The sequence below is a fragment of the Pedobacter endophyticus genome (assembly GCF_015679185.1).
GTDB lineage: Bacteria > Bacteroidota > Bacteroidia > Sphingobacteriales > Sphingobacteriaceae > Pedobacter > Pedobacter endophyticus.
This window is the reverse complement of record NZ_CP064939.1, coordinates 2,306,859-2,422,201: the sequence shown is the minus strand read 5'-3', so window position 1 is coordinate 2,422,201 and position 115,343 is coordinate 2,306,859. Positions and strand designations below refer to the sequence as shown.

Sequence of the window (115,343 nt, the reverse complement as noted above, 5' to 3'; positions counted from 1 at the left end):
ATGAATATCCAGCTTTGAAGAAAAGTGCGTTGATGATTTCCGGAGCTTGCATCTTAATATTTGTGCTTTTTCCGCCAACGTTTTTATACAACGGATCGTTAGGCGGCAGTCTTTTAAAATGGGGGCTTATCATTGCTGTTTTTGGAACAGTAATTCCGCCGCTTTTTTACGCCAAAGGCGTGCCCGGGATCGGAACTGCGTTAAGTTCGATACTAAGTGCTGCCGAACTGCCCGTGGCGGTAATAATGGCCGCTATCGTTTTGCACGAACAGGTTTCTTTCTTGCGCTGGATTGGCGTTTTCGTGATCTTGTTGGCCATGGTGCTTCCCAACCTAAAATATTTGAGAAAGCGATTGTGAGCTATTTCGCATCCGGGCCTTCTCTTTCATTTGCATCATTTTTTTAATTTCTGGCCCCTAACTTGTTAAAAATTGAATATATTTAAAAAGCAAACATTTCAACAATGAAAAGATTAACCATTTATATTGCATCTATTATGATTATCGGCTTTACCGGATGTAAGCCTAAAGCCACCATTAACCAGGATGAAGCCGGAGAGGTTATAACCGAGTACTTAAATGCAAACCCTGAATACAAAACTACGCGGTTTAGCTTCGGAGAGATGAAATTTAACAGTACAAGTGAACTTTTTGAATTAGGTAAATACAAAACATTGGCCAGTAAAGGGTTGGTTACGCTAGACTTGAAAGAGGCAAAAAAGAAATTTCTCTCCAGTGATAGTAGCTTTACTTATCAAATCACACTCACTGAGAAAGCCAGTCCGTTGGTGCTGAAGCAAGACCGCGACAAGGCGACTGTAAAGGTATTGGAATACGTTTTAGCCGATTCAAAGCCTGTTAATTTTGAACAGGTAAATTCGAGCACCAGCAAGGTAACGGTTTCACTTAAAATGAAAACAACCGACTTTGCACCATTTGATAAAGAGGCCAACGAGAACAGCAACTTTATCACCAAGACGTATAAGTTGAAATTAACCAAGGATGAGGGTTGGAAAGTGCAGCGATAAGAGCCCGGTTTTCATTATGAACTTACGGTTCATCGTCATCTCGACAGCAGCGCAGCGGAACGGAGAGATCTTTGTTGGCGGCGGGCAGGTGTTAGCTAAGCACTACTGGCTTTAAATTCCTACTAATAGGCGAGAGATATCTCAACTGATGAAGAATCGGTTTTCGATATGAGGGGCGAGTTATTCCTCACATTTCCCGTCATCTCGACAGCAGCGCAGCGGAACGGAGAGATCTTTGTTGGCGGCGGGCAGATGTTACCTAAGCACTACTTGCTTTAAATTCCTACTAATAGGCGAGAGATATCTCAACCGATGAAGGATCGGTTTTCGATATGATGCTAGGGGGGAGAGCTAGTTCCGAGCGGGAGAAGCTGAGAGATTTGTCCGGCAAGCGCTGCATCCGAAAAGTATTAATCTTTATTTTCTCACTCGCCCTGATGTAAAAACAGGTTCGAACATCGGGTTAAGATAGATGTCGGAAACATAGAGCACGGCTGGTTTATTTTTAGCGATTGTTGGCTTGATAACCCTGTTTCCAAAGCTTTTATTAATACAATTGGCAACTAGTTCTGTGCAGTACAGTTCATTATCATTGCTTGAGTTGAAATTTAAATCGAATGGTGTCTTTTTTGCCAGATATGCTTTGGCCCACTGGGTAATTGCCAACTGAATTTCTTCATTTGCTTTTAATCTGTAGACACCCCAAACCTCAATTTCTTTCAAAAACGTTTCCATACTTTCTTTTTTCACAAATCCAACACCGGTAAGTTCGCTAGCTTCTGTATGGATTACATCAATGTTGGAGCCATCTTTACAGATAACCCCAACATGTGAGTATTTCTTTTCGCCGGGCGACATGTTTTTAAAATACTCAGAGAAAAAGCCGTTGCCCAGCCTGCAGATGATATCACCCGATTTAAAGTTGTTGCAAGCTTGAAAGTCGTTTGCTGTATGATCGTTTTTAGCTTTGCAACTGACCAGCAAAAAAAGCAATAGAAAGCTATTTCTTAGAACCGACGTTAACTTTCCATTTGCCATCTAATTTTACTAATTCTATTTTATCGGGTTTGTCCTTTTCGTCTTTATAAAACACCCAGGCTTGGTTTTCGACAATGGAATCCCTAACAAACGTAAATTTAAAATTTGGGTTTAGGTCTTTGGCTCCGCCTAAACCGATCATCAGGTCTAACATTTTTCCAGTAGGCTCTGTCGCGTATTTTTTTGCTTCGTCAATTTTCCCGGCACTCAGATTCATTAAGAATTTTTCTGCCACATTTTTTGGGGCGTTCGAGCTGCAGCCAACTAATATAAACAATAGGCAAGCAATGCAAATTGTTATTCTCATAGCTCAGTTCCTTTCTTGTTTTTGAGCTCTTGTAGGTTTTCGTTTATTTTGAATACTACAATCATCAGTTCGCACCATACCCTCGATCCCACTATACCCGCCACTATAAATGCCAGGCCTTTTACCATGTTCCCAATAGTAAAGCCATCGTAGCCCGAAAACATAGAGCTTAAGCCATAGCCTACCGCACCCAATAGCATGAGCCAGTAAATAAATGTGATGAGTTTTGGAGTAATCATCACGTCAAAGAATAAAAATTTGTTATACATAATTTGTTTGTTTATCAAATATAAAAATATAACTGAGTGTTACAACCATCTTGTGTTAAAAAATATTCCCGTTAGGAATATTTTTAATTTGCGCAATGGATGTTTCAACCCACAAAAGTTGGATAGTATTAGCGAGATTATAGAGATGACGATGTTATTTAAGGGTCCCTGTCATTTCGAACTCGAGCTATTTTCCCAAAGGGATGCCTTTGGCACAGCTCAAAGAGAAATCCCCGCAGGTGTTACCTAAGCACTACTGGCTTTAAGTTACTGCTAATCGGCGAGAGCGATCTCGCCCGATAAAAAATCAGGATTCTATATGACGGCTTCAACAAAACCTATCATTTCTATAGGCTTTAAAGCAATAATAACGACACCTTTTTTACACTGACAGATAGCAAAATAGCTGTTCGTTTTTGCTACCTTTGCACGCAAATTTATTATTCATACCGCATGAGCTTAAATATCCATTACAAGGAAGATTTTCAAAATCGTCATATTGCGCCAAATGAGGCAGAAACAGCCGAAATGTTGCAAACTGTTGGCGTAAATTCTATCGACGAGCTGATTGAACAAACCGTTCCAACTGCAATCAGGTTAAAACAACCTTTAAATCTCCCTGCGGCCAAGTCTGAAACAGAATACCTTGGTACTTTAAAGCAAACTTCGTTGCTAAACAAGGTTTTCAAGAGCTTTATCGGTCAGGGTTACTACGATACCATTACGCCGGGCGTAATTTTGCGTAACGTATTCGAAAATCCGGGATGGTACACGCAGTATACGCCTTATCAGGCAGAAATTGCGCAGGGTCGTTTACAGGCACTGTTAAATTTCCAAACCATGGTAATTGATTTAACAGGAATGGAAATTGCAAATGCATCGTTACTAGATGAGGGTACAGCTGCGGCTGAGGCCATGTTTATGCAATACAGCACCCGTAAAAATCAAGCTGCCAAAAAATTCTTCGTATCAGAACTACTTTTTGCACAAACAACCGATATTTTAAAAACCCGTGCCAACCCTTATGGCATCGAATTGGTAATTGGAAATCACCTCGATTTTGTCGCGACAGATGAATTTTTCGGTGCAATTGTACAATATCCTGCTGGTAATGGAGAAGTGTTCGATTATCAAGCCTTCGCGGCAGAACTACACAGCAAAAATATCAAGCTAACTGTTGCTGCTGATATCTTAAGCTTAACTTTGCTAACGCCCCCGGGCGAATGGGGTGCCGACATCGTAGTAGGTACAACGCAACGTTTTGGTATTCCGATGGGCTTTGGTGGACCTCATGCGGCATTTTTCGCGACCAAAGAAGAATATAAACGTTCAATCCCAGGTCGTATTATTGGCGTAACCATCGATAGCCACGGCGACTATGCGCTACGCATGGCCTTGCAAACCCGTGAGCAACATATCCGCAGAGATAAAGCAACTTCTAATATTTGTACAGCACAAGCTTTATTGGCTATTATGGCTGGCTTTTACGCCGCTTACCACGGGCCGAAAGGATTAAAAGCAATTGCAGAACGTACACACGGTTTGGCAGTAAGCCTTGCCTCGACTTTAAAAAATCTAGGTTACGCGCAACTAAACTCTGCTTATTTTGATACGATTAGGTTCGATTTGGGCGATTCGACAGGCGGCATACATGCGTATTGCTTAGATAATGAGATCAACCTAAACTATTCGGGTAATACCGTAACTATTTCTGTTGACGAAACCACTACTTTTGAAGATATTACTTTAATTGCCAAAATTTTTGCAAGGGCAAAAGGTATCGCAGGCGATCAGGTGGAAATGGTCGAAAACGTAGAAACGGTTGTTCCGGCAACATTGCAACGTACTTCAGCCTATTTAACACACCCAATTTTTAATTCGCACCATTCTGAACATGAAATGTTGCGTTATATTAAATCGTTAGAAGCGAAAGATTTATCACTTTGCCATTCGATGATTGCCCTGGGAAGTTGCACCATGAAATTAAATGCAACTGCAGAAATGATTCCCGTTACCTGGTCTCACTTTGGGCGCATTCACCCATTTGCTCCGGCAGATCAGGTTTTAGGCTATTACTCTGTATTCAATGAGCTGGATAAATGGTTGAGTGAGATTACAGGTTTCGCGGCCATGAGTTTACAGCCAAACGCAGGTGCGCAGGGCGAATATGCCGGTTTGATGGTTATTCGTGCTTATCATCACGATAGGGGCGATTTTCACCGTAATGTAGCTTTAATTCCTGCCTCGGCGCACGGTACAAACCCGGCATCGGCAGCAATGGCCGACATGAAGATCGTTGTGGTGAAATCGTTGGAAAACGGAAACATCGATGTTGAAGATTTAAAAGCGAAAGCAGAATTACATAAAGATAACTTATCGTGTCTGATGGTAACTTATCCGTCAACGCATGGTGTGTTTGAAGAAAGTATTATCGAAATCTGCGAAACCGTTCATGCTAACGGCGGACAGGTTTACATGGATGGGGCAAACATGAACGCCCAGGTAGGTTTAACAAGCCCTGCCAATATTGGTGCCGATGTTTGTCACTTAAACCTGCATAAAACGTTCTGTATCCCTCACGGTGGTGGTGGCCCCGGCATGGGTCCGATCGGCGTAGCTAAACACCTTGTTCCTTACCTTCCAGGCCATGCTGTAGTAGATATTGATAAAGGGAAGTCGATTTCTGCCGTTTCATCTGCTCCCTGGGGTTCAGCATCAATATTAATTATTTCGCATGCTTACATCGCCATGATGGGCGCCGAAGGGTTAACCAACGCGACGAAATATGCCATTTTAAACGCAAACTACATGAAAGCACGTTTAGAACAACATTATCCGGTGCTTTATTCAGGTGCTCAAGGTCGTTGCGCACACGAGATGATTTTAGATTGTCGTTCATTCAAAGCATTCGGAATTGAAGTTACCGATATTGCAAAACGTTTAATGGATTATGGTTTTCATGCACCAACGGTTTCGTTCCCGGTTGCGGGTACCTTAATGGTTGAGCCTACGGAATCGGAACCTAAACATGAATTAGATCGTTTCTGCGATGCTTTAATTGCCATTAAACAAGAGATTACCGAAGTAGAAAACGGGAGTTTAGACAAAGCAGATAACCCACTGAAAAATGCTCCACACACTGTTGCCGTGATTACTGCGAACGAGTGGAACCATGCTTATAGCCGTCAAACCGCTGCTTTCCCACTTCCCTATGTGTTAGAACGTAAGTTTTGGCCGTCGGTTGGTCGTGTAAACGATAGCCATGGCGATCGCTCATTAATTTGTGCATGTCCGCCGGTTGAAAGTTATTTAGAAGAAATCGTACCGTAAAAAGCTTAAAGCGAAAAGATGAAAGCGGAATGCTTATTCGTCCGGCGTTATTAGGTACAATTAATCGTTAAATAATAATCTGCAAGTTTTGTGAATTCATTTCATAAAGCTTGCAGATTTTTTTTGCCCAAGGCTGTCATTCTGAGTTTCAATTTTTTTCAAAAAAATCAATAAGAGTGACGCAAAACAAACAACCACCCTCCCAAAGGGATGCCTTTGGCACTTGCCTCCCGAAGAAATCGAGAGGAGTTGGACAGTGCGAACTTTAATGGTTTTCGATGCCACATGGTTGTGCAGTTGCTACTTCGCTCCTAATTTAGGAGAGTCTATCCCGACCGATTCGGGAGGTTGGGGGTGGTTATCTTAAGTAAATCCCCAGGCGATGAAAGGCGAACCGGGACAAAAGCGCAAACCCATCTTTCGACGGGCTGTAGTATACTCAAGTTTCTTCGACAATAGGGAACAGATTTACTTCGTAGCTGCTTCGCGGTCTTCATTGCCTGCCCCTCTGGTCGGGCGGGCGCTCAATATCATTTAGTTATGGAAAAAAAAATATTGTCGCCCTGAATATTTCGACTTGAGCTTGTATTGAGCGTAGTCGAAAGGCTCAGATCCGATAGCTATCGGATGACACCTGTAATGCTTAATTAAATGACATTGGGCGGGCGTTCAGAATGACGCATCTTTTAAAGGACTAATAAAACTCGCCAAAATGCCATAAAATGCCCGACGGATCGTGCAGAAAACATTCTTTGCCCCAGCTTTCGTTTCTAACAGGCGTTAACTTTACGTCCGCGTATTTGTCAGGTAAGTTCAGCGCCTGCAAATCGTTATAAAAACGGTCGGCATTATCCACTTCCATAAAAACCATGGTGTTGTCAACCCAATCTTTAACGTACGCATTCTGTAAATAGAAAGCCATTTCGCCGGTTTTAAACACCGACATGTTGTTACCTAAGGTGGTTTCCTCGAAACCAAGATCGCGATAGAAGCTCCTTGATATTTCGAATTCTTTTGAGCCAATAAAAGGCCGGATCGATTTTGCGTTGTGGTTCATTACTAATTCTATATTATTCAGTTTTACAACAATCTATTGTGCCACTCGAAGTTTTCAGTTGATTTTATTGAAACCTTTTGAGCAAAGTCTGGGTGTTTAGTGTTTATTAAATAATTAAATTCGTTCTGTACCAGAGCCGATGGAACTTTTAACAATAAACTTTTTCTATTTTGGTACCAATTGGAGCCTAACTTTTGAAGTTCGGGATAAGCAATTACAGATTTCCAGTTGGAAGGCAGTGCCGACAACTTAATTTCCATAATGTCTTTTACCTCTACCTGTACCTCAATTGATAGTAGCTTGTATTGATGATCGATTTTAATCGCACTGCGATGGCTAATCAATTCTAACGCAGATAAAGCAATTGAACTGCCCGTATAAATGATAAACTCCTCCTCACTATTCCACCTGTTTGCCACGCCAGAAGCCGATAATACCTTGGAAAACTGTTCTTTTCTGATGTTGTAAACCGTCATCATTAAACATTTTCGCCATATTCAAGGGCTGTTAATCTATTGTCTATAAATTTAATACCCGAAATGGTATCCAAAAACTTTGTAGGTGCTTCATTATCCAATAAATGGTTTTCGGCAGAGAGCCATTTCTCGAAATCGGCCGCACTTCCAAAAACTGCTATCCCATGTTTGTATAAAGAAAGAATTAAAACGATATGTTCTTTAATGTTGCCTTTAAGAACCAAATCTGCGTTTTTTTTATAGTTTCTGAGTGTTTTAGGGGTAATATTGAGCCAGTTAGATAAAGTATTGTCGTTCAGCCCAATTACGCTGTCTAAAGTTCTAACAAAGTCATTGTCAAATTTGCTTTGAATAGTGTAGAAATAAATTCTCGAAAAATCATTTAATGATGGAATCTCCTCAATTATTTTTCTTTGTTTCTTATCTAAGGTTGTTGTCGACATACGATCAATGTTTCTGAAATAAATATAGGGAATTCTTCCGATGTTGAGCGGTAAAAATATCTTTTCTATCTTTCAGCCCTGCAGAAAATTATAATCGAAATTAAACCACATCCTTTTTTCGATGTCAATAGAATGATTACGAAAAAAACAACCTATTTTTAAAAAACTTAACATAGGTCAATAACGAAGCATCGACCTTAATTATATCTTTGTTGCAAAATTAAAAATCAGAAAAATGAAATTAAAAATTAGCTCGATCTTTTTATTGGTAGCGGTAATAGCGTTATCAGCTTTTAAAAATCCTACAAAGCCAGTAATCTATACTGTTGATGCTGCAAAATCGACAATTACCTGGATTGGTAAAAAGGTAACAGGTTCGCATAACGGAACAATCGCTTTACAGTCAGGAACGTTAAACGTTGATGGCAAAAAAGTAACCGGTGGTACTTTCACTATCGATATGAACTCGATAAAAGATGCTGACGGAAGCGCAAAATTAGAAGGACACTTAAAGGCCGACGATTTTTTTGGTGCAGCTAAATTCCCAACCTCAACATTCGTAATTACAAAAGTTGCTGGTTCTGGCGCTGCAGTTACCGTAACTGGCAACCTTACCATTAAAGGAATTACTAAGCCATTAAGCTTCCCTGCAACTGTTGCCGTAAACGCAGATGGAACAGTTACCGCATTAGCTGGTAAAATTACTGTAGATAGAACTAAATACGATATCCGTTACGGTTCGAAATCTTTCTTCGATAGCATTGGCGACAAAGCAATTGATGATAACTTCGAATTGTCTGTGAAATTGGTAGCTAAGAAATAGACCTAGGAATTAAAAAGCGAAAAGTCTCGAATTTATTCGGGACTTTTTTGTTTTTCTATCATTTTGGAAAGCAGTTCTTGGATATGATTAGTTACCGTCAGCTGAAGCTAGACGGCAAAGGGCATCACAACTCCCGACTCAATACTCTCGACTAAGGACTCCCGTCCGTCAGCTGAAGCTAGACGGCAATGAAGTCCAACTCCCAACTCAAGACTGATGACTCAGGACTCCCGACTCCAAACTCCAAACTCCAAACTCCCAACTCAAGACTCCAAACTCCTACCTCACCCTAAATCCACCATCAATGAAATCGACGAAACCAGTTGCCGCACTTTTACCATGATAGAAAAGGCATTCCCAGTTTTCTTCTGCCGCACGTTTACCAAAAGCCTTGCGTAATTCCATCGCCTTGCGGCCATCGAAATCATACTTGGCAATAAAATTCTTAATTAATTCTTCCGGTTCAGGCAGAACATCGCCACCGAAAAATATCTTTTGATCGGCCTCCGTTAAAAGAAATACCTGATGATTTGGGCAATGTGCGCCAGTGAACTCAAAAGCAATGTTTTCGTTTAAATTGCCGTCGCCCTCTACAAAATGCAGTTGCGCATTGCGTTGTACAAAATCAAAAATATCGGTGTGATACGATGAAGACGTGCTGCTGAATGCCGTTTCCCATTCGCCGCGGTTAATTACATATTCCGCATCCGGAAAACTCAGCTCAACTTTACAGTTATCCTGCTTATGAATCATGCCTCCCGAATGATCATAATGTAAATGCGACATCAAAACTTTGGTTACATCAGTCGGGTCGAAACCTGCATTGCGAATGTTCTTATGTAAGATCAGTTCGCCTTGCTCATCGCTGAACCCTAAGCCGGTGTCGAAAAGGATCAAATCGTTTTTTAACTCAACTAAAAACGGCTGAACATTGATAAACAACGATGCCGGCCTATCTTTAAAGCTATGAATTGTAGCATCAAATGGAACAAATTTTTTCGTTGCATCAACCGAGTAGGTGCCTTCGTATAGCGTGTGAACTTGCAAAATAATGGTGTTTATATGTTTATGCAAAGTTAACAATCTATTTCCTTATTCGTTTCGGTAAAGCGCACATATGGGATTCAATACAGAAATTCGTAGTGAAGAAATATGCTGTAACTAGCAATGGGATTAGCTCTGTTTTGCCTTAAGCTGATTAAATGCGCTGCCAAATGTTTAAGAAAAATCATAAGCCGAAGATTACAATTTTAAAGGTTTCAACTTTCTAACTAAATCTTACATTTGCAGTATGAATACTGGCTTACAGCTTTATAGTACGCTTTCGCGAAAAAAGGAATTGTTTCAACCCATAAATGCGCCTCATGTTGGCATGTATGTTTGCGGCCCGACCGTTTACAGCGACGTCCATTTGGGCAACTGCCGTACTTTCGTTTCTTTCGATTTGATTTTCAGATACCTTAAATATTTAGGTTTCAAGGTTCGGTATGTGCGTAATATTACCGATGCAGGCCATTTGGAAGGCGATAGGGATGAAGGCGACGATAAGTTTGCTAAACGGGCAAAGCTAGAACAATTAGAGCCGATGGAAATTGTACAGAAGTACACTTTGGGCTTTCATGATGTTTTAAGGATGTTCAATACCTTGCCGCCAAGCATAGAGCCAACGGCCACCGGTCACATCATCGAGCAAATTGAAATGATTAAAATCATTATAGACAATGGTTATGGTTATGAAATTGATGGCAACGTTTACTTCGATGTAGAAAAATACAGCAAGGAATACAATTATACCGTTCTTACCAACAGAAATCTCGAAGATATGCTCAACAACACCCGTGAATTGGGCGGTCAGGACGAAAAACGCGGAAGGTTGGATTTTGCACTTTGGATTAAGGCTAAGCCCGAAACGCTTATGCAATGGCAATCGCCATGGGGAATGGGTTTTCCGGGTTGGCATATTGAGTGCTCCGCAATGAGCGCCAAGTATTTGGGCGATGAATTTGATATTCACGGCGGTGGAATGGACCTTGCGGCAACCCACCACACCAACGAAATTGCACAATCGGAAGCTTGCAGCCATAAACAGCCGGCGCGGTACTGGATGCATACCAATATGCTTACCGTTAACGGAACCCGGATGTCGAAATCGGCAGGCAATGGATTTTTGCCTTTGGAGCTTTTTACGGGCGACCATCCATTGTTGAAAAAAGGCTACAGTCCAATGACGGTGAAGTTTTTTATGCTTCAGGCGCATTACCGAAGCACCCTCGATTTTTCTAACGAAGCGCTCGATGCCTCAGAAAAAGGCTTTCGCCGGTTAATGTCGGCCGTTAATCTGTTAAGCAAACTGACCGTATCAGAAACAGACGATTTTGATATCGATGCATTGAAGGCAAAATGCATTAACGCCATGAACGACGATTTTAACAGTCCGATTTTAATTGCTGAACTTTTTGAAGCCGTTCGAATCATAAACACCGTTTACGATGGCAAGGGCAAAATTTCAGCCGACTCTTTAACCAAGCTGAAAGCACTGATCAACGATTTCGTTTTCGATATCCTCGCACTAAAAGACGAAGATGCCGGAAGTAACGATTTAAGCGGCGTTTTGGATATGGTAATCAATCTTCGTACCGAAGCCAAGGCAAACAAGGATTACGCCACTTCGGATAAAATCAGGATCGGTTTGCAAGAGTTGGGCATTCAGTTAAAAGATGGCAAAGAGGGAACAACCTGGAGTAAGAGTTAGTCTTTAGTCGGGAGCTTGGAGCTTGGAGTTGGGAGCTTGAAGTCTGAAAGCCCGAAAGTCAGGAAGTCCGAAGTCCAGAGTCAGCCGTTGTCATCCTGAGCGCAGCGAAGGATCTCCAGGCGATGGAATACTAGCTCAAATAAGGCACAAGCCCAATTGTGGAGGGGTAAAACAAACACCAATGATACTAAACTAGTGACCAATGATTGACCAATGAACTGATGAACCAGTGAACCAGTGAACCAATGAACTAATTAGCACTAGGCAGTTCACGTCATCCGATGAATTGGGCGGCATGCTAATATTCATCGGATGACTTCATTCAAACCAATGAACTAATGACCAATTTACCAATGAACTAATGAACCAATGACTAGTGAACCAATAAACCAGTGTCAATGAACAAAAAACTTTTGATAATGCCTGTACTCGCTTTGATCGGCTTTCAGGCGTGTAAGAACAATAACAAATCCACAGAAGAGGCAAGTTCATCAGAAGTTAAGCTTGTTTCTCCAGATTTTAATGCCGACAGCGCCTTTGCCTACACCAAGGCACAGGTTGATTTCGGTCCACGCGTACCCGGCACACCAGCGCATCAAAAATGTGCCGATTATTTGGTTGCCAAGTTGAAATCGTTTGGGGCAGATGTAAAAATTCAAGGTGAAAAAACAAAAACCTATGATGGAAAAAGCTTTCAGCTAAAGAACATCGTTGCTGTTTTCGCTCCAGAGAAAAAAAATCGCGTTTTGGTCACCGCCCACTGGGATGCACGTCCGTTCTCCGATCAGGATGCTGACCCTGCAAACCAAAATAAGCCTTTTGATGCAGCCAATGATGCCGGAAGCGGGGTCGCCGTAATTTTAGAAATGGCTCGTCAGATTCAGCAAAAGCAACCCAACGTGGGTGTCGATTTTGTATTGTGGGATTTGGAAGACTATGGAAAGGCCAATGATGAAACGCAAGATGAAGTTACCTGGTGCTTAGGTTCGCAGTTTTGGGCAAAAAATGCTGTCACGTCGGGTTACACGGCACTTTATGGCATTAATCTCGATATGGTTGGCGGTGGAAATGCGCAGTTTACACAAGACGAAATCTCACGCCAATCGGCCCCTGATATAGTAAACAGGGTTTGGGACATCGGGAATGAAATCGGCTACTCCTCTTATTTTGTCAAAATTCCCAGCGGCAAACTCGTCGACGATCATTTTTGGATGAATAAAGCTGGTGTTCCATCGATCGACATTATCCATTATAACGACAATAGCGGCTTTTACATTAACTGGCATACACAGCTGGATAACCTGGCGAATATTGACAAAAACACGCTAAAGGCCACTGGCCAAACGGTACTCGAAACCATTTACCGCGAAAAATAAAATGTGTAATTGTTAATTACTTTTAAAATTACACATGGAAGAAAATTTTATATTCGCCAAATATATATGCTAAATCAACAATGAAACATTTATTTTCTACAACAATAGCCTCACTTTTGGCACTTGGTGCTTTTGCGCAAAAGAGTGATGGAACTACAAAATCTCTGGTAAATGCAGAGAAAGAATTTGCAAAATCGATCGCTAAGAAAGGAGATAAAGACGCTTATTTAGAGTATTCATCAGCAAATACACTTGTTTTTCGACCAAACCCGGTTAATGCCAAAACTTTTTACGCAGGACAGGAAAAGGGCGAAAATGAGGTAAGTTGGACGCCAAATCTGGCAAAAGTATCGCGTAGTGGCGATTTGGGCTTCACCACAGGGCCTTACGAACTGGGGGGTGAGGGCAATGACAAAAAGTATGGCCAATACCTGTCGATATGGAAAGCTGAAAATGGCAGGTGGAAACTGGCAATCGATTTAAATACAAACAGCAATAAGCCATTGGGTACTGCAGCCCCGAGATTTGAAGAACCAAAAGATCATTTTGTTCCAAAGTTTATAAACGACAAAGAGATTAAGGCCGGTAAGGATATTATCTTAACAACAGAAAAAACCTTAAATACGCTTTTAAAGACTCATGGAATTGCTGCTTTTGGTGGCTTTTTAACAGCGGATGCCCGCCTGCTTTTTCCGGGTAACGACGCTATTAACGGCAAAGGTAAAATCCTTTCGTTTTATAACGGAATGGTCGATAAAATCAACTTGAAAACTACGGGTGTTGATAAGGCGCTGGGTAGCGATTTAGCTTACACTTACGGCGTGGCTACCATTGATTATAAAGCTGACTTACGCGAGAGCTTTAACTACGTTTTCATTTACGAGAAAGCGGCAGATCATAGCTGGAACCTGATTGTGCAAGCTTTTGTGCCAGCCGAAAGATAAAAAACAATGTGAATTAAAAAGGGCTATCTGTTAAGAGGCCCTTTTTTTTGTGCTTCACCGCTATGTACTCTTCGTATTCTAAACGTGGTTCGTCGCCTCGGCCGTAGCAACAATAGCCCTGATTGAAGCGGCATCCTTTTTGTTGGCGGTGCTCGGGCGTTTGAGCGAGCATGCAAAAAGATACAACAGAAAGCGGGGTGAAGTTTACCCATTAGCAGTGCCTTTGCGCTACGGATAAAAAGAATCGTTTAAGCCGATATAGAAACCACTCATTTTACGTTTATAAGTACATGTATAAAAAATTACTTCTAGTTCCCGTTCTTGTTGTTTGTCTTCTTAATGTTTCGGCCCAAAAGCGAAAGTTCGATGTGCAGGGAAAGGCAGGCGCCCGGGGCATTATGCCCGAAAATACCGTTGAAGGCATGCTGAAAGCTTTAGATTTGGGCGTAACCACGCTCGAAATGGATGCCGTAATTACTAAAGATAAAAAAGTAGTACTCTCGCAAGAACCTTACTTTAACAACGAAATTTCGTTAACACCTAAAGGAAAGCCAATTAGTTTAAAAGACCAGAAAAAGTATAACATCTACAAAATGGATTATGCTGAGGTGAAGAAGTTTGATGTGGGAAGCAAAGTCCACGCCCGTTTTCCAAGTCAGGTAAAATTTAAGGCTTATAAGCCCCTACTTTCTGAAACCATCGATGCCGCGGAAGCTTATGCAAAATCACACAAACTGGCCAGGCCGATTTATAGCATCGAAACAAAAACGATAAAAAATGGAGACAATGAGTTTCATCCGGAGCCGGCAGAATTTGTTGAGTTGATTATGGAGGTGGTTAACGATAAAAATATAGCCAAACGCGTAATTATCGAATCGTTTGATATGAGAACGCTCCAATATTTGCACGAAAAGTATCCGAAAATTCAAACTTCGTTGCTGATTGATGAAAAAGAACCCTTTGAAACTTATATCGAAAAGCTTGGGTTTAAACCCACAATTTACAGCCCTTATTCGGTTTTAGTTGGAAAAGGTTTGGTAGATCGCTGCCACGACATGGGGGTTAAAATTATCCCGTGGACGGTAAATTCGGTTAAGGAAGTAAAGTACTTTATGAGTGTGGGTGTGGATGGCATTATTACCGATTACCCCAATATAATGGGACAAATCAAGTAATACAAACAGCAATAAAACGGACTATTGAAATTGATATAGCAAAAAAATGCGCTGAGAACATCGTTCTTAGCGCATTTTATGTTTTTAATAACTAATCGACCTAGTGGTGCGCCTCAGTTTTTTCGTGAGCAGGCGCCTCGGTTGTTTCATGAGAAGAATTTCCTTCGTGGTGGAAAATCGGTCTGGTGAAATAAACAAGCAATAGTAAAACAATAATCCATGCAGTTAATGGCAAGGCCCAAATGCCTTTTGTTTGCTGAACTGGTGCGTGTGAGTCGTGAGCTGACATATCGAAATATTTTTGAATTTGAATTTATGCTTTGTAATTGCGATAAAGATAAGAACATTTTTAAAATTTTTCAGGATTACCGGTCAAGGATTTAGGGAAATCGCTTTTAAAAAAGTCAAGCTGTGTAACAATAAACTAGCCACGGAAGTTAACAAGGCACGGATAAGAATAACAATTATTCCGTGTTTTCCGTACTCCCGTGGCAACCTAAAGCTTTTGTTAGGGTATGCAGAAAATTGAAAAGGCTAGCAAGGAAAAGTTAAAGTGATTCGCTGAGCAAGGATTTTATCTATCCCTGCAAATCGTAAACCATTATTTTGTTACTGTTCATTTTATTCTTGATGCGTTTTTGATGCGCTTGAAAAACCTGGGCATCTTCGGTTTCTTCGTTAAAAAACTCCGCTTTTTTAAAATGCCTTGCCGCTTCTTCAAAATTTTGTTGCCTTTCGGCATAAAGCCCCAAACTTTCGTAAATACGTGCTTCCTCTACGCCCGGAACGTTCAATGCACGTTCCGCTACCTGTTTTACAAGGTTATGCATCTTAAGTACAATCACTATTTCCAGATAAGGCTGATGCGCATCAGGGAAATCGGGGTCGAGCTCAATACACCGCTTATAATAGTAACCAGCTGTTTTGAAATTCTTAAAATGAATATGATAAATGTGTCCCAGTTGGAAATATGCCCGTGCATATTCCTCATCGGAAGCAATAATTTGATTGAAATACCGAAGCGCCTGTGGTAAGTCGCCACACTGCAATTCTTCAACGGCCTGTAGATATTTTTCTTCTACAGAAGTATAGATGTCCATAGCGGATATAATTAATTTTGATGGGCAGCGCCGATCAAATTTTGAATATAATATAGTTAAAACTGATAATGTAAGGAATAATTAAGCTTTATTGCTACGGTTTGGAACGGGAAATGAGTCCAATATCCAAGCCCTCGATACCACAAGATGGGCTAAAGCTTAATTTTTGGATATGCAGTTGACGAAGCATTTATATAAATTTAATACAAATATACTTATTTTCAACAAATTGTGAAATATCAAAATTGCCGAAGCGCTCTTTCAATCTGTCTGCGGTGCCTGAGTATATGAACGATAGCATGTTCCAGCATCTGTTCCACATCGTATTGCTGACCCCATTTGGCGTTGATTTTTTTGGATGGGTCGAGCGCTTCAAGCTGTATATTTGGATGGTTGATGAATATTTGCTGGGTGTAGTCAAAACCTACTTTTAACCTGTTGATATAATCTGCGGCATGCTCATAAGTGTTTCGCTCTGGTCTTTCTGTAACTAATCCTATCGAATTTTCGATGTAAACGGCATAGCTGAAAATAGATGCAGTTACGTGCGTAAGAATGGTCTGAATAGAAATGCAATCCGGATTACTGCTTCGGGGTTCGATAATTTGAAATGACTGATGGGTGCTGAGCGGCTCAATCACAAGAATGAACTCGTCTATTGCTTTTTTGTATTCATCTAAAAGTGCAGCAATCGCCCCGGAGGGTTTGTTGGGTTCCGTCATTAAGCAAATGTAATTGTTTAACCAAGAACTTTGCTGCAATTAGGTAAAGAAGTCGATGATGCCAATAACCCGAGTTCGATTAATAAGCACCCTCATTTCAGGTTTTATCAGCTGTTTAATATGAGGTCACCGTCCGCAGCTTGACTGTAGGGATCTTAATGCAAAAAATAGCCCAACGCATTTAGATTCCCGCCTGCGCGGGAATGACGTGGGGGCTTAATTAGAGATTAATTATTCCTGTTTACTGAAATAAATAACCGAACTGAGGCTGGTAATAATTGGATAAGCACAGTTGGAGGAAATTACTGGTATTGTTAAAGGATATTAGTCTTTTGTTTTATAAATCAAAAATTTCTTAGCTTTTATGCACATCCTTAAACTTGATCATATCAAATAGCCGCTGCTCTTTCTCGTCGTCAAAACCGCATGAAGAAGTAAATTCCTTCGGGTTCTCATACGTTCCAAACAACATATCCCACCAAACAATATCCCCATAGTTATTGCTGTGCTTTTCGTATTGGTGATGGATTCGATGCATTTCGGGCCTTTGGAAAATGTACCCGATCCATTGAGGAGTTTTAACATTGGTGTGGTAGAAAAACTCGCCCAAAGCCGTACATAAGGTATAAATTGCCCCCGCCTCAGGGTTTAAACCTAAAAATGTGTAAACCAAAAGACTTCCAATTATCGAATTTACGGTCATCTCTAAAGGGTGTTTGTAAAATGATGTAATCACTTCCAACCGTTGCGGGCTATGGTGTGTTTGATGAAAACCCAACCATAAAAAATCTATAGTGTGACGCCAGCGATGCCACCAATAGAAAATGAAAGTTGCAATAAAGTATGCGATTACTCCACCAAGCCAGTTAGGAATAAAGTTGGATAATTGAAAAAGAGAAACTGAAGAAAGCCATTTTTCCCAACTGAAGCCAGCCACCACCACAATGCCGAGCTGGATAAAGTTTACGGCCAAAACCCTGATGGTCCATGTAGAAACTTTCGGTAGTTTCCATCCAGGTTTAATTCTCTCGATCAGAAAGCATAAACCAAATACGATAAAGATTATTATTAACATAGCTTTGCGATTTTATTTAACCAAAGCTATGTTTACTGTTGCGCCCAACTTTTGATAAAAGTCAAAAAATCATTTCTGCTTTCTGATCCTGCTTAGCGTTTCTTGCGAGATGCCCAGATAAGAGGCGATGTGCCCTAATGAAACCCTTTGAAACAGTTGTGGACTTCGTTGCAAAAGATTCTCGTATCGCTCTTTTGCACTCAACATGCGCAGTTCATTCCCTTGCAATTCGTTACGCATGTGGTAATATTCCGTTAGTTTCCTGCCCGAGAAATTGAATTCGAGAAATTTGAGGTACATTTCATCCAGCTTTTCTCTCCTCACGGCAATAAGTTCACAATCTTCGAGGGTTTCTATATATTCGAAGCTTGGGTTGCCTGTGTAAAAGCTGTAAACCGAAATCAGCAGTTCGTTTTCAAATAAAAACCACGTATTGGTTTCTTTTCCATCACGGTCGAGATAGTAAATTCTTGCTGCGCCGCTAACAATAAAATAGATGGTGTTGCTGCGTTCGCCTACGCTTAAGAGTTTGGTTTTCCTATCTACATGGATAACCTCGCTATTGGCGATTATTGCCGCTCGAATCTCTTCTTTTAAGGGATAAATAGCATTGAATAGGCCAAACAGATTTTGATACGCTCCAATATTTGATTCGTTTTTCATAAAGAATTTTTACCGGAATGGAATCGCAATAGCGGATGAGAATCAAATATAGGTTTTTGAAACGCAAATAAAAAGGGTGCTCAAACAAGCAAATGGTGTCATCCGATGATATAGGCTACTCTAGGCTATTCACCGGATGACTTACTACTTTTGACTAAAGACTAAAGACTTCGGACTGAGGACTGAAGACTAAAAACTACTTCTTCAACCCAATCTCCCTCAGTCTTTCATCCAGATATTCGCCCGCCGTCATGTCGCTATAAGCTTTCGGGTGGTCGGCATCAATGGTAGAGGGTAGGCTGGTTAAATCCATATCACTTCGCGGATGTAAGAAGAACGGCACCGAGAAACGAGAGGTTTTCATCAATTCGCGGGGCGGATTTACCACCCTGTGTGTAGTCGATTTCAACTTGTTATTGGTTAAGCGCTGCAACATATCGCCAACATTTACAACGATATCGGTATGGTGGGCCTTAATTGGTAACCATTCGTTGCTGCGGGTCAAAACTTCCAGCCCATCGGCGCTGGCGCCAATCAATAGCGTAATCAGATTAATATCTTCATGCGCTCCTGCACGCACGGCGTCGTCAGGAATCAACTCCGGGTTTTCTATCGGAAAATAATGGATTCCCCGCAAAATAGAGTTGCCGTTGTGCACGTGCTTATCGAAGTAGTTAACCGGCAATTCGAGGTAAGTAGCAATAGCCCGTAGTAGTTGAGTGCCGTTTTGTTCAAGCTTTCTATAAATCTCACCTGTTACTGCATTAAATTCGGCAATTTCCTCTAAAACTTCATTATCCGGATAATCGTTCTTAACCGGATCTCCGTCGGTAACTTCCTGACCAATCTGCCAAAATTCTTTTAAATCGGGGGTTTTTGCACCTTTCGCAGTTTCCTTGCCAGCGCTCGTATATCCGCGTTGCCCGGCCAGCTCTGGTTTCTCATACTTTTTCTTTACTTCAAGCGGAAGTGCAAATGCAGCTTTGATATTGTCGTAAAGTTTGTCGATCAATTCCTGGCTTAAACCATGATTGGTAATCGTTACAAAGCCAGAATCGTTAAAGGCACGGCCCAATTCGTCTGAAAATTTTTTGCGCTCTTCATCAGTTCCGTTGATATACGAACCTAAATCTAAACAAGGAATATACGGTGTTGACATAATTTTATTTTTAATGTTATACGAATTTAAAAAGAATTGTTAATAAGTACGTCAAATTGCTAATGGCTTGGGTTAATAAGTTAATTTTCTTCATTTTAAGTTGTTAACATCGCTTTGCCGGTGGCGTCGATTTTCTTAATGTCATACAAAATCCATTATCGCCACAAAGCGAACCATTGCTTAATTTATTTCGTACAATTAGTTAAATAATAATTCATCATTGCTGTAAGGTTAATGGATGATTAGCGACTAAGAACACAAAACACAGATGAAAAAAATCATATTTATACTATTCTCGTTACTGACTTTAAATCAGGTCAATGCACAGGGAAAAAAAACGGAAAAGGCCACTTTCGGGATGGGTTGTTTTTGGTGTACTGAAGCCATATTTCAACGGTTAAAAGGCGTTACTTCTGTAAAATCGGGTTACGAAGGCGGCGCATTAAGCAACCCCACTTACGAGGAGGTTTGTACTGGTGCCACCGGGCATGCAGAAGTTTTGGAAATTAATTACAATCCACAGGTAATCACCTATGAGGAGCTTTTAGAGGTTTTCTGGAAAAGTCACGACCCAACTACGTTAAATCGTCAGGGGGCCGATACCGGTACGCAGTACCGTTCGGTGATATTTTACCACAACGCAACCCAAAAGGCGCTGGCAGAAAAATATAAAGCAGAGTTAAATAACACCAACGCCTTTGGCAAAAAGGTAGTAACCGCTATCGAGCAGGCTAAGCCATTTTACGTTGCCGAGAATTATCACCAGGATTATTACCTCAAAAATGGGAGTGAACCTTATTGCAGGCTGGTGATTTTACCCAAAATGCAGAAGCTCGAAAAGGTATTTAAGGATAAGTTGAAGAACTAAATATGCTCAACTTTTAAACGTCCCGCAAAGCATTGCGGGATTTTTTTGTTTATGGCAAATTTATGATGAAGATGTAATCAGTTTGGACTAAATTTTGCGGATGAGGTAACAGATATCACGTCTCTTTAATTTTTTAGCAATTTTTTTAGTTTTTTAGTAGCCTAAAATTCGTGCTATAAACAAAATGATTTTAGATTTGTAACTCCTTTGAAGTAAGATGACAAAAAAGAAAAAAACAGTTGGCAAAACTGATGCAGATGTAATTTTAATTGGCGCCGGAATTATGAGCGCAACTCTTGGAGTTTTATTAAAGCAGTTAGAGCCCAACTTAAGTATAGAAATTTACGAACGCCTCGACGTTGCCGCCGCCGAAAGCTCGGATGCCTGGAACAATGCTGGAACAGGACACTCGGCCTTTTGCGAATTAAATTATACGCCGGAGAAAAACGATGGCACTGTAGAAACCAAAAAAGCCGTGCAAATTGCCGAGAATTTTGAGGTTTCCAAACAATTTTGGTCTTACCTGGTAGAGAAGGGCCTGATCTCAGATCCTGAAAATTTTATCCGAAAAATTCCACATATGAGTTTTGTGTGGGGCAAAAAGAATGTCGATTACCTTAAAAAGCGCTACGACGCATTAACGAAATACGATCTTTTTAAGGGGATGGAATTTACCGAGGATGCAGAAAAGATAAAAAGCTGGGTGCCCTTAATTATGGAGGGCCGCAAAAAAGACGAAAAAGTAGCGGCTACCAAAATGGACCTCGGAACCGACGTAAACTTTGGTTCGCTAACCCGCGATATGTTCAATAACCTGAAAGAACAGCGCAGCGTTAGTCTGCATTTCAATCACGAAATCCGTAATTTGAAGAAAAACAAAGACGGCAACTGGGTGGTAAAGGTGAAAGATCTGGATAGCGGCGATAAGCGTAAACGTACCGCAAGGTTTGTTTTTATTGGAGCAGGCGGTGGATCATTGCCACTTTTGGAGAAATCAGATATTCCTGAAGGAAAAGGCTTTGGGGGCTTCCCGGTGAGTGGCCAATGGTTAAAATGCACCAACGAAGAGGTAATAAAACAACATCACGCAAAGGTTTACGGTAAAGCTGCCGTTGGCGCACCGCCAATGTCGGTGCCGCATTTAGATACCAGAATGATTAACGGTAAACAAGCGTTACTTTTTGGGCCATATGCCGGTTTTTCGACCAAGTTTTTGAAAAACGGGTCATTTTTAGATTTGCCCAAGTCAATAAAATTTAACAATATCCGTCCCATGCTTTCCGCTGGCTTGCACAACCTCGATTTAACCAAGTATTTAATTGAGCAGGTAAGGCAATCGCCACAAGATCGATTGAAGGCGTTGAAAGAATATTTACCAACCGCCCAACTTAAAGATTGGGAACTGGAATATGCCGGGCAGCGGGTTCAGGTAATTAAAAAAGACGAGAAAAAGGGCGGAATTCTTGAGTTCGGTACCGAAGTAGTAAGTGCGAGCGATGGCTCTATTGCCGCATTGTTGGGCGCATCGCCTGGTGCATCTACAGCAGTTTCAATTATGCTCGAGCTGTTGGATCGCTGCTTTAAAGAAGATTTGGCTACCGACGAATGGCAGGCAAAAATTAAGGAAATGATCCCGACTTACGGTAAAGAGTTGGCAAAAGATACGGCGCTGTGTAATGAAACCAGACAACGAACTGCTAAAGTGTTAAAAATTGATGGCGTGGAGGCGTCTTAACACGATTTTAATTAGCTCCATGCGATTGAACTGGACGAGATGCGACAATGCTTTCTGATTATCGAATGCAAGCTCTTGCCCACTCACTCAGTCTTGCTTTGGGAATGTTTTTTTGCCGTTTTGTGTCTAATCGCGTGGGGACCCTTATTTTTCAGCTTATTTAAGTTCAGTATCTTGTCATGCTGAGGAACAGCCTGTCCCGATTTCCCGGGAAAGCATCCCTTGCCGATTGCGCACTGCTCTTGGTCGACTCACTTCCCTTTTTGGGCTGTGGTTTGTTGGCGTTTTGCATCCGATAGCTATCGAATCCATCGCTTGCGGATTTACTTTGTAGCTGCTTCGCGGTCTTCGCGATGCTACTATTGACGTTTTTATGCATCTCGCTGCTTATAAGCGCTACGTGAACGGTCGTCATTCCCAATTTAATTGGGAATCCTAAAGCGAAAGGAAAAGCCCTAGCTTAGCTTTAATCCCGAAGTTTCGGGACCGCCTGCGCGGGAAAGACGGCGCATAAAACGAGATGTGTCCACACGATAGACTTCTCGGGAAAGCAATCTTTATTCGTAAAGCAGATTCGCTGAAAAAACCTGTCGTCCCAACTCCGTTATTTTCTAAATTGCTTCAAAATCAAACAACACAACGTTTTACCAATCCGGCCGACCGCCATATCCATCTTTTCCATTCTTTTGAACTTTCAGTAGAAAAGCCAAATAAATGCATGGTTGCTGCCATTTTTTTATAATTTGCGCAGATTTTTTTCAACCCTATCATGCAGTTTTATCGATGAATAACGAGCTTATCGCCACCAAACCACATTATCCAATATTAGATGGCCTTCGCGGTATTGCGGCCATTATCGTTGTAACATTCCATCTTACCGAGCCACTGGGAACAGGGCATTTGGATATATTAGTGAACCATGGCTATCTGGCTGTCGATTTTTTCTTTCTCTTATCCGGATTTGTGATTGGCTACGCGTATGATGACCGTTGGCAAAAAATGAGCATTGGCACGTTCTTTAAGCGTCGGGTAGAAAGGCTTCAGCCAATGGTTGTGCTCGGGATGACGCTTGGGGCAATTGGATTCTACTTCACCGACTCAACTATCTGGCCACTAATTCACACCATTCCCCTGTGGAAAATGTTGCTCGTAATGCTGATCGGTTATACCGTTCTGCCAGTACCATTGTCTCTCGATATCCGTGGTTGGGAAGAAATGCATCCGTTAAACAGCGTGGGCTGGTCGTTGTTCTTTGAATACATTGCCAATATTTTATATGCAATCTGGATCAGGAAGTTCTCCAAAACAGCGCTTACTATTCTGGTTGTTATTGCAGCGGTGGCGCTGGCACATCTGGCCATTACAAACGGCGATGTTAGCGGGGGTTGGACGCTCAACGTAGCGCAAGTTCGCATTGGTTTCTCCCGTACCATGTTCCCTTTCTTCGCCGGTTTACTCCTTTCGCGGGTAGCAAAGCCAACTCAAATCAAAAATGCCTTTTTGTGGTGCAGTCTTTTAGTGGCTTTGGTACTTTATATGCCTCGAATTGGTGGTGCCGAACACCTTTGGATGAACGGACTCTATGAAGCAATTTGTATCATCATCGTTTTTCCGCTTATCGTGTATCTTGGCGCAAGTGGTGTAATGAAAGGCGAGGGCGAGAAGAAGCTATGCAAATTTTTGGGCGATATTTCGTACCCCCTTTATCTCGTGCATTATCCGTTGGTGTATTTTTATGTCGCCTGGATTAGCAATAACAAAGGCATAACCTTTGCTCAAGCCTGGCCAACTGCATTAGTCCTATTGGTAGGGAGTGTTATTCTGGCCTACGTTTCATTAAAATGGTATGATGAGCCCGTTCGGAAGTGGTTGCGAAGAAAGCTGAAATAGCGAGCCCGTTTGCCATTGTAAAGTTATAATGTACAACCTTGAATCGATTAACTTTCAAGCTTTTGATATTGGCTAAACTATTCCGTAATTTTGTGTCCGACGACCGGATGTTTCAAAAAATGTTGCAAACATTGTGCAAGCTGAAACGATCTGTAAGTCATTAATACTAAACAATTAAAAAACAAATATATGTCATCAGTAGAGACAACTTTTATCCCTTACAAAGTTAAGGACATTTCACTGGCAGAATGGGGCCGTAAAGAAATCGAATTAGCCGAAGCAGAAATGCCTGGTTTAATGAGCTTACGCAAAGAGTTCGGTCCATCACAACCGTTAAAGGGCGCACGCATTGCAGGATGTTTGCACATGACGATCCAAACGGCCGTATTAATTGAAACTTTAGTGGCCCTCGGTGCAGAAGTTACCTGGTCATCATGTAATATCTTTTCTACGCAAGATCACGCTGCTGCGGCAATTGCTGCTGCCGGTATTCAGGTTTACGCCTGGAAAGGTTTAACTGAAGAAGAATTCGACTGGTGTATTGAGCAAACTTTACACTTTGGTCCGGAACAACAACCGTTGAACATGATTTTAGATGATGGTGGCGATTTAACCAACATGGTTTTCGATCGTTTCCCTGAGTTGATTGCCGACATTAAAGGTTTATCAGAAGAAACTACAACCGGCGTTCATCGTTTGTACGAAAGAATGAAAAACGGCACATTGCACTTACCTGCAATCAACGTTAACGATTCAGTAACCAAATCTAAGTTTGATAATAAATACGGATGTCGCGAATCGTTGGTTGATGCAATTCGCCGTGCTACCGATGTAATGATGGCAGGTAAAGTGGCTGTTGTTTGCGGTTATGGCGACGTGGGTAAAGGTTCTGCAGAATCGTTAAGTTCGCAAGGCGTGCGTGTTATCGTTACCGAAATCGACCCGATTTGTGCTTTACAAGCTGCAATGGAAGGCTACGAAGTTAAACGTTTAGACACCGCAATTAAAGAAGCAGATATTGTGGTAACAACAACTGGTAACTGTGATATTGTTCGCGAGAAACACTTCAGAGCCTTAAAAGATAAAGCGATTGTTTGTAACATCGGCCACTTCGACAACGAAATTGATATGGCATGGTTAAACGGTACTTATGGCAACACTAAAGTAGAAATTAAGCCTCAGGTTGATAAATATACCATCGATGGAAAAGACGTGATTGTGCTTGCAGAAGGACGTTTGGTAAACTTAGGTTGTGCAACTGGCCACCCAAGTTTCGTAATGAGTAACTCATTTACCAACCAAACTTTGGCTCAATTAGAACTTTGGACCAACCCTGGTAAATATGAAAACAAAGTGTACACTTTACCTAAACATCTGGATGAAAAAGTTGCTCGTTTGCACTTAGAAAAAATTGGTGTAGAACTTGAAGTTTTAGATCAACACCAGGCTGATTACATTGGCGTTGCCGTTGAGGGACCATTCAAATCAGACGAATATCGTTATTAGTAGTTTGGAGTCTCGGGTTCCGGGTCTTCAGTCCAAATAGCAAAGGGATGTGCAAATTGCACATCCCTTTTTTTATTCCCAGCTTCGTAAATCTTAAACGTCAGAGGCTCAGCAGGCGTAGTCAGTTTCCTATTTACATTCAAAAAACCACACCTTTTGCAATAGCTATAGCGTGGTATAGGTTTGTTTTCTCCTTAAAAATGTGTGCTGGCTTTTTTTAATATTTGCAAATAAATACTTATATTAGAAAACGCTACAAAACAATATAAGGTGAATGCAATAAGATTCTTTGTTGGGTGGTATGTTATTTATGAATGAAGGCACTGCTTACCAGGAGCACAAGAATAGGTATAAATCAGATTCAGGGGTACTTGTTCAGGAATTTAATTCCGGGAACCAGTTTGCTTTTCGGTTTGTTTTCGAACTTTATTATCGGGCGGCGGTGCTTGTTGCCGAAGGAATTTTAGCAGGCAATGAAGCTGAGGCCGAAGATCTTGTTCAGGATGCATTTATTAAGCTCTGGAATCATGATGAAGCCTTTTTAGAAGTGTCTTCATTAAAAAGTTATGTATATACTACCGTAAAGAATGCTTGTGTGGATAAGCTTAGGCGAAGTCAGGTTGTTCGCAAGTATGAAACCCATGCTGTACATCATCACCAATTAGCCGAAAGTGATTTTACCGAACCTCTAATCACCGCCGAAACCATCAGAATAATTAATAATGCTATTGAAGCTTTACCCGAACAAGGTCGAAACGTTTTCAAAATGAGCCTCGCCGGTTTAAAGAATCATGAAATTGCGCAGCAGCTCAGTATCTCCGTTAATACCGTTAAAACCCATAAACAAAGGGCGTTGTCTAACCTCAGGATTAGCCTGGGCGATGCGATGTTCATTTTACTTTTATTGCACCACAACCACCTATTAAAATAAATCTCCCCCTGTTGTCATACTTCTCACTTCCGTGCTCGTCTACTATAAAAAGCCGGAATTATGACCGATTTAAAAAAATGCGATCAACTATCTGAACAGATTGCTGCCTACGTAACTGCCGGAGGAGGAATAATTCCGTCTGAACTGAAGTCGTGGATAGAAGAGAATGACGAAAATAGATCATTCTTTGAAAACCTCATTAAAGAGGAAAGTTTAGAAGCGAGCCTAAGCAGGTATAACACCATAGATATGGATAGTGCCTGGAACAAGGTACAGCAAGAATTGTTCCCCATCAAGGCAAGCAGGCTTAAATCGCTGTGGCCCCGTATCATTGGGGTTGCTGCTGCTGTGGCTATAATCACATTCGGTATCTGGTTTTACAACTCGGGCCAGCCCGAGCGCCGTTCGCCCGAATTTGTTTCCGGATCATCCGACATCGAAGCCGGAAAAAATGCCGCAACCCTCCGCCTGCCGGATGGTAAACTGATTAATTTGAGTGATACAAAAAACGGACTTGTCATCGGCAATAATCAGTTACACTATAATGATGGCAGTGCTGTTTTAGATGGAGCACAACCTTTATCCCGACTCGAACAACAATTTACGATAAGTACACCCCGAGGCGGAACCTATCAGGTTACACTGCCCGACGGAACAAAAGTGTGGCTAAACGCGGCTTCAGATTTAACTTATCAGACTGATTTAAAAGGAGTTGTTGCCCGTAGAGTAACTCTTACCGGTGAAGCCTATTTTGAAGTGCAGAAAGATAAAACCCGCCCGTTTATAGTTAGCAGCAAATTACAGGACGTAGAAGTATTGGGAACCCATTTTAATATCAAAAATTATACAGACGATTCCAGTATTAAAACCACCTTGCTCGAAGGTAGTGTCAGCGTATCTGCAAATACAAAAAAAGACAGAAAAGAGAACAGTATAATCCTAAAACCGGGAGAACAGGCCAGCTTAAAGGCAAATCAGTTTGTAGTAAAACAGGTGGATGTAATGTCGGCTGTAGGATGGAAAGACGGATTGCTTGTTTTTACAGGCGAAAATCTTAAATCCGCCATGGAAGACATCGAACGCTGGTATGGCGTAACCGTCCAATATGAGCTTTCAAGTCCGGCGGAGATTAAATTAGAAGGATGGATTTCAAGAAAAAGCAAGCTTTCTGAAGTGCTTGCAAGGATAGAATCTGTCGGAGACATTCATTTTAAAATTCAGGAAAGGAGGGTCATCGTTGTAAAATAATTTACTTTTCCGCATTCTACCAAAGCAAAAAGCCAGAAGCGTCGCTAAACACTCCTGACTCCGTTTGGTATGAATTTATAAAACTTATCAACTCGTCCTATTGCCCTGAGATTGAGACCGAAGGCAATGGGATATAAACCAAACTTTATCAAATGTATAAAAATTTTACCAGGAAAGTTATGCGACTAACCGCCGTTATATTTTGCGCCACACTGATGCAGGTAAGTGCTGCTACTTTTGGACAGCGTATTAGCCTGAATTATAAACAAGCTCCTTTAACGGAGGTATTGAAAAAGATCTGCAGAGCCGCAGGCCACGATATCTTGTTTGATCAAAGGATTGCAGGCAATACGAAGCCAGTAGACATCTCTGTATCCGGTGCCACAGTAGAAGAGGCACTCAACATTGCGCTTACAGGCCAGCGCCTAACGTTTAGCATCAAAGATAAAACAGTAATGATCGTTAAAGCCAAAGAAGGGTTGCTCGATAAAATTGTGAGTTATTTTGATGAGATCACGGTAAGGGGACGTGTGATCGATAATGAAGGTAAACCAATGCCCGGCGCAACCATTGTTATAAAAAACACCAAACGATTAGTAAAGACCGATGCCAATGGAGAGTTTATATTTCCAGGGGTAGAAGAAAATAGTCTACTACTCATTTCATACATTGGGTTTGAAACTAAAGAAGTAAGAGCCGTAAGCAAGCTCGGGGACGTTAAACTGGAAGTTTCCATTAATAAATTGGAAAATGTAGTTGTTACCGGGATGTTTGAAAGAAAAAAGGAAAGCTTTACAGGCAGTACCAAAACCGTTACCGGTCATCAGTTGCGCGAAATAGGCAACCAGAACGTAATTGAGGCATTGAAAACTTTAGATCCCTCTTTTATTGTTGTTGAAAACAATTTGAATGGCGCTGATCCAAATGCACTGGCACGAATAGAATTGCGGGGTAAAACAAGCATCACTAAAAATTTAAACTCGGGCGCATTGGTAGATCAGTTTAGTGTTGATCCCAATACACCCTTATTTATATTAGATGGCTTTGAATCGACCCTCCGTCAGATTACTGACCTGGATATCAACCGTATTGCGAGCGTTACGCTGTTAAAAGATGCCGCATCAACGGCACTTTACGGCGCCAGATCTGCAAATGGGGTAGTGGTTGTTGAAACCATTAAGCCAAAACCGGGCCAGTTAAGGGTAAATTATACTGGCGATTTTAGGGTCAGTGCAGCAGACCTGAGCGACTATAATCTGATGAATGCTGAAGAAAAGCTGGAATTTGAAAAGTTATCTGGCAGATTCGAGGCAAGAGGACAAATTAGGCAGGATTATGTAATGCTTGAACGGTTTTATAACCAGCGTTTGGCCACCGTTAGGCAAGGGGTAAATACTTATTGGCTTAATGAACCTATACATGCTGCGGCATTCACACAAAATCATTCAATTTATGCAACTGGGGGAAGCCAAGAATTTCAATATGGTGTGGGTGTGAACCTACAGGATATCGGGGGGCTAATGAAAGGGTCTGAGCGGAAAAACTGGGGAGCAAGAGCCGATCTCACTTATCGCAAAGGCAAGTTAAATATTACCAACAGAATATTCTTAAGCGGTAACAGGTCTGATGAATCCCCTTACGGTTCTTTTAGCACCTATGCCAAAATCAATCCCTATTATAAAAGAGGAATCACAGACCGTTACCTGGAGCAGATCCCAAGCGGGCACAATGCCCGAAGTTTGGCCAATGTAGATAATCCGCTGTACAATGCACAGCTAAACTCCGAAAAATATTCCAATAGCCTTATTTTGCAGAACAACCTGGGCTTCATTTTCAATTTGAATAAAGCAATTCGCTTTACCGGAGGCTTACAGTTGTCTAAAATTACCGGAACAGCTGTCGAGTTTATCTCTCCGCTAAATACCAAGTTTGACAATGTTGCCTTGTTGGAAAAAGGAAGTTATAAAAATTCCAGGAATGAAGCTTTTAATTATACAGGGAACCTTGCGTTCAGTTATAATAAGGTGATCGATGAAAAGCATGTTTTAACCGGAAATGCCAGGGGAGAAGTACAGGGAGCCAAAAACAACACCATCGGTTTAACCGCTGTTGGTTTCCCAACCGGTGTGGCCGGCAACCCCGGTTTTGCCAATAGCTATTTGCCCGATGCAAGGCCGCTGGTTAGTACGCCACCCCAAACCCGGAGAATAAACGCGTTGGCCAGCATAAACTATGTATATGATAACCGCTATTTTTTTGATGCTACTTACAGAATCGACGGATCTACCGCATTTGGCAGTGCTAAAAGGTATTCTCCGTTCTGGGCCACGGGAATAGGGTGGAGGCTCAACAATGAGCAGTTTATGAAACCTGTCGATTGGATTAACTCACTGATCATCAGGGCAAATATAGGTACAAGTGGTAACCAGAGTTTTGGCAGTTTTGCCTCAGCAACCGTTTACAACCTGGAAGCATACAGCAATTACTTCGGACAGGGTTTATACCATACGAGCCTCGGAAACCCAAATCTGGATTGGCAAAAAACACTGCAGAGCAGTGCAGGTATTGAAATGGGATTGTTTCAGAACCGGCTCTCAGCTACCTTAGATTTTTACAATAAGTTTACCAATCCGCTGATCGCAACTATTGATCTCCCTGGTTCTAATGGAATATCCGGCTATCCAATTAACGCAGGGAATATGAACATTAAAGGACTGGAAGCAAATCTGAAATATTCTCCAGTGTTTAATCTCGACAAAAGGATCATTTGGACGCTTGGCTTAACCGGTAGTATGTATAAAAGCATTTACGGTGGATTTAATGGCTTGTTAGACGGTTTGAACGCCGAGCAGCAGCGGAGTAACTCCATTCAGCGCTACTCTGACGGCCACAGTCCGGACGACCTTTGGGCTTACCGTTCTCTTGGTATAGATCCTTCAACAGGCCGGGAGTTATTTCTTAAGGCAAACGGAAATTATACGTTTGAATATGCATCGGCAGATATCATGGTGGTTGCCAATGCCAGGCCAAAGGCAGAGGGAGTAATTAGCTCCAGTCTCAGAATAAAAGCTTTTACCTTTAATGCCTATATCAGGTATAGCCTGGGCTCCTCAAGGTTTAACAATGCGCTTTATGAAAAGGTAGAGAACATTGATTTCGGAGACCTTTCCTTTAATCAGGATAAAAGAGCGTTAGAACTGCGCTGGAAAAAACCCGGAGATATTGCGCAGTTTAAGGCAATAGCCGACACAGAAATTACACCAATTTCTTCGCGGTTTATTCAAAAAGAGAATATCCTTACTGGTGAGTCCATATCTGTAGGTTACGAATTGCAGTCCTCATCAACACGCTGGTTAAAATCGGCACATTTACAAAGCCTCAGGTTATCTGCTTTTATGAATAATATATTCAGGGTATCAAATATCGTTGCAGAACGAGGCATAGACTATCCATTTGCCAATACAGTTTCATTTAGTATTAATGCTTCATTTTAATTCTTCCGCTATGAAATTAAAAAAACAATTTACAATGACGAACATAATAAAAACACTGCTGGTGCTGTTGGTTTTCGGAGTGATGACATCCGGCCTGTTTTCCTGCAATAAATTTCTGGAGGTACAACCCGAAGACCGCTTTCTTTCAGCTGATGTTTTTAATGATGAGATTTCAGCGAACAACGCATTAAATGGTATTTACATTAACCTTGCCAAACCCGATTTATATGGCGGGGAAATGACGATGAATACAATCGATGTTATGGCGCAGTATTATTTTTCGACCACTCGTTTGCGAGAAACATTGGCCTACAATTATCGCGGCAACGAGAGTGTTCGAAATGTCTTTAGTTCAATTTGGCGCTCATCCTATATTGCCATCTTAAATGCAAATAGTTTTTTAGCGCAGTTGCCTAAGTCTGGCGTGCTTGCCGATGACCGAAGGAAATTGCTGATGGGCGAAGCTTATGCCCTTCGGGCCTTTGTGCATTTTGATTTGTTGAGGTTATTTGGTCCCGTTTACCCTACCAATCCAGATCAACAGGCCATTCCTTACCTCACAGCCGCAACCGAAAAAATCCAGCCTATACTGCCTGCAAAAAGTGTTTTAGATAGTGTTTTAGTCGACCTGAACCGTGCCGAACAGTTATTGCAAAATGATCCTGTACGTAGCCAGGGGGTTGTACCGGTAACGGGGACAGATCCGAAAGGCGATTTTGTGAAGCTTAGAAACAGAAGGTTAAATTATTACGCAGTGCTTGGAATCAAAGCTCGCGTATTGCTTTACAAAGGAGATAAACCCGCTGCGTTACTAGCTGCAAAACAGGTGATAGAAGAGGCTGGAAAGTGGTTCCCATGGACCGACCAAAAATTAACCCTGCCAGGTATTGCCGATCCGGATAGGAGTTTCTCTTCGGAGGTGATTTTCGGGGTGCAAAACCCTGACCTTTATAACCAACAAAGAACGTTATTTGCTGCGGCCCTGACTACTGAGGGCATCCTGGCCCCCAGTTCGGGAGTATTATCAGAAGTCTTCGAAAATAATGAAAATGATTACCGCTTAAGGGTTAACTGGGTTTCGGGAGCCGGTTCAGGGAAACCCTACAAAACCTTTGTAAAGTATCAGGACGTTTCCAACAATGCTTTGCTTTTCAGAAACCTGCAGCCGTTGCTCCGGATTTCAGAAATGTATTACATAGCTGCTGAATGCAGCCCCGATAGAACGCTGGCATTTAGGTACCTCAACACAGTACGTACCAATAGGGGGCTACCCAGCCTGCCGGATAATGTAGATATATCCGGTGCCTTACAAAGAGCATACCGAAAAGAATTTTGGGGAGAAGGACAAACTTTCTTTTACTATAAGCGAAAAGCACTGGCAAGCATTTCAGGATATAACCAGGGTCCGGTTCAAATGAATGCTTCTAAATACGTGGTGCCCCTGCCGGATTTAGAAACTCAAAACAGATAAATTTTAAACCTATAATCATGAGAAATTATTCAGTTTATACCGTTTTCTTTTTTACGTTTTTGCTGCTGTTTTCCTGTAAAAAAACAAAGCTGATTACCTATGAAGGAGAAAACGCCCTTTATTTTGCCATCCCCTCAACAGATTCACTAAGAGTTGATTTTTCATTGCTTCATGATAGTGTGAGAGAATCGATACTGAAAATACCGGTTGGCCTTTTAGGCCGTCAGATTGAAACTGCTACGAGCTATGAAATCGTAATAGATGACCAGTTGACTACAGCAATTAAAGGATCGGATTTTGAAATGCCCGAACAGTTTAGCTTTCCCGCAAACAAATCCAGAGATACGCTTAGCGTGAAGGTTACACGTACAGAGCGCCTGGCCAAAAAAGAATATGTAATCGGCCTGGAATTAAAATCAAATTCACAATTTAACAATGCGAGGCTCGATCCGACATCGAAGAAAGACCAGTCACCAAGAGTAAAGATCTATATCACCGACTTACTTGCCGCACCAAAAGAATGGGCAACCACGCCAGATAGATTCGGAACAGAGTATTACCTCGGAAGGTTTTCGAAAAAGAAAGTCCTGCTCATTGCTGAGATAACTAAGCGGAGTTTAAACAGTGTATACCGAACGATCGATACTTATAGAACTTATTTTAGCAGGCAATTGTACGATTATTTGGTCCAGCAGAGGAAAGCCGGAACACCCGTGTTGGAAGAAGATGGCACCCTGATGAAAGTAGGGCCGTATCTAGAGAAATAAACTTGCCGAAATAGTAGATAAAAACAAATATGAAAAGTTTAATTAAAATAAAAGCAGCTGTATTTCTGTTGTTTGTAATAGCAGGAATACTACAGGCCTGCAAAAAAGACCCTGGAAATTACGATTATAAAACACTGAACGAGGCTGTGGTAGAGGGCCTTGATACGCTTTATATAGTTGATCAGGGAGAGATATTATCCATTGAACCAAAAATTTCATACCTCAAAGATCAGATAGGAGACACCTCAAATTATACATACTCCTGGCTGATGATCAGGAGAAACGGATTTGAATCTGGCATACCCGAATTAAAAAGCAGTACGCCTAAATTTAATGTCAGAATGACCGATGACCTCGGTCTGTATGAATATGCCTTGCGGGTTACAGACCGAAAAACGGAGGTTTGGAAAGAGTTTTATTTCAAAATCCTGATAAGTAATAAGACCTACGAAGGCTGGTTCGTGTTATCTGAAGTCAATGGAAATCAAAGCCGCCTGGATATGCTTAGCTATAAGGAAAATACCGGAAAGTATGAACATCTTACCAATGTGTTCGACACCTACAAATCGGATTTTACGTTAAAAGGTGCACCATCTTTTGTCAGTTTTTTTACTGGTACCACTGGAGTGCCGATTCTAAACGGAATTAAGGAAGCATTGGTGGTAGGAACCTCCGAAATGGCAACTTTTCTGGGTCCCGACCAGCTGGAGCAGCGACCTGAATATGATTTTTCTATCTTTTCAGAGAATGGCCAAAATGTGGCAATAGGGCAAAACGCCCGTATGGAAGGCTTAAAGAACAAAGTTTATTTATGGGCCAATGGAAGAGCATATTCACAATCCACCAGTGGTGTTTTCGAAATCGGCCGTATGGGGTCGGCCGCAGCGCCTTCATTTGAATCCTCTCCTTTCATTGCTTACACCCCACAGGGCAATGCTGTTTTGTTTAATGAAACGGCATCCGAGTTTGTATGGTATCCGGGAGGCTATAGTAAATACTCTTTAAGAATGGAAAATGAGCGTCTTTTTAAGAATAAGATCGACAAAAACCTGTTGTTTATGAAATATGTGAACTATAACGGAGGCGAAATCTTTGCCATACTGAAAGACAAGACAGGTGATAAGGTATACCTGGCCAGGTTTACTTTAGGCGAGCAAAATTATTTCGCTGAAATTAAGAATACCCCTATTGCACAGGCAGAACATTTTGAGGTAAGCGACGACTTCGGCTATGTGATATACAATGTAGGCAACAAAGTGTATGAATACGACTTTAACCTGAACCTGAATAAAGAAGTAGCCGATTATGGCCAAAGAAAAATCAGTCTTTTAAAGTTTCAATACATCAATACGGGCTACCTCGGTGTTATCAACCAGCGTTATGTAGCTCTTAACAAACAATTGGTAGTATGTAGTTATGATGACAGTAATTTGAATAGTTCGGGCGTGATGGACTTGTATACCGTACCCGGAATTAACGCAAATCTGATAAAAACGGATTCGTTTACTGGCTTTGGCAAAATTGTCAGTTTAACTTACCGCTGGCGTTAACCATTCCGATAATAAAATAGATTAAAAAAACTAAATAACAACAATAGAAACCCTCCTGATCTTACAAATCGGATAACAAAATGAATATGAAAAAGCTAATGATCTTTATATGGTTTGCAGTATGTACAGTTACTGCAACGGCCCAATCTACGAGCACAGTTGCTCCAAAACTTGAACTGGGCGATACCGCTCCGGATTTCACCTTACCCGATACTTTGGGCAATCTTGTTTCCCTGAAAGATTATCGGGGGAAATATGTATTAATAGATTTTTGGGACAGCAGATGTGTGCCCTGCAGGGTGGAAAACCCCCATGTGGTGAAGGCTTACCATAAGTATAAGGACAAGAATTTTACAGTGCTTGGAGTATCTTATGATTACAACAAAACAGATTGGTTAAAGGCGATTCATAAAGATCAACTCGCATCGTGGACGCATGTTTCCTGTTCAAAAGAGGGCGGAAAAATGACTAACCTGTACAATATCAGACTCATCCCGCTAAGCGTACTGGTGGATCCAAAGGGAAAGGTGATTGCTATGGGGCTTCGGAAAGAGGCATTAGAAGAAAAACTGGCCGAAGTTCTGAATAAAAGCTAAAGTGCTAAACAGGAGGCTAGTCGCTCTCATTTGAGGATGTATCAAAAATGATGATACGTCCTCTTTTTGCGATTTTCTTACTGCCGGCTTTATAGCGTTTTAAGTATATAATCTGTTGTGCTGATTTAAACTAACATTCTTCACCAGCAAAAAAGGTTGCCTTTTCAGGCAACCTTTTCTGTTTATTTAATCAAATGCTTTATCTGGATCAATTCATGATCTTCAAGATAACGCCATCTGCCACGAGGCAAATCTTTTTTTGTTAAATTGCCGTATACAACCCGGTCTAGTTTTTCTACACTGTAACCTAAATGTTCGAAAATACGACGAACGATTCTGTTTTTACCGCTGTGGATCTGTATGCCAATCTCTTTTTTTGTGCCACCTGCAACATAAGAAATGTTATCAGGTTTAATCAGGCCATCCTCAAGCTCCAAACCAAAGGCAATTTTATTTAAATCGCCTTGAGATAGTGATTTATCCAGCTCAACATTATAAATCTTTGTGATGCCGTTTTTTGGATGCGATAGTTTATCTGCCAAATCGCCATCGTTGGTCATTAACAATAAGCCCGTTGTGTTGCGATCTAAGCGGCCAACCGGGTAAATGCGCTCACGGCTTGCCTTATCAACCAACTGCATTACTGTACGGCGCTCCTGCGGATCGTCGGTTGTAGTAATGTAGTCTTTCGGTTTATTTAATAACACGTAAACTTTCTTTTCGCGTTTCAATAGCTCGCCATTGTAACGAACCAAATCTTTTGCAGGGTCAACTTTATGGCCCAGCTCCGTTATGGCTTCACCGTTTACCGTAACCACGCCAGCGGCAATTAACTCATCGGCTTTGCGGCGAGAGCAGATGCCGGCATTGGATATATATCTATTTAGGCGAATTAAGCCTTTCTCTTCATTTGTTTTACGGGCAGGCGCAATAACGGTCCGCTCCGGGCGGTTAAACTCCGTATCTCTCGGCCTTGCATCTTCACGTTTTCTGAAAGGACGAGTGTCGCCTTCTCTTTGTTCTCTTGGTTTTACATCTCTTGAGCTTCCGGCACTTGGCTTAAAGTCAGGTTTTCCACCTCTCGTTTTGTAATCCCGTTCTCCAGTCCTCGGTTTAAAATCTCTCGAATCTCCATCCTTAGATTTGAAATTTCGTTCCCCTGTTCTCGGCTTGTAATCTCTTGGCCCGCCTTCTCTTGATTTAAAATCACGTTCTCCTGTTCTTGGCTTGTATTCTCTCGATCCACTTTCCTTTGATTTGTATCCGCGATCTTCTGATCTCGAGTTAGCATCTTTCGATTTAAATTCGCGGTCGCCAAATTTGAAGCTCTGAGGTTCCGTGTCTTTTGATTTAAAATCGCGGCTTCCACTTCTTGGCTTAAAATCTGGTTTGTTTCCGAAAGATTTTGATTTGAAGTCTTTGTTGTTTGAACCTCTGGGTTTGAAGTTCTCTTTTGAATCGGACGATTTGTTGAATCTGTTTTCCCGATCGTCAGTTGTTTTTCGGTCAGAACCGGTAGAATTGCTTCTCCCTTCCGTTCTCCGGTTGCCCGGTTTGGACTTGTCATCCCGACTGTTCCTATTGTTTTTGTTTATCATGATACGCCTTTAACCACATCTAAAATGCGGGCAGCAAATTTATGAAAAATAGATGAACAATACAATTATTGGCATCGAAAAATACAGCTCAAAAATAACGTCTAAAATACAAAAAATAGTTCAATTTTCAAAATTTAAAATGCAGGTTTAAAGTACTTTAAAGGCCGATTTTCAGGGTTATTTTTGTAACTATTTGATAATGTGCTTATTGTTTTCTAACTTTGCCCACGTTTTTATTAAGTTTCACCAAAAAAAGGAGGAAGATGTTAAAGAAACACATCGTACCATTATCGGTAGTGGCAACACTATTAATTCTGGCAAAAGTGTTCACTTACCAAATGCCCTTAACGCAAAAAAGTCTTTTTAAGGAAGAAAAATTAAGCTCTACAATTACAAAAACTGACAGTCCAAAGGTTGAAAAAGTTGCGAAACGGCAATCATTAATGGCACAGTTGAATTTCGCGGATGAAACCTTGCCTTTAGGCGATAAAAAGGTAGAAAGAAAGATGAAAAGAATTCTTGCCGCACACAGTTACAAGAACACGCAAACAAATCTTTTGCACAAAAAAGCCGCTAAATGGTTTCCCATTATCGAGCCCATTTTAGCAGCGTACGGAATCCCGAACGATTTCAAGTATTTAGCATTAGTTGAATCGGGAATGGCAGGCGGGGTTTCGCCAAAAGGTGCAGCCGGCATTTGGCAATTTATGCCCGGTACAGCCCGAAGCTACGGCTTAAGGGTAAACAACAAAGTTGATGATCGCTATAACCTGCGTAAATCGACAATTGCAGCATGCAAGTACATTAAAGAAATGTATAAGGGCTTAGAGAGTTGGACCCTCGTTGCAGCTGCTTACAATGTAGGCGATGTGCGCTTGCGCAAGCAGATCAATAATCAAAATCAAGACAATTACTACAAAATGAAGCTGAACCGTGAAACCGGCGGCTACGTTTATAAGGTAATTTCGATGAAACAGATTATGGAGCATCCCAAACGTTACGGATACGAAAAACCGCGGGTATTATTGGCGTATAACGCTGGATAATAAATTAAGATAAAGACACGCATTTGGTAAGGCGTCCCGATTTTGCATCGGGACGTTTTTTTTTGCCCCCAACCCCTAAAGGGGCTTGCATTTTTTAAAAAGATTTAGCTTTCGGCTTCCCGATCTCGCACTTTAGTCTGCTTTACACTTTATCTTTGACTTTCAGACTCCCAACTCCCAACTCCAACCTCCCAACTCCAAACTCACCACCCCCAACTCCCAACTCCAAACTTTTTTCCTTTCTTTGCATTATGTACAAACTTCGCATCGACAAGATTATCAACCAGCCCGGCGAAAACGTTACTTTTCAGCTTGCGGAGGTAGATCAACCCTATCCAAAATATTTGGCGGGGCAGTTTATTTCGCTGGTTTTTGAGGGAAAGCATGGCGAAATCAGGCGATCTTATTCATTTAATAGTTCTCCCGATGTTGACGAACCTTTGGCCATTACCGTTAAACGTGTCGAGAATGGCGAAATTTCGAGATACCTCCATCATAAAACTGCGGTTAACGATATTCTTTATGCGCAAGAACCGCAAGGTTTGTTTAGTTACCTTCCGGATCAAAACTTAAAAAAAGATCTTTTCCTTTTTGCCGCCGGGGTGGGTATCACGCCCTTATTCTCTATCTTAAAAACGGCTTTGGTTCGCGAGCAAAATTCGTTGGTTACATTGGTGTACAGTAACCGATCGAAAGACGATGCATTATTTTACGATGAACTGCTCCAATGGCAAAGCAACTATCCCGAGCGCTTAAAAATCATCTGGATCTTTAGCAACAGCAAAAACCTGATGACGGCCCGGTTAAATAAATTTTATATCGAGAAATTAATCAAAGCACATTTAACTTTCGAAAAAGAAAACGCCATGTTTTATACCTGCGGTCCGATTATTTACATGGATTTATGCAGGATTACCTTATTAGGGATGGGTTTCGATCTTCAGCAAATAAAGCGGGAAACCTTTGTTTTGCCCGAGGATGAGGTTGATGAGGACGACAGTTCGGAAAAGCTTGTTGATAAAAACACCTATTCAGTGGTTTTAAATTTTAAGGGTGAAATTTACAACCTCGACATTCCCTGGCCAAAGCGGATTTTAGATGTAGCGCTCGAGCATAAAATTAAACTTCCTTACAGTTGTCGCGGAGGCGTGTGCAGCACCTGTACCGCTACTTGCACAAAGGGTGGCGTGCGCATGGATTACAACGAAGTACTTACAGATGATGAAATTGAAAGGGGCAGGGTTTTGGTTTGCACTGGCCACCCAACGGAAAATGGTACAACGATTGTGTGGTAAATAAATTACAGAATCTTATCTAATCATAATGGAATCGGCATTTTGCGATTTCAATCTCACCTTCCGCGTATCTGTAAATTAAACGGTGTTCCTCATCAATTCTTCTTGACCAAAAACCAGAATACTTATGCTTCAAGGGCTCTGGCTTTCCAATTCCCTCAAAAGGGTTTCTGGAAATGTCCTTTAATAGATCGTTAACTCTTTTAAGTTTCTTTTTGTCTGTTTTTTGCCAATACAAATAATCCTCCCAAGATTCATCTACGAAAGTATATTTCATACTATTCTTCAATTAAATCCTTGGCATAGCTTTCCTTCTTTTTCAACTTGGCAATTGCAGTATCCAATCTGCTTTCGTTTTTTCTTGACGACAATTCGTGATTGGTAGCCATTAATGAATTGTACTCTTCCAGCGACATCACTACGATTCCAGATTCTTTCCCTCGGTTAACAATTAACGTATCAAAATTTTTTGCTACCCGGTCTAAATAAGATTTGATATCTTTTCTAAAGTCAGAAACACTTGTAATCATCATAACTTTGTATTTTATTTTGTACAAAAATACGTACAAAATATGTGTTCTGCAAATTATCCAATTCGAAGGTTTTAGTAGCCTCCCTGTTTCCCCTTTGTGTTTCCTTCTTTATTGATATCTAATCTATAGATCGGAAATAATTTTGCTTATTTTTTTAAATAATCTACACGGTCTTTTTTATAATCATAATCAGCAGGAATTTTTACTCCCGAAGTAAGACTTTTTACGAAAGGCGAGATTTCTAATTCATTTTTAGATTTATCAGATGTTAACGAATTAAGATAATTCTCAATCAATCTTGATAAGCTTAATTTCTTTTCAGACGCATATAACTTAGCCTTTTCAATAACTTCTTGATTAAGCTTTAATGTGAGTTTAGTATCCATGGTTAAAATTTAGGTGCAATAGATTAAATTTACGACGTATTACCCTGTTTATTATTTAATCTAGCTCAGGCAGCGTAAATTTTAAGTGCTTCGTTAAAATTCAGCTGCGTTTATTAAGCTGCGAAGTTTGGCTACATCAGTACATTTTTTGAGCCTTTCTGTATGCAAAACACTTATCACCAACTACCCAGCTGTCGGCATTTTTGCTAAATCGATGTACATCAGGTTCCAGGTGTGCCCGTCAAGGTCTTCAAGCGTTCGTTGTTGCATAAAGCCGTAATCGCTTTTTTCGCTCGATTCCGTGCCGCCCGCCTCCAGTCCCTTCGTCATCAGGTCGTTCATTTCTTCGATGCTTTCAACAGTTAACGAAAAATATCCTGCCATTGTTGAGCTTGTGTCCGCAATAGGTTTGGTTGCAAAGTTCGCGAATTTATCCAGCTGCATAATCATCAACGAAATATGTTCACTCCACAGCAAACGCGTTGTGCTTTCGTCGGCATATTGAGGCTCAAATCCTATTGCCTTATAAAACGCTACAGATTTTTGAAGGTCTTTTACGGGCAGGTTGATTATTATTTGTTTCATTATTTTAATCATTTCATTAAAGAAGTTGTGTCAACTGCCGGACGACTCCCAAATTGACTAAATATACTAAAAATTAACAAGCCGGTGCATAGCAAGTAGAGTAATTGCTAATTATAAAAACCATCATCCGTTAACCAACGTTTATGTGCTATGATGAAAACTTTTGTTTTGCTTTCCATTTTATTATTGAGTTTTCAGTCATACGCTCAGGATTCGCTCAAGATCAAAAGAGAATATGCCAATAAGCAATATGTCAATTTGTATAAGGAAAACGCCGATTTTGCCTACACCTCGCCATTTGGAGAACTTGGTGCGCCATCAAAATATGTTATAAACGGCCGATTGACCACAACTTACATGCTTTTGGGAAGCTATAAATCTCCCGTGGCCCTCGCAATAATCCCCGATTTTACCGTTCGTGTGCGGAACGAGTTTTCGGCAGGTGTTCGAACGCCAAGCTATCGATTAGGTGGGGTGTTATATGTGAGGCTAAATGTTACCCCCGAAAATTATAAATATGCAGAATTGGCCTTTACCCATCATTCCAACGGGCAAGATCAAAATGCAATTAATGCAGACGGAACGGTTAATACGATTAACGGGAATTTCAATGCCAATTCGTTAACCGCTTCTTATCGCTTTGGCAATTTAACACCAATCGGTGCCAATGAAAGTTATTATTCCCTTAATCATCGTGTTGGTTTACAATGGTATAAATTTTTCAAGTATGAACCCGCATTAGATTTAGGCTTTGGTTTTACACGTGTACTTTATAATTTCTCCTGGCGCAAATACGATCAGATAGAAAAAAGATACCAAAACAGCATGAAAGTTAAAACCGAAAAAGAAACCTGGCGTTTAAATACAGCAGTTTCATATGCAGTGAATAAAATTGCGACAAAGAATTTGGCGAACCTGCCAAAACGATTAAATGCCGAGGTTAATTTTAATTACAGCTTTCCATTTATGAATAATGTGTTCCTGATGGCTGCGGTTGGTTATTATGGCGAAGACGATTACAACATCTATTTTCAAGATCATTATGGCTATTTGCGGTTTGGTTTATCATCAGGTTTCCTTAGAAACAAAAGTCGACATTATGACAATTAATCCTTAATACAGATTGCCTTAGGCTTTCTTTTTGATAAAATTTTTAGCATTTTTGCAGATTGAAATTTTGCCTTTTTTGAGGCTGAGTTTCGCCCAACTTTTCAACAATATATGAGCAATAAATCTATCGATCTCGGCGAGCAAAAAGATGTAGAGGTATATGGTGCGAGAGTACATAATTTAAAAAATATCGATGTCAGTTTTCCACGCAACCAGCTGGTGGTTATTACCGGTTTAAGTGGAAGCGGAAAGTCATCGCTTGCGTTCGATACCATTTACGCCGAAGGCCAGCGTCGCTACATGGAAACTTTTAGTGCATATAGCCGCCAGTTTATGGGCGGTATGGAGCGCCCCGATGTAGATAAGGTATCGGGCTTGAGCCCGGTAATTGCCATTGAGCAGAAAACAACCAGCAAAAATCCACGCTCTACAGTTGGCACCATTACCGAGATTTACGATTTCATGCGTTTGCTTTATGCCCGCGTGGCCGATGCCTACTCGTACAACACCGGCGAGAAAATGGAACGCATGAGCGAAGATCAAATTCTCCAAAACATCTTTAACAAGTTTGACGGCTTGGCCGTAAACATTCTTGCGCCTGTTGTTAAAGGGAGAAAAGGTCATTACCGCGAGCTTTTTGAGCAAATTCGCAAACAAGGTTATGTTAAAGTTCGCGTGGATGGTGAAATAAAAGACATCGCCGCAAAAATGCAGGTCGACCGCTACAAAATTCACGATATTGAAGTTGTAATCGATAGGTTGATTGTTGATGCAAAAGATAAAAAACGCCTGTTAGATTCCGTACAAACCGCAATGAAAATGGGTAAAGGCGTAATTAAAATAAGTGATAAGGACAACAATGTTGCCCATTTCAGTAAGTTTTTAATGTGCCCCACAACCGGTATTTCCTACGATGAACCACAGCCAAACAGCTTTTCGTTCAATTCTCCTTACGGTGCTTGCGAACGCTGCGATGGCTTAGGCTACATTTTCGTGGTTGATAAAGAATCCGTTATTCCGAACCCCAAATTGAGCATCCTGAACGGTGGCTTGGCACCGCTGGGCGAATACCGCGATACTTGGATGTTTCAGGTGTTAAAGGCGCTTGCAAAAAAATACACTTTCTCACTTTCTACACCCATCGAAAAATTAAGCGACGAGGTAATCGGTATCATTTTAAACGGTTCGAACGATCTAATTAAGGTAGAAGTAGAATACAATAAATGGAACGTTCAGAATTATAATATCACGTTCGACGGCATTATCAAGATGCTGGAAGAGCAGAACGAAAAGCGAAGCGAATCTGCATCGGATGACATGGATGCTTTCCGCAAGCTGAAAACCTGTCCCGAATGTAACGGAGCCCGCTTGAAAAAGGAAAGCCTGCACTTTAAGGTCGATGGGATGAACATTTTCGATCTCGCATCGATGGATATCAGCAACCTGTACAAATGGTTCGAAAAGGTTGACGAACGGCTTTCGGAACGTCAGAATATCATCGCAAAGGAAATACTCAAAGAAATTAAAGCGAGAATTGGCTTTTTAACCGATGTAGGTTTAACCTACTTAACGCTCGACAGAACGGCCCGTACGCTTTCAGGAGGTGAGGCACAGCGTATTCGCTTAGCCACTCAAATTGGTTCGCAGTTGATGAACGTGATGTACATTTTGGATGAGCCCAGTATCGGTTTGCACCAACGCGATAACGAACGCTTAATTAATGCCCTTAAAAACCTCCGCGATTTGGGAAACACTGTTCTTGTAGTTGAACATGATAAGGATATGATTATGGAGGCCGATTGGGTTATTGATGTTGGTCCCGGCGCAGGTATTCACGGTGGCACCGTGGTTGCCGAAGGAACCGCAAAAGATATTTTAAAATCAAAAACATTAACCGCTGCCTATTTAAACGGAGATAAAGAGATTGAGACGCCAAGGGTGCGCAGAAAGGGCAATGGGCATAAACTGTCGATTATTAAAGCTACCGGGCACAACCTTAAAGAAGTGTCTGTCGATTTTCCCCTAGGTAAATTTATTGCCGTAACGGGCGTTTCAGGTTCCGGCAAATCCAGTTTAATTACCGAAACGCTTTACCCCATATTGAATCACCATTTCTTCCGGGCAAAGAAAACGCCGCTTCCATACGAGAAAATAAGTGGGTTAAAGGAAATAGATAAAGTGATTGAGATTGATCAGGCACCAATTGGAAGAACGCCACGCTCCAATCCATCAACCTATACCGGGGTTTTTTCCGATATCAGGAACCTTTTTGTACAACTTCCCGAGGCCAAAATTCGTGGTTACAAGCCAGGGCGCTTCTCTTTCAACGTAAAGGGTGGAAGATGCGAAACCTGCCAGGGTGCCGGATTAAAGGTAATCGAAATGAATTTCCTGCCCGATGTGCAGGTGCCCTGCGAAGAGTGCGGAGGAAGGCGATACAACCGGGAAACCCTCGAAGTTCGTTTCCGTGGAAAATCAATCAGCGATGTGCTCGATATGAGTATTGAGGATGCCTGCGATTTCTTCGAAAACATTCCAATTATCTACCGGAAAATTAAAACACTTAAAGATGTTGGTCTGGGTTATATCACTTTGGGCCAATCGTCAGTTACCTTATCAGGCGGCGAGGCACAACGCGTTAAATTAGCTACAGAGCTTTCTAAAAAAGATACCGGAAAAACATTTTATATACTCGATGAACCTACAACCGGGCTTCATTTTGAAGACATTAACGTGCTTTTGGGCGTATTGCAGGAGTTAGTTGATAAAGGCAATACCATTTTGGTAATAGAGCATAACCTCGATGTAGTTAAGGTAGCCGACTGGGTAATCGACCTGGGCGAAGAAGGCGGCGCAGGCGGCGGAAGGATTCTTTTTGAGGGAACCCCCGAAGGACTCATCCAAAACCCGATCAGTCTGACAGGAAAATTCTTGAAAAAGGAGATGGGAGTGAGTTTGGAGTCGGGAGTCCGAAGTCCAGAGTCTAAAGTTGAGAGTCTGAAACCAAAGGATAAAAAAGCAAAGAAAAAGTCGGAAGTTCAAAGTCCGGAGGCCGAAGTTAAAAAGCCAAAGAAAAAGAAATAGTTTATATTTAGTTTTGTCAGGCTGAGCGTAGTCGAAGTCCGTTTTGCTACAACCCTCGACTACGCTCAGGGTGACATTTAAGCTGAAAGCCGAAAGCATAAAGCTATATGCAAAATTTAGTTTTGTCAGGCTGAGCGTAGTCGAAGTCCGTTCTGCTACAACCCTCGACTACGCTTAGGGTGACATTTAAGCTGAAAGCCGAAAGCTTAAAGCTACATGCAAAATTTAGTTTTGTCAGGCTGAGCGTAGTCGAAGCCCGTTTTGCTACAACCTTTCGACTACGCTTAGGGTGACATTTAAACTGAAAGCCGAAAGACCAAAGCCTAAAGCTACATGCAAAATTTAGTTTTGTCAGGCTGAGCGTAGTCGAAGCCCGTTTTGCTACAACCCTCGCCTACGCTTAGGGTGGCATTTAAGCCGAAAGACCAAAGCATAAAGCGATATGCAAAATCTCGATACCAGATACTCATTACTTGATACTAAACAATGATTTTCACCGATACACATACCCACTTATATTACGAGCAAGATGCAGAAAAGCAAGCGCAACTCATGGAGCGTTGTTTCGAAAATGACGTAAATCGGCTGTTCTTGCCCAACGTTGACTTGGCTTCTATTGCCATGATTGATGATTTGGTGCGTAAATATCCAAACAACTGCTATGCAATGGCCGGTTTGCACCCATGCGATGTTAAAGAAGGTTATTTATCGGTTTTGGATGAGATTTACAGCAGCATTGCCGATAGAAAAATTCATGCAATTGGCGAAATCGGAATTGATCTGTATTGGGATAAAACCACTTTAGAGATTCAGCAAGATGCCTTTTGCAAGCAAATAGGCTGGGCAAAAGCGCTGGGCCTGCCGATTGTAATTCACTGCCGCGAGGCTTTTGATGAGGTTTTTGAAGTACTCGAAAGCGAAAGAAATGAAAAGTTACGTGGTATTTTTCATTGTTTTACCGGCAACGTAGCACAGGCTAAACAAGCCATCGATCTCAATTTTTACCTCGGCATTGGCGGTGTTGTCACTTATAAAAAGGCTGGCTTAGATACCGTTCTTAGCGAGGTTCCGATGCACAACCTTGTTCTTGAAACCGATTCGCCCTATCTGGCCCCCGTTCCTTTTCGCGGTAAGCCGAACGAAAGCAGTTACCTGGTGTACATCGCTCAAAAATTAGCCGATATTTATAGCGTTTCTATCGAGGAGATTGCCAATGTAACTACAGAAAATTCAAAGAAAGTATTTGGGGTTTAATGGTTTACCTTCCGCGTCATCCGATGGGTCGCGTTACGCGATAGCTGTCGGATTCGAAATTGGCCTTTTTCGGTTCAAAGAGAACTCCCGCCTGCGTCGGGCAGCAATGCTATTGATAAGCTGTCTAAGGCGCCAACTATGAACGGTCGTCATCCTCAGCTTGACTGGGGATCTTACTGCTAGCCTTTCAAACTTGCATTAATCCCGAAGTTTCGGGATCGCCTGCGCGGGAAAGACGGCAAGAATAAATCCGATAGCTACCAGATCTTGCAGTGATTAGCGCTAAGGATGACCATATTTTTTTGTTTCATCCTTAACCTAATAGCATTGCGCCCGGCAGGTGTTAGCTAATTATTGCTAGTTTTATGTTGCTGCTAATAAAAGTATTTTTCTTTTCGAAAAATTGTGAATGTGAAAATTGTCTGTCATCGTTTATAAATTTTTCCTTTCTTTGCGCTGAGCAACCTTAACCAAATGACCAAGATCCTGATAATTTATACCGGTGGCACCATCGGTATGGTGAACGACCCCAGTAATGGAATGTTAGTGCCCTTCAATTTCGAGCAAATAAAAGAAAACGTTCCCGAGTTAAGTCGCTTAGATTACCATTTAGATGTGCACTCTTTTAATCCGGTATTGGATTCTTCGAACATGGATCCCGAGATATGGAAAACAATCGCTGAATTAATATACAACCAATACGATAGTTACGATGGTTTTGTAATTCTTCACGGTTCAGATACCATGGCTTTTACAGCTTCGGCATTGAGTTTCATGCTCGAGAATTTGGATAAGGCTGTTGTATTAACCGGTTCCCAATTGCCGATTGGCGAGATCAGGACTGATGCAAAAGAAAACTTGATTACCGCACTGGAAATTGCCGCAACAAAAGAAAACGGAAAATCGCTTTTTCCCGAAGTTTGTATCTATTTCGATGCCCAGTTATTTAGGGGAAACCGCTCAATTAAATACAATAGCGAAAAATTTGAGGCTTTCCGCTCTCCAAACTATCCCGTTTTGGCCGAAGCTGGCGTGCACCTGAACTTTCATACCAATTATGTATTAAAAGCGCCGAAAGGCAAACTGGCATTACACACTAACTTTAATGCTAATATTGGCGTTTTAAAATTATATCCGGGCATTACGCCACAGGCCGTTTCGGCCATCACCGATTCAAAGGTAGATGCCATTATCCTCGAAACCTTTGGCTCGGGCAATACCACCACCGCTCAATGGTTTTTAGATAGTCTTCGTCAGGCAATTTTGAACGGTAAATTAATTATCGATATTTCGCAGTGCAAAAAAGGTTCGGTACAGTTGGGCCGTTACGAAACAAGCCGCGAACTGTTAAAAATGGGCGTTTTGAGCGGGTTCGACCTCACCTTTGAAGCTACGGTTACCAAGTTAATGTTTGTGATGGGATTAGGCGTACCCATAGAAGAAAGCCGAAGCTTAATGGAAGAATCGTTGCGAGGCGAGCTGACAAAAGACTAATTAAAAATCCTTTTCTTAATGATCTTATTGTATAGCGCCGTAATTGTAGTCGCAAGCTCGCATCGTTTTAAGTATTAGAATAATGCGTTTTTGAAGCGCAACGGCATCAGCCCCGATTAAAGTTGGTTCCCGTTCTTCGCCGTATCCTTCCGCTACGCTACAGGGATGCCGCTACGCCCGGGGCTAAAAATAACGTGTATCCACAGGATTTGATCTAACTTGAAGAACTGAGGATAATCGACTGAGTCTCCAGCTAAGCAAAACCACAGGAAAGTTGTTGACTTTTTAGATCATTTTGAGTAAAACTTCTGCAATTATGTTTTTCAGCTCACCGATTATTACGAATTAGCCCTATTTTTGCTACTATAGCACATCATGCTGAAGCTGTTCAGTATCTTTTAAAACAAGGACCGGAAATAACTCCGGGCGATGACCCAAGAAAACATGAAAGTAGAACAAATTTATACCGGTTGTTTGGCAGAGGCCGCCTATTATATCGAAAGCAACGGCGAGGCTGCCATTATTGATCCGCTTCGCGAGGTAGAAACCTATCTTAAAAAAGCTGAAAAGGCAGGGGCAACGATTAAGTATATCTTTGAAACGCACTTCCATGCCGATTTTGTTTCCGGTCATGTAGATTTGGCCGAGAAATCGGGGGCCGAGATCATTTATGGCCCAACGGCGAAAACTGAATTTAAGGCGCACATTGCTAAAGACGGGGAACAGTTTAAAATTGGCCATGTAACCGTAACCGCCTTGCACACACCTGGCCACACGCTCGAATCGACGACCTACTTGTTAACTGACGAAAATGGGAAAGATCACTGCATTTTTAGCGGCGACACCTTATTTATAGGCGACGTGGGCCGCCCAGATTTAGCGCAAAAGGGGAATTTAACAATGGAAGATCTGGCCGGGATGCTTTACGATTCTTTAAATGATAAAATAAAGCCTTTGGCTGATGACGTTATCGTTTATCCGGCTCACGGTGCGGGTTCGGCTTGCGGCAAGAGCATGAGTAAGGAAACGTTTGATACACTTGGGCATCAAAAACAGGTTAATTATGCCTTGAAAGCTCAAACCAAAACGCAGTTTATAAAAGAGGTTACCGATGGTATTTTACCGCCTCCGCAGTACTTCGCTAAAAATGCGGCAATAAACAAGGGAGCTGTGAAAAGCATCGACGGCGTGTACGAACAGGGTTTGAAAGCTTTAAGTCCGCAGGCTTTTGAAGATGCTGCAAACCAAACTGGTGCGGTGATGCTCGATACCCGCGATCCACAGATTTTTGCGAAAGGATTTATACCGAACGCAATTAACATCGGTTTAAATGGTCAGTTTGCACCCTGGGTTGGCGCTTTGATTACCGACCTTGAGCAACCGATTTTATTGATTACTGAGGTTGGCAAAGAGCAAGAAACAATAACGCGTTTAACACGGGTGGGCTATGATAATACGATTGGCTACTTAGATGGTGGTTTTGAGCGGTGGACGGACGCTGGCAAGGAAATAGATACTGTTGAAAGTGTTTCTGCGGAGGCATTTGAGCAGGCGGCCGCAGAAAATGAGGTTACTGCATTGGATGTTCGTAAACCGGGCGAGTACGAATCTGAACACCTGGAGCTTACCTTAAGCCGTCCGCTAGATTTTATTAACGAATGGATGGGTGAGATTGATCCTGCAAATACTTATTATATCCATTGTGCGGGCGGTTACCGATCGATGATTGCAGCTTCGATACTAAAATCTCGCGGCGTAGAAAATGTAATCGATATTGCCGGAGGTTATGCCGCAATTAAAAATACAGGGTTAAAAAGAACCGACTTTGCCTGCCCAAGTAAGGCGATGAAAGTTTAACGACAATTACACAATGAGCTTGTCGTAACCGTTCATAAACCCGTCATTTCAACGAGGAGCGAGGAGAAATCCCTAAGCTATAAAAAACAAGAAGAGCCTAAGCCACCGACGGGGGGCAGTTGTCAAACTTGTACTTTGTAGACAACAGATTTCTCTCCCGATAAAAAATCGGGATTCGAAATGGCGAAAATTGTGGTAAATGACAAATAAAAAGAATCTATTGGAAAATCAAAATCATTACGATATCCTTATTATTGGTGCTGGCCCAATAGGTATGGCTTGTGCTATTGAAGCCCAAAAGGCGGGTCTTAGTTACCTCATCATCGAAAAAGGGGCCCTGGTGAATAGCTTATTCAACTACCCTGTTTTCATGACTTTCTTTTCTACTTCGCAAAAGCTGGAGATCGGCGGTGTTCCATTTGTAACTATTAACCCGAAGCCAAATCGCAATGAGGCCGTTGAGTATTATCGCAGGGTAGCCGAAACATTCAATCTGAACATAAATCTGTTTGAAACAGTTAAGCAGGTAACCAAAAACGAGGATATTTTTGAACTGAGCACCTCAAAGGCCAGTTATACTTCAAATAACGTAATTGTGGCCACTGGATTTTACGATGTGCCGCTGTTGATGAACGTACCAGGTGAGGAGCTTCCGAAAGTGACACATTACTATAAAGACCCGCATTTGTACGCTTTTCAAAATGTTGTGGTTGTTGGCGCCAATAATTCGGGCGTCGATGCCGCTTTAGAAACCTACAGAAAAGGAGCAAATGTAACCATGGTTATCCGCAGTGGCGAGCTTGGCCCGAATGTGAAATATTGGGTGCGCCCCGACATCGAGAACAGAATAAAAGAGGGGTCGATAAGCGCTCATTTTAATTCGGAGTTGCTGGAAATAAGGGAAAATGAAGTGGATATCCGCACGCCCGATGGAATCAAGACCATTTCAAATGATTTTGTAATCGCCATGACCGGTTACCAACCCGATTTCGCCATGTTGCGCAAGTTTGGAATTGAACTCCCCGAGAGCCTGTGCCCGGCCTATAATGACGAAACCATGGAAACCAACGTAAAAGGATTGTATCTGGCTGGCGTCGTTTGTGGCGGACTTGACACGCATAAGTTGTTTATCGAAAACTCGAGGGTGCACGCGGAGATGATTGTAAAAAATATTTCGGGTTGATATAGGTCTTTACATGAACGGGCGCTTGGGATGACCGTTTTAATGCTGTCATCCTGAGTTTTAATTTACTGCGTAAAATCAATATGAGTGACGTCGTTTTTCAGAAGAATGCTTTAAGAAGGGTCGTCATTTCGAGCGCAGCCGAGAAATCTCTATCTAAGGTTCAAAGATTTCTCCACTTCGGTCGAAAGGACGATTTTTATGGTATTTACGAAATTACGTCAATGGTAGCATAGCGAAGGATCCGCAAGCGATGAAAAACAAAACACCAATAACGCACTGTCTAAATTAGTGGGCAATGACGGTAAGAAGTAGGTACAGATGCTTCGGCTCTTAGCATAACAAAACCCTTGCTGTCATCCTTCCCGAACTTCGGGAGAGATCTTAATGCTAACGCTTTTCCTTGTGCTTTAGGATTCCCGCCTACGCGGGAAAGACGACAACTAAACAAACGCAAGTTACATTGATCTTTTTTGAAAAATATCAAAACTCAGGACGACCAGCAAAGATTAGATTTTGTCGTTCAGCAATCCATCGGAGATAGCTGTTGACTTACTTTTTCCCCAATGATAGCACACCTTGCATAATGATAACACAATAACCGCCTGGATCAAAAGCAGAATGTATGTTGCTGCGTGCCAAAAATTGAATTCATTTTTATCTTTTACTGTTGCCAACTTTGGAGAAACATTCCAACCGTTACCCAAATTATTCCCACCTGAAAATTGGTTCATTGCCTCACTAAGACTGAAATAGGAGAGGACAGCTATCAACTGCGAGAAAAGGACTATTAAAAGGACGCCTAAAACGACGGTTATTAAATTTTGAGGTTTGAGAGTATATCTTTGTGTACTTGCTCTGATTAAATAAGTGATAAAACTGATTATAGCAGCTAAAGTAAATATTACCGGCGCCGACTGGGTTACGAAGTAAGTATCGTGTAAATTGATGTCTAACTTGTTTTTAAAAATCTCGTTTCCAAATAACAAGTAACATATTAGCGTGCTAACTGCAGTTATCGTCAACAGCCATAAAGTTTCAATTAAGAGCGGTTTTAATTTCATTGTTTTGGTTTAAAGGAACGCTCAACACATTCTCCACAAAGCTTGTAATGGCTGTTTGTACACTAGCCAGGTCTTTTGAGGCCAGATAAGAGCCAATTACATGATTCCCGGCATTTGGGATAGCTATTTTTCTTTTCAGGTGATCCGGTGTTCCAAGTTCATCGAACATTTTAAGCATCGCATTCACACGTACAACAGGGTCTTGTTCTAGTTCCGTTTTATAATAATAAAGCATTAAAACAGGCTGCTTCACCGCCTTAAATGTGCTTTTTATCATCGTGCTTTCTATAAATTCCTGCAGCTCTACCAAAGCTTCGATGCGGTAATTGGTGTACCAGTATTTCTTATGTTCTTCAGTTCTGCCATCCACTCTGCGCTCTGCGCTGCCTAAAACTCGGCGGGCAATCTGTAATCCCCACGGATCGTTAAGTAGCCACGCATTTTTATCGTTGATGGCTACATTCGGCGAAAGTAAAATCAAGCTGTGAACCTCGGGATAGATGGCTGCCAACTTCAATGCAACCGTTCCTCCCGTTGAGGTGCCGATCAATATTACTTTTTTGCCCAGTTTTTTGCCAATGGCATACGCTTGCTTGCTGGTTTCCCAAAGCCTATCGGCAGTGAAATTCCGCATCGGTGCAACCGTGTCCAGCCCATGATCAACCAATCGGGCAAGGTATAAATTTGCATTTAGTGCTTTGGCCAAATTGAGGTGCACGGGGTTGCCCTCCATTTTCGAAGCCGAAAAACCATGTAAATAAACCACCGCATATTCGGTTTGTTGGTGCAGCGGATCGGCCCAAACAATTTCGGCCTCATTACCGGGCTTTATCCGGTGCGTTGCTTCCGTATCCTGAACATATTGGTCCAGGCCGTCCAAATCCGGGAGGTGCGTAAATTTGATGCCGTAAAGCGGTTTCTTGGGTCGTGGCCCCAATAAGTACCCCATTACAAGCAGTGCAGAAAAACCCAGTAAAAGCTTGTAGCGCTTCTTCATAATTTAAAACAAGGTAGAAAAATGTAATCGTTTGGTAGAATAAAACGTGAATAAATTACGTTTCAATGGTTTTTTGAACCTGAACAGCGTACACGGCAGTGCGTAAAAAGCGTTGGGTTATTAGCCTGGGGCAATAAATCCATCGCACTGGCTAATTCAAATCGCCAGGTAGCCTCTCCAAATGCTGATTATACATTACCGTTTTATGGGAAATTAGCTTAAGTTTGCAATCAAAATTTTTCGACCTAATGCCAGGAATCGAACAGATAAAGAAACCCATAGCCGCCGATATTAAAGCGTTTGAAAAAACCTTTAAAGATTCTATGCATAGCGATGCGCCATTGCTCGACAGAATTACCCATTACATTGTAAAGCAGAAAGGCAAGCAAATGCGACCGATGTTCGTGTTCTTTGCAGCAAAATTATGCGGTGGCATTACCGAATCTACACATCGGGGTGCGGCGTTGGTAGAGCTTTTACATACGGCAACATTGGTACACGATGATGTGGTAGATAATGCTTACGAACGACGCGGATTTTTTTCTATTAACGCCCTATGGAAAAATAAGATAGCGGTTTTGGTTGGCGATTATTTATTGGCAAAGGGTTTGCTGCTATCGGTAAACAATAACGAACACAGATTGTTACAGATAGTATCGGAAGCTGTGAAGCAGATGAGCGAGGGCGAGCTTTTGCAGGTTGAAAAGGTGAGGAGGATGGATATTTCGGAAGAACTTTATTTTGAGGTAATCCGACAAAAAACCGCTTCCCTTATCGCTTCGTGCTGTGCTGCGGGCGCTGCCTCGGCGGGTGCAGATGATGAAACAATCGAAAAAATGCGCTTGTTTGGCGAAAAGGTGGGTATTGCCTTCCAAATTAAGGACGATACTTTTGATTTTGGAACCGACGACGTAGGTAAACCGTTAGGCATCGATATTAAAGAAAAAAAGGTAACATTGCCTTTAATTTATGCGCTGAACAGAGCCGATAAGGCCGATCGGAAGAAAATGATCAACTTAGTGAAAAACCATCAAGACGATCCGGCCAAAATAAAACAGATTATAGACTTTGTTAATGCGCAACAAGGTGTTCACTATGCCAACGAAAAGATGGTAGAATATCAAAATCAAGCCTTCGCTATTTTACATCAATTTGAGGCCAGCGAAGCCAGAACAGGATTAGAACAACTTGTACTTTACACTACTGAACGTAAAAAATAATGGGTAACGAATTACTTTTTAGCTTAGGGTTTTTGCTTTTTATAACCCTTGTTTTGGCTTTAGACCTCGGCTTATTCAGTCGTAAGGAGCACATTGTGAGCTTAAAACAAGCTGCTGTAATGAGTTTCATTATGGTTGCGCTTGCCATTGGATTTTACTTTATCTTATTAACCGAAGGACATCAATTGCACGGCATTAAAGATTTTGCCCATTTGAAAGAGATTGTTGCTAAGCACCAGCACCACATATTACTCGATCCCAATAATTTTGATGCCAGCTTAGCGCTTTATAAACAAAACCTTGGACTGGAATTTTTAACGGGCTATGTAATTGAATATGCGCTTTCTGTTGACAATATTTTTGTAATCGTACTTATTTTCTCGGCCTTTGCCGTAGAAGAAAAATACTATCACCGGGTACTTTTCTGGGGTATTTTAGGCGCTATTATTATGCGCTTTGTCTTCATCTTTGTTGGCGCTGCGTTAATAGCCAAATTTGCCTGGATATTGTATGTGTTCGGTGTTTTCCTTGTAATAACGGGCATAAGAATGTTTTTCAGTAAGGAAGAAGATGACAAGATCGATCCCGAACACCACCCCGTAGTAAGGTGGGCATCGAAGGTTTTTGCAATTCACCCGAAATATGAGGGCAAAAACTTCTTCGTAAAAATCGATCATAAGCGATATGTAACCCCGCTTTTCATTGTGCTGCTGATTGTAGAATTTACCGATCTGCTTTTTGCTGTCGATTCCATTCCGGCAATTTTCGCCGTAACCAAAGATCCTTATATTGTATTCTTTTCGAACATTTTTGCCATCATGGGGTTACGATCGATGTTCTTTTTACTCGTAAATATTATCCATAAATTTCATTATCTCAAAACAGGATTGGCTGTTCTTTTGGCCTTTATCGGGGTCAAAATGTTAGGACATGTTTATTTAGAAGAATGGGGCTTTACCACCGAACATTCGCTGATTGTGATTTTGGCCATATTGGTTATTAGTATTGTGGCATCGCTGGTATTTCCGAAAAAGGCGTTGAAAAAATAGTGCTTTATTGTTTTTTAACCACTTTGATACCTAAAAAGCTGTCTAAATTTGATATAATTATTTCTAATAAGATATTTCTGTCACATTCAGTTTTAGTTTATTCATAAAATCAATAAATGACATAAAATACTTAGTGGTTATATTTTGTGTCATCCTGAAGGGTAATTTTTAACAAAAAATCAATATCAAGTGACGTTTTTAAGGTGGTCGTCATCCGATAGCTATCGGATCCCGCGCAGGCGGTCCCGAAGCTTCGGGTTTAAAGCCTTAGCATTAGGATCCCTCCTGAAGTTTCGGGAAGGATGACGAGCGTTCATTTATAGCCTTATAAAAGAGCGAAGTGCATAAAAACGCCAATGGTAGTTTAATTTGTTCTCATAAAAATCAATATGAATGATGCTCATTATTCTGCCGTCTTTCCCGCGCAGGCGGTCCCGTACGTACGGGATTAATGCTGAGCCAAGGCCTTTCTTTCTGCTTTAGGATTCCCAATTAAATTGGGAATGACGACCGTTCATACCTAGCGTTAACCATTTTGCTACTTAAAATTAGATTCCTGTCATTCAAATAGTTACAAAAACGTTAATGGTAGGTACGAATATCCCGAAGCGATGGAATGCCAATGCTAAGAAAACACTATCCAAAAAGGGGCGTTAGTTTGCTAAGGGCAGTGCCAAATAGGTAAGAGATGCTTCTCTTCTCAGCGTGACAATGACTTTATCTACAGCAAGTTGGAAAATAACGTTTGGAAGGGGAGTCGATAAAGTTGCTTTTAAATACCTCGAAAAACAGGTCTTCTTCTACGCTCAGACTGACATCCGATCAATTCTAATAATATTAGACAGCAAAAGCAAAATAACCGTTACAGCCCGGATGCTGAGTCTAAATTTTGTATTTTCATCGAATAAATTCAATCAACCGTTTCCTATGAAATACCTTTTCGCGCTTTCGCTTACTTTTTCCGTTCTACTTGCCAACGCCCAAAACAACTTTGACGATGTTTTCCAAAAGATCAATAACGAAGTACAACAAAATTCAAAAGCTTACCAAACACTCAAGTACGAAACAGAAACCATTGGCCATCGGTTAACTGGTTCTGCAAATGGCGCAAAAGCAGAACAATATGCTTACGATTTATTGAAGTCGTACGGTTGTGAGGTTAAATTTCAGCCTTTTGAGGTAGAAAGTTGGGCAAGAAAAACAATCAGCGTAGAAATTGGTGCTGATAAAAATAGTCTGGTTAAAATGAAGGCTGTCACCCTGGCTCACTCTCCGGTAAAGGCCGATGTTACGGGCGACATTGTTGATGCCGGCAATGGCTTGGAGGCAGATTATCAAGCAAATCGCGATAAATTTAAGGGCAAGGTGGCCTTAATCTATCTCGGCGTTTTGCCCGGTTCGCCCGTTGGTACCAAATCGCTTCACCGATCAGAGAAAACTGCAATTGCAACTAAGTATGGTGCTATTGGTGTCATTATTATCAATACCGTAAAAGATGGCGTGCTATTAACCGGAACAGCATCGGTAACAGGGAAGTTAATTTCGATCCCCGCGGTTTGCATTGGTTTGGAAGACGGAATGGCCTTGAAGGAAAAATTGAAATCTCAGCCACAGGTTGCGCACATCGCGATGACTAATTTCTCTGGTCTGATTAAAGCACGAAACGTAATTGCTACGTTTAAAGGTACAGAACTGCCGAAAGATAAGATCGTAGTTGGGGGACATTTAGATAGCTGGGACTTAGCTACCGGGGCCATCGATAATGGAATTGGCTCGTTCGCTATTATGGATATGGCTCGTACATTTGCCAGGCTGAACCTGAAAACGCAACGTACCGTTGAATTTGTATTGTTTATGGGCGAGGAGCAAGGTTTGTTAGGCTCCAAAGCATTCATCGATCAGGCAAAAAAAGACAAAACGTTAAGCCAGGTAAAGTTTATGCTCAATTATGATATGACCAACGATCCGAAGGGGTTTACCACTTCGCGTGCCGAAATGAAAGATTTATTTACCACATGGGGTGCCGACATCGTTAAGATAGATACCGGCTTTAAAAATCTGTTCAATGCCGGGGCTGGCCTGCATAGCGATCACCAACCTTTTATGCTCGAAGGCATCCCTACCGGCGGCGGTTTTGGCGGTAAATTACCAAATAATTCTGGCCCTTATTACCACTCAGATGGCGATTCGTTTAAACTGGTAGATGAACAGGAATTGAAAAATACGGTCCGCTTTAGTGCAATGCTGACTTACGCTTTGGCCAATACACCAAAAATTCCGGTTGAGGTACAAAGCGAACAAGCGCTAAAGGCTTTTCTGGAATCACAAAACTTAAAAGAACCTTTAACCATTGCCGGAGAGTGGCGGTGGAAAGAGTAAGCTGATTATGTTTTAGAGCGAAGTGCAGAGGTGAGACTAAAGCAGCCAATAATACATTCGATAGGCAAAATAGCTATGCTCTAGCGTGTTGTTCCGATAAATTGGGTCAATGTCGGCAAGCATCAGTTTCTTTTTGCTCTTTTCATTCAAATTTTGTTCAGTAAAGCCGTTGATTTGACTTTCGCCGATCTTACTGTATAGCGGATCTAAAATGAAACTCAGGCTATCGTTTTTTTTTATTCTAATTAATTCAAATCCCTTATTCAGTGGGCGTATTTCAACATTTTGATCTATCGCTTTTGGCTTGCCGTTTTTATAATAAATTCCGATCGTTTCATCGGTCAAATAATCAGCCTGATTGTATATTCTGATTACATAAGCGGTATCCGGAAGCTTACTTTTAAATTTTTTCTTCGCTGCTATTATTTTCTCTTGATTTTGGGGTATTCGTTCGAGAAAATAGTCGCCTAACTTGATTTCACTATAATGATTTGCAGTGTTAAGCATTCTTCCGATGATATTTAAGGGCATATTGCCCGCGTCTCCGATAAATAAAAAGTAACTGATGAGCACGGTTCCAGCGATTCCGGCAATTTGAAAATTCCTTATTCTCTTGTTTTTTCTAGATAGAAAGTAATGAATAACCGCAAGGATCACGGCGAAAACGCCTATAATGGGAATAGTTAACAGTACGCCCAGGCTGGCCCCACCGCCTGCCATCGGAAAACTCTGCAATAAAACAAAATTTATTGCAATTGCTACCGCAGGGTAAACTAAGCATTTCATCAGCGGTTGCTAACCGCTGATGTAGCTTTCTAGTTGGGAAATGGTTTGCTTTTGGTCGGCTATAATAAACTTTACCACATCGCCAATAGAAACCATTCCCCTTACCTCTCGTTCTTCAACAATTGGGAGGTGGCGAATGTGTTTTTCGGTCATGAGCTCCATGCAATGATCGATGGAGTCGCTTAGCGTAACAGAAATGGGATTGGGCGTCATGGCTTCACGTATCAACGTATCTTTCGATGACTTGCCCTGTAGGATGATTTTCCTCGCATAGTCGCGTTCAGTAAAAATGCCTAGCAGCTTTTCGTTTTCCATTACCAGCACAGCACTGATGTTTTTTTCAGTCATTACCTTTAAGGCGTCTAAAACTGAAATGCTTTCGGCTACGGAAACTATTCTGGCCTCTTTGGTATCAAGAAGCTGTTTTACTGATTTCATAACAATTCGTTTTGGTCAAAACAATTTAAGCAATAAATAATTGGAAACCAAGTCGTTTTGAATAAAAACTAAAAAAAACATGAAAGATGCCGAATAAAATCGAGGCCGAAAATGGTACCAGAGAAGTGTTTACAGCATGAAGACGTCTCAAAAGGAAAGCAAAACTCTAAGCGCAGATCCGATAGCTATCGGATTTTGTTTAGCACCTTAAACCTCTCCCTTTTAATGGCGGTGGTTTCTGTTCTGTCTGTACACCCCTCCCGAAAAGTCCTTTAGTGTGGGACACATCTTTGAAACATCATCTTACGAGTCCGAATAACGAAATTGACAACATGTTTTATGGCGTTTTACAAGAACGGTCGTCATCCTCAGAGGTCAGTTTTTGAAAAACATAAGGAGTTGGAATGAAAGTTCTTTCCATCAATCGTCATTGCGAGGCCGGGTCTGTGCGAGCTGAAGCAATCTAATTCACGAAATGAGATTGCTTCGTGCCTCGCTACAAAGTAGCCCCTTTGGGGCAATGACGATCTTTCTTATTTCTGTTAGTGGTAGCTCGACCGGGGATCCTAATGCATAAAAAATCGGTGCCTTGCATTACGATTCCCACCTGCTTGGAAATGACGAATGGGCGAAAGCAGATCTATCTACACAATAGGAAAAGTCGGGACAGATCCTCCTCGAGGAGACGGAAAGCAAAGGCATTGCTTTTAACCCAAACGTTGATAGAGAGAGGTTATAAAAAGCAATGCGAATCCAGTAGCTATAGGATTTAACTCGGCCGAAAATTTATGCCAAAGGCATCCCTTTGGGGAGGAAAATTTAACTTTTGAGACAGCCCCATTTTCCATTAAAATAGCAGTAATTTATGATGAAATTCTAAGGCCCTAAACGGTTGATTGGTGATATGCGTGTGTCTTACAGTGTGTTAAGCAGCAATCACTTCCGCAACTTCTTCAGCCGAAATATCGCTGTGCGACGCTTCCAAAACACAGTCGCCATCTTTAATCAGCAATATTTGTGGCGATTGGTGCGTAACCTGAAATAAATGCGAAACTTCGTTCGAGATCTCCCGGTAAGCAATTAAGTCTAAAAAGTAAAGCTTAGTATCTTCGGGGATCACATCCCAGCTAAATTCGAAGTTTCTTTTAGCCATTGCGCTGATAGAACACCGGGTACTATGTTTAAAAATAAGACTATAGCCATTTGCAGCTTTTATCTCATTAAGTTGATCCAAAGAAGTTAAATTAACCCAAGTCATGATATGATATTATTTCACAGATAACAACTGCAGGCTGATAAAGTTCTGCAAATGATCCAAAAATTAGGAATGGTAGTTTGAGCGCTTAGTTTCTTCTGCGTTTGCCTTCGGGGTACGAGCCATAAGCAGGGCAGAGCTTGCTTGAGCAAGATTCTAAAATGGTAATGGTGCAAAACACCGCCAATAACAGGATGGCTACTTTTTTCATCTGATGAAATATTTTAAACCGCTAAGATACAAATAGTTTGTTAAAACACAAGGTTAAATGTTGGCAGAAAAGTCGGCCATTTTAATCGCCGTAATGGCCGCTTCGTCGCCTTTATTGCCATGTTTACCACCCGCTCTATCCTGTGCCTGCGCTAAATTATTGGTGGTTAAAACGCCAAAAATTACAGGTTTGCTATATTTAATGCCTACGTTGGTAATGCCTTGCGCAACGGCATCGCAAATAAAATCAAAATGTTTGGTATCGCCTTGAATAACGCAACCCAAACAAATCACTGCATCAATATCGTTTCTCTTGCTCAGCAAAATTTCGGCACCACCTGTTAATTCGAAGCTACCGGGAACGGGAAGCGAGATAATATTTTCGTCTTTTACGCCATTATCGAGCAAAGTTTTTAACGCACCATGATACAGCGCACCGGTAATTTCAGCATTCCACTCGGCCACAATAATCCCGAACTTGTAGTTTGCGCCACTTGGAACGGTAGTGTGCGAGAAATCTGATAGATTTTTTAATTGACTTGACATGGCGCAAAGATAAGCTTATGCCCCGAATGTTAAAAACCGAAATGTATGAGGCTTGTAACAATTCATCTGGAAATAACTAGATTCGTAATCATCAGATAAAAACTTTAATCCGCTTATGGAATTTCAGTGCCCCTTCCATCCTTATTAAAAACCTGTATATGAGCTCATCTTTACGCTTCTTCGCTACCCTTTTCTTTGCGCTTCTGTTTTCGTTACCTGTTTTTGCTCAACGCAAATATTCGCTCAACGATTTTTACCGGGTCGATTCTATCGCAGTTCTTGCAAAACCAAAAGAAGCCCTGGCCCTGATAGAAAAAATAAACGCTCAGGCGCAAAAAGAACACGATTCACCTTTGCTGATTAAGTCGACCATTTACCGGATGATGTTTCAAAGCAACCTGGAAGAAGACGCTTTCGATGCCATTTTGCAAAATTTACGCGAGAGCATTAAACGAGCAGAGCAACCCGAAAAGAGCATTCTGCAATCGCTTTTAGCCGAAACCTATTTTAACTATTTGCAGCAAAACCGTTGGCAGATGAGCAAACGCACCAAGGTGCAGGGCGACATAGGCGATGACATAAAGGTTTGGGATATCAACAAACTGAACGATGAAATTATTAAATATTACTTGCTATCAGTAAAAGAAACCGAACAGTTGCAACGCACCAAGCTTGATGTTTATGAGAGCGTTTTAACGGGCGATAAAAGCAACCGCAGCTTTCGCCCTACGCTCTATGATTTGTTGGCACACCGGGCGATCAACGTTCTTACCATTTCACAAATCGGGCTCACCCAGAACGATGATGAACTGATTGATATGGGTAGCCCCGGCTGGTTTGGAAACAGACAAACGTTTTTAGCAATGCCGTTAGGTAACGACAGCACATCGTATAAAACGCAGACATTGCTCTTGTTTAAGAAACTGATTACCTTTCATCAACGCAACAACAATTTGACTGCCCTGTCCGATGTTGATTTGCAACGCCTAAAATTTGTACATAGCAATTACGTGGGCGATAATGGGGAACTTTATTATGCGGCGCTAACTAATTTGGCTGAGCAAAGTGCCGGAACTGAGGTTTATGCCGATATTCTGTTCGAACAGGCCACTATGCACAAAAATGAGCGGGTAGCAATCGACAGCAATAAACAAAATCTGGTAACTGCCGTGGCGCTGGCCGAAAAGGCCATTAGTGCCTACCCGAAAAGTATGGGTGCAGAAAACGCCCAAAGTTTAATTAGCCAGATAAGGCGGAGCGAACTTTCCATTAAAATAAAGGAGTTTATTCAGCCAGGCAAACCTGCCCAGCTGCTTTTTACGCATAAAAATGTAGATACCATTGAACTTAAACTGTTTAAAGAAACGGAGGCTAAAAGTGAGTATGACGAGTTCAAGGGCAAGGCAGAATTTTTAAATTATCTCAAAAAAAAGAAAGTTTTTAGGAGCTGGATTTCTGTTGTGCCCAAAACAAACGATTACCAAAAGCATACATTAATTGACAAAGTTGACGGGCTGCCTTTTGGAAACTATAAATTAATTGCGCAAACCATTAACCGTGCGCAGCAAGATACCGTATACAGCACCATTAATTTTACGGTTACTGCAATGGCGGCTAATTACAGGCGCAATATGGATAAGCTCGAATATTTTGTCACGCGATTAAGCGATGGCGCTCCGCTGAAAGATGTAAAAATCCAGCAGCGCCGGTTCGATTATAATACGAGGAAATATGTTGCGGGTGCTTTAATGGTTACCGACGAAAAGGGTTATGCCAGTACGGTTGAAAGCAATAGAAATATGAACTCCGCCGCGATAGTAAATGGAAACGACGAGCTAAACGTCAACATTAACAGCTATTATGGTTATCGCGGAGACGATGATGAAGAACGCGTGATTCTTTTTACCGATCGCCCAATTTATCGACCGGGGCAAACAATCTATTATAAAGGATTATGTTTAGCTACCGGCAATGGTACAACTAAAATTGCGGTAGGCAAACTGGTTGATGTGGATTTTAACGATGCAAACGGGAAGAAAATAGCAACCAAAGAAGTAATCAGCAACGAGTTTGGCACTTTTAAGGGCGATTTTACTATTCCGATGGGCAAACTAAATGGCCAAATGCAAATTGATACCGATTATGGAAGTATTTATGTGCAGGTTGAAGAATACAAGCGACCTACTTTTGAGGTTGTTTTTAACAAACCCGATCAAAAATATAAGCTAAACGATAGTATAAAGGTGGAGGGAAAGGCCAATGCATTTTCGGGCTACGCCGTAAACGAGGCAAAGGTAACCTACAAAATTTTCCGGAGGGCGGCTTACGATTATAGGTTAGATTATGCAAAGCAGCTCGCTATTTACGGTTCGAAAGCTTTCGATCGGGTACAAATTGCTATTGGTAAAACCAGCACCCAAAAAGGGGGCAGGTTCGATATTACTTTTTTTGCATCAGCCACTAACGTCAGACAAAATTACAGCTATGACATTGAGGTTGAAGTAACAGATTTAAATGGCGAAACACGGGCTACAACCACAACGATAAATGCAGGGCAGAAAGATATTAACGTTAGTGTTAGCGCAGAGCAGGTGCTTTTCTTGAGCAAAAATGTAGATAGCATTCCATTTTCGGTAACCAACCTTAATAACGCGTTAATAAAAGCCGATGTTAAGGCCGAATGGGTTTTGCTACAAGCACCATCGAGGCTGACGAACAAAAGTCCTTTTTATGCCGAAAAATACGCCATGAGCCGCGAAGCTTTTATGGCTGATTTCCCTAACGAGGATTACAACAATGAGCTCGAAGTGAGCAAGTGGCCCGCCAAATCGGTAGCGTTACAACAAAATCTTGAAGTTAAGAATGGGAAGGGATACCTTACCTTTAGTAAGAAAATCCTTCGGCCGGGCTATTATAACATCAAGCTGTTGGCTATAAACAAAGCGAACGATACTGTTAAGGTAGATAAGTATGTGGTGGTTTATAATGATCAGCCGGCGGTAATACAATCGAATATCGAGTGGATTGCTCCCGAAAAAATCACCATTCAACCCACCGAAAGCGCAGATTTTCGTTTGGCGGGCCTGGCAAACAACTGCAAAGCCTATTACGAGGTTTATTACAGAGACAGTATTGCCGAAAAGGTTTGGGTAGACGTATCGCCAAAGCAAAGCATAATTAAGATAACGCCAAAGGCTTATTTTAGCGAGGGTTTTGCTGTGCAGTTTACAATGGTTTACCAAGGTACCACTTACAGTTCGCTGCAACGCGTTTCCATTATCGATTCGGCCAGGCAGCTTGATGTAAAGTTTCTCAGCTTTAGAGATAAGCTTCAACCGGGCGAAAAAGAAACGTGGAAACTACAAATCAGTAATAAGAACGGCGAAAAGCAAATGGCCGAAATGGTGGCTTCGCTTTACGATGCGAGTTTAGACGATTTGAAACAGATGGCATGGAACACCAATCTGCAAACCAGCTTTAATTATATGTACTATAGCTGGAATTTCAACGCTAATAATATTGCCAACGAGCGTTATTTGTGGTTTTTAAACGTTGGAGGTTACACTTCATTTCTGACCCGCGATTACGAAGGTCTTAATTTATTTGGCTATAACTATTTCGGTGGTTATAATACTGGTTACCGCAATTACATGAGCAACTTACAGCGCCCAAAAAAGGGGCTGGTGCCCGAGGCCGAACAGAAACTGAAAGAGCTGGAAAAGGGAAGTGCTGTTTACGGGGTGGTGTTTGATGAGAAAGGCTATGTATTACCCGGCGTATCGGTTAGATCAGACAAATCGGTTACAACCACCAATGTTTTCGGCATTTTTAGCCTCGACGCCAAACCTAACGAAACGCTGACATGCTCCTATATCGGTTATAAAACATCAAAAATTCAGGTTCGCAATAAAAAGCGCATCGATATTGTTTTAAAGGAAGACGACAGTGCTTTAAATGAAGTGGTTGTTGTAGGATATGCTGCAGAGAAAAAAAAGGAGACAACCGCCAGCATTCAAATTAGAGGTTCATCTACATTGCAGGGGAAAGTAGCCGGGGTGCAAATCAGCGCTGATGAACGCAAAGACCCAAGCTTGCGCCAGGAGGTTGAGTCGCTGCGCAGAAAAACTCCCGAAATAGTTACCCGTACAAACTTCAACGAACTTGCATTTTTCTATCCTCAGTTGCTAACTGACGAAAATGGCGAGATAAAAATTGAATTTACCATACCACAAAGCTTAACACGGTACAAACTGATGGGTTTTGTGCATACCAAAGATTTGAGAACGGCCTATGTTACCAAAGAATTGATCACCCAGAAGCAACTGGCCATAGCCATTAACGCACCGCGTTTTTTTCGCGAGGGCGACACCATTTCGTTAAGTGCCAAGCTAAACAACCTTTCGGGAAAAAAGCTGATGGGCAACGCAAGCCTGACACTAACCGATGCCCTGACTGCAAAACCGCTGGAAATTTTTGCAGCGAATAACCGGGCCGATAGGACTTTCGAAGTTGATGATGAAGGCAATACTGCTCTAAAATGGACAGTAATTATCCCATCGGGCGTAAGCGCCATTAATTACAAAGTTACGGCGCAAAGTGGCAAATTTACCGATGGCGAGGAAAACACAATTCCCGTTTTGCCCAATGCAATGTTGGTGACTGAAAGCATGCCGATAAGTGTTCGTGCCAATACAACAAAGCTTTTTAACTTCGAAAGACTGGCGAAATCTGCAGGATCGAACACGCTTCGCAACCACAGTTTAACATTCGAGTTTACCTCAAACCCGGTTTGGTATGCTGTACAAGCGCTCCCTTACTTAATGGAATATCCGTACGAATGTGCGGAACAGACTTTTAGCAGGTTTTACGCTAACAGTTTTGCCACCGGAATTATCAATTCGTCGCCAAAAATTAAAACTGTTTTTACCCAATGGCAAAATACCAATAACGGGCAATCGCTTTTGTCGAATTTAGAGAAGAACCCGGAATTGAAAGCAATTTTGTTGGAAGAAACACCCTGGGTACGCAATGCCGATAACGAAACCGAGCGTAAAAAGCGTTTGGCGGCTTTATTTGATTTAAACCGCATGACTTACGAGTGGAAGGATAATTTCGAACAATTGGAGAAAATGCAGTTTAACAATGGTGCATTTCCGTGGTTTGCCGGCATGCGTGAAGACAGATACATTACGCAGCACATCGTGTTGGGCATGGGCCAGTTAAAAAAGCTTAAACTGGTTGACCTAGCAGCATATCTAAATTTCAACACGATGCTTAACAAAGCCATTACCTATTTAGATGCAAAGCTGGTAAGCGATTATAAGCAAGAAATAGCAGGCAAGCATTTCGGTTATTTACCCTTGCATTACCTGTATGCCAGAAGTTACACCGATACAAAAAATGCAAATGCAGATTTTACAAAGGCCAAAAATTTTTATGTGAAGAAACTTACCGCAAACTGGAAAACCTTTGGTACTTACCAGTTGGCACAAACAGCCCTCGTTTTGAGCAGGAACGGAAATAATGCCGAAGCACGAAAAATTATTGCGTTGCTTGCTCAAACTGCCCAACAAAGTGATGAAATGGGCATGTACTGGGCCATAAACAAAGTTGGCTGGTGGTGGTACCAAAGCCCAATAGAAACGCAGGCTCTATTAATTGAAGCCTTTGATGAGGTGGCGGGTGATGCAAAGGCCGTAGAAGAAATGAAGATTTGGTTGATTAAAAACAAACAAACCAACGATTGGCAAACCACCAAGGCAACGGCCGCCGCCTGTTATGCCCTGTTAATGAAGGGAACCGCAATTTTAAGCGAAAACAATGAACCTGAAATAACCATTGGCAACCAAACCCTTGCGCAGCTTTTACCGCCAAACGCCACCCAAGAAGCGGGTACAGGCTACCAGAAACTAACTATTGCCGGGGCAAACGTTAAGCCTGATATGGCAAACGTAACGGTTAAGAACAACAATAAAACCATTGCCTGGGGCGCTATGTACTGGCAGTATTTTGAACGTATGGATAAAATAACCCCTGCCAACACAGGCGTGAAGATTAAAAAGCAACTGTTTTTACAAAAATCTACTGCAATGGGCGATGTTTTAACGCCATTAACCGCCAGCAATACCTTAGCACCCGGCGACTTGTTGAAAGTACGTATAGAAATTTATTGCGATCGAAATATGGAATACATCCATTTAAAAGACATGCGCTCGTCGGGTTTTGAACCTGTAAACGTAATCTCGCGGTTTAAATATCAGGATGGACTCGGCTATTACGAAAGCACCAAAGATGCGGCCACCAATTTCTTTATCAATTATTTACCCAAAGGCACCTATGTTTTCGAATATCCGCTGCGGGTAACCCATTCGGGTAATTTCTCTAATGGCATTACCACTTTGCAAAGCATGTATGCGCCTGAGTTTACCACACATTCAGAAGGAGTAAGGGTAAGCGTGAAGTAAGATTACGACAGCTGTATGTTACCATAGCTTGGCCCAATGGGGATAATTTTGTCGCCGATCCAGATTTGGTTGCGATCAAACTTCGTAACCTTGTTTTTAGGAACAATGTAAGCCCGATGACAACGGACAAACTCTGCTTTCGGAAGCAATTCTGCCAGTTCGTTAATGGTGATTCGCGAACTGATCAGCTTATCTTTTAGTTGTATTTGCGTATAGTTTCCCGATGCTTCGATATATTGAATATCCTCTAATTCGACCTTGATCTGCTCATAGCCATCCTTTATAAAAATATAGTCGACTTTATCTTCGGCTTTTTGCCCTCTCAGTGTAAACAGTTCCTGCGCTTTGTTGCAGGCTTTTAAAAAACGCGAAAGTGAAAATGGTTTGAGTAAATAATCAATAGCATCGAGTTCGAAGCTTTGTACGGCGTGCTCGGTATAGGCCGTGGTAAAAATGACCATGGGTGGCTTGCTTAGGCTTTTTAAAAAGTCGATGCCGCTAATATCGGGCATCTTAATATCCAAAAAAATCAAATCTACCTTGTTTTGCTGCAGATAGCTGATTGCCGCAAAGGCATCGGTAAACGTATCGGTAAGTTCTACAAATGGAACTTTCGAGGCGTGCGATCTTATTACATCAAGCGCAATCGGTTCATCATCTATGGCAATGGCAATCATCGTTGTTTTTGGTAATTGTTATCTCTAGCTGTACTTCGACTTTTATCTACTTGTCAGGCTGAGCCGAGTCGAAGCCCTTTATCTTTCTGCACTTCGACTCCGCTCAGTGTGACATCATGGAGTTGGATTTGTCGTTTTCTAATTTTTATCTACTTGTCATCCTGAGCGGAGTCGAAGCCTTTTTTTATCCAATGATTTTTATGACTGCTTTCATTGTTGCAAATGGATAGCTCCTTAAGTTTATCCCAGTTTTGGTCTATAATTGCTTCCTTCTTTTTCCGAGACCATCCTTTTACTTGCTTTTCAAATTCGATAGCATAATTTACATCTATAAAATATTCACAAAAAACAGGTGTTAACGGTCTTCTTTTAAATGTATAACAATTGCTGTTTTCACCAGTTTCATGTTCGATAAATCTTCTATCAATATCATTTGTGATACCCGTATAATAGGAATTATCTTTGCATTTAAGAATGTAAACGTAGTAATATTTCATATTATAAATCTGTTATGCAATTTACGAATTTATTTCTAACTGCACTTCGACTCCGCTCAGTGTGACATTTATGGAGTTGTTTATCCAATTTGTCATCCTGAGCGGAGTCGGAGGATTGATTGAGTTGCACTTCGACTCCGCTCAGTGTGACATTTATGGAGTTTTTTATCCATTTGTCATCCTGAGCGGAGTCGGAGGATTGATTGAGTTGCACTTCGACTCCGCTCAGTGTGACATTTATGGAGTTCTTTATCCATTTGTCATCCTGAGCGGAGTCGAAGGATTGATTGAGTTGCACTTCGACTCCGCTCAGTGTGACATTTGTTGAGTTTTTATCCATTTGTCATCGTGAGCGGAGTCGAAGGATTGATTGAATTGCACTTCGACTCCGCTCAGTGTGACATTTGTTGAGTTTTTATCCATTTGTCATCCTGAGCGGAGTTGAAGGATTGATTGAGTTGCACTTCGATGCCGTTCAGTGTGACATTTGTTGAGTTTTTTATCCCTTTGTCATCCTGAGCGGAGTCGAAGGATTGATTGAGTTGCACTTCGACTCCGCTCAGTGTGACATTTATGGAGTTGTTTATCCAATTTGTCATCCTGAGCGGAGTTGAAGGATTAATCCAACTGTAAGGTTAAATGAACAAAGAACTCTTTTGCACTTTCGCGAATAATCAACTCATGTTTGCCGAAGTAAAGCAGCGATAAACGTTGTTTTACATTTTCCAATCCAATACCGCTTTTCAGCTTTTCAGGGTCATTGTCGGCCTTAATATAAATGCTGTTGCTCACATCGAAATACAAGGTCCGCTCTTTTGTTTGCAGGCTGATTTTAATGTATGAGGGTTGTTGTAAACTAATGCCGTGCTTAAATGCATTTTCGATAAAAGGAATTAGCAGCATCGGCGTAATTTGCAAGTTATTCAGCTGCTCTTCAATGTGTGTATCGATCTTAATATCGGCAGATCGCGATGTTCTCAGTTTTTGCAGGTCAATGTAATTGTTCAAATATTCTACCTCACGTGTCAGCGAAATCTTGTCTAAGGTGTTTTCATGCAACATAAAGCGCATCATATCACCCAGTTTTTGAATGCCCTCGCCCGTGCGCTCTGCATTTTCTTGTAAGGCGGTGCCAAATAGCGTATTTAAGGCATTGAACAAAAAGTGTGGATTAATTTGCGATTTTAAAAAGTTTAGGCTTGCATCAGATTTTCCCAGTTCCGTTTTAAGCATCTGGATTTCGGTTAGCTTTTCGAACTTGTTTTTGTATAAATACCAGGCAAGGGGCGTAGTTACGCAAATCATACCGATTGAGGTAAATATTAAGGCAATTGGAATCGCTTCGCCATTTCGCATAAAACCCGCAAGTGCCAGCAGCAACAACAAGCAAATCATTGCAGTTAATGCAACGTTTCCCCAAAAATATCTTCCGAAGCCTTTACCAATTTTTCGGAGGTTCGGAATGGTGTAATAAATAGAAAGAAACGCGAAAAGGAGGTTAACCGGTGGAGCAATTAACCAGATAATAACCAATACGTAATCGAGCGTGGGCGAAAATATCACCGCAAAAATCATCAGTGTTAATAACCAGATCTTAGTAGAGGTAAAGAGTTCCTGATAGATATTTTTGTTGTAATTTTTTAGGAACTGGATTTTCTGCAACAAGGCCATTCCCTTCTCGCTGAAGTAGGCGTAGGCATTAAAAAGCAAATAAAGTAGAAATATGTAGGTAAACGCTTCGCCAAAGAGCCTATCGTACGCCCGGCCAATATCGTCGGTTTCCACCAGGCGGTACGCTTGCGCATAAGTGTTGGCAACCATTAATCCTACGATAGAAAAGGCCGTAATTAAAACGGTAAGGATAATGTTCAGCGCAATGTTGTTCTTTTTAACGAGTTGCGGCATAAAGCAGAAATTGATTAAAAGGAAACTGATGTAGAGCATGCTCACCTTAAATATTTCTGGAAAGAAGAAGTTTCGCAGCACACTGTATTCAATTTCACTTTCTGAGAACCGGTAAGCATTGCCCGATCCGTACGCGGTAGAAGTGCAGATCCCGATTAAGGCTAAAATGTAAAGCGTTGTTGAGATCCAAAACTCCAGTTGATTGATGCCTTTTGTCTTTTCTGGCTGATCGATGTCGGAAAGTGTTATCATTTTTAATTCGGTTTGAAGTGCAATGCTACAAAGTGTTTTCAACTCGGTTGATAAAATGTGACAGACTGTGCGAAAAATGTGATGAACTGGCTTGGTTTGAGTTGGGAGTTGGGAGTTTGGAGTTTTGAGTTGAGAGATATGGCGCCCTGTTCATTCGACGCTTTTTATATAGGTGTCTTTTTATCAACTATGGATGGCCGTAATGAAAACTAAAAAAAAGGTTGTTTAAAAGTAAATTATAATTTACTTTTGTGATGTCTAAATTAAGCAATGTCCACTGAAATGTTCCGAACTTTATCGCATATTAACGAAAGACGGATGGCATGCGATATCCCAAAAAGGCTCGCACATCAAAATGAGGCATGCAACAAAAAAAGGAGTAATCATATTTCCGAATCATGGTAGTCAAGAAATTGGCAAGGGATTGGAAATAAAAATTCTTAAAGACGCTGGAATTAAAAGATGACGCTATGGCTAAAAGGAAAATTATAATGACTGTTGAGAAAACGGATACCGGTTTCTCTGCGTATTCTGAGCGTTACCCTATATTTACTACAGGAAGATCTATTCCTGAATTGATAAATAGCGCCTATGAAGCAACTGAGTTTTACTTTGAGGAAGAAAAAGTAAAATTAGAACCGAATGATATAAAATTTGAAATTGACTTTAAACAGTTTTTTAAATATTATAAGGTATTAAATGCTAAGTTCTTAGCTGAAAAAATCGGAATGAACTCCACGTTGCTTTCTCAGTATGTTTCAGGAACCAAAAAGCCATCAACAAAACAAGCTGAAAAAATTTTAAGCGGAATTCATCAGATAGGACAGGAACTATCTGGTATTAATTTATTGCAAACAGCTTAGTAGGACGAAGACGCGGTTGTTACGGCATATTCATGCAATGGTTGCGCGGAGCGTTTGATCGAAACGGCTGCGGTATTTCGTCACTCATTCACTCATTCAACATTTCACTCATTCAATAATTCACTCATTCAACAATGATCGTTTACGGAATTCCAAATTGCAACACAGTAAAAAAATCGCTCGACTGGCTAAAAGCACATCAAATCGATTTCGAGTTTCACGATTTTAAGAAAAAAGGCGTAACGGCCGACAAATTGAACCAATGGTTTGAAGCTTTTGGTTGGGAAACGGTATTAAATAAAAAAGGTTTAACCTGGAAAAAGCTAAGTAAGGAAGAACAAGCGGCAATTGACAGCCCTGCAAAGGCAATTGATTACCTTACAGCAAATACAAGTGCAATTAAAAGACCGATAATTGAAAAAGAGGGGCTTGCGGTATTGATTTCATTTGATGAGGAAAAATACAATGAAACACTTGGCTAGTTCGATTGTTATATGTTAAAGTTTGTTAAAAGCAACCTTTAACCACTAAACTAAACTACTTTTGAATATGTATAAGCTCCTCATTTTTCTATTTATTGCACTGCCAGTTAGTGTATTTGCGCAAACTGTAACCACCGGAACTGTTTTCGATTACTCCAAAAAAACACTTTCGCTGCCGGGTGTAAATGTCCGAAACTTGAATAGCAAAAAATCTACTAACACCAATAAAGAAGGTAAATATACGATTGCAGCAAATGTGGGCGATTTGCTCGAGTTTTCTGCCGTAGGTTACCATACCGATACGCTTTACTTAACCAACCTGTTAAACAGAACCATTTATTTGCCTGTTAAATCGACCAGTTTGGCAGAGGTTGATGTAAAAGCGGTGCGGATGAACAGTCAGATTACAGACGCAAAAGATCCGTTGGCCGAAAAATACACCTTATTAAATACAGGCGGTAACCTTAACCGCAAACGAATGACTGATAAGGTGGGTGGCTTAAATCTTAACCTTGGTTATGGCAAATACAAGCGGCAGCAACGCAAAGAGGCCGAGCTAGAGGAACGCGAAATGTACCTTGAGGAGATAGACGAACACTTTACCGAAAAAGCAATTGTAGATTTAACAAAACTTCAGGGAGAAGAACTGAAGAATTTTATGATCATTTACCGCCCCACTGTTGAGCAGGTAAAAACAGAGCGGCCTTATCGCTACGATTTTTACATATCGCAAGCCTTCGTTGCCTGGCAGAAATTAACGCCAGCGCAGAAAAAACTTAGAGATTTACCAAAACTTAAGATCGACTAAAATTCAATTGTCGAATTATTGATCGAACTTTCATAAACCTCAATGCGGCGGTAACGCTGTCAAAAATTAGTCGTTCGATGTAATTAGTCATCCGATGAATACTTTGCAACGTGCTGTATTCATCGGATGACTTTGGCAACTTCAGCCTTGCAAAATCCCCGGTTTATAAACCCGACAGCAGCGGCAGCCCAAAAATCTCTTTGGTAAGGGGCTATAGCGTATGGCTCCATAGGAGTGCCTTCGGTACAGGACTAAAGCACCTATGAAATACTAGCGTTCGTTTCCAAACAATAATCAAAACTATCCAACATGTTGTATTCATCTGGTGAAATCCTGATAATTAGAACAAAACTAACCGCCGAGCCTTGTTTCTTCTGCTTTTCAACCTCATTAGTAACATTATAACCACAGAGTAGATAGCTACGTGTGTTTTTTTTATATTTACGACCAAATAACCTTATTATTATCATGAAAATTAGACTACTTGCTGTTTGTATGGCCTGGCTAGCTGTTATTTTAAACACTTCGGCCCAAACAACAACAAAAACACCAACAAACTACAATCCGGCTGAGGCATTTGGCCCATTATTTTACACGCAGAATGGTAACGAGTTTCGATCGGCGATTGGCGCTCCGGGGCCAAAGTACTGGCAAAACCGTGCCGATTATAACATCACTGCCGAGCTTAATGAGGCTACGAGCACAGTTACGGGAACGGTTACGATTACCTATAAAAACAACAGCCCCGATAAATTACCTTATTTGTGGTTACAACTAGACCAAAATACTTTTAAGCAAGATTCCAGAGGGAAGATGGTTACGCCATCGCGCAGTCGTTACGGTGCCCAAGGCGAACAATTCGACGGTGGGTATAAGATCGGCAAGGTAAGTGTAATGCAAAAAGCTGCTGCCGTTAAGTTTACTTCGTTGGTAGAAGATACGAGGATGCAGATTCGCTTAGATCAGCCGCTGGCTGCCAATGGCGATATGGTTACCGTTAAAATTGATTACGCTTATATTGTTCCGAAACAAGGATCGGATAGAACAGGCCATTTAACAACCAAGAACGGTGAAATATTTGCTATTGCGCAATGGTTTCCACGCATGTGCGTTTACGACGACGTGATTGGTTGGAATACATTACCGTATTGGGGAGGTGGTGAGTTTTACTGCGAGTACGGCGATATCAACTTCGCTATTACTGCTCCGGCAACACATATCGTAATGGGTTCGGGCGAGTTGTTAAATCCGCAGGAGGTTTTTACTGCAACTCAATTGCAAAGATGGAACGCTGCAAAAAATAGTGATGCCACCGTTCATATTCGTACTGAGGCTGAAGTTACTGACCCGGCATCTCGCCCGGCCAAACAAAAACTGACCTGGAAGTTTAAGATCGTTAACGCCCGCGACGCTGCCTGGGCTTCGTCGAAAGCCTTTGTTTTGGATGCTGCACGTATCAATTTACCGAGTGGTAAAAAATCGTTAGCGGTTTCGGCTCAGCCGGTAGAAAGCAATGGCGTTGATGCGTATGGCCGTGGTGTAGAGTATGTAAAATCGACAATTGAACATTATTCGACCAAGTGGTTCGAGTATCCTTATCCAATGGCAGTAAACGTGGCAACAAATATTGGAGGTATGGAGTATCCGGGTATTGTTTTTTGCGGTTGGAATGCCAAAAAGGGAGGCGCGTGGGGCGTAATAGACCACGAGTTCGGCCATACCTGGTTCCCAATGATTGTAGGTTCGAACGAGCGTAAATATGGATGGATGGATGAGGGTTTCAATACCTTTATCAACGGTATTTCTTCTCAGAATTTCAATAAGGGTGAATACGCAGAGCGTCCTGCAGATATGAACAAAATCGGTAAGGCCGCCATTGGCAACCCGATATACGAAAACATCATGCAGATGCCTGACGGAATGATAGAAAGAAACATCGGTATTAATTTGTACAGTAAACCAGGTTGGGGATTGGACATTTTAAGAGCGCAAATACTCGGCGAAGATCGTTTCGATTATGCCTTCCGTCAATACATCAAAAACTGGGCATTTAAACACCCAACGCCGTTTGATTTTTTCCGTTCGATGGAAAATGGCGCAGGTGAAGATTTAGCCTGGTTTTGGAGAAGCTGGTTCTTAAACAGCTGGAAAATGGATCAGGCGATAGCAGGCGTGGAGGCTGTGAAAGAAAATAACAAAACTACTGGTTACAACATTACGGTAGCTAACTTAGAAAAAATGCCAATGCCAATTATTCTTCAGGTTAAAACAAAAGGCGGTAAAACCGACATCATAAAGGTACCGGTTGATGTTTGGATGAAAAATACCTCGTGGATAATTCGTTACCCGAGCACCGACGAGGTAGAATCCGTAACGCTGGATCCTGATAAGGTTTTGCCAGATTCAAACCCGGACAATAATAGCTGGTCTCCACAAGGAAACTAATAAATTGATTTTCAATTTAACCACCTAAAGCGCTTAACCGTGTTTTAGGTGGTTTTTTTTTGCTCAAAATGGAGGTGTTTGTCTGGTCGAATTTCTATTCGCCCGTCTTCTTTTTGATGAACGTAGTCCTTTAAACTTTCACGGGCATTGAATATAAACGCTCGTCATCTTCAGCTTGACTGAGATGCTAGTGCGAAAAATTTGTTCTAACGGCCGGTGTTCCCGCTAACACAGTATAAAAGATTTTCCCGTTCCACGCTACAGTCCAAAGCGGCAGAATTGTAGCGTCTGTTATTGCTAGCTTGATTGGCCCGTCGCAAACTTCAGACCTTTTTTGAAAAAAGCATCCATACCTTTAAGTAAGACGGGACCAAATGACTAATTTTGACCTTATGGCCGAAATACAGAAAAATAATCCATTACACGGAATAACGCTAGAGAAAATAGTAACCGATCTGCAAGTCCATTACGGGTGGGCAACATTAGGAAGTTTAATCAGGATCGATTGCTTCAATAATAACCCAACAATTAAATCAAGTTTGAACTTTTTGAGAAGAACGCCCTGGGCACGAAAAAAAGTGGAGGATTTGTATGTGACAACCTTTCATAACTAAAACGATTTTGTTTAAGCACATAAATGATTTACTAAAACGTATTTGTAACTTATTAGTTATCAAGGTATCAGTAAACTATACGGCGTGCCGGCTATCGAATTGTCATTTAAAAATAATAAAATAACAAAAATACTCCCGGTAATCGCTGAATCGGGCGGCTGGAATCTGAAGATGAATTGGTGCACTTTCTCGATCGATCAGGCACTGATTGTGCTTTTTACAACTAAAATTTTAAGATTTGAAAAAGCCGGCTATCGTTTCTTTAAACCAAAAAACCGAAGACCAGAAGCGTCTTAAAAAACGGACGAATTTAGTCTTTTGAAATAAGACAAAAATCGACTTAACTACTTACTCGTAGTTGTCTAAATCATTCATGGAATAAAACCCCTCATTCACCGAGCGATAATGCGTGTTCAACGAACAATGTTTCATTATTGGGTTGGTTTGCTTACATTTGCACTCAAATTTCTTCCAAAACCGATATAAGGTTAGGCTGATTTGTTAAAAAAAAATCCCACCATTCCCAAAAGATTTAAATTAACTATTCACCCCGTGGTTGATTTTTAAATGCTAGTTCGAAAGCGGTTTTCACTTGTTAACTCGAACGAATTAATTTTAACAGACTGTTGAGCTACAAACTGAGATTTTTCACAAAAACGGATGCTTTCAAGAGATAAAACAATACTTTTTCAAAAACGACTATTTTTCTTTGTAGTGGTATTGTCAATCTCTATCGCGTCTTCTTTTGCGCAACAAAAAGTAAAGGATGGAACGGTTTCAGGAGGCAACTTGCCTAATGCCAATGCAATATTAGAATTAGAGACAAGTAATAAAGGCTTACTCCTTCCGAGGGTTGAATTGAGGGCCACAACACAAGCGAGCCCACTTTCGGCTTTCGTTAATGGAATGGTCGTGTTCAACACCGCAACAGTAGCCGATGTTAGCCCTGCTATTTATTATTGTGATGGAACGCGATGGATAATGCTTAGTACTGCAACAACAACCACCGGTGAATGGAGGCTCACAGGTAACGCCGGAACGAATCCTGCGACTCAGTATTTAGGAACTTCAGATAACAACCCCTTAATTGTAAAAACCAATGGAGCGGAAAGAATGCGTGTGGTACAATCGGGCAGAGTAGGTATTGGTACCAATAGTCCCAATGCGGTTTTAGATGTTCAGGGCGATGTGATCATAGGAACACTAACCGCTGGCGATGTTGCTAAGGATATGGTGTTGGTAATAGATCCGCTAACAGGTTTGGTGAAAAAAGCACCGCTGACCCAGAGTGGTATAACTATTTATAAAAGTTTGGAAGTGATTGATGATCTCAGGAAAGAGACTTTTAATACCCCTGCAACAATTACCGATATCAATAAATTATCATTTTACAGAAATGGCGTGTCCATTTCCTTTACCCAGAACAGTGCAACCTCAATAGTATCTGAGATTCCCTGCGTTAAAGGCGATGAGATCAGAATCGTTCAAATTTTATAGAAATCAAAAAAAAAACATATATAGACAAATTTTACTCCACCAAAGCAAAAAAAGAAATGAAAACAAAAATTTTACTACTATTAGGTATTATGCTCATGGTCGGCATCTCGGCAATGGCGCAAAAAGTTCCCACAAAGGTTATTGATAACAAGGGAACGATTAAATGGGTGCTTGACAGTGCGACCGCCGTTATTACCAAGGCAGACAGTACATTGCTGTTTGTAACTCCAACTCAGTTGAACAATACGGTAAATCCAGTTAAGGATACTGTTAACAACATTAGCACTACTTACATAAAAGCAGCAAGCAATGGGCTAACAAAAAACGGACAGACCGCTGAGCTAGGTGGCTTGTTAACTAAAACGACAACTATCCAGACGACTGCTACTGAGTTTTTAAGGATTACTGGGTTGACGGCAGGCACGACCAGTACCGACAGTGTGGTTGTGGTTGATCCGGATGGCTCGCTAAAATTTATACCAGCTTCAACGCTTTTCAATGCATTAACGTTTACGAATGGTTTAACTAAGAGCGGAAATACCGTGAGGCTAGGGGGTGCCTTGACACAGCCAACAGTTATTGCAACAGATGCTACAAATACGCTTAGGGTGGCAGGTTTACAAACCGGAGACTTAAGTACGGATAGTTTGGTGGTTGCAGCACCGGGCGGCGTGTTGAAACGAGTTACTGCCGCGTCTCTGTTGCAAAGTGGGGAAACCTCTATTAGTGCAACCACGGGGACGCTTACCTATGCAGTAGCAGATATGCCCGCAAATCCGTCGAGGGTATGGGTATACAGGAATGGAGCGAAGCTGGTAGGCGGAAGTAACAGTTCTATTCAATCCGATTATACGATCACAACCGCAGGTAGTGTTACGCTAGTTGAAAACGGCTATACTGTTACAACAGGCGATATTATCGAGGTTCAGTGGGTAAAATAATCACCCATTGATCAAATGATGGTAGAAAAGATTACTGTGACAGTTTTGGTAAACGCTAGACAACGGTTGCCTAATCATGCACAGCGATTATTCCATCAAAATACATCAAGCGCTTTGCCTGATGATTTTTAAGAAAACAAAAGTTCCCGATGAAGCAAATAGGTATTCTTCTATTCATATTCTCCATAATTTCTATGATGCATGCGCAGGCGCAGGTGGTTATTGATGCCAAGGGCACCAAGACCGCCATAGACCCGAGCAAGTGGAGTGAGAATGGTAGCGATATTTATAATAAAAATACCGGAGGCGTGGGTGTTGGAACGGCGGGAGCAGTTAATCCCAATGCTGCATTGGAAGTAAAATCGACCACTAAAGGCGTTTTAATTTCACGGGTTGCATTAACTGGTACCACTGCTTTTGCGCCCTTAACAGCGCATGTTGCGGGCATGATGGTTTATAATACAGCTACAGCCGGTACGGCGCCCAATAATGTAAGCCCAGGCTTTTATTATAACGATGGTACAAAATGGGTAAGGGTGGCCGACGCAACCAATGGCGACCTTACTAAGGATGCCTGGGTTGACGATAATGCCAATACAATGGTAAAGCTCGGCACATTGAGCGATGGTACAACCGCCCGGCCTGTAGGCACAGAGATGGTGGTAAAAGATAATGGATGGGTAGGTATAGGCACATCCACTCCCTCATGGATGTTAGATGTAGTGGGGCCTGCTGCTATTGGACAGTTCAAGCGAATTGGCCCTGGGCTTACCACCTCCCAGGCGCCTGGTTTTTTGTTTACTCGTGCGGCGGGATCGCCAGGAGCCGAACAAAACATTAACGTGGGTGATTATTTGGGTAAGCTGCAGTTTAGAGGTCGTGTGAATGCTAAAGATGAGGACTTTGGCACACTTGCTTATATCGCAGAAGGCACCACTGCCAGTATAGCAGATGGCACTATTGTTAGCCCTGGTTTCGCTTCAGGCAGATTTGTTTTTTCTCCAAACGCAGGAGGGACAGAACTAATGAATATAAACACCAGGTCGGGCAATGTGGGCATAGGTGTTACTGCTCCAAGGTCGCTTTTAGATATTAAAGGCTATGCCAAATTAGGCACTGCCGACGCTACTGCTGATGCCTTAACAACTGCCTCTGACCGGGCTGGGATGATTAGATATAACAGCACTACCAAAGCACTACAATACCACGACGATACCCAATGGCTTACGGCAGCCTCTACCGCAACTGCCGATTTAACCAACGATGCCTGGGTGAACGATAATGCCAATACGATGTTAAAAATTGGTACCTTAAGTAACGGCACAACGGCTCGCCCTGCGGGCACCGAGGTTGTTATTAAAGATAGCGGAAAGATGGGTATTGGTACCGCTGCTCCCCAGGCTACTTTACACGTAAGAAACGGAGATTTCAGGCTCGAAAATGAAAACAACTGGAATGCCTACAAGGGGATTACTTATTCGGATACAAGATATCCGCAATTGTTTTTATTTAAGGCCAGCGGAAACACTAAAGCAACGGCCACATACCCGCCGGCAAACAATACCTTAGGGGTATTTAGGGCGGCCAATGCCATTGATTCTACTGGTGGAGCTGGTTTCAGGGTTTCATCCACCCAGCAGCAATCGGCCGCTGCCCACGGAACTTCAATGATTATTTTTACCAATCCAAACGGTCAACCAAATAATGTCGATCAGTTTATAGTTGATCAGAATGGCAACACCGGAATTGGCACAATGACTCCCTCAAGTAAATTAACTGTAGAGGAAAGCACTGCCGCAACTTATCTGAACATCGCTAATTTTATGGCGCCATCCAATACAATCGCCGGCAATAATACCAGCTTAAAATTTGGGGTGTCGAACACCAACAAAAACAGCGCAGAGATTAGGTTTAACTACACCGCCGATCAAAGTAATAGCAATCGTATCGACTTTTCATTTAATAGTATTGTTGCGCCCTTAGCGAGTATTACGGCAGGTGGTAATATGGGCATTGGCATAGAAAATCCTACAGCCAAACTGCAAGTAGCCGGTACCGTTGCAGCGCCAAATTATACAGCAACCATACAGAGCATAACGGGTACGTGGAATTTAGATTTAGGCGCTAACGCCAACTGGACCCTTGCCGCGGGTGCTAATGCCTTAACCATTACCAATCCCAAAGCTGGTATGTTTGGCCTGCTTAAGCTAACCAATTCCGGTACAAGTACCATTACACTACCTGCTGGCTCAAAAGTAATCAATGGTGGAGCAGGCGCTGTATCCTTAACGCAGGTGGCCAATGCAGTAGATATACTCACTTTCTATTATGATGGTGCTACTTATTGGTGGACGTATGGCAACAACTATAATTGATGATGAAACTGCTATTAACTTCTATTGTTATTTGCTTTTGCCAGTTTGTAGCGGCTCAGCCACCACTTCAGCAATTTTGGGTATTTAACAAAGCCAGGCAAGGGGGGACCGGGCTGCTAGATCAAATCGGTTCGACAGGAGCTTCGATGGCCTATAGCGTTCGAAAATTAAGAACAGCTTACGCAGGCCCTGCAATGCGGGTTCGCAGAGGGACAGGAACGGCCTTGGCTACAGCAGATGTAGCCTTTAACGGCACCACCGGTGCAGTTGATGCAAACAGCATTGTTACCATTACTTCTGCAGGCACAACAAGCGGGGTTACCGTTGGCAGCACAATGGCATTTAGCACATTTTACAACGGGGTTTCAGTGTATGTAGCTACCTGGTACGATCAAAGTGGCAATGCAAGAAATGTAACGCAAGCAACAGAGAGCAAACAACCACGAATTGTTAATGCCGGAGTTATAGACGTGTCTAACACAAAAACAAGTGTTCTATTTACCGGAGCCAGCAGTCAGGTATTACAGGTAGCAGCGGCGCCAAGCACTATACTTACCTCTGGGTATATCGGTACAGCATCGGCGGTTTTTGAAGCTTCTTCTGGTAGTACCGTTGCCTATGGTTTTTCTCCCAACGGTTCTGGAAGGTGGCAAACCCATGCCAATTGGGGCAACTTTCTCTATTTTGATGTAGGTAGCGGCTCTTATGCCCGGTTTTACTTTAGTAATTCAGGAAATGTGGGCTTATTAAGAACTTATATGATGATTGCATCGGCAACCGCCCCACGCATGCAGGTTTTCATTAGCGGAGCAAGTATTACTACTGGCGTAACCAATACGGGAACACCCTCAGCATCCCCAGCAAACATGACCACTTTTAACATTGGTGGAACGGATTATTTTCATACAGGCCATCAATCTGAGATGATTATTTTTCCAGTTGCGTTAGGCACAAATGAGATCACTATAGTCAACAATAATCAAAAAGCATTTTATAATACGCCTTAGTTAACTTCCAAATAGAAAGTGTAGTCAATTGAAATGGGATTGAATGTTCCGGTATGTTTGTTCGGTTTTATCTCCATCAATGGTGCTTTAGCTGTTGTGCATCCCTAGCAGTTTAGTGCCTTATCCACGCGTATTGCTATTTTCAGCGTGGATGAATTAATTATTTCCGCACCGCGAATCATGCTCAGGAGGTTCTCTTTCCATAGCTATCGTCCACAACAGCAAACAACTTCTTCAAAACACTTCAATTAATCGGCTAATCAACGCCCGGTGTAATGCGTGGTTTTGTTCTTTTTTGTTCATTTCGATTTCCAGATGGTAAACTACTTTATGCGAAAAAAGTGCCTTCTGAATAAACTGAATGGCTTTTTTCCCCACTACCGCTAGGTACCATACATCGCATTAACTATTATTGCAAAATCAGCGCTTTTTATGCCAACGCCGGTTTACGGAGGTAGAAAGGATGCAAAAGCCCTATTGGCTCCGGCCAATCCACCCCTAATGCCGCCGCCCAGGCGTTGTATTTAAAAAGCGCCATTAGCCTTTATTTCTGTAGGCACTGCAGCATCAGCAGCAATTTTCAGCGTCACTTCCCCGCCGATCTGAACGTTTCGACAATGGTAGGGCAAGTGTTGCGAATCTGATGTCTGGCAACAGTGTTTTTCAAGTGTGATTGCAATGTAACGATTACATCAGAATTGAAGGGTTTACAATTAATGTACCTTGCAAATGAAAAGGCTGTTACAAATCATTCCTTTACTACTTATATTTTTTAACGGTAACACTTTAGCGCAAAATCCCATCCAAAGCTTCTGGAGCGGGAATCAAAATACCTATTTGCTCGATCAAGCGGCCCCGGTAAGCGCCTCGTCATTTGCTTATAGTTTGAGGAAGTTGCGAAGGGGATACACGGGATATTGTTTGCGGGTACGGCGTAATATTCTTCTGGATAATACCGAAGCAGATATCGCTTTCGATGTAAACGGAGTAGTTAGCGCTAAAAGTATAGTTACGATTACAGCAACTATACCGCTCACGAGTGGGTTAAACGTAGGCGATAAAATGACGCTGGCTGCCTTTAAGGGGTCGCAGCAACTCCTTGCTACGATATGGTACGATCAGGGCTTGAATGGCTACCACGCCACCCAAACAAATGTGTTGGTTCAGCCCGAACTGTTACTTAACACCGCGGGCACAGGAAACACCAAGCCGTCGCTATCTTTTAACGGGAGCCAATATTTAATAGTGGGGCAACCGCTACAAAATTTAATGACCAACGGTATAAACGGAACGTTTTTGTTGGCTGCGAAAGTGGGATCGAATACCACAATCCAGTATTCTTTTGGCTTTGTAAACGGCACAACCTGGCGGTGGTTGTTACATCTGAACTATAATAATGGGAACGTTTATTTTGATGCGGCTGAACCTTGTTGTACGGTGTCTGATCGGACATTTGCAAATAGCACCAGCCTAAATACCTGGAAACAATACTCTTTTATCAGAGGTACAAGCAGCAAGTTGGCAAGAAGAAGCAATGTTACAGTAATAGACGATAGTACGGCCCCTTCGACTGCAAGAACTGGGGGCGATTTTTGGATTGGGTCGGCATCGGGAATACCCTTGCTCAATTCGGCTTTTATTGGTAATCTTTCAGAGGCTGTGATGTTTCCCAGGGATTTTACTGCGGCACAAGTAGTCCCCTTGGAGTTTAGCCAGATCCAATTTTGGGGATTGTAACGCTCAGTTAAAAAATAGCCTTATCCTGAATTGCAAATCTATTAGGGCAACGGTATCGTCGTAAATGGTGCGTTAGATGCCGACCGCCTCAAAAATTGCAAACCACTGGATTCTGAATGAGGCACCTATACCTGTGAATGTACGAAATGCTAAAAATCACATTGGGTTATTTGCCTGTAGCTAACCACACAAAGCGAGATATCCCTGCTTTTTTGTCCGTTTTTATTCGTTTTAGTTTATCTTTGGTAAAAATTCACCCCTAACCTATGACGAAAAATTTACTCCTATTTTTATCCTTCCTTTCGTTATTCTTTTTTTCTGCTTGCAAAAAAGACAACATTAAAAATCTCAATAGCATCAGCTATGGCACTTCTTTTGGCTTTTGTTCCGGCTATTGTTCGAATACCTTATTGATTAGCGATTCGAAACTTACTTTTTCGAAAACGAAGAACGGCCAAACGCCTGACACGAGAACATGTACAAAAACCATCTCCGAAAATGAAATTGCAGCCATAAAAACAGAGCTGAATATGAGCAAAATTACGAGCCTGCCTGAGGTGATTGGCTGCCCCGATTGTGCCGATGGCGGAGCCGAATGGGTTGCCGTTAATGCCGATGGAAAACAATACAAGGTAACTTACGACTACGGCAAAACGCCTAAAGAGTTAGAAGCCGTTGTTGCAAAGTTAAAGGCGCTCAAAGATAGTTTTAACGGGTGTAATTAAGGAAACACCCTTAAACTTATAGAAAACCAGATAACGCCAGAGAGAAGGGAAGCTAACATTTCATTGAGCCTTTGGTTTAATCAAGCTAACAACAAACAGACTGGTTACTCAAGTAAGATAAACCCGGTGGGAGCGGGCACGAAGCCCCCCTTTTCTTTGGTGCGAAGTAAAGCGGACGACGGGACGGAAGCCAGGCGAAGAACTACAGGTTTTGCTTTTCTGATTTATTTAATACGTAACATCAGTGTTAGTTTTGGACTTTTACCGATAACTCGACGCTTTTACCCAAAGATCTGAGACTCTGGACTGAGACTAACCACTAAAATCTTCCAATTTGGATATTTTAACAATAAACCCGAGGTTTCTACCCAAAGACTTAAGACTCTGGACTTGAGACTCCTGACTAAAATCTCCCAACTCCAAACTTTTTCCCTTAACCCCTTGATTTTTAAAAAGAATTGTTCTACTTTTGCAGTCCGTTTTATGGGCTATCTGAGAGGATGCCGGGGGAGCGGTAAATTTTTAATAAAAAACATAAAAAAGCACAATGCCAACTATTCAACAATTAGTTAGAAAAGGTAGAGTAGCAATGGAGTTCAAAAGTAAGTCTCCAGCGTTGGACAGCTGTCCACAGCGAAGAGGTGTATGTACACGTGTGTACACCACTACCCCTAAAAAACCAAACTCAGCAATGCGTAAAGTAGCCCGTGTTCGTTTAACGAACGGTAAAGAGGTGAATGCTTACATTCCTGGAGAAGGTCACAACTTACAAGAGCACTCAATCGTTTTGATTCGTGGTGGTCGTGTTAAAGATTTACCAGGTGTACGTTACCACATCATCCGTGGTGCATTAGATACATCAGGCGTTGCTGGTCGTAACCAACGTCGTTCTAAATATGGTACTAAACGTCCTAAACCAGGTCAGGCAGCTGCTGCACCTGCAAAAGGTAAAAAGAAATAATCGGGAGGAAATAAGAAATGAGAAAGTCAAAACCAAAAAAGAGAATTATTCTTCCTGATCCAAAATTTAATGATATTCAGGTAACTCGTTTTGTAAACAATATGATGTACGATGGAAAAAAATCTATCGCTTACGCTATTTTTTACGATGCTGTTGAAATTGCTGAGAAAAAAGCAGGTGAAAACGGTTTAGAGATATTCAAACGTGCCTTAACTAACATTATGCCAGCCGTAGAGGTTAAATCTCGTCGTGTTGGTGGTGCTAACTTTCAGGTTCCAACCGAGGTTAGACCAGAACGTAAAACCGCTTTAGGTATGAAATGGTTAATTTTATACGCTCGTCGTCGTGGTGAAAAAACCATGAAAGAGAAATTAGCTGGTGAAATGGTAGCTGCTGCCAAAGGTGAAGGTGCTGCTGTTAAGAAGAAAGAAGATACGCACAAAATGGCTGAGGCTAACAAAGCGTTCTCACACTTCAGATTCTAGTACACAGATAAAATAGATTATAAAAGGATTACACAGATAAAGGAATTTTCATCGATATATAAGATCAGTGAAGTCTTTTCAATCTGTGTAATCATATTTTAAAACAATGGCAAGAGATTTAAAATTTACAAGAAATATTGGAATCGCGGCTCACATCGATGCAGGTAAAACTACAACAACTGAGCGTATCCTTTATTATGCTGGTGTAAGTCATAAAATTGGTGAGGTGCACGAAGGTGCTGCAACAATGGACTGGATGGCACAAGAGCAAGAGCGTGGTATTACCATTACTTCGGCTGCTACAACAGTAAACTGGAACTACCGTGGTAGCAAATACCATATCAACATTATCGATACACCGGGACACGTGGATTTTACCGTAGAGGTAAACCGTTCGTTACGTGTATTAGATGGTTTAGTGTTCTTGTTTTCTGCAGTTGATGGTGTTGAGCCACAATCAGAAACCAACTGGCGTTTAGCCAACAACTACAACGTTGCCCGTATTGGTTTCGTTAACAAAATGGACCGTTCTGGTGCCGACTTCTTAAAAGTTGTTAAGCAGGTTAAAGATATGTTGGGCAGTAACGCAGTTCCATTGCAATTGCCTATCGGTGCCGAAGATAACTTTAAAGGTGTGGTTGATTTGATTAACAACCGTGGTATTGTTTGGAATGAGCACGATAAAGGGATGACCTTTACCGAAGTGCCAATTCCTGATGATATGTTGGATGAAGTTGCTGAGTGGAGAGAAAAATTATTGGAATCAGTTGCTGATTACGATGAGACGTTGATGGAGAAATTCTTCGATGATCCGAACTCAATTACTGAGCGTGAAATTTTAGACGCTTTACGTGCAGCTGTATTAGATGCTAAAATTGTACCAATGGTTTGCGGTTCATCTTTCAAAAACAAAGGTGTACAAACCATGCTTGATTATGTGATGGAGTTATTGCCTTCGCCTTTAGATTCTGAAGGTGTTGTAGGTACAAACCCTAACACCGAGGCTGAAGTTTTATTAAAACCATCAGAAAAAGAGCCGTTTGCAGCATTAGCATTTAAAATTGCTACCGACCCATTCGTTGGTCGTTTGTGTTTCATTCGTGTTTATTCAGGTAACTTAGAAGCAGGTTCATACGTTTACAATACACGTTCAAACAACAAAGAACGTATTTCTCGTATCTTCCAAATGCACGCCAACAAGCAAAACCCAATTCCTAACGTAGGTGCTGGTGATATTGCTGCGGTAGTAGGCTTTAAAGATATTAAAACTGGTGATACCCTTTGTGATGAGAAAAACCCAATCGTATTAGAATCGATGGTATTCCCTGATCCGGTTATCGGTTTAGCTATTGAGCCTAAAACTCAGGCCGACGTAGATAAATTAGGTATGGCTTTAGGTAAATTAGCTGAAGAAGATCCTACTTTCAGAGTGCAAACAGATCAGGAAACTGGTCAAACAGTAATTTCTGGTATGGGCGAGTTGCACTTGGATATCTTAATTGACCGTTTAAAACGCGAATTTAAGGTAGAAGTTAACCAAGGTGCGCCACAAGTAGCTTACAAAGAGGCAATTTTCGGTACGTCAGAACACCGCGAAGTTTACAAAAAACAATCAGGTGGTCGTGGTAAGTTTGCTGATATCAAAGTGGTAATCTCTCCAATTGATGCAGACTTTGAAAAAGGCGGTTTACAATTCGTAAACGAAATTGTTGGTGGTGCTATTCCTCGTGAGTTTATCCCTTCAGTTGAGAAAGGATTTGCTTCTGCAATGGCAAATGGTGTGTTGGCAGGTTATCCGCTTCCTGATATGAAAGTTCGTTTGATTGATGGTTCATTCCACGCGGTCGATTCAGATGCTTTATCATTCGAGCTTGCAGCCCGTATGGCATACCGTGAGGCTTTACCTAAATGTAAACCAGCTTTGATGGAGCCAATCATGAAAATCGAAATCTTAACCCCTGAAGAAAACATGGGTGATGTTATCGGTGATATGAACCGTCGTCGTGGTCAGCTACAAGGTATGGATACACGTGCAGGTTCTCAAGTAATCAAAGCATTGGTTCCACTTTCAGAAATGTTCGGTTATGTAACTCAGTTACGTACCATCACTTCAGGTCGTGCAACATCAACAATGGAGTTTGATCACTACGAGCCAGCGCCTAAAAACGTACAAGACGAGGTAATCGCGAAGTCGAAAGGCAGAGTTAAATCTGAAGACTAAGAATGGTATAAGGTAAAAGGCGTAAGGTAAAAGGTTTCAAACCCTAAGCCTTACACCTTAAACCCTCTACCTTTTTAAAAATAAATCCGATTTCTGTTGTTAATAGCTCTAACAGGAAATCATAATTAAAAATAAGATGAGCCAAAGAATCAGAATTAAATTAAAATCTTACGATTATAACTTGGTAGATAAATCTGCTGAGAAAATCGTAAAAACTGTTAAACCTACGGGTGCAGTTGTAAGTGGACCGATTCCACTTCCTACAGAGAAGAAAATCTTTACTGTATTACGTTCTCCACACGTAAACAAAAAAGCTAGAGAGCAATTTCAGTTGTGCGCTTACAAACGCTTATTGGATATTTACAGCTCGAACTCTAAAACAGTTGATGCTTTAATGAAACTTGAATTGCCTAGCGGTGTTGAAGTTGAAATCAAAGTTTAATTGATTTTAAAATGAATTGAAAGGTCTTGATGAAAATCAGGGCCTTTTTTTTGTGCTATTTTTTCGCGAAACAAAAGGTAATCCTTATGGTTTTATAAGCATGAACAATCAAGAGGATAATAACGAGAATTTACCTGTGGAGGGTCAAGACTTTGCCGACACTGAAAAGGAGTTGAAAGAAAAACCATCTTCACACGGCGAAGTCGCTAACCAAAAAGAAGGAGATTTTACCGAACTTGAAGCGAGTAGGATGGAGCACCCACCGAAACATCGGGAAGACAATGGATCGTCTAAAGATGACGTTGACAGTAACACAAACATCGATCAGCAAAAGGGCGTAGATTAGCGCTTAATCGATAATGCCGTTCCTTACCGCAAAAGTAATTAAAGCCGCCGTATTTCTCTTTCCCGTTTTATCGAGCAGGTTTTGCCTGTTGCCTTCAATGGTGCGCTTACTCGTAAACATCTTTTCAGCTATTTCGCCATTCGTTAGCCCTTCGGCTATCAAACCGAGTATTTCGATTTCCCTTTTGCTAATATTTAGTTTTAACGATGCGCTGGTTAACGGTGCAGCAGACCTTGCAATTTGGGCCAGCAACCTAATGCCAATACTGGCCGAAATGTATTCGTAACCGAAAGAAATTTGCTTAATTGCAAAAATGATCTCTGCTGCATTAACGTTTTTAAGCAAATAACCCCTTGCTCCCGCCTCAAAGCATTTTAAAATTATATTCTCATCGTCTACAGTCGTCAAAATAATTATTTTGATGTGCGGATATTGCTGTATCAACTGCCGGGTAAGCGAAATACCATCTACAGCTCTCATATGCAGTTCGGCAATAACAATGTCTGGCTCCAGGCCATCTCTCAATTTCTCAAATAGATCAGCACTGCTTGTAGATTCGGCAATAATGCTGATATCCGAAGCATTGATCAACAGCGCAATAATGCCATTTCGCACAATCGCATGGTCGTCGGCTATTAGCACTTTCAATGGCGTATTCAAATGACAGAGTTTAATTTGATGGTAGTACCAAATATCGAAATAATATGATCCTCAAGCATTTAGGTTTATACGCGAAATAAAAGTATAAATACGCGATTTAATACCGGATTAAACCTGGGCAATTATTTGGTGCTGTTAATCGGTTGTAAATTCAGCGCATAAAAGATGAGGATATTGTTACAACCGGAGAGATGATAATCTGTTGCAATAATCGCAGATAATTGCAAACTGTGTTTTGTTAAGAATATAGTGATTGGTTCGCTTTTTCTTATTTCAATGCGGCTTCTTACGGTCCGACTTTCAAAATGCCAATCTAAAATTCTAAACTTTTCGCCTCGAGCTGTGTTATCTCATTATAACCTTTTATAAAACAGCTACACATGAATCAGGAAAATCAAAGAGATCCTAACGCAGACGATGGAATTGAGTGGGATAATGGAGAGGCTACCTATGGACATAAGCTTCCAGAAATAAAGCGCAAAGATTTGCCCGACGAGGCGCATTTGACTAAATCTGATGTAAACGCCAGTGAAGAACTTAAGAATCTTAATTTAAGTCAGGATGAAGATCTGGCGAATAGAAATCAATCTAAAAACAAGGGGATTGCCGGAAAAGACTTCTAAAGTTTCATAATTCGAGAGTTTTGAACAACTCAAATTCCAGGTGCAAGCAGAACAGACTATCCCAACAATTTTTATCAGTCGTTGGTTATAGCTATTCAGCAAACCATTATATTCCGGTATTTAAAGCATGATTTTCGTCTTGCTCGTTAATACTACCCTCCGTTTTAAAATCTTTGCCGGCGCTTCCCGTTCCACTGGCTGCACTCTCAACGGTGGCATTTTTACCAGTATTGGTATAGCTATCGTCGCTCAGTGAGTCTTTACCTTGCGTGCCGCTATTGTCCAATCCATCTTTCGCTTTGCGGTTACCCTCGATCAATTCACTAGGTTCTTTCCCAAAAGCGGTGACCTCATTTGTATCATTTTGAGTTTCGTAGGCTTTCTGAACATCCGATTTTACGCCATTGTCGCTACCTGTTTCTATATATCCTTCTGTGTGATCTGCCTTGTTATATATGCTGGTTTTCATAATCGATTTTTATTACAGAACAGATTATTGCGCAAATGGTTTCGAATTGCTATCAGCTTAAACAATTTTGCGCCTAAACATTTGATATAAATAGAACAAATCTTAAAAAATTATCCCGCCAATTTTTTGCCTTTTGCTTAACTTGGCCCCGTTTTAATTTTAACAATATTTAATGGAGTGGAAATATTTACTATCGAATAAGCGGTTTGGACAAGAAAGTTGGACGGGTGATCGTGACAAGGCTCGTTCAGATTTTCAAAGAGATTATGATAGGTTGATTTTTTCTTCGCCATTTAGGCGTTTGCAAAACAAAACACAGGTGTTTCCGTTGCCGGGAAGTGTGTTTGTACACAATAGGCTAACACACAGTTTGGAGGTGGCAAGCGTGGCCCGCTCTATGGCGAACATTTTTTTAAATACAGTTGAGGAAAACATGCCTTCGCTAATTAAAGAGGTGCCGCTAATTACCGAAGTAGGGAACATTGTTGCCGCCGCTGCTTTGGCTCACGATCTGGGCAATCCGGCTTTCGGCCATTCCGGCGAAGCAGCAATTTCGCGTTATTTTACCGACGGCGATGGTCGGATTTACCAAAAAGATGTAAGCGAACCGCAATGGCACGATTTGACCAATTTTGAAGGAAACGCAAACGCAATAAGGATATTAACGCACCCATTAAAGGGAAAGGGTAACGATGCCTACGCACTTACTTATTCTACTTTGGCTTCAATCGCCAAATATCCATGTGCCGCCATTGCAGGTAAACAAAAAGGTTTATTGCACCGAAAAAAATATGGCTTTTTTCAGTCAGAAGAAGAAACATTCAAAAGAATTGCCACCGAGCTTGGCCTGGAACAAGAACAGGCAGAGCATTTGATTTATAAGCGCCACCCGCTGGTTTATCTGGTTGAAGCGGCCGATGATATTTGCTACAGCATTATCGATTTGGAAGATGCACATCGGTTGAAAATTCTTTCGTATGAGGAAGTAAAAAGTTACTTATTGCCTTTTGCCAACTCCACTACGATAGAAGATCGGTTGAAACACAATTATGAAGATGACGATGCTAAAATTGGTTTATTAAGGGCAAAGGCCATCAATACTTTAACAAACTGCTGTGCCGAAATATTTTACCGCGAACAGGAAAGCTTGCTTAGTGGAACGTTGAATCAAAGCCTTACCGATTTAATTCCCGAGCCGTACCTTACCGCCTGGAAAGCCGTGGAAAAAGTGTCGATCGAAAGAATTTATAATTTCTCGTCGGTTATTCAAAAAGAGGTGGCTGGATATAAAATTATGGCCGGTTTGCTCGAAGAATTTGTGCCTGCATTAATTCATAACAATACGCATTACTATAAAAAGTTGGTTAAACTTATTCCGAAACAATACCACACCGATCTAACCGACATTTACTCAAGAACGCAGAGCGTATTGGATTTTGTGTCGGGCATGACCGATTTGTATGCTGTTGATTTGTACCGGAACATTAAGGGAATTTCTTTCCCTTCTGAAACTTAAGTTTTCGCCTTGTGAAAGGGAATTGTTATGGAAATAGATAAATCAACAAATTAGTCACATAACAGAATCCTTCAAAAATAATCCCTCATATCGATCGCGATTTTTTAATCGGGAAGGATACCGCTTAGCACGGGCTTAAAGCCAGCGGTATTTAGCGAGCAAATTTCTTCTTGAGCTGTGCCAAAGGCATCCCTTTGCGAAAAAAGTTTAACTTCGAAATGACGTTAATGCGCCAAACCACCGCTTAAACTGATGGTTATTATAGCCAGTATAATAAATCCGATGATGACATAAAGATAATCGCGTTCCAAAAAGAAGCTGAAAATGGCGAAGATAATTCGGGCGATCGGAGTAAAAATGAGCATCAAAATCCCAAACTGAACAATGGCATCGCCGCGAAAGGTTGCTAGACCGTTAAAAATTGCCGCAATAGACGAAAATTCTGAAATCTCGGGTTTGAACACTTTGTAATCCGCTATTACCCCCTTATGATGAGTCAAAAAGATAATGCCGCCTATCAGTACAATTGTCATAGAAATAATAACACCAGCGCGCAATAGGGTGCCTAAGATGGCTTGAATATCCTTATCGTTAATGTTTTGTTTGTGTTCTGCCTGCTCCATCATAATCCGTTTATCCCTTTATAAATCATTTGCAGCGCCAAAAAATCGACTACAACAGCAAATACGATTTTAAGTTTATCGGTTTTGATCTTCAGCAGAAGTTTCGATCCCACTGTAGCTCCGGTCAAAACCCCGAGGCACACCGGCATGGCGATACCTGGATCAATTTGACCGCGATGTAAATAAACTACTGCACTGGCGGCCGCTGTTACGCCCATCATAAAGTTGCTGGTAGTTGTTGATACTTTAAACGGCAAGCGCATGATATTATCCATCGCGATTACTTTTAGCGCCCCACTGCCCACACCCAACAAGCCCGAAATTGTTCCCGCCAATAACATCATCGAAAAACCAGCCGGAACGTGCTTAACCGCATATCCATGCACTTCGCCCTTATCGGGATATGACCCGTTTAGTTTAAAGTAGTTGGCCCATTTGTCCGTATGATCGGATGTGGTATGGTCTACTTTTTTCTTTAGAATCATCACTGCAGAAAAAATAAGAATACACCCGAAAAGAATGGCAATGAAGCTTGCATTGAGGTAAACTGCAGCAATAGCCCCGCAAACTGCGCCTACGGTTGTTGCAATTTCAAGGAACATCCCTATTCGGATATTGGTAATTCCCTCTTTAACATATGCAGCGGCAGAGCCCGACGATGTTGCAATTACGGAAACTATTGAAGCGCCGATTGCGTAATGAATATCGACGCCCAATGCCAGCGTTAGCATGGGAATAATAATAACACCGCCGCCTAAGCCTGTTAGCGAACCAAGCAAGCCAGCCAAAAAAGCGCCAAACAAAACGATAATGGTAAATAGCAATACCGACATGCTGGCAAATATAAGGCACTCGATTAAGCGAAACGAAACATTCGCCGAATAAAATAAAGTCTATATGTTAAGGGGATAAAATAGGAAATAAGATTAAAAGCCGATCTAAATTTTAATATTATTCCCTTTTTCGGTTTTTTGTCACACTGAGCGCCTGCAAGCCTCAGCAGGGGGACGAAGTGCTTTAATGTAGCAAAGATGGAACCGTTGACTACCTGATAATAGAATTTAAACAGGTTCTAGGTAACATTGGAAAAAGCGGCATTCCAAAGTTTGAAACACCGCTTAACACTGTTATACGGGATGTGTAAAAGGTAAAATTAAGGATCAGTTGTTATATCCATAATTGGGGTATAGTTATAAAAATTACCAGTATTTATTGTTCTTGCACCTCCACGCCAATAGTATTTTGTATTAGGGGTTAACCCTGCCATTGTATAGGTGTAGGAATTAGCTTCGACTGTTGCATTAGCAACGGGTTCCGTATTAGTTAATCCTCTAGTAGAGATATAATTATTAATATCAACCCCGGGTGTAGTGCTTAATACAGCAGCTACACGGGCAATTTTTTGTGTGTTACCGGCACCCAAGGCAACTTTAACTTTTACAGTTACGGAGGTACTGGTTTTTGAAACCACTTCTGCCGTTACTGTTAAATAGGGCCTTACCTTTAAATCTTGTCGTGTAGTTCCATTTACATCTACATAAGCAGTGTCTAAATAAAAAAAAGCACCTTCGGCAACTACTTTGTAACGGCCTTTAAATATAAAGTTGTTGTTGTACGTTCCATCAGCGTGCATACTGCTGGTTACCTGGCCAGGGTTATTTGAATAACTAACTTCGAACAACCTGATTTTGGCTCCGGCTACGACTTGTTGGGGCACTTTTTGGCCTGTTGTAGCATCGATTATAGCGCCAGAGATGCTCGAATTTGGCGCATCATAATTGTCTTTTTTACAAGCGGCTAAAGAGATACAGATAAACAGTACGTATATTGTATTATAATATTTTCTCATTTTCGTTAAAATTAATAGAGTGGATTTTGAACATATACCGGGTTTCCTTGAGGAACTGGCTCGTAATAAAGTCTTTCAGGGAAAGTTCTTGTTCCTTTTACGTAAACTTCTTCAAACGAGTATTTTAACTCGCTTGCAGGAACGCCACTTTGCCAAATAGCCCAAGGGTAAAGGGCTCTTGAAGGATAATTATCTAACTAAAACAGTTGATGCGATACGCCATCTCCTTAAATCCCAAAATCTGTGGTTTTCGAACGCTAACTCTACTTTGCGCTCATGGCGTACCTTATCTATATCTACTGTGGTTAGCGCTATAATGCCTGCTCTGTTACGAATTTTATTTATTGATGTAAGCGCATCTGATGTTTTTGGTGAACTCAACTCTAATGCGGCTTCTGCATGGTTGAGTAAAATTTCGCCTAGCCTGAAAACCATAAAAGGTGTAGTAGATTGAGCATAAGGAACCCGAGCATTCGGGTTCATAAATTTTTTAATGTAGAAACCTGTTTTAGTAGGATCCCATGTAGTGAGGGGCCCATCTTTACCTACCCTTTTAAAACCGTCACCATTATTTGGATAACCTTGGTTTAAATCTTCAGATGTATATTTGACGCCCCCATCGATTACTCCTCTTCTAATTTCCAGTACGCCTCCCTGCCATGCAGAGAAGGGCAGCATAATACTTGCACTTAATCTTGGGTCTTTGTTCAGAAAGAGATCCTGAGGGTTATTATAAACTATTGGCTGGCCTCCAACATCTTTTATTTTTAATTTCCCAGGCGAGCCATCAATGTATTCAAATTCCTCTACCATATCTAACGTAGGATTTGTAGCACAGCCCCAATCTATTCTAAAACTTTGAGGAGCATTATACCAATCAAAACTATGCGTTACCTCCGGAGATTTATATAACTTAGAGAAAATAGCTTCAGAATTATTCGGTGTCAGAAACAGATTTTGAAAATTTGCTGATTTATCTCCTCCCGTATCATATAAAGTATACTTATTGTCGTTTATAATTTCTGCTGATGCATCAAACGAAGCTTTAAAATACGCGTCTGCCATAGTTGATGGAATTCCTACCAGGCCGTCTTTTTGAACAGTGGCATATTTGGCACTGCAACCTGCGTAAAGCATCGCTCGCGATTTTAACGCCAAGGCAACATATTTATTTATTCTGTTAATATCTGTACCAGTGGTTACGGATGGCAAATCAGCCTTTATTTCATCCAGTTCTTTTGCAATAAAATCGTAAATGTCTTGTTCCTTACTGCGCTGCACCTGCAATGTAGCTTCATCTGCTCCTGCTACAAACTGCTGTGCCTCCGTTATTAAAGGCACACCTCCGTATCTTTTAACCATTGCGAAATAATGAAAAGCCCTAATGAACCTTCCTTCGGCTTTAAACCTTTTTTTCAAGTCATCACTTACTGGCGATTGATCCACTTTTGCAATAAATTCATTAATACGTCTAATTTTACCATAGTCCCAGCTACCAAACCAGTTGCCAATTACAGGGCCATTAATCACACTGGCGGCCCAGGTGTAGCTCCGAACTGCTTCATCGGTAATAGTTGAGAGATAGCCTGCTGTTTCAGCTACTTCATAGTTTAAATCTTCAATTAACATATCGCTGTATAGGCGAACAGTAACGGCTTCTAAACCAGTTTGCGAACCGTAGGCATCTATTTCTGATATTAAATCTCTCGGTTTTCTTTCCAAGAAATCCTTTTTACACGAATACATTGTTAACATTACGGCTAAAGCGCATGCAAATATTATTTCTTTTTTCATCTCAGTTACTTTTAAAAATTAAAACGATTAATTAGAGGCCCACGTTTACGCCAAAAACCCAAGATTTTTGTTGAGGATAAAAATTACCTCTTCCAGAAGGAGCTTCAGGATCTATATATTTAATTTTATCAAATGTGAATACATTTTGCCCTGAGGCATAAAACCTCAACTTATTTAAACCAACTTTTGCTAATAGTTTTTGGGGCAGGGTATAACCTAATTCGAAATTTTTAACCCTTAAGTAAGTTGCGTCCTTAAGCCAAAAAGACGATGTTCTCTGGTTATTTGCGGTACCCGATATGATAGTTGAAGGATATTTTCCAGGAATCCATGCGCTATTAGGATCAAACAAATCTGCCCGTCTCCAACGATCTTCAAAGTATTTAAACGCCGAAGCTCCGTTAAACAATGGATTTAATAACTCGAAGGTATAATCGGCATTAAAGTTTGTTGCCCCTTGAAGTAAAAGGGAGAAATCGAAATTTTTATAACCTGCCGTTAGGTTCAGCCCAAAAAATATTTCAGGTGTAGTACCTCTTCCAATCACCGTTTGATCTAATCCGTCAATAACGCCATCGCCATTAAGATCCTCGTATTTAATATCTCCAGGCAACAGGGTTTGATTGGCTCTGCCATCTTGAATAGCCCAGTTGTTAATGTCTTCCTGATTTTGAAACTGACCAATTGCTACATACCCTACTGTTCTGTTGGTCCATCTATTAGTAGTATTGTTATAATAATTATTTAACGAACTAGTTGAGGGCGCTCTTTCTATGTAACCATTTTTCGTTCTAGTCATACTCAGGTTAGGAGCAACCGAATAGTTAAAGTCGCCAATCCTGTTTCTGTGGGTTAATGCCAGTTCAAAACCGCGAGTATTATCACCATTAATATTTTCTTGAGGTAAGGAGGCACCAAATGTATTAGGCAGGCTACTTACTCGGGTTCCCAAAAGATCATCTCTTTGTCGATAAAAATAGTCGAATTCTATCCCTAATAAGCCCGACCATAGTGTTACATCTACACCAAAATTAGCCGTTTTTGAGGTATACCATGTTAAAAGTTCGTTTGCTAATCCCTTATCTGATAAACCTGGGATTGGATTTAAACCAAAAACATAACTGCCAGATGGATAGTTAAAACCTGTTAAGTATTGAAATGGATCAATATAATAATCGTCACCAACTCTGCCATAAGATGCCCGAAGTTTTAAATTGGTAATGGTTTTTTGGTTTTCCATAAAGTTTTCCTTACTAATTACCCAGCCAGCAGAAACACTGGGGAAAAATCCAAATCTACTTCCAGCTTTTACTTTATAAGTTCCATCATATCTGGCGGCAAACTCCACTAAATATTTTCCGGCATAATCGTAATTAACCCTACCCACATAACCAAGTTTTGCTTCTTCATATGAAGACCCTGAGTTGGATTGATTCGCACTCACACCCGCAAATAATTCATCAACACCACTTAATATGAATTCTCTGTAAGCTGATAAAGAATTTCCAATAACCTCTTGACTTTCATAAAGCAACAATCCAGAAACGTTGTGCTTTTCACCAAAAGTATTTTTATAGTTTATTGAAATTTGAGAAACTTTTGTTTCTTTATGAGTTATACGGTTTGATAATCTGCTTGGGTCATTACCCGTATAGCCAACATTGTAGGTATCATCTGTTGCATTGTAGTTATATAATTGAAATTTTTTGGTAAAGGCTTTGTTGTCGTAATTTTGATTTTCATAGGAATATAAAGCTTTGATGTTCAAACCATCAATATAAGGCACTTCATAATCAAGTGAAAATATTGCCGAATAAGTCTTTGTTTTTTCAGTTGTATATCCAGAATTTTTTGCATCACTTAGAAACAATTGATTGGTTGCATTGGTATTTCCAGGGTAATTTGGGTTATCATTTGCATAAAAAGGGTAAATAGGATAAGTTCTGGATAAACCCGATATTAGGCTAGCAGCACCAACCCCTGGAAATTTAAGGTTTTCTAAACGGCCAGATAAGTTTACCGCAGCAGTGAATCGTTTGGCAATTTTGGCTTCGACCTTACCCCTTAAATTGTACCTTTTAAAGTTTGTAGAGCCACTTCTCCACATCCCATCTTGAAACAAATTACCCAAATTTATAAAATAGTTTACCTTATCGGTTGCTCCAGAAACGTTTATATTGGTGTATCTTTGAGGGGCATTTTTTTTAATCGTTTCGTTAAACCAATCATAACTTTTTAGTGTGCCATCGCGGTAGTCTTCTACAACTTCTTTAGGGTAGGGAAATGTTAAAGGTGCGGTTGGGTTGCCGTTTTTAACCCAGGTATTTACGGCTGCTTCATTATACAGCTCGGTAAATAAGGCCGCATCTGCAAGCTCTGGATATTTAGCAATCGTTTGAAACCCATAATAGGATGATAATTCTATTTTTGGCTTTTCACCTAGCTTCCCTTTTTTTGTAGTCACCAAAACCACGCCATTAGCTGCTCGCACACCATATACCGCCGCTGATGCATCTTTTATAATACTAAAGGTTTCTATTTCGTTGGCGTCTAATTGATTAAATGAACCACCAGGCACGCCATCGATAATAACCAATGCATTGCCAAAGCCCCTTATATCAAGTCCGCTGCCATCGTTACCAGGCTCACCACTGCGTTGCGTAGCCCTTAAACCAGGCAAACGACCAATTAAAGAGTTTGATAAGTTGGCTACTGGCGATTTTACCAGCTCTTTACCTTCAACCTGGCTTATTGAACCTGTAACCTTTGCTTTTGTTTGGGTACCATATCCTACTACCACAACTTCATTTAAATCATTATTTAGTGGCTGTAACTGAATGAGTTTAAAATTATCTTTAACAGATACTTCTCTAGTAACATAACCTAAATAAGAAACTACCAAAGTGGCATTATCAGGAACATTTTTTAATGAGTACTCGCCCGCTGAGTTTGAGGAAGTCCCATTATCTGTGCCTTTAACTTTTATACTGGCACCGGGCAGGTACTTATTGTTCTCATCAACAATTTTCCCTTGTATATCGATATCTGCATCAACGACCTCGGCTGTCGTATTTTTGGGCAATTCCTTTTTAGGCTTAACAATTATAGTGTTTTCGATTATCTGGTAGGTTAATGGTTGATTTTTAAAACAATAATCAAGCGCCTCTTTAACAGAGATATTTTGCTTGTTTATGGTTACAGGATTGGCCTTTTGGATAATTTGATCTTGATATAGGAGCAGATAACCGCTTTGTCTTTTGATCGATTCAAGAACACTTCGCAAAGTAGCTTTTGTTTCATAAAGTGATATGTTCTGGCTGTGTGCTTCACCTCTAACTTGTGTAAGGGCAAAGATGATTAGGATAAATGTCAGTTTCACAATCTTAAAAAGCTTATGATTGGGACATAAATTGGGCGTAGCCAACTTAAATAATAATTTTTTTATTACCTTCATATTTGGTTTGGGTTAGTACGTATTAACTTACAATTCTTCATTTACCTGTTCTAGTTCATACAAAACAGGTAGGTTGACTCAAGCTTTTATCGGGAAGTGTTGGCGCACTTTCCGATTTTTCAACCTCGGTTTATCTTTCATTTAGTCATTCATAGATTTTTATTTTAGGTTAACGAATAAGGTGTCGATAATTAGTTGCTCACTACTATTCTCTTCCCTTCCATTTTAAAAACCAATCCTGTAACACTGAGCATTTCAAGCGAGCGAGATAATTTTAAATTTCTGGAAATATTACCGGTAAAGGTGAGGTTGGCTACATTTTCTTTAAATACAATATCAACATCGTACCACCTCGATATTTGCCGCATGACGACATCGATAGCCGTATGGTTAAACTGAAACAAGCCTTTTTTCCAGGCAATTACCTCTTCAATATCTACTTCTTTTGTTATCAGCTTATTATTACTGGCTAAAACTTGCTGTCCTGGTTTAATATTGCTGTGCTGATTACCCAGACTTACCTTCACTGCCCCTTCTGTCAGCGTAGTTTTAACGCTCAAATCGTCGTTGTAAGCATTCACATTAAATTCGGTTCCCAAATCTTCGATGGTGATCCCTTGAACACTTACCAAAAATGGCTTTTTTGAATTGTGTATCACCGAGAAATAAGCCTGCCCGGTAATATTCACTTTACGCTCTTTGCTAAAACTAACCGGAAAAGTAATCGAAGAGCCGGCATCCAAAATCACCTTTGTGCCGTCAGGCAATTCAATAGCAGGCCATTTTCCACCGTTTGGTGTTCTTATCGTGTTATAGGCAGTTGCATTGTTGTTTACAGTAGCATCGCTATTGCCTTGTTTGTAACTTATAATACTTTCGCCGCTTTTCTCTACACGCACATCGCCTTCGGTAGCAACAAGTCCGGGGTCGGCATTTTCCAGGCTAATTACCTTGCCGTTAGATAGAACTAACTCGGCCTTATTACTGGCAGGCGGTAAATCGTCTTTTACCTTTACATCCGATTTCGCCATTTGCATCTCCGTATTAGAAGATTTCCATTTTATTGAATAATAAATTCCAAAACTGATGATTAAGAACAGCGATGCCGCTATGGAGTATTGAGCCCAAAGTGTTAACCTTTTATGCTGTTGTTGGTTGGGCATTAGGTTTAATTTACCATTTACATTTTTCCAAATCAATTTTTGATATAATATGAAGTCATCCTCGGAAATAGAATTAATTTTATTCTTCTCTCCGAACGAGTTGTACCAGTTTTCTAATAAAGCTAGCTCTTCGGAACTACACTTTCCGTTGTTATATCTTTCTAATAAAGATTGAAATTCGATTTGGTTCATGAAGATAGATTCTGGCTCAATTGTATGTAAGACGTTTGATCGTTACGCAAGTATGAGATAAATGTTAAAAATTTAATCTTTTTCTTCTGTCATCAAGATAAGTTCCTGATAATAAGCTGTTTGTTGTTTAAGGCTTTAAACTTCGGGCGGCTGTTCTAATTTAATTCGCAAAATATTTGCGGTGAGGATAAGCTAAGTTTAGGGGTTTTACTTAATTAAAAAGATTAATCAAGTAAAAAAGCCAGTAAGAGCTGGGTTTAATTTTTGATCTTAAAACTCTTAACGCATTGCTAATTTGGCTTTTAACGGTATGTTCACTAACCTTTAAATGTGTAGCAATTTGTGAGTACGATAAATTTTTCTTGCGGCTGAGCACAAACACTTTGCGCATTTTGGCAGGAAGAGCGTTTAATTCATTTTCTATAATTATGGATAGTTCCTTCTCTCTTATCCTATAGTCTGTTGGTACATATCCTTTTTCTATAAACTCGTTTATCGAAGCAAGGTAGTCACTTGATGTTTTTTTTTGTCTAATCCGATCGAGAACCTTGTTGCGGGTTGCTGTGTACAAGTACAAAGAAAGGGAAACTTTGATTTCTATTGTGGCTGCTTTTAACCATAAGCCAGTGAATAAGTCTTGAACGATATCTGCAGCTTCAGCATCACTTTTTAATAGTCTGCCTGCATGTAAGAACAATACTGCCCAATAGCGATTATACAATTCATCAAATGCTTTATGATCTTTCGTTTTTAATAAACCCAATAGTTTATCATCAGTTAAGGAACTTATACTATTCATACCCCAAGTGTTAATGCAAGTGTCTACGAATTAAATTTATTTTAATTAAGATCGTGTATAACAATAAGGAGATTATACTAAATGTAGGAAATATATTAAACTTAAAATAGAATACGATGAATAATTTATTGAATGAGCCGCTTAGCCATGTTCGATTTTAATAAATTCAGGGTTGATTATTTACTGGCGTAACGATTAGATTGCGGAAGATAGATGTACAGGGTTTTAGCTACCATCTTTTAGCAAGCCTATATTCTTGATGCATATTTTTATGAATCTTCGGCACTTTATCGGAAAGCTTTTCTTAATGCTAAACTCGCAAGCTTACTCCATACAACTGCCATTTGCTGGTCTCAGCCTTTAATTGTGAGGCAGAAATAAAGTTGCCTTGTTCTATTCTCCTGGTTTAACTTTTGCTTCAGGTATAGTGCCTGTCACCCCCGAATACTTTATAAGCCGTTACCTCAAGCGGATTCGAAAGGCCATTTTAATAGGCTTCGACTCCGCTCGGCCTGACAAAGTATCCCTGACATGACTTGGGACTTGAGACTCCAAACTCCCGACTCCAAACTCCAAACTCCCCACTCCAAACCTCCTTCACTTCCCCAACCTTGTAATCATCTCGGCGCTTTTGGCACGTCCATCATTTAATCGATTGGCAAAAAACGATTTTGCAGCTTCGAAATGTTCTTTGTAGCCTTTTAAATCGCCGTAGCCGATAATCGAGGCCCACTCGTGCACCGCGGTATGAAACTCCAAATCGTCGCCCCGGATAGATTTATCGTACAAGGCTGTTGTGATCGATTCTTCTAACATTTCCTCATTTTTGAATAGGTATTCGGCGATGCCTAACCGGAGCTTAAAAGGCGGCGTTTGGCAAATGAGATTATCGTAAGGATTTACGCCCATTTTATACCAGGCGTAAACCATACTCAACAAACTGAGGTGCGAATTTGGTTTTTGATTATGATTGGCATCAGACAGACTAAATTCTTTCATAATCTTATCATCCAACAATAACAGCGTTCTGCTTTCATGAAAAACGAAATCGCGGGCAGCATATATTTTCTCTCTAAATTCGGCCTCGTTCTCGCAAATCATCATCTTAAATAATTCAGACTCTGCCTGTGCATAATATTTCACCTGCTTTTGGGCATAAGGATTTAAAATGGCCAGGCCAGCATAAATGTGCGATTTGTAACTGAATATCCTCAACGTGGTTAAGATCTTCACGTTATCGATTCCTCCCGCATAAGCAGGGTTATCCCATGGGAAAAAGCCAGCGTTTTTCCATGCAGAGCCCATGCTTTCGAAGCCCATATGCGTAACCGCCTGCGTATCAGCTACAATCTTGTCGTGCTCCCGGTAATCGTCCATTTCTATGATTAGCGAGCCTAACGATTTATAAACTTCCAAAGCCTCAGCGTAAACGCTGTCTGTTGCGCGGTGCCGAACCACAACCAAAGTTTGGCCAACGGGGCTAAAGGCGGGCCCATGAAGCGAATGGCAGGTTACAATCTGCGTATCTTCGGGTAAATGTTTCTCAAAAGCAGCAATTTCGGGGTGTTTAACAGAAGTTTGGCCAGCTACAATAGCACCATATTTTGTTGAACGTGCAAAAGTAGAGACCACCTCGTCGATTTTTTCGGCTTCTACGCAATAAATTATAAAGTCAGATTTTCGGGCAACCTCATGGCCATCAACCAGCACCTCAATTCCCTTAGGCTCCAGTTCATTTTTCAAATCCGAAAAACGTAGCGGCATGTCTGCTCCGCACACCTTATAACCTGCGTTTACAAACGATAGCGCATACAATTTGCCCATATCGCCCAAACCAATAATTCCTATTTGCATGAAACAAATGTAACCTATCGCAATTTAATTTATAATAAAATGTATAAAAATGTAGTTTTACAATCTAACACCTATATTTAAACTATGCAGAAAATTAAACACACCCTATTGTTTTTAGGCGCTATGCTATTTTTAAACGTTGCATTTGGACAAGTTATGCCAGATACCACGAAAAATACTGATCCATCGTTAAAAGGACAGTATGAGTTCATGTTAAGAAAATCAAAAAGCCTGTATGGCGCCAGGCTGATTAATCCCTCAAGGCTATCGGCACTTTGGAAAAGTGTGAATGATACTTTGAAGAAAGAACGCAAGCAATTGCAGGAAGCACAACAGGAAATAAAGACACAAAGCGATAATATAGCGAGTTTAAAAGGCGAAGTTTCGGGAAAGGAAAACTCGTTGGCAAGTGCAACAGCATCGGTAAATGAGATTAAGTTTTTAGGAATCTCTTTTGATAAAGGAACTTACAACACCATTGTCTGGGCAATTATAATTGTATTGGCAGCCGGGCTGGCCATTGTAATTTTCCAATCTGGAAAGTATAGGAGGGAAGCTACTTACCGAACGCAGCTTTACCAGGAAGTGGCCGATGAGTTTCAGGCGCACAAGGTGAAGGCAAAGGACAAGGAAATGAGACTTGCCCGAGAGCTTCAGGACGAAAGGAACAGATGGGATGATGCCCGCGGTAGGTAGAGGTTAGTTTTTCGTCATTGCAATGCCGATTGTCCTGCCAATGTCGTTTAGTTAAGCCCGGTCGGTGTCAGTCTGAGCGGAGTCGAAGACCTTTTTTATTGGATAAAACCATTAACATCTGCCCTTCGACTCCGCTCAGGGTGACAATGTTCTATCATTTTGTCCTTAACTTTGGATGGGCACAAGCGAGATGCTTGCGCCAGACGAGAGACCAAGCCACTTAGCCTAGAGGCAAAGGAGCAACGCTTCAATTCCGTACGTGTGGGAAGAGCTGAAATGACTAACCAATTGCTACTGCTTTGGCTGCTTTTAATAATGATAAACCCCTAAATATTAGTCTCGTAGGCACTTGTTTAAACGCAAAATAAACGTCTTACAATGCGTGCGCTACCTAAATCCCATCCTATCAGCAATTTATTTGAAAACCAGCATGATTTTACGAAAAAACAAGCCTTTAAAGTAATAAAATCATGATCCCTTTAACACCTATGAATAAAAATCAAAAATAGTTAAAAAATATTTCGCTAACTATTTGAAAATTAATAATTCTTGCCTATCTTTGCCGTCCCTTTCGGGGGATTGAACAACCACCTTGAACGAAGCCCTACTGCTTCGATGGGTGTTAAAAAGAAAAGATAAAATGTCAGGAATTATTGGAAAAAAAGTAGGAATGACCAGTATTTTCGATGCAGACGGAAGAAACATTCCATGTACTGTAATCGAAGCTGGGCCTTGTGTAGTTACACAAGTAAAGACCGAAGAAAAAGACGGGTATTCATCAATCCAATTGGGTTACGATGAGAAAAAAGAGAAAAACACAACTCAACCGTTAAAAGGCCATTTCGCGAAAGCAAACACAACTCCAAAACGCAAGCTGGTAGAATTCGATTCAACATTTACAACTGAACTTAATTTAGGTGATGTGGTAACTGTTGATGCGTTCGCAGAAGGCGATTTTGTTGATGTTGTAGGTACCTCAAAAGGTAAAGGTTTTCAAGGTGTTGTGAAACGCCACGGATTTGCCGGTGTTGGTATGCAGACTCACGGTCAGCATAACCGTTTACGTGCCCCGGGTTCATTGGGAGCATCATCATTCCCTTCACGTGTATTCAAAGGAATGCGCATGGCTGGAAGAACAGGTGGCGACAGGGTGAAAATTCAAAACTTACAAGTATTGAAAATTTATGCCGATCAAAACTTATTAGTAGTTAGTGGTTCCGTTCCAGGAGCTAAAGGTTCTTACGTAATCTTAGACAAGTAATCAGATGGAAGTTAAAGTATTAAACATTTCAGGTAAAGAAACAGGTGCCAAGGTGCAACTTCCTGAATCGGTATTTGGTATCGAACCTAACGACCACGCGATTTATTTAGATGTAAAACAGTATTTGGCTAACCAACGTCAAGGTACTCACAAATCTAAACAACGTAACGAGATTGCAGGTTCTACCCGTAAACTATACAAACAAAAAGGTACAGGTGGTGCCCGTGCCGGTAGCATTAAATCTCCATTATTTAATGGTGGTGGTCGTGTTTTCGGTCCTCAGCCACGTGATTATAGTTTTAAATTGAACAAGAAATTAAAATCATTAGCACGTAAATCTGCTTTAGCTTACAAAGCAAAAGATAACAACGTGGTAGTTTTAGAAGATTTCAACTTCGATACTGTTAAAACTAAAAACTATACAAGTTTATTAGCTGCGTTAAACGTAGGTACGCAAAAAACTTTGTTGGTTTTACCTGCACAAAACAATAATATCTATTTATCAAGCAGAAACGTTCAGAAAACTAAAGTAATATCTGCAGCAGATTTAAATACTTATGATGTATTAAACGCTGGCGTACTTGTGTTAACTGCTGATTCTGTTAAAACTTTGGAGGAGGCATTTGCCAAATAATATGGAAATCTTAAAAAAACCAATATTAACCGAAAAAGCTTCAGCTTTAACTGAAAAAGGTAACCGTTTCACCTTTAGCGTTAACCACAAGGCTAACAAAATTCAAATCAAAACAGCTATCGAAAAAATGTACGGTGTAACCATCGTTTCAGTAAATACAATGGTTGTTGATGGAAAAGCTAAATCTCGTTACACTAAAGCAGGTTTTGTATCAGGCCGTAGCCCTAAATACAAAAAAGCTATTGTAACCTTAAAAGCTGGTGAAACAATAGATTATTACGCAAATCTTTAATTTAATTATTAATTATAACTATGGGCTTAAGAAAATTTAAACCAGTTACTCCAGGTACCCGCTTCAGAGTTGGTGCTAGTTTTACGGAGATTACAGCAACCAAGCCCGAAAAATCATTGGTTGTATCATCAAAAAAGTCTGGTGGACGTAACAATACAGGTAAAATGACTATGCGCTACATGGGCGGTGGTCATAAAAAATCGTATCGTTTAATCGACTTCAAACGCGATAAATTCGATATTCCTGCAACAGTAGCAACTATTGAATACGATCCAAACCGTACTGCCCGCATCGCATTATTACATTATGCAGATGGCGAGAAGCGTTACATCATTGCTCCAGAAGGATTGCAAGTTGGTTCGGTATTATTATCGGGCGATAAAGCAGCACCAGAAGTAGGTAACACTTTAAAATTATCGAACATTCCGTTAGGTTCTATCATCCACAACGTGGAGATTCACCCTGGAAAAGGAGCACAATTAGCTCGTAGTGCAGGTGCTTACGCACAATTAGCTGCCCGCGATGGTAAATATGCTACCTTGAAAATGCCTTCAGGCGAAACCCGTTTAATCTTGACTTCTTGTCTGGCTACTATCGGTGCTGTATCTAACTCAGATCACGCAAACGAAGTATTAGGTAAAGCTGGTCGTAAACGTTGGTTGGGCCGTCGTCCGAGAACTAGACCGGTAGCGATGAACCCAGTAGATCACCCAATGGGTGGTGGTGAAGGTAGATCATCAGGTGGTCACCCACGTTCAAGAAATGGTGTTTTAGCTAAAGGCTACAAAACCAGAGAACTTAAAAAATATTCTAATCGTTACATCATAGAGAGAAGGAAGAAATAATGGCTCGTTCGATAAAAAAAGGACCTTATATTGACCATAACGTAGAGAAAAAAGTTAGCTCTATGAATGATTCAGGCAAAAGAACTGTAATCAAAACTTGGTCTCGTAGATCGATGATCTCACCAGATTTCGTAGGTCATACATTTGCAGTACACAACGGTAACAAATTTATACCAGTGTACGTTACAGAAAACATGGTTGGTCACAAGTTGGGAGAATTTGCTCCAACCAGAACATTCAGAGGACACGCTGAAAAGAAAAAATAATTAGACAATGGAAGCAATAGCAAAATTAAACAATTGTCCAACCTCACCGCGTAAGATGCGTTTGGTTGTAGATCTTATCAGAGGTGAACGTGTAGAAAAAGCATTAAGCATTTTAAAGTTTACCAATAAAGAAGCAGCAATAAGAGTTGAGAAATTATTATTATCTGCCATCAAAAACTGGGAATCAAAAAATGAAGGTGCTCGCCCTGAAGAAAGTCAACTTTTTGTTAAAACAATTATGGTTGACGGTGGCCGTCAGTTAAAACGCTTACGTCCAGCTCCTCAAGGCCGTGGATATAGAATTCGTAAACGTTCTAACCACGTAACGCTGATTGTAGATAGTAAATTACAAGAAACAACTCAAAACTAATTTTAGGAAATGGGACAAAAAGCAAATCCAATAGGTAACAGGTTAGGCATCATCAAAGGATGGGATTCTAACTGGTTCGGTGGCAACAACTACTCCGATAAATTAGTTGAAGATGAGAAAATAAGAAAATACCTTTCTGCTCGTATCGCAAAAGGCGGTGTTGCAAAAGTAGTTATCGAGCGTACGTTAAAACGTATCACGGTAACCATCCACACAGCTCGCCCGGGTATTGTAATCGGTAAAGCAGGTGCTGAGGTTGATAAAATTAAAGAAGAGTTAAAGAAATTGACTAAAAAGGAAATTCAAATTAACATCTTCGAAATTAAACGCCCAGAACTTGATGCACAATTAGTTGCAGAAGGTGTTGCAAAACAATTAGAAGCAAGGATCTCATTCCGTAGAGCAATGAAATCTTCTATCGCATCAACAATGCGTATGGGTGCTGAAGGTATCAAAATCATGACTTCTGGTCGTTTAGGTGGTGCTGAGATGGCACGTACCGAGCAGTACAAAGAAGGAAGAGTGCCTTTGCATACATTCCGTGCTGATATCGACTATGCTTTAGCTGAGGCTTTAACCACTTATGGTAAAATCGGCGTTAAAGTATGGATCTGTAAAGGTGAGGTTTATGGAAAACGTGATTTGTCGCCAAACATTGGTTCAACAAACAACGGTCCAAAAGGCCAGTCAGATAAACCAGCATTCGGTGGAAGAGATAACCGCGGTGGTGGAAGAGATAACCGTGGCGGTGGCGACAGACGTGGTGGAAACCAAGGCGGTCGTGGTCCAGGCCAGGGTGGTGCAAACAGAGGTGGTGGCGCAGGTGCTAACAGAGGTCCTCGTAAATAATTGATTTATTAACATCGTTTAACGATTAGAACAAAATAAAATGTTACAGCCAAAAAGAACGAAGTTCAGGAAGATGCAAAAAGGCAGAATGAAGGGTTTAGCTTCTCGTGGAGCTGAATTAGCATTCGGATCTTTCGGTATCAAATCTTTAGAAGCCACTTGGATCACAAGTCGCCAGATAGAGGCTGCCCGTATCGCGGTAACACGTTTCATGAAACGTGAAGGCCAGGTGTGGATCAGAATTTTCCCTGACAAACCGGTAACTAAAAAACCTGCTGAGGTACGTATGGGTAAAGGTAAAGGTGCTCCTGAGTATTGGGTAGCAGTTGTAAGACCTGGACGTGTAATTTTCGAAGCTGAAGGTGTGCCTTTAGAAGTAGCTAAAGAAGCATTGCGTTTAGCAGCACAAAAATTACCAATCCAAACCAAGTTCGTAGTACGTAGAGATTACGTAGAAGCATAGTAAAGTGTTGAGGTGAATGTTGTAAAATACTTGTTTATTATAACCGCTACACTCAACGTAAAAGAAAAACAAAATGAAAAATTCAGAAATCACAGGGCTTTCAAAAGAAGAATTAGTAGCTAAGATTGCGGAAGAAAAAGAGAACTTGTCAAAATTAAAGTTCGCTCACACTATTTCAGCTATCGAAAATCCTTCGCGTATTGCAAAAGTAAGGAAAGACATAGCCCGTTTAAACACACAACTGACTGCGGTATCAAAAGCCGAGTCAGCTACTGAAACTAAATAATTCGAAAGTCGACATGGAAAGACAATTAAGAAAAACAAGAACCGGGTTAGTGGTAAGCAACAAGATGGATAAATCTGTTGTAGTGAGCGTTGAGCGTAAGGTAAAACACCCGATTTATGGTAAGTTCGTGAAGAAAACTGCCAAATTTATGGCTCACGACGAGAAAAACGAATGCGGTATCGGTGATACAGTATTGATTATGGAAACTCGTCCGTTGAGTAAAAACAAGAACTGGAGATTGGTACAAATTTTAGAAAGAGCTAAATAAGATGGTACAACAGGAATCGAGATTAAACGTTGCTGATAACAGCGGCGCAAAAGAAGTATTGGTAATTCGCGTGCTAGGTGGAACCGGCAAACGTTATGCTTCAATTGGTGATAAGGTAGTTGTTACCGTAAAAAGCGCATTACCGTCAGGTAATATTAAAAAAGGTACAGTTTCTAAAGCAGTTGTTGTAAGAACTAAAAAAGAAATCCGTCGTAAAGATGGTTCTTATATCCGTTTTGACGATAATGCTGCTGTATTATTGAACGCACAGGATGAGCCAAGAGGTACACGTATCTTTGGCCCGGTTGCGAGAGAACTACGTGAAAAACAATTCATGAAAATTGTATCATTAGCACCGGAGGTATTATAAAATGGGAAACAAAGTAAATACACCATCAAAACTTAAAATCCGCACTGGAGATTTAGTTAAAGTAATTGCTGGCGATTCAAAAGGTCAACAAGGAAAAGTACTTTTAGTACAAAAAGATAAAAACAGAGCCATTGTAGAAGGCATTAACTTAGTATCTAAACATACTAAACCAAATGCTGCAAATCCGAACGGTGGTATTATTAAAAAAGAAGCTGCTCTTCACATTTCTAACTTGATGTTGGTTGATCCAAAATCTGGTAAAGCTACCCGAGTTGGTCGTAAACTAAACGCTGATGGCAAAATAGTTAGAGTTGCTAAAATTTCAGGGGAGGAAATTAAATAATGGCTACACCTAGATTAAAAAGCAAATACAAAGAAGAAGTTGTAAATGCATTGAAAGAAAAATTTCAGTACAAAACTGTAATGCAGGTTCCTAAATTGGAAAAAATCTGTATCAATCAGGGTGTTGGTCGTTTTTCTGTTACTGATAAAAAGATTATGGATACCACAATCGTTGAGTTGACAACCATTACTGGTCAGCAAGCGGTTCCGGCACAATCTAAAAAAGATATCTCTAACTTTAAATTGCGTAAAGGTATGCCAGTAGGTGTACGTGTTACATTACGCGATAACAATATGTACGAGTTCTTAGATCGTTTGATCTCTGTAGCTTTGCCACGTATTCGTGATTTCAAAGGTATTAACGATAAAGGTTTCGATGGAAAAGGTAACTACACATTAGGTGTTACTGAGCAAATCATCTTCCCAGAGATTAATATAGATAAAATCAATAAAATTTTAGGGATGGATATAACTTTCGTAACTTCGGCAAAATCTGACGTTGAGGCATTAGAGTTATTGAAACAATTCGGATTACCATTTAAAAATCAAAAAACAGCAGAATAATGGCAAAAGAAGGTGTAAAAGCACGCGAAGTTAAGCGCCAAAAATTGGTAGCTAGATACGCTGAAAAACGTGCAGCATTAAAAGCTGCAGGAGATTTCGAAGGTTTAGATAAATTACCTAAAAACTCATCTCCGGTACGTTTACACAACCGTTGTAAATTAACTGGCCGCCCACGTGGATATATGCGTACTTTCGGTATTTCGAGGGTAACTTTCCGCCAAATGGCGCTAGACGGTAAAATCCCAGGTGTTAAAAAAGCATCTTGGTAATATAAGCTTTAAGCAGAAAGCTAAAAGCTGAAAGATCAAAGGCAGTCCGAAGTCGGGAGTCCGAAAGTCGGGGGATAGCCAAAAGCGAAAAGAAAAACAATTTCAAAGTTTAAAGCGATATACATGCGCTTTAAGCTTTGATCTTTTACCTTTAAGCTTAAAAAAAGAATTTTAACCGATAGCAGGTCCCACCGTTGGGTAACGGAAGGAAACCACTATCAAAAACAATAAAAATGAATACAGATCCAATAGCAGATTATTTAACAAGAGTAAGGAATGCCATTAAGGCCAACCACAGAGTTGTAGAAATTCCTGCATCAAACCTTAAAAAGGAAATTACAAAAGTACTTTTTGATAAAGGTTACATCGCGAATTATAAATTTGAGGATACTACTGTTCAAGGCACCATTAAAATTGCTTTGAAGTACAATCCAATAACTAAAATTCCTGCTATTCGTACATTAGTGCGAGTAAGTAAACCAGGTTTGAGACAGTATGCAGGCGTTGAAAATATGCCAAGAGTATTAAACGGTTTAGGTATCGCAATCTTATCTACTTCTAAAGGTGTAATGACCGATAAAGAAGCAGCCAAATTAAACATTGGTGGTGAGGTATTGTGTCACGTTTATTAATATTTAGGAGAACAACACAATGTCAAGAATAGGAAAAGCCCCAATTACAATCCCTTCAGGTGTTACAATTACCGTATCTAACGATAACGTTGTAACTGTAAAAGGCCCTAAAGGTGAATTAACACAAACAGTTGATAAAGACATCACTGTAAGTCAAGAGGATGGAACTTTAACAGTTCAACGTCCGTCAGAACAAAAGAAACACAAAGCATTACACGGTTTATATCGCTCATTGCTTAATAACATGGTTATTGGTGTTACAGAAGGTTATAAATTAACACAAGAACTCGTAGGTGTTGGTTACCGTGCTACAAACCAAGGTAATACACTGGATCTGGTTTTGGGTTATTCTCACCACTATGTATTTCAATTGCCAGCTGAGATTAAGGTAACTACATCTTCAGAAAAAGGTCAGACTCCTAAAATCATTTTAGAAAGTATTGACAAACAATTGATTGGTCAGGTAGCAGCGAAAATCCGTTCGTTACGTGCACCAGAGCCTTATAAAGGTAAAGGTATCAAGTTTGTAGGTGAAGTGTTAAGAAGAAAAGCAGGTAAATCAGCATCTAAAAAATAGTAATCATGGCAGGTAAAAAATTATCAAGAAGAGATCGTATTAAAAAAGGGATCAGAAAAAGACTTACCGGTTCGGAAGAGCGTCCAAGGTTATCTGTATATAGAAGCAATAAAGGGATTTATGCTCAGGTAATTAACGATGTAACCGGTAAAACAATAGCATCAGCATCATCATTATCGAAAGATTTTACTGGTACTGGAAACAAAAGCGACCAATCAGTTGCGGTAGGCAAATTAGTTGCCGAAAAAGCAATTGCTGCAGGTGTTAAAGAAGTTGTTTTCGATAGAAATGGCTATTTATACCACGGTCGTGTAAAATCGTTGGCAGAGGGTGCCCGCGAAGCTGGTTTAGTATTTTAATCTGAAGAAAAAGTAAGATGTCAACTATTAATATAAAAAGAGTAAAAACCACCGATATCGAGTTAAAAGATCGTTTGGTTAGTATACAACGTGTTGCCAAAGTAACCAAAGGTGGCCGTACTTTCAGCTTCTCAGCAATTGTTGTTGTAGGTGATGAGAACGGTGTTGTTGGTTTCGGTTTAGGCAAGGCGAAAGAAGTAACTGAAGCAATTGCAAAAGGTGTGGATGATGCTAAAAAGAACTTGGTAAAAGTTCCGATTTTAAACGGTACTGTTCCTCACGAGCAAATCGGTAAATTCTCAGGTGGTTTTGTATTAATCAAACCAGCTGCTGTAGGTACCGGAGTAATTGCAGGTGGTGCAATGCGTGCCGTATTAGAGAGTGCCGGCGTACATAACGTTTTGGCAAAATCTAAAGGTTCATCAAACCCGCACAACGTGGTAAAAGCAACTGTTGATGCATTAACAAAAATGCGTGATGCTTATACAGTAGCTCAAACTCGTGGTATAGATTTAAACAAAGTATTTAACGGATAATATCATGGCTAAGATCAAAATAACACAAATAAAAAGCGTTATCGACAGAAGCGAGCGCCAAAAAAGAACCGTTCAGGCTTTGGGTTTATCTAAAATGAACCAAAGTGTTGAGGTTGAAGCTACACCACAAATTATCGGTATGGTTCGCAAAGTGAATCATTTGGTAGCTATCGAAGCAATTTAAGAGAATTATTAAATGATAGAATTTTGAATGAGAGAATGAATAACATTCAATCATTCGCTCATTCAAAACTCAATCGTTATTTATTTATCGTTGTACCTGTTTAGTGAAAGCGAAGGGCAACACAAGTTCAAAAAAATGAATTTAAGTAATTTAAAACCTGCACAAGGTTCTACAAAAAACAGAAAGAGAATTGGTCGTGGTACAGGTTCTGGTCGTGGCGGTACATCAACACGCGGTCACAAAGGTGCACAATCACGTTCGGGTTACTCTTCAAAAGTAGGTTTCGAAGGTGGTCAAATGCCATTACAACGTCGTGTACCAAAAGTTGGTTTCAAACCAATTAACCGTACAGAGTATGTTGGCGTAAACTTAGATGTACTTCAAGAATTAGCTGAAAAGCATAACTTAACAACTATCGATTTTGCAGCCTTGCAAGCACACGGTTTGGCTTCTAAAAACGACTTGGTTAAAATTTTAGGTCGTGGTGAAGTTAAAGCAAAATTAGAAGTTACTGCACATGCGTTTTCTGCAACCGCACAAAAAGCTATTGAAGCAGCAGGTGGTTCAATTGTAAAATTGTAATTTATTAAATGAAGAAGCTATTTACTACTTTAAGTAATATCTGGAAAATTCAAGAATTGAAAGAGCGTATCTTGTTTACGCTCTTCATTCTTTTGGTATACCGTTTCGTATCTCACGTGGTTTTACCAGGTGTAGATCCAAATGCGTTAGGTGATAACGAAAAATCGGGAATTTTAGGCTTACTAGATATGTTTGCCGGAGGATCGTTTTCTCGTGTATCTATCCTTGCATTAGGGGTAATGCCTTATATCTCTGCATCAATTGTGGTGCAACTATTAGGTATTGCTGTTCCTTCTTTCCAAAAAATGCAGAAAGAGGGCGAAAGTGGTAGAAAGAAAATGAACCAGATTACACGTTACCTTACGGTAGCAATCACAATTGTTCAATCAGTTGGTTACATTAAAACGCAAGTTCCGAAAGAGGCAATTTTATTACCAAACACCCTGTTTTTGGTGTTATCTACAATTGTATTAACTGCAGGTACGCTATTTGTAATGTGGTTGGGTGAAAAAATTACCGATAAAGGTATTGGTAACGGTACATCGCTAATCATTATGGTGGGTATCATCGCTCGTTTACCAGTTGCAATTTCTCAGGAGTTCAGTGCACGTGTGGGTTCTGCCAGCGAAGGCGGTGGTCCGGTTGCATTGGTTTTAGAGATCGTTGCGTTATTTGCGGTTGTAATGTTTACCATTTTAATTGTTCAGGGCGTACGCAAAGTTCCGGTACAATACGCAAAGAAAATTGTTGGTAACCGTCAGTTCGGCGGAGTTCGTCAGTACATCCCCTTAAAGGTA

110 protein-coding genes (2 of these 110 cut by a window edge) are annotated in these 115,343 nt (G+C 41.0%); 72 read left to right on the top strand and 38 right to left on the bottom strand.

The features are described 5' to 3' along the window. Together IZT61_RS09715 and IZT61_RS09710 are read left to right on the top strand one after the other, a co-directional pair. Positions 1-359, top strand: the 3' end of a protein-coding gene (locus tag IZT61_RS09715; protein WP_196100943.1) for an EamA family transporter. 535 nt of this gene lie to the left of the window's left edge; the window shows 359 of its 894 coding nt (coding positions 536-894); its start codon lies off the left edge, out of view; it ends in the stop codon at positions 357-359. Positions 360-463: 104 nt separating this feature from the next. Further along, positions 464-1,027 carry a hypothetical protein gene (locus IZT61_RS09710; RefSeq protein ID WP_196100942.1) on the top strand — a complete coding sequence of 188 codons (564 nt, stop codon included), beginning with the start codon at positions 464-466 and terminating at the stop codon, positions 1,025-1,027. Between the two features lie 417 nt (positions 1,028-1,444). Here the strand turns inward: IZT61_RS09710 and IZT61_RS09705 are convergent, their stop codons facing one another. From IZT61_RS09705 to IZT61_RS09695, 3 genes are all read right to left on the bottom strand, one after another. Next, positions 1,445-2,065: a YiiX/YebB-like N1pC/P60 family cysteine hydrolase gene (locus IZT61_RS09705; protein WP_196100941.1), complete on the bottom strand. Its 621-nt coding sequence runs from the start codon at positions 2,063-2,065 to the stop codon at positions 1,445-1,447. Further along, positions 2,028-2,300, bottom strand: coding sequence for a nuclear transport factor 2 family protein (locus tag IZT61_RS09700; RefSeq protein ID WP_230383921.1), 273 nt, complete (start codon positions 2,298-2,300; stop codon positions 2,028-2,030). The genes IZT61_RS09705 and IZT61_RS09700 overlap by 38 nt, the downstream gene beginning before the upstream one ends. 68 nt (positions 2,301-2,368) lie before the next feature. Further along, complete coding sequence (locus tag IZT61_RS09695; protein WP_196100939.1) at positions 2,369-2,641, bottom strand: DUF4282 domain-containing protein; 273 nt, start codon at positions 2,639-2,641, stop codon at positions 2,369-2,371. 453 nt (positions 2,642-3,094) lie between these two features. Here IZT61_RS09695 and gcvP point away from each other — a divergent pair, with 453 nt between their 5' ends. Continuing rightward, the gene (gcvP, locus tag IZT61_RS09690) at positions 3,095-5,971 is read left to right on the top strand and encodes an aminomethyl-transferring glycine dehydrogenase (protein ID WP_196100938.1); all 2,877 of its coding nucleotides are present in this window, start codon (positions 3,095-3,097) and stop codon (positions 5,969-5,971) included. Between the two features lie 694 nt (positions 5,972-6,665). On the opposite strand, the gene IZT61_RS09685 is transcribed toward gcvP, so the two are convergent. The 3 genes from IZT61_RS09685 to IZT61_RS09675 are packed head-to-tail and all read right to left on the bottom strand — an operon-like array spanning position 6,666 to position 7,947. Then, positions 6,666-7,028: a VOC family protein gene (locus tag IZT61_RS09685; RefSeq protein ID WP_196100937.1), complete on the bottom strand. Its 363-nt coding sequence runs from the start codon at positions 7,026-7,028 to the stop codon at positions 6,666-6,668. Between the two features lie 23 nt (positions 7,029-7,051). After that, entirely contained in the window at positions 7,052-7,507 is a 456-nt protein-coding gene (locus IZT61_RS09680; protein ID WP_230383920.1) for an RES family NAD+ phosphorylase, read from the bottom strand. After that, positions 7,507-7,947 carry an antitoxin Xre/MbcA/ParS toxin-binding domain-containing protein gene (locus IZT61_RS09675; RefSeq protein ID WP_196100936.1) on the bottom strand — a complete coding sequence of 147 codons (441 nt, stop codon included), beginning with the start codon at positions 7,945-7,947 and terminating at the stop codon, positions 7,507-7,509. Before IZT61_RS09675 ends, IZT61_RS09680 begins: the two co-directional genes overlap by 1 nt. Positions 7,948-8,182: 235 nt before the next feature. Between IZT61_RS09675 and IZT61_RS09670 the strand changes: the two genes are divergently transcribed. Continuing rightward, positions 8,183-8,770 (top strand): YceI family protein, encoded by a 588-nt coding sequence (locus IZT61_RS09670; RefSeq protein WP_196100935.1) that lies wholly within the window; start codon positions 8,183-8,185, stop codon positions 8,768-8,770. Between the two features lie 279 nt (positions 8,771-9,049). On the opposite strand, the gene IZT61_RS09665 is transcribed toward IZT61_RS09670, so the two are convergent. Beyond that, positions 9,050-9,844: an MBL fold metallo-hydrolase gene (locus IZT61_RS09665; protein WP_317193187.1), complete on the bottom strand. Its 795-nt coding sequence runs from the start codon at positions 9,842-9,844 to the stop codon at positions 9,050-9,052. A gap of 217 nt (positions 9,845-10,061) precedes the next feature. On the opposite strand from IZT61_RS09665, the gene cysS reads away from it, so the two are divergent. The 4 genes from cysS (at position 10,062) to IZT61_RS09645 (ending at position 15,017) form a co-directional block, all read left to right on the top strand. Further along, positions 10,062-11,522: a cysteine--tRNA ligase gene (cysS, locus tag IZT61_RS09660; protein WP_196100934.1), complete on the top strand. Its 1,461-nt coding sequence runs from the start codon at positions 10,062-10,064 to the stop codon at positions 11,520-11,522. A 398-nt stretch (positions 11,523-11,920) separates the two neighbouring features. Beyond that, positions 11,921-12,898 carry a M28 family peptidase gene (locus IZT61_RS09655; protein ID WP_196100933.1) on the top strand — a complete coding sequence of 326 codons (978 nt, stop codon included), beginning with the start codon at positions 11,921-11,923 and terminating at the stop codon, positions 12,896-12,898. 80 nt (positions 12,899-12,978) lie between these two features. Further along, positions 12,979-13,842 carry a nuclear transport factor 2 family protein gene (locus tag IZT61_RS09650; protein ID WP_196100932.1) on the top strand — a complete coding sequence of 288 codons (864 nt, stop codon included), beginning with the start codon at positions 12,979-12,981 and terminating at the stop codon, positions 13,840-13,842. 290 nt (positions 13,843-14,132) lie between these two features. After that, the gene (locus IZT61_RS09645; RefSeq protein WP_196100931.1) at positions 14,133-15,017 is read left to right on the top strand and encodes a glycerophosphodiester phosphodiesterase family protein; all 885 of its coding nucleotides are present in this window, start codon (positions 14,133-14,135) and stop codon (positions 15,015-15,017) included. Positions 15,018-15,117: 100 nt separating this feature from the next. On the opposite strand, the gene IZT61_RS09640 is transcribed toward IZT61_RS09645, so the two are convergent. The 6 genes from IZT61_RS09640 to IZT61_RS09615 all read right to left on the bottom strand — a co-directional run bounded on the left by IZT61_RS09640 (position 15,118) and on the right by IZT61_RS09615 (position 19,736). Next, entirely contained in the window at positions 15,118-15,306 is a 189-nt protein-coding gene (locus IZT61_RS09640) for a hypothetical protein (RefSeq protein ID WP_196100930.1), read from the bottom strand. 289 nt (positions 15,307-15,595) lie between these two features. Next, entirely contained in the window at positions 15,596-16,117 is a 522-nt protein-coding gene (locus IZT61_RS09635) for a tetratricopeptide repeat protein (protein ID WP_196100929.1), read from the bottom strand. Positions 16,118-16,356: 239 nt separating this feature from the next. Beyond that, positions 16,357-16,839 carry a DinB family protein gene (locus IZT61_RS09630; RefSeq protein ID WP_196100928.1) on the bottom strand — a complete coding sequence of 161 codons (483 nt, stop codon included), beginning with the start codon at positions 16,837-16,839 and terminating at the stop codon, positions 16,357-16,359. Positions 16,840-17,194: 355 nt separating this feature from the next. Continuing rightward, positions 17,195-17,914: a sterol desaturase family protein gene (locus IZT61_RS09625; protein ID WP_196100927.1), complete on the bottom strand. Its 720-nt coding sequence runs from the start codon at positions 17,912-17,914 to the stop codon at positions 17,195-17,197. A 69-nt stretch (positions 17,915-17,983) separates the two neighbouring features. Further along, a complete protein-coding gene (locus tag IZT61_RS09620; protein WP_196100926.1) occupies positions 17,984-18,577 on the bottom strand; it encodes a Crp/Fnr family transcriptional regulator in 594 nt (197 codons plus the stop codon). A gap of 196 nt (positions 18,578-18,773) precedes the next feature. Further along, positions 18,774-19,736, bottom strand: coding sequence for an isopenicillin N synthase family dioxygenase (locus tag IZT61_RS09615; RefSeq protein ID WP_196100925.1), 963 nt, complete (start codon positions 19,734-19,736; stop codon positions 18,774-18,776). A gap of 268 nt (positions 19,737-20,004) precedes the next feature. Here IZT61_RS09615 and msrA point away from each other — a divergent pair, with 268 nt between their 5' ends. From msrA to IZT61_RS09560, 11 genes are all read left to right on the top strand, one after another. After that, the gene (gene msrA / locus IZT61_RS09610) at positions 20,005-20,604 is read left to right on the top strand and encodes a peptide-methionine (S)-S-oxide reductase MsrA (RefSeq protein WP_196100924.1); all 600 of its coding nucleotides are present in this window, start codon (positions 20,005-20,007) and stop codon (positions 20,602-20,604) included. Between the two features lie 217 nt (positions 20,605-20,821). Further along, positions 20,822-22,339 carry a malate:quinone oxidoreductase gene (locus IZT61_RS09605; RefSeq protein ID WP_196100923.1) on the top strand — a complete coding sequence of 506 codons (1,518 nt, stop codon included), beginning with the start codon at positions 20,822-20,824 and terminating at the stop codon, positions 22,337-22,339. A gap of 783 nt (positions 22,340-23,122) precedes the next feature. Next, on the top strand, positions 23,123-24,229 hold the full coding sequence (locus IZT61_RS09600) for an acyltransferase family protein (RefSeq protein ID WP_196100922.1): 1,107 nt from the start codon (positions 23,123-23,125) through the stop codon (positions 24,227-24,229). A gap of 189 nt (positions 24,230-24,418) precedes the next feature. Further along, on the top strand, positions 24,419-25,735 hold the full coding sequence (ahcY, locus tag IZT61_RS09595) for an adenosylhomocysteinase (protein WP_196100921.1): 1,317 nt from the start codon (positions 24,419-24,421) through the stop codon (positions 25,733-25,735). A gap of 310 nt (positions 25,736-26,045) precedes the next feature. Next, complete coding sequence (locus tag IZT61_RS09590; protein ID WP_196100920.1) at positions 26,046-26,666, top strand: RNA polymerase sigma-70 factor; 621 nt, start codon at positions 26,046-26,048, stop codon at positions 26,664-26,666. 60 nt (positions 26,667-26,726) lie between these two features. Continuing rightward, positions 26,727-27,914, top strand: coding sequence for a FecR family protein (locus IZT61_RS09585; RefSeq protein ID WP_196100919.1), 1,188 nt, complete (start codon positions 26,727-26,729; stop codon positions 27,912-27,914). A 152-nt stretch (positions 27,915-28,066) separates the two neighbouring features. Further along, entirely contained in the window at positions 28,067-31,408 is a 3,342-nt protein-coding gene (locus IZT61_RS09580; protein WP_196100918.1) for a SusC/RagA family TonB-linked outer membrane protein, read from the top strand. Between the two features lie 34 nt (positions 31,409-31,442). Further along, the gene (locus tag IZT61_RS09575; protein WP_196100917.1) at positions 31,443-32,879 is read left to right on the top strand and encodes a RagB/SusD family nutrient uptake outer membrane protein; all 1,437 of its coding nucleotides are present in this window, start codon (positions 31,443-31,445) and stop codon (positions 32,877-32,879) included. A gap of 17 nt (positions 32,880-32,896) precedes the next feature. Then, positions 32,897-33,646 (top strand): DUF4843 domain-containing protein, encoded by a 750-nt coding sequence (locus IZT61_RS09570; RefSeq protein WP_196100916.1) that lies wholly within the window; start codon positions 32,897-32,899, stop codon positions 33,644-33,646. A 29-nt stretch (positions 33,647-33,675) separates the two neighbouring features. Beyond that, positions 33,676-35,196 carry a PKD-like family lipoprotein gene (locus tag IZT61_RS09565; RefSeq protein ID WP_196100915.1) on the top strand — a complete coding sequence of 507 codons (1,521 nt, stop codon included), beginning with the start codon at positions 33,676-33,678 and terminating at the stop codon, positions 35,194-35,196. Between the two features lie 80 nt (positions 35,197-35,276). Next, on the top strand, positions 35,277-35,792 hold the full coding sequence (locus tag IZT61_RS09560; protein ID WP_196100914.1) for a peroxiredoxin family protein: 516 nt from the start codon (positions 35,277-35,279) through the stop codon (positions 35,790-35,792). A 182-nt stretch (positions 35,793-35,974) separates the two neighbouring features. On the opposite strand, the gene IZT61_RS09555 is transcribed toward IZT61_RS09560, so the two are convergent. Further along, positions 35,975-37,390, bottom strand: coding sequence for a pseudouridine synthase (locus IZT61_RS09555; RefSeq protein WP_196100913.1), 1,416 nt, complete (start codon positions 37,388-37,390; stop codon positions 35,975-35,977). 263 nt (positions 37,391-37,653) lie between these two features. On the opposite strand from IZT61_RS09555, the gene IZT61_RS09550 reads away from it, so the two are divergent. Together IZT61_RS09550 and IZT61_RS09545 are read left to right on the top strand one after the other, a co-directional pair. Next, positions 37,654-38,436: a lytic transglycosylase domain-containing protein gene (locus IZT61_RS09550; RefSeq protein ID WP_196100912.1), complete on the top strand. Its 783-nt coding sequence runs from the start codon at positions 37,654-37,656 to the stop codon at positions 38,434-38,436. 251 nt (positions 38,437-38,687) lie between these two features. Next, on the top strand, positions 38,688-39,731 hold the full coding sequence (locus tag IZT61_RS09545; RefSeq protein WP_196100911.1) for a ferredoxin--NADP reductase: 1,044 nt from the start codon (positions 38,688-38,690) through the stop codon (positions 39,729-39,731). 19 nt (positions 39,732-39,750) lie between these two features. On the opposite strand, the gene IZT61_RS09540 is transcribed toward IZT61_RS09545, so the two are convergent. From IZT61_RS09540 to IZT61_RS09525, 4 genes are all read right to left on the bottom strand, one after another. Further along, the gene (locus IZT61_RS09540) at positions 39,751-40,008 is read right to left on the bottom strand and encodes a Txe/YoeB family addiction module toxin (RefSeq protein WP_196100910.1); all 258 of its coding nucleotides are present in this window, start codon (positions 40,006-40,008) and stop codon (positions 39,751-39,753) included. Position 40,009: 1 nt separating this feature from the next. Next, positions 40,010-40,264, bottom strand: coding sequence for a type II toxin-antitoxin system Phd/YefM family antitoxin (locus IZT61_RS09535; RefSeq protein WP_196100909.1), 255 nt, complete (start codon positions 40,262-40,264; stop codon positions 40,010-40,012). Positions 40,265-40,410: 146 nt separating this feature from the next. After that, positions 40,411-40,650 carry a DUF6364 family protein gene (locus IZT61_RS09530; protein WP_196100908.1) on the bottom strand — a complete coding sequence of 80 codons (240 nt, stop codon included), beginning with the start codon at positions 40,648-40,650 and terminating at the stop codon, positions 40,411-40,413. Positions 40,651-40,833: 183 nt separating this feature from the next. Continuing rightward, the gene (locus tag IZT61_RS09525) at positions 40,834-41,235 is read right to left on the bottom strand and encodes a VOC family protein (RefSeq protein WP_230383919.1); all 402 of its coding nucleotides are present in this window, start codon (positions 41,233-41,235) and stop codon (positions 40,834-40,836) included. A 150-nt stretch (positions 41,236-41,385) separates the two neighbouring features. On the opposite strand from IZT61_RS09525, the gene IZT61_RS09520 reads away from it, so the two are divergent. From IZT61_RS09520 to IZT61_RS09495, 6 genes are all read left to right on the top strand, one after another. After that, positions 41,386-42,345, top strand: a complete 960-nt coding sequence (locus tag IZT61_RS09520) for a hypothetical protein (RefSeq protein WP_196100907.1) — start codon at positions 41,386-41,388, stop codon at positions 42,343-42,345. A 111-nt stretch (positions 42,346-42,456) separates the two neighbouring features. After that, entirely contained in the window at positions 42,457-45,429 is a 2,973-nt protein-coding gene (gene uvrA / locus IZT61_RS09515; protein WP_196100906.1) for an excinuclease ABC subunit UvrA, read from the top strand. A gap of 486 nt (positions 45,430-45,915) precedes the next feature. Next, positions 45,916-46,683: a TatD family hydrolase gene (locus IZT61_RS09510; protein ID WP_196100905.1), complete on the top strand. Its 768-nt coding sequence runs from the start codon at positions 45,916-45,918 to the stop codon at positions 46,681-46,683. A 474-nt stretch (positions 46,684-47,157) separates the two neighbouring features. After that, on the top strand, positions 47,158-48,177 hold the full coding sequence (locus IZT61_RS09505; RefSeq protein ID WP_196100904.1) for an asparaginase: 1,020 nt from the start codon (positions 47,158-47,160) through the stop codon (positions 48,175-48,177). 444 nt (positions 48,178-48,621) lie between these two features. After that, entirely contained in the window at positions 48,622-50,034 is a 1,413-nt protein-coding gene (locus IZT61_RS09500) for an MBL fold metallo-hydrolase (RefSeq protein WP_196100903.1), read from the top strand. A gap of 199 nt (positions 50,035-50,233) precedes the next feature. Continuing rightward, positions 50,234-51,217, top strand: coding sequence for a YpdA family putative bacillithiol disulfide reductase (locus IZT61_RS09495; protein ID WP_196100902.1), 984 nt, complete (start codon positions 50,234-50,236; stop codon positions 51,215-51,217). A gap of 509 nt (positions 51,218-51,726) precedes the next feature. Here IZT61_RS09495 and IZT61_RS09490 read toward each other — a convergent pair. Together IZT61_RS09490 and IZT61_RS09485 are read right to left on the bottom strand one after the other, a co-directional pair. Next, positions 51,727-52,281: a hypothetical protein gene (locus IZT61_RS09490; protein ID WP_196100901.1), complete on the bottom strand. Its 555-nt coding sequence runs from the start codon at positions 52,279-52,281 to the stop codon at positions 51,727-51,729. Next, complete coding sequence (locus IZT61_RS09485) at positions 52,256-53,278, bottom strand: alpha/beta hydrolase (protein WP_196100900.1); 1,023 nt, start codon at positions 53,276-53,278, stop codon at positions 52,256-52,258. The genes IZT61_RS09490 and IZT61_RS09485 overlap by 26 nt, the downstream gene beginning before the upstream one ends. A 248-nt stretch (positions 53,279-53,526) precedes the next feature. On the opposite strand from IZT61_RS09485, the gene IZT61_RS09480 reads away from it, so the two are divergent. The 3 genes from IZT61_RS09480 (at position 53,527) to IZT61_RS09470 (ending at position 57,926) form a co-directional block, all read left to right on the top strand. Then, on the top strand, positions 53,527-54,498 hold the full coding sequence (locus tag IZT61_RS09480; RefSeq protein WP_196100899.1) for a polyprenyl synthetase family protein: 972 nt from the start codon (positions 53,527-53,529) through the stop codon (positions 54,496-54,498). Then, entirely contained in the window at positions 54,498-55,547 is a 1,050-nt protein-coding gene (locus tag IZT61_RS09475) for a TerC/Alx family metal homeostasis membrane protein (protein ID WP_196100898.1), read from the top strand. The genes IZT61_RS09480 and IZT61_RS09475 overlap by 1 nt, the downstream gene beginning before the upstream one ends. A 927-nt stretch (positions 55,548-56,474) precedes the next feature. After that, positions 56,475-57,926, top strand: coding sequence for a M28 family peptidase (locus IZT61_RS09470; RefSeq protein WP_196100897.1), 1,452 nt, complete (start codon positions 56,475-56,477; stop codon positions 57,924-57,926). Between the two features lie 36 nt (positions 57,927-57,962). On the opposite strand, the gene IZT61_RS09465 is transcribed toward IZT61_RS09470, so the two are convergent. The 5 genes from IZT61_RS09465 to ribH form a co-directional block, all read right to left on the bottom strand. Next, entirely contained in the window at positions 57,963-58,712 is a 750-nt protein-coding gene (locus tag IZT61_RS09465) for a hypothetical protein (RefSeq protein ID WP_196100896.1), read from the bottom strand. Between the two features lie 9 nt (positions 58,713-58,721). Beyond that, positions 58,722-59,150: a CBS domain-containing protein gene (locus tag IZT61_RS09460; RefSeq protein ID WP_196100895.1), complete on the bottom strand. Its 429-nt coding sequence runs from the start codon at positions 59,148-59,150 to the stop codon at positions 58,722-58,724. A gap of 925 nt (positions 59,151-60,075) precedes the next feature. After that, entirely contained in the window at positions 60,076-60,408 is a 333-nt protein-coding gene (gene ytxJ, locus IZT61_RS09455) for a bacillithiol system redox-active protein YtxJ (protein WP_196100894.1), read from the bottom strand. Between the two features lie 85 nt (positions 60,409-60,493). Next, entirely contained in the window at positions 60,494-60,616 is a 123-nt protein-coding gene (locus tag IZT61_RS22425; protein ID WP_255420130.1) for a hypothetical protein, read from the bottom strand. Between the two features lie 53 nt (positions 60,617-60,669). Continuing rightward, a complete protein-coding gene (ribH, locus tag IZT61_RS09450; RefSeq protein WP_196100893.1) occupies positions 60,670-61,161 on the bottom strand; it encodes a 6,7-dimethyl-8-ribityllumazine synthase in 492 nt (163 codons plus the stop codon). 158 nt (positions 61,162-61,319) lie between these two features. On the opposite strand from ribH, the gene IZT61_RS09445 reads away from it, so the two are divergent. Further along, on the top strand, positions 61,320-67,625 hold the full coding sequence (locus IZT61_RS09445; RefSeq protein ID WP_196100892.1) for an alpha-2-macroglobulin family protein: 6,306 nt from the start codon (positions 61,320-61,322) through the stop codon (positions 67,623-67,625). Between the two features lie 2 nt (positions 67,626-67,627). On the opposite strand, the gene IZT61_RS09440 is transcribed toward IZT61_RS09445, so the two are convergent. The 3 genes from IZT61_RS09440 to IZT61_RS09430 form a co-directional block, all read right to left on the bottom strand. After that, positions 67,628-68,302, bottom strand: coding sequence for a LytR/AlgR family response regulator transcription factor (locus IZT61_RS09440; RefSeq protein WP_196100891.1), 675 nt, complete (start codon positions 68,300-68,302; stop codon positions 67,628-67,630). Positions 68,303-68,451: 149 nt separating this feature from the next. Continuing rightward, positions 68,452-68,799, bottom strand: a complete 348-nt coding sequence (locus IZT61_RS09435; RefSeq protein ID WP_196100890.1) for a GIY-YIG nuclease family protein — start codon at positions 68,797-68,799, stop codon at positions 68,452-68,454. Positions 68,800-69,417: 618 nt separating this feature from the next. Further along, positions 69,418-70,956, bottom strand: a complete 1,539-nt coding sequence (locus tag IZT61_RS09430) for a sensor histidine kinase (RefSeq protein ID WP_230383918.1) — start codon at positions 70,954-70,956, stop codon at positions 69,418-69,420. A 262-nt stretch (positions 70,957-71,218) separates the two neighbouring features. Here IZT61_RS09430 and IZT61_RS09425 point away from each other — a divergent pair, with 262 nt between their 5' ends. From IZT61_RS09425 to IZT61_RS09345, 17 genes are all read left to right on the top strand, one after another. Continuing rightward, entirely contained in the window at positions 71,219-71,422 is a 204-nt protein-coding gene (locus tag IZT61_RS09425; RefSeq protein ID WP_317193192.1) for a type II toxin-antitoxin system HicA family toxin, read from the top strand. A gap of 4 nt (positions 71,423-71,426) precedes the next feature. Further along, positions 71,427-71,819, top strand: coding sequence for a helix-turn-helix domain-containing protein (locus IZT61_RS09420; protein ID WP_196100889.1), 393 nt, complete (start codon positions 71,427-71,429; stop codon positions 71,817-71,819). A 134-nt stretch (positions 71,820-71,953) separates the two neighbouring features. Then, entirely contained in the window at positions 71,954-72,301 is a 348-nt protein-coding gene (locus tag IZT61_RS09415; protein ID WP_196100888.1) for a Spx/MgsR family RNA polymerase-binding regulatory protein, read from the top strand. 67 nt (positions 72,302-72,368) lie between these two features. Beyond that, positions 72,369-73,109 (top strand): carboxypeptidase-like regulatory domain-containing protein, encoded by a 741-nt coding sequence (locus tag IZT61_RS09410; RefSeq protein ID WP_196100887.1) that lies wholly within the window; start codon positions 72,369-72,371, stop codon positions 73,107-73,109. A gap of 468 nt (positions 73,110-73,577) precedes the next feature. Then, positions 73,578-75,554 carry a M1 family metallopeptidase gene (locus IZT61_RS09405; RefSeq protein WP_196100886.1) on the top strand — a complete coding sequence of 659 codons (1,977 nt, stop codon included), beginning with the start codon at positions 73,578-73,580 and terminating at the stop codon, positions 75,552-75,554. A gap of 374 nt (positions 75,555-75,928) precedes the next feature. After that, a complete protein-coding gene (locus IZT61_RS09400; protein WP_230383917.1) occupies positions 75,929-76,168 on the top strand; it encodes a VF530 family protein in 240 nt (79 codons plus the stop codon). Between the two features lie 660 nt (positions 76,169-76,828). Continuing rightward, positions 76,829-77,665, top strand: coding sequence for a hypothetical protein (locus IZT61_RS09395; RefSeq protein ID WP_196100885.1), 837 nt, complete (start codon positions 76,829-76,831; stop codon positions 77,663-77,665). A gap of 56 nt (positions 77,666-77,721) precedes the next feature. Beyond that, positions 77,722-78,606, top strand: a complete 885-nt coding sequence (locus IZT61_RS09390) for a hypothetical protein (RefSeq protein WP_196100884.1) — start codon at positions 77,722-77,724, stop codon at positions 78,604-78,606. A gap of 149 nt (positions 78,607-78,755) precedes the next feature. Next, positions 78,756-80,981: a hypothetical protein gene (locus IZT61_RS09385; RefSeq protein ID WP_196100883.1), complete on the top strand. Its 2,226-nt coding sequence runs from the start codon at positions 78,756-78,758 to the stop codon at positions 80,979-80,981. After that, positions 80,981-81,988: a hypothetical protein gene (locus tag IZT61_RS09380; protein ID WP_196100882.1), complete on the top strand. Its 1,008-nt coding sequence runs from the start codon at positions 80,981-80,983 to the stop codon at positions 81,986-81,988. Before IZT61_RS09385 ends, IZT61_RS09380 begins: the two co-directional genes overlap by 1 nt. A 729-nt stretch (positions 81,989-82,717) precedes the next feature. Then, on the top strand, positions 82,718-83,725 hold the full coding sequence (locus IZT61_RS09375; protein WP_196100881.1) for a hypothetical protein: 1,008 nt from the start codon (positions 82,718-82,720) through the stop codon (positions 83,723-83,725). Between the two features lie 266 nt (positions 83,726-83,991). After that, positions 83,992-84,450 (top strand): hypothetical protein, encoded by a 459-nt coding sequence (locus tag IZT61_RS09370; protein ID WP_196100880.1) that lies wholly within the window; start codon positions 83,992-83,994, stop codon positions 84,448-84,450. A 547-nt stretch (positions 84,451-84,997) separates the two neighbouring features. Continuing rightward, the gene (gene rpsL, locus IZT61_RS09365) at positions 84,998-85,411 is read left to right on the top strand and encodes a 30S ribosomal protein S12 (protein WP_196100879.1); all 414 of its coding nucleotides are present in this window, start codon (positions 84,998-85,000) and stop codon (positions 85,409-85,411) included. Between the two features lie 17 nt (positions 85,412-85,428). Continuing rightward, on the top strand, positions 85,429-85,896 hold the full coding sequence (gene rpsG, locus IZT61_RS09360) for a 30S ribosomal protein S7 (protein ID WP_196100878.1): 468 nt from the start codon (positions 85,429-85,431) through the stop codon (positions 85,894-85,896). A 106-nt stretch (positions 85,897-86,002) separates the two neighbouring features. Next, positions 86,003-88,117 (top strand): elongation factor G, encoded by a 2,115-nt coding sequence (fusA, locus tag IZT61_RS09355; RefSeq protein ID WP_196100877.1) that lies wholly within the window; start codon positions 86,003-86,005, stop codon positions 88,115-88,117. 136 nt (positions 88,118-88,253) lie between these two features. Then, positions 88,254-88,559: a 30S ribosomal protein S10 gene (rpsJ, locus tag IZT61_RS09350; RefSeq protein WP_008244591.1), complete on the top strand. Its 306-nt coding sequence runs from the start codon at positions 88,254-88,256 to the stop codon at positions 88,557-88,559. Between the two features lie 16 nt (positions 88,560-88,575). Next, positions 88,576-88,905, top strand: a complete 330-nt coding sequence (locus tag IZT61_RS09345; protein ID WP_196100876.1) for a hypothetical protein — start codon at positions 88,576-88,578, stop codon at positions 88,903-88,905. Positions 88,906-88,908: 3 nt separating this feature from the next. Here IZT61_RS09345 and IZT61_RS09340 read toward each other — a convergent pair whose 3' ends face one another. Continuing rightward, a complete protein-coding gene (locus IZT61_RS09340) occupies positions 88,909-89,565 on the bottom strand; it encodes a response regulator transcription factor (RefSeq protein WP_196100875.1) in 657 nt (218 codons plus the stop codon). Between the two features lie 380 nt (positions 89,566-89,945). Between IZT61_RS09340 and IZT61_RS09335 the strand changes: the two genes are divergently transcribed. Beyond that, entirely contained in the window at positions 89,946-90,188 is a 243-nt protein-coding gene (locus IZT61_RS09335; protein ID WP_196100874.1) for a hypothetical protein, read from the top strand. Between the two features lie 106 nt (positions 90,189-90,294). Here the strand turns inward: IZT61_RS09335 and IZT61_RS09330 are convergent, their stop codons facing one another. After that, positions 90,295-90,657 (bottom strand): hypothetical protein, encoded by a 363-nt coding sequence (locus tag IZT61_RS09330; RefSeq protein WP_196100873.1) that lies wholly within the window; start codon positions 90,655-90,657, stop codon positions 90,295-90,297. A 172-nt stretch (positions 90,658-90,829) separates the two neighbouring features. On the opposite strand from IZT61_RS09330, the gene dgt reads away from it, so the two are divergent. Continuing rightward, positions 90,830-92,173 (top strand): dGTP triphosphohydrolase, encoded by a 1,344-nt coding sequence (gene dgt, locus IZT61_RS09325; RefSeq protein WP_196100872.1) that lies wholly within the window; start codon positions 90,830-90,832, stop codon positions 92,171-92,173. Between the two features lie 224 nt (positions 92,174-92,397). Here dgt and IZT61_RS09320 read toward each other — a convergent pair whose 3' ends face one another. The 8 genes from IZT61_RS09320 to IZT61_RS09285 all read right to left on the bottom strand — a co-directional run bounded on the left by IZT61_RS09320 (position 92,398) and on the right by IZT61_RS09285 (position 103,901). Then, positions 92,398-92,799 (bottom strand): DUF1634 domain-containing protein, encoded by a 402-nt coding sequence (locus tag IZT61_RS09320; RefSeq protein ID WP_230383916.1) that lies wholly within the window; start codon positions 92,797-92,799, stop codon positions 92,398-92,400. Beyond that, entirely contained in the window at positions 92,796-93,629 is an 834-nt protein-coding gene (locus tag IZT61_RS09315) for a sulfite exporter TauE/SafE family protein (protein WP_196100871.1), read from the bottom strand. The genes IZT61_RS09320 and IZT61_RS09315 overlap by 4 nt, the downstream gene beginning before the upstream one ends. Positions 93,630-93,949: 320 nt before the next feature. After that, on the bottom strand, positions 93,950-94,645 hold the full coding sequence (locus IZT61_RS09310) for a DUF3823 domain-containing protein (protein ID WP_196100870.1): 696 nt from the start codon (positions 94,643-94,645) through the stop codon (positions 93,950-93,952). 189 nt (positions 94,646-94,834) lie between these two features. Further along, positions 94,835-96,439 carry a RagB/SusD family nutrient uptake outer membrane protein gene (locus tag IZT61_RS09305; RefSeq protein ID WP_196100869.1) on the bottom strand — a complete coding sequence of 535 codons (1,605 nt, stop codon included), beginning with the start codon at positions 96,437-96,439 and terminating at the stop codon, positions 94,835-94,837. Between the two features lie 31 nt (positions 96,440-96,470). Beyond that, positions 96,471-99,893, bottom strand: coding sequence for a TonB-dependent receptor (locus IZT61_RS09300; protein ID WP_196100868.1), 3,423 nt, complete (start codon positions 99,891-99,893; stop codon positions 96,471-96,473). Between the two features lie 191 nt (positions 99,894-100,084). Then, entirely contained in the window at positions 100,085-101,248 is a 1,164-nt protein-coding gene (locus tag IZT61_RS09295) for a FecR family protein (RefSeq protein ID WP_196100867.1), read from the bottom strand. 211 nt (positions 101,249-101,459) lie between these two features. Then, a complete protein-coding gene (locus tag IZT61_RS09290) occupies positions 101,460-102,047 on the bottom strand; it encodes an RNA polymerase sigma factor (protein ID WP_196100866.1) in 588 nt (195 codons plus the stop codon). A gap of 597 nt (positions 102,048-102,644) precedes the next feature. Further along, positions 102,645-103,901: a prephenate dehydrogenase gene (locus tag IZT61_RS09285; RefSeq protein ID WP_196100865.1), complete on the bottom strand. Its 1,257-nt coding sequence runs from the start codon at positions 103,899-103,901 to the stop codon at positions 102,645-102,647. Positions 103,902-103,985: 84 nt separating this feature from the next. Here IZT61_RS09285 and IZT61_RS09280 point away from each other — a divergent pair, with 84 nt between their 5' ends. From IZT61_RS09280 to secY, 22 genes are all read left to right on the top strand, one after another. Beyond that, complete coding sequence (locus IZT61_RS09280; protein ID WP_196100864.1) at positions 103,986-104,597, top strand: hypothetical protein; 612 nt, start codon at positions 103,986-103,988, stop codon at positions 104,595-104,597. Between the two features lie 640 nt (positions 104,598-105,237). Beyond that, positions 105,238-105,858, top strand: a complete 621-nt coding sequence (rplC, locus tag IZT61_RS09275) for a 50S ribosomal protein L3 (protein ID WP_196100863.1) — start codon at positions 105,238-105,240, stop codon at positions 105,856-105,858. A 4-nt stretch (positions 105,859-105,862) separates the two neighbouring features. Next, on the top strand, positions 105,863-106,492 hold the full coding sequence (gene rplD / locus IZT61_RS09270; protein ID WP_196100862.1) for a 50S ribosomal protein L4: 630 nt from the start codon (positions 105,863-105,865) through the stop codon (positions 106,490-106,492). Position 106,493: 1 nt separating this feature from the next. Beyond that, positions 106,494-106,784: a 50S ribosomal protein L23 gene (gene rplW / locus IZT61_RS09265; RefSeq protein WP_196100861.1), complete on the top strand. Its 291-nt coding sequence runs from the start codon at positions 106,494-106,496 to the stop codon at positions 106,782-106,784. Between the two features lie 20 nt (positions 106,785-106,804). Continuing rightward, on the top strand, positions 106,805-107,629 hold the full coding sequence (gene rplB, locus IZT61_RS09260) for a 50S ribosomal protein L2 (RefSeq protein ID WP_196100860.1): 825 nt from the start codon (positions 106,805-106,807) through the stop codon (positions 107,627-107,629). Next, positions 107,629-107,895 carry a 30S ribosomal protein S19 gene (gene rpsS / locus IZT61_RS09255; RefSeq protein WP_115402663.1) on the top strand — a complete coding sequence of 89 codons (267 nt, stop codon included), beginning with the start codon at positions 107,629-107,631 and terminating at the stop codon, positions 107,893-107,895. Before rplB ends, rpsS begins: the two co-directional genes overlap by 1 nt. Positions 107,896-107,902: 7 nt before the next feature. Continuing rightward, a complete protein-coding gene (gene rplV, locus IZT61_RS09250) occupies positions 107,903-108,265 on the top strand; it encodes a 50S ribosomal protein L22 (RefSeq protein WP_196100859.1) in 363 nt (120 codons plus the stop codon). Positions 108,266-108,274: 9 nt separating this feature from the next. Beyond that, complete coding sequence (rpsC, locus tag IZT61_RS09245; RefSeq protein WP_196100858.1) at positions 108,275-109,114, top strand: 30S ribosomal protein S3; 840 nt, start codon at positions 108,275-108,277, stop codon at positions 109,112-109,114. A gap of 40 nt (positions 109,115-109,154) precedes the next feature. Beyond that, entirely contained in the window at positions 109,155-109,577 is a 423-nt protein-coding gene (gene rplP, locus IZT61_RS09240) for a 50S ribosomal protein L16 (protein WP_010599903.1), read from the top strand. A gap of 73 nt (positions 109,578-109,650) precedes the next feature. Beyond that, positions 109,651-109,863, top strand: a complete 213-nt coding sequence (rpmC, locus tag IZT61_RS09235; RefSeq protein WP_196100857.1) for a 50S ribosomal protein L29 — start codon at positions 109,651-109,653, stop codon at positions 109,861-109,863. Between the two features lie 13 nt (positions 109,864-109,876). Continuing rightward, the gene (gene rpsQ / locus IZT61_RS09230) at positions 109,877-110,131 is read left to right on the top strand and encodes a 30S ribosomal protein S17 (RefSeq protein WP_196100856.1); all 255 of its coding nucleotides are present in this window, start codon (positions 109,877-109,879) and stop codon (positions 110,129-110,131) included. Between the two features lies 1 nt (position 110,132). After that, positions 110,133-110,501: a 50S ribosomal protein L14 gene (gene rplN, locus IZT61_RS09225; RefSeq protein WP_010599900.1), complete on the top strand. Its 369-nt coding sequence runs from the start codon at positions 110,133-110,135 to the stop codon at positions 110,499-110,501. Position 110,502: 1 nt separating this feature from the next. Then, positions 110,503-110,844: a 50S ribosomal protein L24 gene (gene rplX, locus IZT61_RS09220; protein WP_196100855.1), complete on the top strand. Its 342-nt coding sequence runs from the start codon at positions 110,503-110,505 to the stop codon at positions 110,842-110,844. Continuing rightward, the gene (rplE, locus tag IZT61_RS09215) at positions 110,841-111,407 is read left to right on the top strand and encodes a 50S ribosomal protein L5 (RefSeq protein WP_086003386.1); all 567 of its coding nucleotides are present in this window, start codon (positions 110,841-110,843) and stop codon (positions 111,405-111,407) included. Before rplX ends, rplE begins: the two co-directional genes overlap by 4 nt. Further along, positions 111,407-111,676: a 30S ribosomal protein S14 gene (gene rpsN / locus IZT61_RS09210; RefSeq protein WP_010599897.1), complete on the top strand. Its 270-nt coding sequence runs from the start codon at positions 111,407-111,409 to the stop codon at positions 111,674-111,676. The genes rplE and rpsN overlap by 1 nt, the downstream gene beginning before the upstream one ends. A 233-nt stretch (positions 111,677-111,909) precedes the next feature. Further along, a complete protein-coding gene (rpsH, locus tag IZT61_RS09205) occupies positions 111,910-112,308 on the top strand; it encodes a 30S ribosomal protein S8 (protein ID WP_115402665.1) in 399 nt (132 codons plus the stop codon). A gap of 19 nt (positions 112,309-112,327) precedes the next feature. Then, entirely contained in the window at positions 112,328-112,885 is a 558-nt protein-coding gene (gene rplF / locus IZT61_RS09200; protein WP_196100854.1) for a 50S ribosomal protein L6, read from the top strand. Positions 112,886-112,890: 5 nt separating this feature from the next. Beyond that, positions 112,891-113,244, top strand: a complete 354-nt coding sequence (rplR, locus tag IZT61_RS09195; RefSeq protein ID WP_029278655.1) for a 50S ribosomal protein L18 — start codon at positions 112,891-112,893, stop codon at positions 113,242-113,244. Positions 113,245-113,261: 17 nt separating this feature from the next. Beyond that, positions 113,262-113,780: a 30S ribosomal protein S5 gene (gene rpsE, locus IZT61_RS09190; RefSeq protein ID WP_010599893.1), complete on the top strand. Its 519-nt coding sequence runs from the start codon at positions 113,262-113,264 to the stop codon at positions 113,778-113,780. 4 nt (positions 113,781-113,784) lie between these two features. After that, positions 113,785-113,964 (top strand): 50S ribosomal protein L30, encoded by a 180-nt coding sequence (gene rpmD, locus IZT61_RS09185; RefSeq protein ID WP_196100853.1) that lies wholly within the window; start codon positions 113,785-113,787, stop codon positions 113,962-113,964. A 135-nt stretch (positions 113,965-114,099) separates the two neighbouring features. After that, positions 114,100-114,546, top strand: coding sequence for a 50S ribosomal protein L15 (rplO, locus tag IZT61_RS09180; protein ID WP_196100852.1), 447 nt, complete (start codon positions 114,100-114,102; stop codon positions 114,544-114,546). An 8-nt stretch (positions 114,547-114,554) separates the two neighbouring features. Then, positions 114,555-115,343: the 5' portion of a preprotein translocase subunit SecY gene (gene secY / locus IZT61_RS09175; protein WP_196100851.1), read on the top strand. It continues 552 nt past the right edge of the window; only the first 789 of its 1,341 coding nucleotides appear in the window; its start codon is at positions 114,555-114,557; its stop codon lies off the right edge, out of view.

What these genes read in the sequence shown, in the direction of transcription:
- IZT61_RS09710 (WP_196100942.1), top strand. Translation starts at nt 464, where the DNA reads ATGAAAAGATTAACCATTTATATTGCATCTATTATGATTATCGGCTTT.
- IZT61_RS09705 (WP_196100941.1), bottom strand. Translation starts at nt 2,065, where the DNA reads ATGGCAAATGGAAAGTTAACGTCGGTTCTAAGAAATAGCTTTCTATTG.
- IZT61_RS09695 (WP_196100939.1), bottom strand. Translation starts at nt 2,641, where the DNA reads ATGTATAACAAATTTTTATTCTTTGACGTGATGATTACTCCAAAACTC.
- gcvP (WP_196100938.1), top strand. Translation starts at nt 3,095, where the DNA reads ATGAGCTTAAATATCCATTACAAGGAAGATTTTCAAAATCGTCATATT.
- IZT61_RS09685 (WP_196100937.1), bottom strand. Translation starts at nt 7,028, where the DNA reads ATGAACCACAACGCAAAATCGATCCGGCCTTTTATTGGCTCAAAAGAA.
- IZT61_RS09680 (WP_230383920.1), bottom strand. Translation starts at nt 7,507, where the DNA reads ATGATGACGGTTTACAACATCAGAAAAGAACAGTTTTCCAAGGTATTA.
- IZT61_RS09675 (WP_196100936.1), bottom strand. Translation starts at nt 7,947, where the DNA reads ATGTCGACAACAACCTTAGATAAGAAACAAAGAAAAATAATTGAGGAG.
- IZT61_RS09670 (WP_196100935.1), top strand. Translation starts at nt 8,183, where the DNA reads ATGAAATTAAAAATTAGCTCGATCTTTTTATTGGTAGCGGTAATAGCG.
- cysS (WP_196100934.1), top strand. Translation starts at nt 10,062, where the DNA reads ATGAATACTGGCTTACAGCTTTATAGTACGCTTTCGCGAAAAAAGGAA.
- IZT61_RS09655 (WP_196100933.1), top strand. Translation starts at nt 11,921, where the DNA reads ATGAACAAAAAACTTTTGATAATGCCTGTACTCGCTTTGATCGGCTTT.
- IZT61_RS09650 (WP_196100932.1), top strand. Translation starts at nt 12,979, where the DNA reads ATGAAACATTTATTTTCTACAACAATAGCCTCACTTTTGGCACTTGGT.
- IZT61_RS09645 (WP_196100931.1), top strand. Translation starts at nt 14,133, where the DNA reads ATGTATAAAAAATTACTTCTAGTTCCCGTTCTTGTTGTTTGTCTTCTT.
- IZT61_RS09640 (WP_196100930.1), bottom strand. Translation starts at nt 15,306, where the DNA reads ATGTCAGCTCACGACTCACACGCACCAGTTCAGCAAACAAAAGGCATT.
- IZT61_RS09635 (WP_196100929.1), bottom strand. Translation starts at nt 16,117, where the DNA reads ATGGACATCTATACTTCTGTAGAAGAAAAATATCTACAGGCCGTTGAA.
- IZT61_RS09630 (WP_196100928.1), bottom strand. Translation starts at nt 16,839, where the DNA reads ATGACGGAACCCAACAAACCCTCCGGGGCGATTGCTGCACTTTTAGAT.
- IZT61_RS09625 (WP_196100927.1), bottom strand. Translation starts at nt 17,914, where the DNA reads ATGTTAATAATAATCTTTATCGTATTTGGTTTATGCTTTCTGATCGAG.
- IZT61_RS09620 (WP_196100926.1), bottom strand. Translation starts at nt 18,577, where the DNA reads ATGAAAAACGAATCAAATATTGGAGCGTATCAAAATCTGTTTGGCCTA.
- IZT61_RS09615 (WP_196100925.1), bottom strand. Translation starts at nt 19,736, where the DNA reads ATGTCAACACCGTATATTCCTTGTTTAGATTTAGGTTCGTATATCAAC.
- msrA (WP_196100924.1), top strand. Translation starts at nt 20,005, where the DNA reads ATGAAAAAAATCATATTTATACTATTCTCGTTACTGACTTTAAATCAG.
- IZT61_RS09605 (WP_196100923.1), top strand. Translation starts at nt 20,822, where the DNA reads ATGACAAAAAAGAAAAAAACAGTTGGCAAAACTGATGCAGATGTAATT.
- IZT61_RS09600 (WP_196100922.1), top strand. Translation starts at nt 23,123, where the DNA reads ATGAATAACGAGCTTATCGCCACCAAACCACATTATCCAATATTAGAT.
- ahcY (WP_196100921.1), top strand. Translation starts at nt 24,419, where the DNA reads ATGTCATCAGTAGAGACAACTTTTATCCCTTACAAAGTTAAGGACATT.
- IZT61_RS09590 (WP_196100920.1), top strand. Translation starts at nt 26,046, where the DNA reads ATGAATGAAGGCACTGCTTACCAGGAGCACAAGAATAGGTATAAATCA.
- IZT61_RS09585 (WP_196100919.1), top strand. Translation starts at nt 26,727, where the DNA reads ATGACCGATTTAAAAAAATGCGATCAACTATCTGAACAGATTGCTGCC.
- IZT61_RS09580 (WP_196100918.1), top strand. Translation starts at nt 28,067, where the DNA reads ATGTATAAAAATTTTACCAGGAAAGTTATGCGACTAACCGCCGTTATA.
- IZT61_RS09575 (WP_196100917.1), top strand. Translation starts at nt 31,443, where the DNA reads ATGACGAACATAATAAAAACACTGCTGGTGCTGTTGGTTTTCGGAGTG.
- IZT61_RS09570 (WP_196100916.1), top strand. Translation starts at nt 32,897, where the DNA reads ATGAGAAATTATTCAGTTTATACCGTTTTCTTTTTTACGTTTTTGCTG.
- IZT61_RS09565 (WP_196100915.1), top strand. Translation starts at nt 33,676, where the DNA reads ATGAAAAGTTTAATTAAAATAAAAGCAGCTGTATTTCTGTTGTTTGTA.
- IZT61_RS09560 (WP_196100914.1), top strand. Translation starts at nt 35,277, where the DNA reads ATGAATATGAAAAAGCTAATGATCTTTATATGGTTTGCAGTATGTACA.
- IZT61_RS09555 (WP_196100913.1), bottom strand. Translation starts at nt 37,390, where the DNA reads ATGATAAACAAAAACAATAGGAACAGTCGGGATGACAAGTCCAAACCG.
- IZT61_RS09550 (WP_196100912.1), top strand. Translation starts at nt 37,654, where the DNA reads ATGTTAAAGAAACACATCGTACCATTATCGGTAGTGGCAACACTATTA.
- IZT61_RS09545 (WP_196100911.1), top strand. Translation starts at nt 38,688, where the DNA reads ATGTACAAACTTCGCATCGACAAGATTATCAACCAGCCCGGCGAAAAC.
- IZT61_RS09540 (WP_196100910.1), bottom strand. Translation starts at nt 40,008, where the DNA reads ATGAAATATACTTTCGTAGATGAATCTTGGGAGGATTATTTGTATTGG.
- IZT61_RS09535 (WP_196100909.1), bottom strand. Translation starts at nt 40,264, where the DNA reads ATGATGATTACAAGTGTTTCTGACTTTAGAAAAGATATCAAATCTTAT.
- IZT61_RS09530 (WP_196100908.1), bottom strand. Translation starts at nt 40,650, where the DNA reads ATGGATACTAAACTCACATTAAAGCTTAATCAAGAAGTTATTGAAAAG.
- IZT61_RS09525 (WP_230383919.1), bottom strand. Translation starts at nt 41,235, where the DNA reads ATGAAACAAATAATAATCAACCTGCCCGTAAAAGACCTTCAAAAATCT.
- IZT61_RS09520 (WP_196100907.1), top strand. Translation starts at nt 41,386, where the DNA reads ATGATGAAAACTTTTGTTTTGCTTTCCATTTTATTATTGAGTTTTCAG.
- uvrA (WP_196100906.1), top strand. Translation starts at nt 42,457, where the DNA reads ATGAGCAATAAATCTATCGATCTCGGCGAGCAAAAAGATGTAGAGGTA.
- IZT61_RS09510 (WP_196100905.1), top strand. Translation starts at nt 45,916, where the DNA reads ATGATTTTCACCGATACACATACCCACTTATATTACGAGCAAGATGCA.
- IZT61_RS09505 (WP_196100904.1), top strand. Translation starts at nt 47,158, where the DNA reads ATGACCAAGATCCTGATAATTTATACCGGTGGCACCATCGGTATGGTG.
- IZT61_RS09500 (WP_196100903.1), top strand. Translation starts at nt 48,622, where the DNA reads ATGAAAGTAGAACAAATTTATACCGGTTGTTTGGCAGAGGCCGCCTAT.
- IZT61_RS09495 (WP_196100902.1), top strand. Translation starts at nt 50,234, where the DNA reads ATGACAAATAAAAAGAATCTATTGGAAAATCAAAATCATTACGATATC.
- IZT61_RS09490 (WP_196100901.1), bottom strand. Translation starts at nt 52,281, where the DNA reads ATGAAATTAAAACCGCTCTTAATTGAAACTTTATGGCTGTTGACGATA.
- IZT61_RS09485 (WP_196100900.1), bottom strand. Translation starts at nt 53,278, where the DNA reads ATGAAGAAGCGCTACAAGCTTTTACTGGGTTTTTCTGCACTGCTTGTA.
- IZT61_RS09480 (WP_196100899.1), top strand. Translation starts at nt 53,527, where the DNA reads ATGCCAGGAATCGAACAGATAAAGAAACCCATAGCCGCCGATATTAAA.
- IZT61_RS09475 (WP_196100898.1), top strand. Translation starts at nt 54,498, where the DNA reads ATGGGTAACGAATTACTTTTTAGCTTAGGGTTTTTGCTTTTTATAACC.
- IZT61_RS09470 (WP_196100897.1), top strand. Translation starts at nt 56,475, where the DNA reads ATGAAATACCTTTTCGCGCTTTCGCTTACTTTTTCCGTTCTACTTGCC.
- IZT61_RS09465 (WP_196100896.1), bottom strand. Translation starts at nt 58,712, where the DNA reads ATGAAATGCTTAGTTTACCCTGCGGTAGCAATTGCAATAAATTTTGTT.
- IZT61_RS09460 (WP_196100895.1), bottom strand. Translation starts at nt 59,150, where the DNA reads ATGAAATCAGTAAAACAGCTTCTTGATACCAAAGAGGCCAGAATAGTT.
- ytxJ (WP_196100894.1), bottom strand. Translation starts at nt 60,408, where the DNA reads ATGACTTGGGTTAATTTAACTTCTTTGGATCAACTTAATGAGATAAAA.
- IZT61_RS22425 (WP_255420130.1), bottom strand. Translation starts at nt 60,616, where the DNA reads ATGAAAAAAGTAGCCATCCTGTTATTGGCGGTGTTTTGCACCATTACC.
- ribH (WP_196100893.1), bottom strand. Translation starts at nt 61,161, where the DNA reads ATGTCAAGTCAATTAAAAAATCTATCAGATTTCTCGCACACTACCGTT.
- IZT61_RS09445 (WP_196100892.1), top strand. Translation starts at nt 61,320, where the DNA reads ATGAGCTCATCTTTACGCTTCTTCGCTACCCTTTTCTTTGCGCTTCTG.
- IZT61_RS09440 (WP_196100891.1), bottom strand. Translation starts at nt 68,302, where the DNA reads ATGATTGCCATTGCCATAGATGATGAACCGATTGCGCTTGATGTAATA.
- IZT61_RS09435 (WP_196100890.1), bottom strand. Translation starts at nt 68,799, where the DNA reads ATGAAATATTACTACGTTTACATTCTTAAATGCAAAGATAATTCCTAT.
- IZT61_RS09430 (WP_230383918.1), bottom strand. Translation starts at nt 70,956, where the DNA reads ATGATAACACTTTCCGACATCGATCAGCCAGAAAAGACAAAAGGCATC.
- IZT61_RS09420 (WP_196100889.1), top strand. Translation starts at nt 71,427, where the DNA reads ATGGCTAAAAGGAAAATTATAATGACTGTTGAGAAAACGGATACCGGT.
- IZT61_RS09415 (WP_196100888.1), top strand. Translation starts at nt 71,954, where the DNA reads ATGATCGTTTACGGAATTCCAAATTGCAACACAGTAAAAAAATCGCTC.
- IZT61_RS09410 (WP_196100887.1), top strand. Translation starts at nt 72,369, where the DNA reads ATGTATAAGCTCCTCATTTTTCTATTTATTGCACTGCCAGTTAGTGTA.
- IZT61_RS09405 (WP_196100886.1), top strand. Translation starts at nt 73,578, where the DNA reads ATGAAAATTAGACTACTTGCTGTTTGTATGGCCTGGCTAGCTGTTATT.
- IZT61_RS09400 (WP_230383917.1), top strand. Translation starts at nt 75,929, where the DNA reads ATGACTAATTTTGACCTTATGGCCGAAATACAGAAAAATAATCCATTA.
- IZT61_RS09395 (WP_196100885.1), top strand. Translation starts at nt 76,829, where the DNA reads ATGCTTTCAAGAGATAAAACAATACTTTTTCAAAAACGACTATTTTTC.
- IZT61_RS09390 (WP_196100884.1), top strand. Translation starts at nt 77,722, where the DNA reads ATGAAAACAAAAATTTTACTACTATTAGGTATTATGCTCATGGTCGGC.
- IZT61_RS09385 (WP_196100883.1), top strand. Translation starts at nt 78,756, where the DNA reads ATGAAGCAAATAGGTATTCTTCTATTCATATTCTCCATAATTTCTATG.
- IZT61_RS09380 (WP_196100882.1), top strand. Translation starts at nt 80,981, where the DNA reads ATGATGAAACTGCTATTAACTTCTATTGTTATTTGCTTTTGCCAGTTT.
- IZT61_RS09375 (WP_196100881.1), top strand. Translation starts at nt 82,718, where the DNA reads ATGAAAAGGCTGTTACAAATCATTCCTTTACTACTTATATTTTTTAAC.
- IZT61_RS09370 (WP_196100880.1), top strand. Translation starts at nt 83,992, where the DNA reads ATGACGAAAAATTTACTCCTATTTTTATCCTTCCTTTCGTTATTCTTT.
- rpsL (WP_196100879.1), top strand. Translation starts at nt 84,998, where the DNA reads ATGCCAACTATTCAACAATTAGTTAGAAAAGGTAGAGTAGCAATGGAG.
- rpsG (WP_196100878.1), top strand. Translation starts at nt 85,429, where the DNA reads ATGAGAAAGTCAAAACCAAAAAAGAGAATTATTCTTCCTGATCCAAAA.
- fusA (WP_196100877.1), top strand. Translation starts at nt 86,003, where the DNA reads ATGGCAAGAGATTTAAAATTTACAAGAAATATTGGAATCGCGGCTCAC.
- rpsJ (WP_008244591.1), top strand. Translation starts at nt 88,254, where the DNA reads ATGAGCCAAAGAATCAGAATTAAATTAAAATCTTACGATTATAACTTG.
- IZT61_RS09335 (WP_196100874.1), top strand. Translation starts at nt 89,946, where the DNA reads ATGAATCAGGAAAATCAAAGAGATCCTAACGCAGACGATGGAATTGAG.
- IZT61_RS09330 (WP_196100873.1), bottom strand. Translation starts at nt 90,657, where the DNA reads ATGAAAACCAGCATATATAACAAGGCAGATCACACAGAAGGATATATA.
- dgt (WP_196100872.1), top strand. Translation starts at nt 90,830, where the DNA reads ATGGAGTGGAAATATTTACTATCGAATAAGCGGTTTGGACAAGAAAGT.
- IZT61_RS09320 (WP_230383916.1), bottom strand. Translation starts at nt 92,799, where the DNA reads ATGATGGAGCAGGCAGAACACAAACAAAACATTAACGATAAGGATATT.
- IZT61_RS09315 (WP_196100871.1), bottom strand. Translation starts at nt 93,629, where the DNA reads ATGTCGGTATTGCTATTTACCATTATCGTTTTGTTTGGCGCTTTTTTG.
- IZT61_RS09310 (WP_196100870.1), bottom strand. Translation starts at nt 94,645, where the DNA reads ATGAGAAAATATTATAATACAATATACGTACTGTTTATCTGTATCTCT.
- IZT61_RS09305 (WP_196100869.1), bottom strand. Translation starts at nt 96,439, where the DNA reads ATGAAAAAAGAAATAATATTTGCATGCGCTTTAGCCGTAATGTTAACA.
- IZT61_RS09300 (WP_196100868.1), bottom strand. Translation starts at nt 99,893, where the DNA reads ATGAAGGTAATAAAAAAATTATTATTTAAGTTGGCTACGCCCAATTTA.
- IZT61_RS09295 (WP_196100867.1), bottom strand. Translation starts at nt 101,248, where the DNA reads ATGAACCAAATCGAATTTCAATCTTTATTAGAAAGATATAACAACGGA.
- IZT61_RS09290 (WP_196100866.1), bottom strand. Translation starts at nt 102,047, where the DNA reads ATGAATAGTATAAGTTCCTTAACTGATGATAAACTATTGGGTTTATTA.
- IZT61_RS09285 (WP_196100865.1), bottom strand. Translation starts at nt 103,901, where the DNA reads ATGCAAATAGGAATTATTGGTTTGGGCGATATGGGCAAATTGTATGCG.
- IZT61_RS09280 (WP_196100864.1), top strand. Translation starts at nt 103,986, where the DNA reads ATGCAGAAAATTAAACACACCCTATTGTTTTTAGGCGCTATGCTATTT.
- rplC (WP_196100863.1), top strand. Translation starts at nt 105,238, where the DNA reads ATGTCAGGAATTATTGGAAAAAAAGTAGGAATGACCAGTATTTTCGAT.
- rplD (WP_196100862.1), top strand. Translation starts at nt 105,863, where the DNA reads ATGGAAGTTAAAGTATTAAACATTTCAGGTAAAGAAACAGGTGCCAAG.
- rplW (WP_196100861.1), top strand. Translation starts at nt 106,494, where the DNA reads ATGGAAATCTTAAAAAAACCAATATTAACCGAAAAAGCTTCAGCTTTA.
- rplB (WP_196100860.1), top strand. Translation starts at nt 106,805, where the DNA reads ATGGGCTTAAGAAAATTTAAACCAGTTACTCCAGGTACCCGCTTCAGA.
- rpsS (WP_115402663.1), top strand. Translation starts at nt 107,629, where the DNA reads ATGGCTCGTTCGATAAAAAAAGGACCTTATATTGACCATAACGTAGAG.
- rplV (WP_196100859.1), top strand. Translation starts at nt 107,903, where the DNA reads ATGGAAGCAATAGCAAAATTAAACAATTGTCCAACCTCACCGCGTAAG.
- rpsC (WP_196100858.1), top strand. Translation starts at nt 108,275, where the DNA reads ATGGGACAAAAAGCAAATCCAATAGGTAACAGGTTAGGCATCATCAAA.
- rplP (WP_010599903.1), top strand. Translation starts at nt 109,155, where the DNA reads ATGTTACAGCCAAAAAGAACGAAGTTCAGGAAGATGCAAAAAGGCAGA.
- rpmC (WP_196100857.1), top strand. Translation starts at nt 109,651, where the DNA reads ATGAAAAATTCAGAAATCACAGGGCTTTCAAAAGAAGAATTAGTAGCT.
- rpsQ (WP_196100856.1), top strand. Translation starts at nt 109,877, where the DNA reads ATGGAAAGACAATTAAGAAAAACAAGAACCGGGTTAGTGGTAAGCAAC.
- rplN (WP_010599900.1), top strand. Translation starts at nt 110,133, where the DNA reads ATGGTACAACAGGAATCGAGATTAAACGTTGCTGATAACAGCGGCGCA.
- rplX (WP_196100855.1), top strand. Translation starts at nt 110,503, where the DNA reads ATGGGAAACAAAGTAAATACACCATCAAAACTTAAAATCCGCACTGGA.
- rpsN (WP_010599897.1), top strand. Translation starts at nt 111,407, where the DNA reads ATGGCAAAAGAAGGTGTAAAAGCACGCGAAGTTAAGCGCCAAAAATTG.
- rpsH (WP_115402665.1), top strand. Translation starts at nt 111,910, where the DNA reads ATGAATACAGATCCAATAGCAGATTATTTAACAAGAGTAAGGAATGCC.
- rplF (WP_196100854.1), top strand. Translation starts at nt 112,328, where the DNA reads ATGTCAAGAATAGGAAAAGCCCCAATTACAATCCCTTCAGGTGTTACA.
- rplR (WP_029278655.1), top strand. Translation starts at nt 112,891, where the DNA reads ATGGCAGGTAAAAAATTATCAAGAAGAGATCGTATTAAAAAAGGGATC.
- rpsE (WP_010599893.1), top strand. Translation starts at nt 113,262, where the DNA reads ATGTCAACTATTAATATAAAAAGAGTAAAAACCACCGATATCGAGTTA.
- rpmD (WP_196100853.1), top strand. Translation starts at nt 113,785, where the DNA reads ATGGCTAAGATCAAAATAACACAAATAAAAAGCGTTATCGACAGAAGC.
- rplO (WP_196100852.1), top strand. Translation starts at nt 114,100, where the DNA reads ATGAATTTAAGTAATTTAAAACCTGCACAAGGTTCTACAAAAAACAGA.